The organism is Corynebacterium urinipleomorphum, from assembly GCF_900155535.1.
In the GTDB taxonomy this organism is placed as follows: Bacteria; Actinomycetota; Actinomycetes; order Mycobacteriales; family Mycobacteriaceae; genus Corynebacterium; species Corynebacterium urinipleomorphum.
Map to the genome: position 1 here is coordinate 175,361 of NZ_LT706963.1, position 112,690 is coordinate 288,050.

Sequence of the window (112,690 nt, forward strand, 5' to 3'; positions counted from 1 at the left end):
GGCCGTATGCGCGCTGAGGCTTCGGTCTGCTCCCTGGGCTCTCTGGGCTAGGGGCGCTTGAAGTCTTCGTTCGCGCCCATGCGCAGAAGCTTCAGCCACTCCCTGAACTCTTTCGGGCTTCGGCGCTGAACGAGGAAGAACCAGCCGAAACGGACGAGCTCCTGCAGCTTCATCTTTTGCATGCCGCGTTGGTTGATGATGTACCCGCGGTTGCGGTACGTGAAGTAGCGCTTTGTGTCGTTGTCCGGCCACTGGGCGTGCGCGCGGCCGCCCATGATCGGATGAAACTCCGCCGACCCGTCCGGGTGCAGGTATGCGGTGGTCAGCGCCGTGCCGTACTTCAACCCCGACTGGGCCAGGCGGCGGTGGTACTCCACTTCGTCGCCGCGGATGAATAGGCGGTAATCCGGCACACCGATCTGTTCCATTGCCTTCGCGCTGATCAGCGCACCGTTGAACAGGCTGGCGTACTGCGACAGGAAATCGCCCTCCAGCTCATCGCGGCGGCGGTGCCACGTCAGACCCTGGCGCAGAGGAAATGCGAGGCGGTTCGGGTCGTCGATGTTGCACACGACGGGGGAGACTTCCGCCAGCTGTTCACGCTCGGCGACCGTGTAGAGGGTTTCCAGGACGTTCTTGTCCGCGGGGCGGCCGTCGTCATCCGCGCACCAGATCGCGTCAGCCCCCAAGGCGAGAGCGTGCAGGAAGCCGTATGCGAAACCGCCCGCACCGCCCAGGTTCGTCCGCGATGGCAGGTAGACCGCTTTCTCACCCGCAAGTTCTGTGACTAGGTCCTGGACCGGCGACTCGTGGCCGTTATCCACCACAATCACCCAATCCACCGGGTGCGTCTGCTGGACCACCTGCTCCAGCGAGTGCCTCAGCAGTTCCACGCGCTTGTGCGTCACGATCACCGCAGCTGTAGTCCCCGCCGGATTCAGCCCGGCGGCGGCATTGGCGTCAGCTTCGGCGTGGTCAGCTTTCACGGTGCCGCGGGAGCTTTCAGCGGGGGAATTCATGGGCACCATTCTGCCACGCAGGCCCGCTATGGCCGGGGATCACGGTCGGGGCCCTGCGTGGCTGCCCGCATGCTAGGGGAACCATTGAATTGTCCCACGCAGTCTAAGAGGGCATGGCACCTCAATCCTTTCAGCCAAAGACCGCCGCACTTCGGAACAACATGGATGTCGCCACCCGCCACACTCACCTACTGCGCGACGATGGGGTGGGTGCGCGGATCTCTTCCGACCATTACCTCGCCGAACCTGCGCTACGCCCGAGTGAGCTCGCTTACAAAGAGTCGGTATGTCATCCGCGCGGCACCGTGTACCGAGCGCCCGCCGATGCCCGAGCCGTTGCTATGGCGCTCGAGCATCCGCAACATTCGATTTGTGGTCTGAGTGCGCTCGCTGTTTACGGGCTTAGGTTCTTTGCCGATTGCTGCGACACCACGTTGCACGGACCCGTGAAGCGAACAGTTGAAGCGACCCAGTTCACACCGCGAGTTACGCGGAGCAAGCGCCAGCCAGAGTGGAACGTGTTCTTCCAGAACCGGCGGTTCGCGATTGTGGATCCTCATCGGGCAACGGTGGAGGCCTTGCTTGATATCAGATGCGGGAACCATTCATGGCCCGTGCCAGTTGTTCCTGGTTTCGAACCGCAGGAGATCCGGGCCATTCAACTTATCGATGCGGTGAGGAGACATCTGGGACTTTCCGTTGGGCTTGTCGGGAAAGAGGCACGCAACCGGATCGAAAGAAAGTGGATGGAAAAGGTATTCGCCCATTCGAGTGAACTCGCTGACTCGCCGAAGGAAACGGAGATGCGGTTGTTGTGTGCGAAAGTCTGCAAAGAGCTTGGCGTTGAGCTCACGGAGCAGGTGCCCTTGCTAGTGGAAGGGAAGATTGTCACGGTGTTTGATCTGGCAATTGAGGATCTGAAGATCGCGGTTATGTATGACGGCGAGCACCATCTTCAACGTAAACAGCGCGACCGAGATTCACGCGTCAATGTCGAAAGCACTTTGCAGGGTTGGGTTGTCATTCGCTTCACTGCGGGCACGATGGCCGACGCCGCGCGCTTCCTCAAAAGGTTGGTCGAGACCAGGCGGTGAACGATTCGCCTCTTGCGGCTTGCATGGAAATTAATAAGTGCTGGTAGACGAGTTTTGTGAGGTTTGTCGGGCCGCATCAGAGTGTGAATCGTTCACCAGCCGCTTAACGACGCCCCCGGGTCCGCTCCTACCCAGGCCCCAGGCGGCGGAGGCGTGCCCCGGGGAGCCCGGGGAGCCCACGCGTCGGGGCTAGTTGCTTGGGGAGGCGGGATCGTCCTCCTCAAAGCGGGTAAGCAGGTCGCGGACGTAGTCGCCGGCCTCGGGGCCTTCGTAGGCCTCGACCACCTCGTCGACGAGTCCGGCCTGCTTGATCTGGCCCTTGTCCACCCACAGGGCGGTGTTGCATAGCTGGGCCAGGAAGTCATTCGAGTGGCTGGCAAACACCAGGATGCCGGAGCGTTTCACCAGTTCGGCGAGACGGACGCGGGCTTTGGCCATGAAGGCGGCGTCGACGGCGCCGATGCCCTCGTCAAGTAGAAGAATCTCGGGCTCAATGGACGTGACAACGCCAAGCGCTAGGCGCACCCGCATGCCGGTGGAGTAGGTGCGCAGCGGCATGGCCAGGTAGTCGCCGAGTTCGGAGAATTCAGCGATCTCGTCCATCTTGGCTTTCATCTGCTTCCGCGTCTGACCGAGGAAGAGGCCGCGGATGATGATGTTCTCGTAGCCGGAGATCTCCGGGTCCATGCCCACGCCGAGGTCGAAGACAGGGGCCACGCGGCCGCGGACATCGGCGACACCGCGGGTGGGCTCGTAAATGCCCGAAAGCAGGCGCAGCAACGTGGACTTACCGGCACCGTTGTGGCCCACAAGTCCCACGCGGTCGCCCTCGCGCAGGTGAAGGTTGATGTCGCGCAGAGCTTCAACGACCACGGTGTTGGAGTCGTTTTTGCCGATGGCGCCGCCGGCGGAACTCATCACCGCTTTCTTCAGGGAGCGGGACTTGGCGTCGAAGATGGGGAAGTCGACGCAGGCGTTGTAGGTGTCAATGGAAACCATGGTGAACTCCTTGTTCTACACCCAGTACGGGACGCGGAAGCGCCAGCGTTTCATGGCCAGCATGGCGAGGAACAGGCCAACGACGGTGCACACCAGCACGATGCCCCAGTGGTAGAGCGGGAGGGGCTCACCGATGAGCGGGGCACGCACGACCTCGAGGTAGTGGTAGAGCGGATTGAGCTCGGCGATACGGGCGCGCTGCGCCACCTCGCCGCCTTGTTCGCGCAGCGTCTTGGCGGTCCACACGATCGGGGTGACGTAGAACAACAGCTGCACGAGTGCCTCGAGCAGCGGAGCGACATCGCGGAAGCGCGTGGCGATGATGCCGAAGAGCATGGTCACCCACACGCCGTTGATGACCATCAGGGCCAGCGCCGGAATGAACAACAGCACATCCCATCCGAGCGGGATCCTGAACACCATGACGAGGATCAGCCAGATCACCATGTTGTGGGCGAAGAACAGCAGTTGGCGCCACACCAGCCTGTAAACGTGGACGGACAACGCCGACGGAAGTTGTTTGATCAGGCCTTCGTTCTCGATGAAGACGTTCGCGCCGTCCTTGATGCAGCCGGAGATGAAGCCCCAGACGATGAAGCCGACGGTGACGTGGGGCAGAAACTCGCGCACCGAGATCTGGAACAGCATGGAGTACAGCAGGCCGAGCGCCAGCGACATCACGCCGGTGGCGATGGTGATCCACAAAGGCCCAAGCGTCGATCGGCGGTAGCGCTGTTTGATGTCCTGCCAGCCGAGCTGGAGCCACAGTTCGTACTGCCCCCACCCGCGGGCGAGATCGGAGGCGGCTGCCCCGAGGGTCGTCGACTTAGAGGCGGGGGTGTGGTCGTGGGCCGCCGAGGTCATGCGGGAGACGTCGGCAAGCAGCTGTTCGTTGTCCTGCACTTGTTCCACCCTAGTGCCCTGCGCGGGCCAAGTTGTGCAGGCATACTTGTTGCTTGTGGCGTGGGTGGTGTTCAATAGCCACACACTTTGATTCCGTCCGGAAGGGAGCTTGGGCGTGGCTTACGATGTCGCCAGCGTGCGTGGGCTTTACACTTCTCTCTCGGATGGCTGGACGTACCTCAACGCGCACGATTGTCCGCAGGTTCCGGAGCGCGTGTCGGCGTCGGTGGCACGGTCGTTCCGTATGGCGACGGCGGTGGCGGCGCCGGAGGTGAATGCGGGGTCGCATTCGCGCCGGGCGTGGGGGCGTCCGGAGGGGGAGACGTTCGTGGCGTCGGCACGCCATGCGGTCGCGGATCTCGTGGGGGCGACGGCGGAGCGTGTTGTACTGGGGCCGAGTCTTCCTGTTTTGTACGCGTCGCTCGTGACGGCCATGCGGCCGCTGTTCCGGTATGACTCGTCGTTGGTGGTGAGCCCGCTGGACGCGCCTGCGCTGACTGCGGCCGTGCGACGCGCTCCGGCGAAGGTCCGCACGGCTCACGCGGATCTGGGGACGGGCGAACTTCCTGCATGGCAATACGCGCAGCTTATCGACGGCTCAACGCGCCTGGTCACCCTCCCCGCCGCCCATTCGCTTCTGGGAACGGTGACGCCTGTCTCCCAGATCGTCGATCAGGTGCGTGAACGCTCACGCGCCTGGGTGCTCGTGGACGCGACGGCGTACGCGCCGTACCACGCCGTGGATTTTGATGAATGGGGTGCCGATGTCATCGGCATCGATCTCGGCGCGCTGGGCGGCCCTCACTTGGCGGCGCTCGTTGTCCGCGACACCGCGATGTTCAAGCGCATGGAAGCGCTGAGCGGTGATGCGCGTGTCACAGGGGCGGCGAAACTCCAGCTGGATGTCTCGCCTGCCCTCGCCGGGGGCGCCGCGGCACTGGTCGACCATGTGGCGGATCTTGTCCCCGGGCACGCCGGCCGGGCCACGCGCCGGGCACGGTTGACCCAGTCGATGGGGCAAATGACCGCGTACCTGGACGGTCTGCGCGACGACCTCTATACCTTCCTTGGCACCCTCCCCGCAGTGCACATTTTCGGGGTGACGGGCGAAGCAGCTTCGGAGGCCAGCACAGACCGCTTGCCGCGCCTGACATTCGGTGTGCGGGGAGTGCCATCGGCAACGGTGTATGAGCGCTTGTTCGACAACGGCATTGTCACCACCCTGACTACCCCGCAGCAGGCGACACCGCTGCTCGCCGAGATGGGCATCGAGGAAATGGGCGGCGCCGTGACCGTCGGCTTGGGGCCCTTCAACACGGAAGCGGACGTGGAGCAGCTCATCCGGGTTGTCGCGTCGCTGGCCTGACCGCGCGCGGGAGTCGCCGCGCCGTGTTGTAAAGTGAGTGAGTCGCACTTGCTTGGCGACGAGGAGACGTGGCAGAGCGGCCGAATGCACTGGTCTTGAAAACCAGCGAGGGTCACACCTCCGCGGGTTCAAATCCCGCCGTCTCCGCAGGTCATATCACAGGTGGCGGGCGAGCTGTTCCGCCATGAAGCGTGAACCGGCCGGTGTCGGGTGCAAGCCCATATTGTGTGGCACGTTGGTGTCGATGACACCGGCCACCCAGCGGTACGCGTCCGGTGCGCACGTGCTGTGGGTCCGGGACGGGTCCATCATTTCGACGTATGTGGCGCGCGATGCGGCTGCCGCGGCGCGCTGGTTGCTCCGGTTGACGTGCTCGATGCGGTGCAGCGCCGGCAGGGGGATGCCCAGCGGGGCGTTCGGGACGACGTTGATGAAGCAGAGGCTGTTCAAGCGGTCCGGTTCCGTGACGGAGAGGGAACCGCTGATGAGGATTTTGGCGTGCGGCGCTGCAGCGCGGGCTTTCGCGACACTGCGCTGGATATTGTTGATGTAATCAGCGCGTGTTTTTCCTTCGTCGAGGGGGTTAGCGCCTCGCTTGATCCCGTAGGGACCGAAGTCGTTCATGCCCACGGCGATGATCACAGCCCGAGTGCCCCGGTGGATATCGCCGGCAGCGATGGCGCGGTCGATCTTGCCCGGGATCACGTGGGAGGATTCAGCTGTGCAGGAGTAGTCCGCGATCGGAGCTTGGGCGATGGAACCGAGCTGCCGCGGCCAGTTGTTGGGTGCCTGCAGGCAGCCGCCGCGGCTGGGGTAGGTGCCCCACACGAAGTGCTTCACCTCCGGGATTTGGACCTTCTTCAGAGTATTGCGCAGTTCGTCTGGGTTGGATGTGTACGAGTCGCCGAAGGTGACGATATTGCCTGCAGGCGCGGCTTGCGAGGCCGGAAGCGACGCGCCCGTGCCGAGCATGGCCGTCGCGAGGGCCGCTGCGGCGAGGATGCGGGAGAACCGTCGCGGACGGCGTGGGGAAGATGACAGTAGGGATGATGGTCTTGGGGAAGATGACATTGGTGTGCCTCAGTTCAACGCGTGGGGCTGGTGGGAAAACCAATGCTAGCGCAGGCACACGGAAAACGTGGGTGCCTCAGCATGTAGCCCGAGCCGATAAGAGCGCTGGGCGCGGCCGGCCGGGCACGAAAAATGCCCGCTCCCGGTGAACGCGGGGGCGGGCAGGCGGCGTGCGCGAATGTGATTTAAACAGAGGCGGCAGAACCAATGCCGGCGGCCTTGAACACAGCCTCGACAATCCAGCTGGCAATGGCCATGACAATGGCGCCGAAGAACGCGGCCCAGAAGCCGCTGATGTCCAGGCCGCTGCCGATGCCGTTGGAGATCCAGCCGACAATGGAGAACAGCAGGGCGTTCACCAGAAGCGAGAACAGACCCAGCGTGAGAATGCGCAGCGGGAGGCTGAGCAGCTTCACCACCGGGGAAATGAATGCGTTGACGAACATGAACACGAGCGCGACCCAAATGAACGCGCCGACACCGCCCATGATTTCAACACCGGGGACGATCAGGGTGACCAGCCACAGGGCGAGGGCGGTCATCACCACATCAATAGCGAAACGCATGAAGTTTTCTCCTTATACCGTTATTACTCAGTAACTACCTAGTGTTTTGCTTGCTTACTAGTTCGACGGGGCCCGTTTAACGCTCGTAGAGCTCGTGCATGATGTGGAACTGGCGGTCACCGGGGACATCGATAAGCGTGCGTTGCGCTTGTCGACGCGCCGCGCCGCTCTTCGCCGCCACCACGCGCACGGCCTCAAGCCCGAGGGGACGGGCACTTTCCATCGTAGCGCTCGCGCCGTCGGTGTAGGAAAGCTGCTGCGGGTCGACGGAGGAATCGATGTCCACGCCAGCCTCGCCCGCCAAGACACCAAGCAGAAGAGTGTCCTCAGTGAGCTGCGGGATTGCGCGCGGGGTGAGGTAGAGCGTGGAGTCAAGCGTGGTGTCGGCCGTCAGCTCAGCGGCCGGAACAGGAGCCCAGAGAATCCAGGACGAAACGTTGTCCCGGGTGGGCGTTGCGCCGTCGCCGGATGCGAAACCAGAAGTGAGGGAGTAATTGAGTTTCATGTCCGCAATCCTAGTGGTTTCCGGCCGTTCGGCTCGGGGGAGTGCGGTCTGGCCGGTGCTTTTAGGGCGCGCTGTAGACCGCATCCCAGGCGGAGAGGAACTCGTCAGCCTCTTCGCGGATGGTCACAGTGACGCGCAATCCCTCTGGGAAGGCGCGGACGAGAACTCCGTGCGCTGCGAGCTGGCCCGCGATCGTGGATGCCTGCTCAGGATCGTCGAACGGGAGCCACACGAAATTGGCCTGGGAATGCTGCGCACCTATGCGGTCGGCAACCTCGTCGCGCACATCGATGGTGTCCTCAACGCGCGCGAGGAGTTCGTCCGCGTGCTTGAGTGAGGCGATGGCGCCGGCCTGGGCGACGGCACTGACCTGGAACGGGACGCCGACCTTGTCCACTGCTGCGACGAGCTCGGGGTTGCCGAAGGCGTAGCCGACGCGCACACCAGCGAGACCGTATGCCTTGGAGAAGGTGCGCAGGCACAGCACGTTCGGGTAATCGCGCCACACCTCCTGGCCGTTCACGGCCCCCTCATCGCGGTTGAATTCGAAGTACGCCTCGTCGAGTGCCACTGTCACGTGCTCCGGTACCTGAGCCATGAAGTCACGGAAGTCGCTCGTGGAGATGACGGCGCCGCTCGGGTTATTGGGGGAGCAGAGGAAGATGAGGGACGTGGCGGTGTCGATAAGCGAGAGCATGCTTGTGAGATCGTGGGCCCCGTCGATGAGCGGCACCGGCCGCGGCTCCGCGCCGGTGATGCGGCAGAAAATCGGGTACGCCTCGAAACTGCGCCACGGGAAGATGATGTTGTTGTCCGGGGTGGATGTCGCCTGGGCAAGCTGCTGGCACAACGCCGACGAGCCGCAGCCGACCGCCACGTTCTCCGCGCCGACACCCAGGTGACGCGCAAGCGCGTTCTTGAGCGCTGCCGCGCCCATATCCGGGTAACGGTTCCCGCCTGCCGCCGCCTCAGCCATTGCCTGCGCGGCTGCCGGCAGCGGTACACCGGCCACCTCGTTAGAGGACAGCTTCAGCGCTTCCGGGTCGGTCTTGCCCGGAACGTAAGCGGGAATGGCGGCGAGGTCGGGGCGGATCATGGTGAGTTAGTTTATGTGGTGCGTGCGGATTGAGGCGATGCGCCTTAAGTTTTTGTTCGTCTGCCCGGTTGTGGGTAGTGTGTAACAAGGCTATGGAGATGTGCCAGAGTGGCCGATTGGGGCTCCCTGCTAAGGAGTTGACCTTTCACGAGGTCCGCAGGTTCAAATCCTGTCATCTCCGCCAAGCGCCCGTAGCTCAACGGATAGAGCATCTGACTACGGATCAGAAGGTTGGGGGTTCGAATCCCTCCGGGCGCACCACTTTTCTTGGGGGAACGTGAATCGGGGGATGAGTTCGCTGTCAAGCGCGGACTTGCGTGTCGTATCTTTGGCTGCCGTCGCCGAGCTGAATCCATTAATCTCGCAGTGGAATCACGGCCCCAATTGGGGATGAGAGAAAAAGGGGTCGGCATGTCGACAACGCAGCAGCACAACGCCCTCGTGGAGCTTGAACGGCTCGTAGGAACACGGATGCGCGGCGACCGTGCGGAGAAGATCTCCGGACTGCTCGAGGAAGCGAAGCTGAGCGACATCATCCGGCTCATTGAGCATTCTCCGGTCAAGCGGGGCGCAGTGTTGTTCCGCCTTCTACCGCCAGCACGCGCGGGGGCGGTGTTCGACGCGCTTGACCCGCGCCACCAGGCGGACATGGTCCACGCGCTGGGCAGCGACAGCGTGGGCAAGTTCTTCGAGGACATGGGTGCGGAGGACCGCGTCATGCTTCTCGACGAACTTCCCGGCCCCGTCGCCGAACGCCTCCTCAAAGAGCTGGGCGAGAAAGACAAGGAGAACACGAATGCTGTTCTCGGATACGAGAAGGGGACGGTCGGCCGCGTCATGTCCCCGGAAATCCCGGAGATCTACGGGGAGATGACGGCGCACGAGGTCCGGGAACTTCTGCGTGAGGAGCACGAGGATCTGGAGACGCTATACACCCTCCCCGTGATTGACCAAGACCAGCAGCTCACCGGCATTGTGAAGATGCGCCGGCTATTCCTGGCGGACGGTGACACTGTTGTGGCCGATCTTCTGGAGGACACCCCTTCGGTAGTCGCATCCGCCGACGCCGAGGAGACTGCGCGCTGGTTCCTGCCGCTCGCACTGCTGGCCATCCCGGTGGTGGATTCGGGCAACCGCCTCGTGGGCATTTTCACCTTCGACGAGGCGCAGCACATCGTCGAGAGCGAGGACACCGAGGACAGCGCGCGCCAGGGTGGCTCCGAATCGCTGAAGCAGCCGTACCTGTCTACGCCGCTGACCAGCTTGGTGCGATCCCGCATCGTGTGGCTTCTGGTGCTGGCGGTCTCGGCGATCCTGACCGTCCAGGTTCTCGACATCTTCGAGGAGAAAATGGAGCAAGCCGTCGTGCTCTCCCTCTTCATTCCGCTGCTCACAGGCACAGGCGGAAACACGGGCAATCAGGCCGCCACGACGGTGACGAGGGCATTGGCGCTTGGCGACGTCAAGAAGTCCGACGTCCTCAAAGTCATGTGGCGCGAAGTCCGGGTGGGGCTGATGCTGGGTGCTGTGCTGGGCACCCTCGGTTTCGGCCTGGCCACGCTGGTTTACGGGCTGGACATTGGCATGGTCATCGGCCTGACCTTGTTGTCCATCTGCACCATGTCGGCGACAGTGGGCGGTGCCATGCCGATTGTGGCCAAGACGGTCGGGGCGGACCCGGCAGTGTTCTCCAACCCGTTCATCTCCACCTTCTGCGATGCGACGGGCCTGATCGTCTACTTCCTCATTGCCACATCGATTCTGGGGTTGTAGCCGCCGTATCCGTTCTTGTTCCGCGCGAAGTGCGCCATAGATGACCTGCGGATTTTGCCCGTTGTTCACCGTGGTGTACCGTTACATCTCGTTGCAAAACAGGCGCCCGTAGCTCAACGGATAGAGCATCTGACTACGGATCAGAAGGTTGGGGGTTCGAATCCCTCCGGGCGCACGTTTCACGCTATAGCCCGTGATCCAGAACCTGCTCGCCAGGCTGGATCACGGGTTTTGCTGTTGAAAGCGCCGCTTGTGTGTCAGAAGACGTCGATACGCCCGCCGAGGGATTCGACCTGCCGGAGCGCTTTGACCCAGCCGTCGGCGCCGAGCTGGATACGCATGACGGGGCGTGAGGAGATCTTGACGGGAGAGACGGACTCCGCGCGGGCGCCTTTGCGGGCGCCCATGCGGGTGACGGCGCGGTAGCCAGCACCAGCCAGTTGCTCGATGTCCGGCTCGGGCGCGGCGAGGGATTCCCGCGCGTCCTGCAACAGAGGAATGATCTCGTCCAAGGTCTTCACCACGGCGTCGGCGTTGGTCTCGCACATTGCGCGGACGAGCTCCGGCTCGGTTCCCGCCACACGGGTGGCACCGCGGAAGGACCCGGCGGCGAGGGACTGGGCGAGGGTGCCGCCGCGGTCGCCGACGATGGCCAGGGCCTCCGCCAGAACGTGCGGCAGGTGGGACACGCGGGCGACAGCTTCGTCGTGCTTGTCCACGGACACTGGGACTGCCTCCGCCCCGCACACGCGGGCGAGCTCGCAGACCTGACCGAAAAGGTCCACCCAATCGTTGGGCACGCGGCGACCGGCCTCATCGCACTCGATGGCGTAGTCGTAGGTGATCGCCCATGCGGCGCGCGTGAACAGACCTTCGCGGGACGCACCCCAGCCGGAGTCCTCGGTGCCGGACATGGGGTGGCCGCCGACGTAGCGGAGCTGCATGCCGCGGGCCTTGATCAGTTCGTCGACAGGCTTTTTCACACTGACCACGTCGGTCACACCGCAGTTCGGCGCGTACATGGCAATTGAGTCGAGGACATCTTCGACCGCGTGCATGGGCACAGCGATGACGATGAGGGCGCGGTCAGAAGAGGCGCGGGACAGCACACGCGAAAGATCGTCGGAAACATCGAAGCCTTCGCGGCTGGCGGTGCGGGTGCCGGAGCGCGAGTGGTTGTAGCCGTACACGGGCAGCCCCGCGGCAGAAAGGTCGCGCATGATGGAACCGCCAATGAGCCCCAGACCGATAATGCAGGTGGGAGGCAGCGTGCGGCGCCCCCCGACGCGTGCGCTGGACCCCTGGTTGCCTGTCGTACGGTGTTGCTCATTCACCCTGACAAGTTTTCCACAACGCGAGTAGTCTGACTAGGCATGAGTGACGGACGAGGACAAGCTGGTCAGGGCGACGGTTACGGTGACGCGTCCGAGGACGGCTTCGCTGTCACTGTAGCCAGGCGCGACGGCGAGTGGGTCGTCGCCGAGTTCGAGGATGCCTTCGAGGATCTGAGCACGTCCATCGACGCGGTCCGCGCGCTCCGCAGCGAAGGCGCGGCGTTCGCGTTGCTCAACGTTGAGGAGGAATACCTAGTCATCGTCCGTCCCGGCCCGTCGAAGACGCGCGTGCTCATCTCCGACGCGACGATGGCGGTCGACGATGATTTCGCAGCCGACGTGCTGGATACCGCGGGCATAGAGATCCCCGACATCGATCCGGACGAGCTGGACAACATCGACGGATGGGCCGACGGCGACTTCGGCATTCTCGAGGACGTCGGTGTGAGCGAGGAGGTCATGAGCGTGCTCGTGGACGACTCTTTGGCCGATCCTTCCGAAACCATCGACGCCATCGCCGAGGAACTGGGGTTCATCGACGAGCTCGACCGGGCGCTCCGGTAAGCGCCGCGGTACCGAGACCGATGAGCCAGTTTGAGCGGCGCGCGGAGGCGCGGATGCGCCGCGCCATTGAGGTGGCGCGCACCACGCCAACAGCAGACATTCCCGTCGGAGCGGTGATTTACGGGCCCGACGGATCCGAGATCGCCATCGGAACGAACCGCCGTGAAACGGACCAGGATCCGGCGGGGCACGCAGAAGTCGTCGCAACGCGGAATGCGGCGCGCGCGCTGGGCACGTGGCGGCTGGACGGATGCGAGCTCGTGGTCACCCTCGAACCGTGCACGATGTGCGCGGGCATCATCCTCGGTTCGCGCATGAAAAGTGTCGTTTTCGGCGCGTACGAGCCCAAGACAGGAGCCGTTGGCTCGCTTATCGACGTCCTCCGTGACCCCTCCCACCTCCACACCGTCGAGGTGCGCGGCGGTGTCCTCGAGGGTGAGACAGCACAGCTCATGACCGGTTTCTTCGAGCGCCTCCGCTGACTCGCCGCGCCTCCCCGCGCCGCGGCCCCGCACGAGTTTCGGGGCGATTGACACTGAATTGTTACGGAATGGTCAGCTGCATTTCTCTAGCATGGCTTAAGTAAACGAAATCGAATTAGAAGGAGAAGCATCATGGCTGATCTCGACGGCAAGCTGGACCAGGTCAAGGGCGACGCAAAGGAAGCTCTCGGCGACGTTACCGACAACAAGTCCCTGGAGAACGAGGGCAAGGCTGACCAGCTCGGCGGCGACATCAAGGAGAAGCTGAGCGAGGCTGGCGACGCGATCAAGGACAAGGCCAACGAGGTCGCTGGCAAGATCCAGGACGCTCGCGACGAGAACTAATCCGTCGCTTCCGGCAGGTACCTTGTAGTTCCTAGTGATTCCTAGGAATTTGGTCCACCGGACGCGGTACCGCTACTCTGTTTTGCGGTAGCGTGTCCGAGCGGCCGAAGGTACTCGCCTCGAAAGCGAGTGAGGGTAAAACCTCCGCGGGTTCAAATCCCGCCGCTACCGCCATTTTCAAGAAGTTCGTGGTTTGGGTAAGATTCGGCGAAATATCGCCGATCAACGCACCAGACCACGAACTTCTTGTTTTTGTGAAAGGATCCCCGTGGCGACGTTCCTCTACCGGCTAGGCAAGTGGTCGTACCTGCACAAGTGGAAGGTCATTGTCGTCTGGCTGCTCCTCTTCGCCGCCGGGATCGCAGGCGCGGCGACGCTGTCTAAACCCCTTTCATCCGATTTCCAGATCAGCGGCACGCCCTCGATCGACGCGCTTGAGTCACTCGGCGAGAATTTCCCGGGTCAAAGCGATCCCGTGCAGGCACCCTCGGTGAACCTGGTGTTCAAAGCTCCGGACGGGCAGCGCCTCGACGATCCCCAGAATATGGCCGCTATCGATGAGACAGTGGAGTATCTCAGGGACAACCTGCAGGGGATGAAGGGCACCGACCGCTTCGGCAACCCAGTCACCGTCTCCCAAGCACAGACTGAGCAGATCGTCTCCATGATGACGGAGATGGGGCTGCCCGAGGAGCGCGCCAAGGCTGATGCTCACAACGTGCGCCTGCTATCGGATGATGCCCGGATCGGCTACACCACCTTCGAATTCGGCGCGGAGACTTCCATGCAGGTCACCGACGCCGAACGTGCGGTGGTCAACGAGGCCCTGGACCTCGGCCGCTCCAAGGGCCTGCAGGTGGAAGCTGGCGGCCCGGGCTTCGGCGACCCGATCGAGATCAAGACCACCAGTGAACTCATCGGCATCGGTGTGGCGTTCGTGGTCATGCTGATCACCTTCGGTTCGCTCGTCGCCGCCGGCATGCCGGTGATCACCGCCGTGATTGGCGTGGGCCTGGGCACCTTCCTCATCCTCATGGCCACACGCTTTGCGGAGCTCAACGAGGTCACACCGGTCATGGCGGTGATGATCGGCCTCGCCGTGGGCATCGACTACGCCTTGTTCATCCTCTCCCGCTTCAGGCAGGAACGGAACCGTTTGCCGGGGCCGGAGGCCGCCGGACTCGCTGTCGGCACAGCAGGTTCGTCGGTGCTCTTCGCCGGTATGACGGTGTTCACCGCTTTGGTGGCACTGGTGCTGGCGCGCATTGACTTCCTCTCCTGGATGGGTCTGTCCGCGGCGGCAACGGTGGCGATTGCCGTGATGGTAGCCATCACGCTTCTGCCGGCATTGCTGGGCCTTCTCGGCGACAAGGTTTTCGCCGGCCGGATCCCCGGTGTGGCTGGTAATCCAGGCCCCGGCGACCGTCCAGCCAAAGACCTCGACCGCCGTTCGCTCGGCCGCACCTGGGCGAATACCGTGCGCCGCGCCCCCGCGGTGGTCATGGCCGGTGTGGTCATTCTCCTCGGGGTGTGCTCGCTGCCGGTGCTGGACATGGAAATGTCCCTGCCCTCGGACTCCAACGGCGACAAAGACACCACGCAGCGCAAGTCCGCCGACCTCATGGCCGAGGGATTCGGCGAGGGCGTCAATGCGCCGTTCCTGCTCGTCGTCGACGCCGGCACCGTGAACCCGGACTCGGAGGCGCTCGCCCCCTACATGAGTCTCATCCCGGATGATGCGGTGGAAGGGGGCGAAGGGGACGTCGATAAGCAGAAAGCCGCTTTGTCCTCCTTCCTGTACGCGATGGAGCGCGCGGGAAGTGTCTCCGGGATCAAGCACGCGCAGCTCGTCGGCGTCAACGACGACATGACCGCCGCGCAGATCCTTGCCACCCCGGTGTCGGGGCCGGACAACCAGTACACAGTGGACACCGCGCACGCGCTGCGCGAAATGGACGCGGAGATCGAGGATGCCACCGGCAGCGACGTCGGTCTGACCGGCTTCACCGCGGTGCAAATGGACATCACGGAGGAATTGGCCAACGCCATGCCGCTGTACCTCGGAATCGTGGTGGGGTTGGCGATCCTGCTGCTCATCATCGTTTTCCGGTCAATCCTCGTGCCGCTCGTCGCGGGTCTGGGCTTCCTGCTCTCCGTCGGCGCCGCCTTCGGCATGACCGTCTTGGTCTTCCAGAAAGGCGTGACCGGCCTTGTGAACACCCCCGGACCGATCCTGTCGTTCCTGCCGATCCTGCTCATCGGCGTCACCTTCGGCCTGGCCATGGACTACCAAGTCTTCCTGGTCACCCGCATGCGCGAGCAATACATGCGCATGCGCAATCCCGGCGACGACGCGGAAGCTGTCCTGGACGCCGTGCACGGATCCACCGTCGAAGGCTTCGTCCGCGGCGCGCGCGTGGTCACCGCCGCCGCCATCATCATGATTGCGGTCTTCGTCGCCTTCATCGACCAGCCCCTACCGTTCATCAAGATCTTCGGCTTCGCGCTCGGAGCAGCCGTGCTTTTCGACGCCTTCTTTATCCGCATGGCCCTCGTCCCCGCCACCATGTTCATCCTGGGCACTACCACCTGGTGGATGCCGAAATGGCTGGACCGAATCCTGCCCAACCTCGACATCGAAGGCGAAGAGTTGGAGCGCCAGTTTGAAAAGGAGCACGCCGCCGCATGACTGACACAACCGCCGCCACGGACCTCACGTTTGAGGTGGGCACCCGCCTCGAGGAGGCGCCGGGCCGACACGGCCGAACCGGCGTGATTCACACGCCGCACGGCGACATTGCCACGCCCGCGTTCATTCCGGTGGCCACGAAAGCGACTGTGAAGACTCTGACCCCGGAGCAGATCCGGCAGACCGGTGCGCAGGCCATCCTGTCCAACGCCTACCACCTCTACCTTCAGCCTGGCGCCGACATCGTCGACGAAGCCGGGGGAGTGAGTGCGTTCGAGAACTGGCACGGCCCCACATTCACCGACTCCGGCGGCTTCCAGGTGATGAGCCTCGGCGTGGGCTTCAAGAAAATCCTCGCCATGGACATCGCCGGGCTCACCGATGAGGACATCCGCGCCGCCAACAAGGACCGCATGGCGCGTGTCGACGACGACGGGGTCGACTTCAAATCCGTCATCGACGGCTCCTCCCACCGGTTCACCCCTGAGGTGTCCATGCAGATCCAGCACCAGCTGGGCGCCGACATCATGTTCGCCTTCGATGAGCTGACCACACTCGTGGACACCCGCGCCTACCAGGACCATTCCGTCGAACGCACCCGCCTGTGGGCCCGCCGCTGCCTGCTCGAACACGAGCGCCTTACCCAGGCCCGCCCCGACAAGCCGCTCCAGTCCCTGTGGGGTGTGGTACAGGGCGCGCAGTACGAGGACCTGCGCCGCCACGCCACCCGCGGCCTTCTCGGCCTGGACGAGGAAGCCCGCGCGGAGGGCCGGCGCGGTTTCGGCGGCTTCGGCATCGGCGGGGCACTGGAGAAAGAGAACCTGGGCGCCATCGTCGGCTGGGTCACCGACGAACTGCCCGAGGACAAGCCCCGCCACCTCCTGGGCATTTCCGAACCAGACGACCTGTTCACCTCCATCGAGGCCGGTGCGGACACCTTCGATTGCGTTGCCCCCACACGCCTCGGCCGCCGCGGTGGCGTGTACACCCTCGACGGCCGCATGAACCTCATGGCCGCCCGCTTCAAACGCGACTTCTCCGGCATCGACGAAGAATTCGGCGGATACGTCTCCGAGAACTACTCCCGCGCCTACATCCACCACCTGCTGCGCGCGAAGGAGTACCTCGCTGGGACCTTGTGCACCATGCACAACCTCGAATTCATGGTGCGCCTGGTGGACAACATTCGCGCGGCTATCGACGCCGGCGACTACGAGGCCTACCGCGACGAGTTCCTCGGACGGTATTACGCGGGGCGGTGAACAGCGCTAGGGTGTAGGTACGTACCTACGGGAGGTGAATGATGACTACCCTGAGCGCTCGCGAGTTCAACCGGGATGTAAGCGCCGCCAAGCGCGCTGCCTTAGAAGGGCCGGTCGTCATTACGGACCGTGGCCGAGCTTCCCACGTGCTGCTATCAGCAGAACGGTACCAGGAGCTGGTGGGGGACACGGCCACGTGGGCTAGCAAACTTCACATGGACGAGGACATCGAATTCGATCCGCCGCGGTTGGATTTTGAACCCCGGGTGCCTGAGCTATGAGCTTCCTTCTAGACACGAATGTGGTGAGCGAACTGCGCAGGCCCGCCACCAAGGCTGATCCAGGGGTATTGGCGTGGTCGGTGAAGCACACGCTCGCGGAGCAGTTTCTCTCCGCTGTCACTGTGTTTGAACTGGAATTAGGAGTTTCGCTCAAGGAGCGGAAGGATCCAGGGCAGGGCGCGAAGCTGCGTAGTTGGTTAGAGGATCAGGTGAAGCCGGCGTTCGAAGGGAGAATTCTGGCCTTTGATGGCGCTGTGGCCGCGTTTGCGGCTTCGCTGCATGTGGAGAATCCCCGGCCGTTGGCTGATTCCTTCATTGCGGCCACAGCGCAGATGCATGGCCTCACCGTGGTGACGAGGAACCAACGCGATTTCTCCTCTTTCGGCGTGCCCTGCATCAACCCTTGGGCTAAGCAGTCGTCGAGCTGACGCGCTCCTCGGCGCGGCGCACAGCGGCGATGGTCGGGTAGGTGATCGGCAGCAGGACGATCTCCATGACGGTTTTCCACAGGAAGCCGACGATGACGTAGTTGATGAACGCCCCGGCGGAATCAATGCCGATGACACCGGCGGCGATGGAGCAGAACAGCAGAGTGTCCGCGAATTCGCCGACGACGGTGGAGCCGATCAGGCGCGCCCACAGGCGGTCGGTGCCGAAGCGGTCCTTCATCTTCTGCAGGACCCACGCGTTGAGCAGCTGGCCCACGACGTAACCGGACAGGGACGCGAGAATGATGCGCGGCAACAGGCCCAGGACGGCGGAGAAGGTGTCCTGCATGTCGTAGAACTCGGCGGCGGGCAGCCAGATTGCGATGTAGAAGGACAGCACCGCGATGACGGCGACGCCGAAGCCGGTGAACACGGCGCGGCGCGCTGCTTTGAATCCGTAGACCTCGGCGATCACGTCACCGATGACGTAGGAGACCGGGAAGAGGAAGAAGGCGCCGTCGGTGATCAGCGGGCCGAGCTCAACGCCCTTTTGCGCGGTGATGTTGGAGATGAGGAAGACCGCGCAGAACACCGCGAGCAGGTACGGGTACGGCGAGCGGGAGACGGGGTGTGGGTGGGAAACTGGGTGCGACATGCGCAATATCATTGCATACATGCCTGATTTTGCAGACCATGCTGGCCGTTATGCACCGAGTCCGAGCGGGGACCTTCACTTCGGCAATCTGCGCACGGCGGTTCTCGCGTGGCTGTTCGCGCGCCAGTCGGGCCGCAAGTTCTACATGCGGGTGGAGGACATCGATTCGGAGCGTTCGAGCATGGAGTCGGCGCAGCGCCAGCTCGAGGACCTCGCGGCGATCGGCATCGAGTGGGACGAGCCGGTTGTCTACCAGCATGACCGCGGGGAGGCGTACGCGTCGGCGCTGGCCAAGCTGGATACATATGAATGTTATTGCTCCCGCCGCGACATCCGCGAGGCCGCGTCCGCACCCCATGCTCAGCCAGGCATGTACCCAGGGACGTGCCGCGACCTCACCGAAGAACAGCGCGCTTATCGACGTTCCCAGCTCTCCCAATCCGGCCGCCTCCCCGCCATCCGCTTGAGAGCGCACGCGGAGCGGTGGACTGTGAACGACGTCTACAAAGGTGAGTTCACAGGCCCCGTCGACGACGTGATTCTCAAGCGCGGCGGCAACGCGAATCAGGCTCAGGTGGGGGACTGGGCTTACAACCTCGCTGTGGTGGTCGACGACGGATACCAGAGCATCGACCAGGTCGTCCGCGGCGATGATCTACTCGGTTCTGCCCCCGCCCAGGCCTATTTGGCGCACGAGCTGGGCTTCCCAGATCCCGAGTACGTGCACGTGCCACTCGTGGTCACCGCGGACGGGCGCAGATTGGCTAAACGCGACGGTGCGGTGACTTTGCGGCAGATGGCTGAAGACGGCGGCGTGCAACGCGTGGTGGAGCAGATCGCCTCTTCGCTTGGTCATCCTGATGTGTCGTCCATGGGGGAACTGCTCGACCGATTCGATCCGTTGGGCCTTTCCCGGGAACCGTGGGTGTGGGGCATCAGCGAGTAAGTGCGTCAAAGCTGGCCTGGCCTTGGCATGAAAAGGTTGTGCCCCGCGTCCTCATTCGGAGCGGGGCACAATATTTTGGCGGAGGATGTGGGATTTGAACCCACGAGGGTCGTGAAACCCGCACGCGTTCCAGGCGTGTGACATAGGCCGCTAGTCGAATCCTCCAGCGACGCATTCAAGTGTTCCGCAGGCGTACCAGCGGAACGCGTCGAGCCATCACTTTAGCGGATACTGGGGTGGGGACAAAATTGGTGGTGGGGTGGGGCGTCGATAAGCGGGATGCGTGCTTTTTGAACTGGTTGCCGCAAGCTACTAGGGTTGAGCGCAGGATCCCACGCGGTGCTTATCTTGTGAACTCCCCCAGGGCGGGAACGCAGCAAGGGTCAGCGAGCTCTGGCAGGTGCGTGGGGTCCCTTTATTTTGCCCGCACGCGGTAGAGCCGCTGGTGCTGGGCGCATGTACTCTGGGCGGCGTAAATGAATCCACTCCTTAAAGGAAGTGATCCCACCATGTCCCTGCTTGATCTGGACGCTGCCGCCCGCGAGGAACTCGCTGCCAAGGTGCGCGAGGAATACGAGACGCTCAAGGCCCGCAACCTCGACTTGGACCTGACGCGCGGAAAGCCGTCGTCGGAGCAGCTGGATCTGAGCAACGACCTCCTGGAGCTGCCCGGTAAGGGCAACTACGTGGATGCATCCGGCACGGATGTGCGCAACTACGGCAACCTCAAGGGCATCAAGGACATCCGCGAGATCTGGGGCGACCTCATTGGCGTGCCGGTGGACAACCTGTATGCGGAGGATTCCTCGTCGTTGAACATCATGTTCGACCTGATCACGTGGTCGTACTTGTTCGGCAACAACGATTCCCAAGCGCCGTGGCGTGAAGAGGAGACCGTGAAGTGGATCTGCCCGGTGCCGGGGTACGACCGCCACTTCGCTATCACGGAGAAGCTCGGCTTCGAGATGATCACCGTGCCCATGCTTGACGACGGCCCCGATGTGGACGCCATCACCGAGCTGGTCAAGGATCCGGCGGTGAAGGGTATGTGGGTCGTGCCGATGTTCGCTAACCCCACCGGCGTGACTGTGTCCGACGACGTCGTTCGCACACTCGCCTCCATGGAGACGGCGGCACCCGATTTCCGCATCGTGTGGGACAACGCGTACGCCGTACACGTCTTCACCGAAGACACTCCGCAGATCATCAACGTTCTTGATGTGGCCGAGGAGGCCGGCAACCCGAACCGTTTCTGGGTGATGAGCTCCACGTCCAAGATCACCCATGCCGGCTCTGGTGTGGCCTTCTTCGCGTCCTCGACTGAGAACCTGGACTGGTACGCCTCCATCGCCGGGATCCGCGGCATCGGCCCGAACAAGATCAACCAGCTGGCTCACGCGAAGTTCTTCGGCGACGCCGACGGCGTGCGCGCGCTGATGCAGAAGCACGCGCAGATCCTCACGCCGAAGTTCGAGGCCGTCCTGGAGATCTTGGAGAACCGCCTCGGCGAGTATGACGTGGCGCGCTGGACCACCCCGGCTGGCGGCTACTTCATCTCCCTCGACGTCGTCGACGGCACCGCCACCCGCGTGTGGGAGCTCGCCCGCGATGCCGGCATCACCCTGACCAAGGCCGGCTCCGCCTTCCCCAAGGGCGAAGACCCGAACGACCGCAACATTCGTCTCGCGCCGTCGCTTCCGCCTATCGACGAAGTGCGTACCGCCATGGACGGCGTAGCCACTTGCGTGCTTCTCGCCGCGTTGGAGAAGCTCGAAGGCTAGTGACTCCGCAGGAAACACACGCCTGGCTCACCGACGTCCTCGGTCCTATGGACCTTTTGGACGTCAACGGTATGACCATCGGCGTTGCTCCCGTGCTTCCGGCAGCGGTCAGCGTCGGGTTCAGCGAGATCGACAGCGGGCTGGTTGTTGATCCTTCCTCCGATCCCGACGCGGCTGGGCCGGTCGACGTGCGCTGCGAGATCATCTGCGCCGCCGACGGTGCCACCCCGCAGCAGCGTGTCATGGCAGTCGCGGGCGCGTGGAACACACTGGTCACTGCGGAGATTCCCGGACAGCCGGGAACGGCGTTGCCCGGGCTGGTGAACGACCCGGAAGTGTCGGTTCACCACGGCCTGCTGCGCGAGCCGCAGATTTTCGACCGCGGCACTCCTCTGGTCAACGAGCCCGCCACCGGCGAGGCGCCTGCGCGGATGACCCTGCTGCTGGAACTCGTCCTCCTCACCGACGACGAATACGATATCGCCGCTGAACAAGGCCTCGACGTCCTCGAGCGCCGGCTGCACCGCCGGCAGACGCATCTCGGTGACTGGACCCGAGACTAGTCCTGCCAGATCTGCCGAAACGGACGAAATTGCGAAAGGTAACAATCAAACGGTAACAATGCCCGCGAAGGCACTGTTATGTCGCAGACTGGCTACCTATCGGGTGGGGGTTACCGTTTACCATCTCTGGGGCTCATCAGGGCAGGTGCCGCCGGATACACGGGCTGGAAGTCGCGACAATAGCGCTAGCTGATCCCGCGCTCGGACAGGTACATCAGGATCGCGCGGACGCGGCGGTTCTCCTCGTCGGGCGTGAGCCCCAGCTTGGAGAAGATGCTGGACACGTGCTTGGCCACGGCAGCTCCGGAGAAATAGAGCTTCTCAGCGATTTCGGCATTGGACAGGCCCTCCGCCATGAGCTCGAGGACTTCGCTCTCCCGCGGGGTGAGGGTGGTCAGCCACTGTGAGCTCGCGGCCATGAGATCGCTGGCCACATCCGGGTCGATGACCACACCGCCGCTGGCCACGGTCTCGCAGGCCTGGACGAAGTCTTTGACCTCGGCGACGCGGTCTTTGAGCAGGTAGCCGGTGCCGCCATCGCCACCGGAGAAGAGCTCGCGGGCGTAGGCGGGCGCGACATACTGCGAGAGCACGAGCACGTTCACACGGCCGTTCTCACGCAGCTTCAAGGCGGCCTGCAAGCCGTCGTCGCGCATGGTGGGAGGCATGCGCACATCAGTAATCACAAGGTCAGGGGCATGCTTGTCGACGGCCCCGGCAAGCGCATCCGCATCCCCCACCTGCGCGACAACCTCGTGGCCGCGCCGGGTGAGCAGACCGGCGACACCTTCGCGCAGCAGCGCGGAATCGTCGGCGATCACGATCTTCATGGAGCTAACCCGCTTTCTCCCCGGTACAACAGCAACGGTATCCGCGCGGCGGTGGTCGTGGGGCCGCCGCGGGGTGAATTCAACTCGATCGACCCGCCGAATGCGGCGATGCGCTCGCGCATCCCGTCGAGTCCGCCGCCGGGCACAATACGTGCGCCACCTTCGCCGGAGTCGGTCACTGCGACATTCAGCGTGTGGTCGCAGGTGATCAGCACGCTGACGGGAGCGCCCGGCGCGTGCTTCGCGGCATTGGTCAGGGCTTCGGAGGTGAAGAAGTAGGCGGCGGCGAGAACGGAGTCGTCGATAAGCGGGAGCGGGTGAGGGGCGCGGACCGTGATGTGCGGGCCGTACTGCGCGGCGGCTGTCTCGACCGCTTCGACGAGACCGCGGTCGGTCAGCTCGCGCGGGTGGATGCCGCGCACAGTGCGGCGTAGGGCGTCGAGGCCGTTTTTGAGGTCGCGCGCGGCGGCGTCGAGAAGCGGTGAATCTGTTTCTAGCTGCGCTTCGCCGAGCTTCATGGCGGCGGCGACGAAGTATTGCTGCGCGCCGTCGTGGAGGTCGCGCTCAATGCGCAGCCGCTCGACCTCGTACGCCTCGGCGATTCTGCGCCGCGAAGCCGTCAGCTCGTGGATCGCTTTTGCGGCCTCGGCTTCGTGGTTCTTCTTCCGCCACATGAAAACGAGCGTAGCGGGGTAGTGCTGGCTCTACCCTTATTTGGGAGCCTGCACGATGGTGGACGCGCGCGGCGGGCTGTGAAATGGGAACCATGCTTGAACTCAACGACATCACGAAATCATTCACCCAGCAGCGGGTGCTCGAAGGAATCAGTCTGAATATCGGCCCGGGCGAATCCGTCGCCATCATGGGCCCGTCCGGCTCCGGCAAATCGACCCTGCTCCACTGCATGTCGGGCGTGCTCGTGCCCGACCACGGCGAGGTCCGCTTCAACGGGCGCGACATCGCATCGCTTGACGACGCCACCCGCTCCCAACTCCGCCTCGACCACTTCGGCTTCATCTTCCAGGACGGCCAGCTCATGCCTGAGTTGACCGCGAAGGAGAATGTGGCGCTGCCGCAGATCATGCGCGGTGAATCGCGCGCGAAGGCTCACGCGGAGGCGACAGATATGCTCACGCGTCTTGGTCTTGGCGCTTTCGTGGACCGCTTCCCGGGCCAGCTCTCCGGCGGGCAGGGCCAACGCGTCGCCATTGCGCGCGCCTTGGCGGGGCCGCCGGCGGTGGTGTTTGCCGACGAGCCGACCGCCGCGCTCGACCAGGCCACCGGGCACGAGGTGATGCAGCAGATCACCGCCGTGACCAAGAAATTCGGGGTCACACTCGTACTGGTCACCCACGACCCGAAGATCGCGCGGTGGTGCGACCGCCGGATCGAGATCCGCGACGGCCTGATCCACTCCGAGGGTGCTTCGAAGGGGGTTCCGGCATGAGCGCGATGACATTGATGGCTGCCGCGCAGTCCTCCTCGAGCGAAGGCCGCGCGCAGCGCCAGACCGGCGAACGCTGGGTGCGCGCCTTGTCGCTCGTGGCCTTCGCCGTGTCCACGTGGATTCTGTGCACGCTGGCCGCCGGCACGTGGATGTTCGCGCAGCGCCACTGGCACCCGCACGAACGTCTCGTCGAGGTGCAGGAGAGCGCGGGAGCACCGCTGTCCATGCCGTATATCTTCCTCGCTCTCTTCGCGTCGTTGCTGGTGGTGCCCACTCTGCTCGGCCTGCTCACGCAGGCCGCGCGAGCGAACCTCGGCGGCCGCGAAGAGCAGCTGGCGATCCTGCGCCTGATCGGCGCGACCTCCGGTCAGGTGCGCGGCATGATGATTCTCGACGCTCTGCGCCAGGGCCTCGTCGGCCTTGTCATCGGCACCGTGCTGTACCTGGTCAGTGTGCCCGCGTGGTCGCTGCTGACCTTCCAGGAAAAGAGCATCGGCACCTGGGAGATGTTCACCTGGTGGGTCGCACCCGTCGCCTGGGTGGTGGTGCTCGCCCTCGCCGCCGCGTCCGTGTGGCTGGCCCTGCGCCGCGTGGCCGTCACCCCGCTCGGCGTGACCAAGAAGGTGCCCCCGAAGGGACAAAGCGTGATCACTTTGGTCCTCTCGGTTGTGGCTGCTGTTGCCCTGTACCGCTACTTGAGCGCACTGACGATCGCCCCGGGGGCCGATGCCGCCGAATTCATCATGCTGCTCGTCGTCGTTGCGGGCGTGTTGACGGTCAACGCTCTCATCGCAGTCGGCGTGATCCAGCTGATCGCCCGATTCAGCTACCTGCTTCCCGGCTCTACCAACTACGTGGCCACCCGCCGCGTCGGACGTGGCGCAAGGACGACGTGGAAGCGTGTCGCAGCTCTGTACTTCCTTGCATTCACCGCTGGCGTTAGCAGCTGGATTTCCGCCGTCCCGGAAATCGAGGATGACCCCGCCCTGAAGATGGTCACCTCCGACATTCCCGCCGGTGTGGCCATTACCGCGATCTTCGGTGCCGTCCTCCTAATCGCCTCCACGCTGCTCACCCAGGCGTTGGCTGTGGTGGAGCAAAAGCAGCTGACCAAGTCCCTCTACTTCATCGGTGCTCCCGCGAAGTTCCACACCTCCGTGGCTATCCGGGAGGTCGGCGTGCCGATGGTCCTGGTCACCCTTCTGGGCTTCGGCATGGGCAACTTGCTGGGCCGTCTAATAGTCGCCATTCCCGTCGAGGTACTACCCCAGCTCACCCTCTTCGCTGCCCTGATCGCGCTTGCGCTCGTCGGCTGTGTCACCGCCGTCGCCGCGACCGGCAAGCTCCGTGAGCGGGTGCTTTCCGAGACCGGCCGGCTGAACGACTAACGGCAAAGACCTGCCCGGCCCTAGCTCGCAGCGAGTGCCGCTGCGCGCTGGTAAGACACGCCCAACACCTGCCCCATTTCCCGGACAGTGAAGCCCTGATCCCGCATTGAACGGGCCAGGGCTCGCTTCGCTTCAGCAGCTTCTCGGGTGGCGGCTTCCGCTTTCCTGTTCGTCTGTTCCGCGTGAACCCGCAGCGTCTCGATCTCATCGGGCAGCACCGGAATCACCTTGATGTGAAAGTCGGACGGCGCGAGCCCAGACTGGTACGCCAGCGCTTCGACCACTTCAGTTTCAGCTTGGTCCAGCCGTTTAGTCTGCGAGACGACACCGAGTTCCTTGCACTCCAACACCCACACACCACTGGCACCGCGCTCGGCCGTCACTTCGTACGTGTTCATCGCCACCATCCCTTTCCTAGCTCTGCTTCGAACTGGTCGAAAAACTTACGTGCAGTCAGGTCGTCGATCTCGCTGTGCCTGCCGAGGGTCCGCGTGATACTTCCGACCCTGTAAGCGTCGTGGCGGCGTAGCGGGATTTCTTCGAACTCGAGGCCGCGTCGCCGTGCTTCGAGTTTCAACTTCTTGATTACAGCACGTCGTTTCAATATTCAATCCCCCCACGATTTGTTTTGTCTATGGCCTATTGACGAAAACGTAGAATCCTTCCTCTAGTTGGACCGTGAAGAATGCGTGGGGGTTCCCTCGTCGAAGATGGAGTCGGCGGTGTGGATTGAGCATGAACTGAACCGCAGGAACTCAACCTCATGAACTGAGTGAACCGTTGGCTGAGATAAAAGGAGCAGCCTGTCTACGTGGTTGATGCAGGTCAGTCCATGACGGAATGCGCACACCTCACGCCGCGGGGGTAGGCGTCAACGGCTACACAACCACGGGCATGCAGGAAACAGCCCGCCACCGGCATCAACGGTCGGTGTCGCGGGCGACTAGTAGGGTGAAACCGTGGCTTTGTACCGGAAGTATCGCCCAGCCTCGTTCGCCGAGATGATTGGGCAGGAGCAGGTGACGCGCCCGCTGTCCACGGCGCTGGATAACGAGCGGGTCAACCACGCTTATCTGTTCTCGGGGCCGAGGGGGACGGGTAAGACGTCGTCGGCACGCATTTTGGCGCGTTCGCTGAACTGCGTGGAGGGGCCGACATCGACGCCATGCGGCGTGTGCCCGTCGTGCGTGGCGCTCGCGCCGGGCGGCCCGGGCAATCTCGACGTGACGGAGATGGACGCGGCCTCGAACGGCGGCGTGGACGAGATGCGTGAGCTGCGTGAACGCGCGTATTTCGCGCCGGCGGAGTCGCGCTACCGCGTGTTCATCATCGACGAGGCGCACATGATCACGGGCGCGGGCGCGAATGCGCTACTGAAGATCGTGGAGGAGCCGCCGGAGCACCTCGTGTTCATTTTCGCGACGACGGAGCCGGAGAAGATCATCGGCACGATCCGTTCGCGCACCCACCATTACCCGTTCCGCTTGCTCACGCCGCAGGCGATGCGCCAGTTGGTCGAGCGCACTGTTGCCGCGGAGGGCGTCACGGTCGACGAGAACGTCTACCCGTTAGTCATCCGTGCGGGCGGGGGTTCGCCACGCGATACTCTCTCCATTCTCGACCAGCTGCTCGCAGGCGCCGGCCCCGACGGGCTGACGTACGAACTCGCGTTGCCGCTTCTCGGGGTCACGGACCTCTCGCTTATCGACGCCACTGTGGACGCCCTCGCCGCCCGCGACGCTTCCGCCCTGTTCCAGGCCGTCGACGATGTCATTGAAGCCGGCCACGAGCCCCGCCGCTTCGCTATCGACCTGCTTGACCGCCTGCGTGACCTGATGATCATTCACGCGGTGCCCGATGCGTTCGGCCAGGGACTCGTCGACGCGCCGACCGACCGCGCCGAGATTCTCGCCGCTGAGGCCGACAAATTCCCCGGCAATCAGCTCGCCGCGCTGGCCACCGAGGTCAATGAGCGGATCACCTCCCTGCGCGGCGCGACGTCCCCGCGCCTGCTGCTGGAGATCATGATGGCGCACCTCCTCGGTGTGGCAACCGGCACCCAGGCACCCGCGGCCGTTGCCGGTCTCACCGAGATCCAGGACGCCGCCTCTGAGGCCACCGGTATGGGCGACCAGCCTCGCGGTGCGGCCGCAGCGCTCGCCGCAGCTGCCGCAGTCCAAGCGACCGCGAACGTGACCTCGCAATCCACTCCTGCTCCGCGCGAGGCGCCGAAAGCCGATCGCGAGCGTCAGCGTCCGCAGCCGGCAGCAGCGGTGCCTTCGCAACAGCAGCGGGATGTGCCGGAACCGAAGCAGGAGCCCGAGCAGACGGAGCGTCAAACGGAGCCGTCCCGGTCTGAGGCCGAGCCTCATGCGCAGGAGGGAACTCCGGTGCGGCAGGAGCAGACTGCACCACTGGACAACGAGCTGCGGGAGAAACCGGGCGGAACATCCGAGCCGGTACAGCCCGGTCCGGCAGAGCGCGAGACACAGCCTGGGAGGACTGAACCTGCGGAATCCGCGGTAGGAGGAGACCCTGAAACTGCTAGTTCGACCCGAACTGACGAGGGTGCGCGAGACAGCGGTGCCATCGACACGACTGACCTCATGGATCGGATCCGCAAGGAATGGATCACCCTGCGGCAGTCGGTGGGCGAGCGCAACAAGGTCGCGGAAATCATGCTCACCGAGGCGCAGCCGCTGGGAATGGACGGCACGACATTGGTTGTCGGCCACAACACCGGTGCACTGGCTAACAGCATCAACTCCCAGCACAACAACGACGACATTGTCGCGGTCCTGAGCGAGAAGCTCGGTACGGAGATCGCGGTGCGCTGTGTGGTGGGCACGGACCCAAAAGCCGCGGGCTTTGATGCCCCTGCCCGTGAGCCGCAGGCGTGGAGCCCTCCCCGCGCACAGCCGGAACCCGAACCTTCTCGCTCACCTTCCGCGCAGGAAACACCTCAACCCGTGGCGGATGAGGAGGCGCGACCAAGCAGGCAGTATCGCTCCGGAAACGCCGGTACTGACGAAAACACCAGCACCGACACAGGGGACGCGCCGTACGCCGCGGACGGCAACGAGCCGGATGAACCGACACCGACGAGTGATGGTTCAGTGTCGGCGGACAGTCAGGCTGTGACACCGGAGCCGGCTCCCGCGCCGGTGCAGTATGACCCGTGGGGCACTACTCCTGCGAAAGAGATCAACCGCGGCGAGGCTGCAGGCAGCGACGAAACAGCGGACTCCAAACACAATGCTGGCGCGGGCAGAGCGGCGGCAGGGGAGTCGCGGCCTGTGGTGGGGCCAGACACCGGCTTCGGTGAGAAATCCAGTTTCAGCAGCGGTGTTCCGCTCCCGCCGGAACCAGAGGAAGAACCGCCCGCCGAAGAGGAACCCGTGCCGTACACCCGCGAGGATGAAGAGCGGGACATGGTGGACCAGTCACAGGAAGAAGGCACTTTCGACCGACGCAACCCCACTGAGATGGCGATGGATCTGCTTGCCGAAGAACTGGGCGCACGTCCGCTATAGGGGACTCGGTACACTAGTTCACGGACGCGGCCGAAATAGTCGGCTGTGTGAAAAGACATCGTTTCAAGCGTTCAAGAAAGGTCCACGACCATGACTCAGCCCGATCAGAACGGTATGCCCGACATGCAGGAACTCATCCGCCAGGCGGCTGAGGTCCAGGCGCAGATCCAGCGCGCACAGGAGGAGATCCTCGCTGCGTCCGTGCAGGGATCAGCAGGCGGCGGCCTGGTGAACGTCACCATGACCGGTGGCGCTGAGATCACCGACCTGACCATCAGCCCGGAGGCTGTGGACCCGGATGATGTTGAGACGCTGCAGGACCTCATCCTCGCCGCGTACCGCGACGCCCACACCAAGGCTGGCCAGCTGGCGCAGGAGAAGATCGGCCCGTTGACCCAGCAGGGCCCGGGTGAGGGCAACGACTTCACCCAGATGTTCGGCGGAAACTAAGTCGCTCTATGTTTGAAGGCCCTCTACAGGACCTTATCGACGAGTTCTCCCGTCTCCCCGGCGTTGGACCCAAGAGCGCGCAGCGCATCGCTTTCCACCTGTTGAAGACGGATCCGGATGACATTGACCGTCTCCGCAGCGCGCTCGGCGCTGTGCGGGACGGCGTCACTTTCTGCCGGATCTGCAACAACGTCTCACGGGAGGAAATCTGCCGTGTCTGCGCGGATAGCGGACGCGATGCAGGACTCATCTGCGTTGTGGAGGACGCGAAGGATATCCAGGTCATTGAGCGCACTGGGGAGTACTCGGGGCGCTACCACGTGCTCGGCGGGGCACTCGACCCGCTGGCGAACGTGGGGCCGAAGGACTTGGCTATTTCCTCGCTTCTGCAACGGATCGGCGGTGTGCTGCCGGACCGGGATGGTGCGGATGTCCCCGATATCCACGAGGTCATCCTGGCCACCGACCCGGACACCGAGGGCGAGGCGACTGCCTCCTACTTGGCGCGTCTGCTCAAGGACTTCCCGGATCTGACCATTTCGCGTCTGGCGTCCGGTATGCCGCTCGGCGGTGACTTGGAGTTCGTGGACGAACTGACGCTTTCCCGTGCGTTGACGGGGCGCCTGCAGCTCTAGTGGCCGCGGGAGACCGCTTCCCGCTCGAGGACTAACTCCGGGCTGCGTTACCGCCCCATGCGCTCGAGGCGCAGGCGGTCCACCTCGGGAAGTTCCAGCGGCTCCAGATCGGCAAGGGAGACTCCCATGGCTTGGGCGAGAATCAGGTCCGCGAGCTCCGGGTTGCGGGCCAATGCTGGGCCGTGCATGTAGGTGGCGATGACGCTGCCCTGCACGGCTCCTTCGTAGCTCTGGCCGCTGCGGGCATCCGATCCCCCGGAACCGCCGTTGCCCTGTCCTGCGGTCACGGTGCCCAAAGGAGCCGCATCCGCACCGAGGACGGTGCCGCCTAGGTGGTTCTCAAAACCGGTGAGAGGCTGTGTCAACTGCTGCGTCACCCCGGTCTTGGTGGGGGTGGTGGCGACTTCGCCGATGGCGCGGGAGGGGAGGGGGGCAGTGGTGGCGTCGATAAGCGCAAGCCCCTGAACTTGTGTGCCATGCGCGCGGAAGCTCTCGCCGAGGACCTGGAGGCCCGCGCAGACAGCGAAGATCGGGCGTCCGTTCGCCGCGGCGCGGGTGAGACCCTTGTCCGCGATGAGGTGCTCTGCTGCGAGCACCTGCGCGCTGTCCTCGCCGCCGCCGAGCGTGTACGCCGCGAGGTCCTCAGGCACCGCTTCGCCGAGCTTAATGGGCAGGATCTCCGCGTCGATGCCGCGCATGCGGGCGCGGCCGCGCAGAACCAGCGCGTTGCCGTCGTCGCCGTACGTGCCCAGCACGTCGGGGAGAACTAGGCCGATTGTCAGCGTGTTAGCCATGGGAGACCTCCTTCTCCAGCGCTTTCTTCAGATTCAGCAGAGCGGTGTAATTCGCCAGCACCTCCACGCGCCCCGGCGGGCAGGCGGCGATGGCCTCAAGCGGGTCGTGGATGAGCTCGTGCTCGATCTCCGCGTAGAGCAACCGGACGGCGAGATCGGTGCCGCGTTCGCCCGAAGCTTTGACGGCGATGCCCTCGAATTCCTCGAAGCGGACGTCCCACAGCCAGGACAGGTCGGCGCCGTCGCCTTCGTGCCCGTTTACAGCGATGACTAGGCCGTCGGCATCGCGGTCCACCATCGACAGCGCCTCCTGCCACCCGGCCGGGTTCTTGGCCAGCAGCAGGTGCACCTCGCGGCCGTTCCAGGGGATCGTGGTGTAGCGTCCGGCGACATCGTCGACGCGTTCAGCAGCCTCGATCGCAGCTTGCTTATCCGCGCCGAATGCCTCCACCGCCGCCGCGATCGCCTGCGCGGCGTTACCCCGGTTGGCGCGTCCCGGCAGCGCGAGATTCAGCGGTGAGGTCGTTCCGTCGGGATCTGTCAGCCCCTCGTCGGTCACTGTCCAGTCGGGGGTGGGGCGGCGGAACTCGCGGCCGTCGGCAAGCGGCTTCGTGGCATACCAGTCGTCGTCGGTACGCACGATGTGGCCGGCACCGCGAGGGTTGGACACCGAGTCGCCGACCCAGCCCGGGCCAGCGGAGACCCACACGACGTTGGGTGCGTCGAACGCGACAGACGTGACCAGCACGTCGTCACAGTTCGCGATCACGGTCATGTCCGGATGCGCTTCCACCGCGCCGCGCAACGCCCGCTCGATGGCGTTGATCTCGCCGACGCGGTCGAGCTGGTCGCGCGTGAGGTTGAGGAGGACGAGCGCGGTCGGGTTCAGTTTGTCCGCCACGGCAGGGACGTGGAGCTCGTCGACCTCCAACACCACGTGTGACGCCTTCTCGCCGGCGAGAAGCGCTGAGATGATGCCGGCGTCCATGTTGTCGCCGCCCTCGTTGGTGGCCACGGTGTGCTGCGATCCGATCGCGCCTGCGAGCATGCGGGTCGTGGTGGACTTGCCGTTGGTTCCGGTGACGAGAACCGCGGGGCGGCCGCCGCCGAGCTGCTCTAAAATCCCTGGATCGATCGCTCCGGCGATGAGGCCGCCGATCATTCCTCCTGCGCCGCGGCCCGTAGCGCGCGAGGCCTTCGTGGCCAGCTTCGCTGCTGTCACCGCGGTTGTACTGCGCAGACGCTTGAGCACGCCCGCCTTGCCCGCCCGGTCCTGTGAACCGGTTGTGCTCGAATTCATGGGCTAAACCCTAGACCATCGACGGCCCTCGATGGATCAGGAACAACCCGTTTAAGCGCCGCGAGATTCGCGTGCTTCATTCACTGCGTCGAGGAATTGCTCGTCGGTGAGCAGCGGGATGCCCTTACGCTGGGCATGCATCGCCTTGCCGCGCAGGCTGTCCGGGTCCCCGGTGGCGTTGGTGACCACGAGGGAGGTCTCGCGGGTGAGCTTTTCGGTGTAGGTCATCTCTAAGTCGAGAATGGCCTGGATCAGATCGTCGTGGTCCGCGCGAATGTCGTCGGACACAACGACCTCCATGCCTGGACGCAACCCTGACTTGCCGGTGAACTGCCCGGGGTTACCGTGGAGTGCCGGTGCCTTTTCCGCATCCACGCGCAGTTGGGAACGCTGCAAGCCGAAGCGATCGGGGGAGAGGTCGTCGGTGGTGCGGGTGGCCAGCGGCCCAGCTTCTGCCAGGGCGAGGTACAAACCGACCAGCGCGAGGGTGCGCTCGCGCGATGTGTCCTCCTCACGCATTGCTGCGCGCTCCACAGAGGCCTCCGCGGGTGGAACCGCGACGCCGGAGAGGGCGGCGACGGCTTCGAGGCGTTCGTCGATAAGCACGGCCCCCTGTTTGCGGGCGGACACCAGGGTGTCCACGATCGCTTCTGGGCGCGGCACATGCCCGACGCGTTGCCTGCGGCGGCCTTGACGACGGTTCCGTGACCTGTTCGCCCGCGCCGCCGCGTTCATGGCGCGCCGCGCCTCCGAGACGATGAAGCCCCACACCAGCGGCGCGTCGTGGACCACAAGGGTGCGGTTGTCGATGAACTTGTCCAGCTTTTTCAAATGCCGGGAGAACTTCGCCGCACGCTCGAAGTCGTTCCGCCTCACACCGTGGGTGTGCATCGGGCCGGGATCGCCGCCGACGTTGAACACCGCGTGGAATTCCTCGCCGACCACACCGGACTCGTCGAATGCGACACCGTCGAGCGTGACTAGACGGCCGCTGCTGGGGTGGATATTGGTGGTCTGTGCGGTGAACGCGGCGAACGGGAACTGTTCCGTCAGGCTCGGCTCAGGCGGCGTCGCCGGCGAGGTATCCTGCCCAGACTTCTGTGCGGAACGTGCTGCCGGCCCCGGCCCGGGAACGGGGCCGGTTGCGCTGCGGGAAGAAGTGTCTTTGTTCACCATCGGAGCTCAAGAATCGGTTGGAGGGGAGGGACATCGTCAAAGGCGCCGCCTGCGTCTCCTGTGGGCGGGGGAGCAGGGGCTGGAATCGGAGCTTGGTTCGGGGCGGCTTCCGGAACTGGTGCCTGTTCTGGAGCAGGCTGTGCCGGGGCATGCGGCGCGGGCGCAGGCGCGGGACCGGGCGCTGGAGCTGGAGCGGGGGCGTTGGCGGCAGGGGCGTGCGGCGCGGGTGCAGGCTCGCCCGCGTGGCGGTGCGTGGATCCGGATGCCGCGTTGTCGTTTTCGGCGTTCGATGCCGTCGGCGCGGAGGGCGATGCCGGTTGCGATCCGGTCGCGCTATTCGTCGTCATCTGCGCACTGGTGGACGCGGGTGCGGCCGGAAAATGCTTGTTCGGGGTCGACTCACCTTTGGAATTCATGAACGCGGTCATCTCGCGTCCGTGTTCCTGGGCGCCGTAGTAATAGCCGATCAGGCCGACGACACCGATGACCAACGCCGAAGCGAGGACGGCGACAGCCTGCAGGTTCCGGTTCCGCGGGAAACGTCGTACTGCTGTGGAACCGCCAACCGTGGCTGCCTCAGCATCGGCAGCGAGGGCGGCAGCTTCCGCCTCCTCGTCCGCGGCGAACGTCTCGGTGGCGGGAAACGGGTCCGTTGTCGGGTGCGTGTGCTCTTCGAGCTCGGTGTCGGAGAGGGCAAGCGACGCACCCAACGGGTCCGCGTGCACCGTCACCGCCGGGCTGCCGTTCACGGTGGCGAAAACCCCGTGCGCCAGCGCGATGAGGCCACGACTTTCCAGCTGGCGCAGGGATGGACTGAGCTGCGCCGAGGACTCCCCGTCGAACTCGCCCAGGGTGTCACCGTCAATGCGGGCGACTACTTCACCGGCGGGGTCGAAGCCGACCTCCACCACCGTGGGGCCGCCGTCGGAGAAGTAGGGGGGAGCAGTGCCGTCGATAAGCACTATGCGCTGTGTGCCCGCGGGGAGCCACACACTGCTGGTGTGCGGCGAAAGATCGGCGCGGCCGCTGGCGGCGTTGTGCTCACTCATGCCGATCTCCTCCGGTTAAACGCACTGTATCCCCAGAGAAGATTAGTACTGACCGGGGAAATTAATCCAGCGCGCGGTTGACGGCAGACACCATTGCCTTGATCGAAGCGCGGGTGGTCGAGCCCGCGATGCCCACGCCCCACGCCGCGGAACCGTTGACTTCGCTGTAGATGAAGCAGGCTGCGTCGGCATCTCCGCCGGACGTGCGCGCCTGCTGGCGGTAATCCTTGACCTCGTAGTTCAGGCCCAGGGAGCGCAACGCGTCGGCGAACGCCGCGATCGGGCCGTTGCCGGCACCCGTGATCTCGCGCTCCGTGCCCTCGAAGACCACCGTCGCCGCGACCTTGGCCTCGTCGTCGTCCGTCTCGGCCGCGTCCACGTGCAAGCTGGTCAGCTCGAGCTGGCTGTCCAAGTCGAGGTATTCGCCGGCGAAGACATCCCACATGTTCTTGGAGTTGACCTCGCCACCCTCCGAATCCGTGATTGCCTGGACAGTGGAGGAGAACTCCGCCTGCATCTCCTTCGGCAGGTTGATGCCGTGGTCCGTCTTCATGATGTAGGCGACACCACCCTTGCCCGACTGAGAGTTGACGCGGATGACTGCCTCGTAGTCGCGGCCCACATCCTTCGGGTCGATGGGCAGGTAAGGGACCTCCCACACGGTCTCGCGCAGTTCCTCCCACGCGACATCGGTGGAGTTCGCCTCGGGGCGAACCTTCTGGGCCAGAGCGTCCAAGCCCTTGTTGATCGCATCCTGGTGCGAGCCGGAGAACGCGGTGAAGACCAGGTCGCCAGCGTACGGGTGGCGCTCCGGCACGCGCAGCTGGTTGCAGTACTCCACGGTCTCGCGGATGCCGGCGATGTCGGAGAAGTCAATCTGCGGGTCCACACCCTGGGTGAGCATGTTCAGGCCGAGCGTGACCAAGTCGACGTTGCCGGTGCGCTCGCCGTTGCCGAACAGGCAACCCTCGATGCGGTCCGCGCCGGCCATGTAGCCCAGCTCGGCTGCCGCGATGCCTTCTCCGCGGTCATTGTGCGGGTGCAGCGACATGATGATGGAATCGCGCTTGGCAAAGTTGCGGTGCATCCACTCGATGGAGTCCGCGTACACGTTCGGGCTGATCATCTCCACCGTGGCCGGCAGGTTGATGATCATGGGGTCCTCCGGCGTGGCTTCCATGATGTCCACCACCGCGTCGCAGACCTCCACGGCGAAATCCAGCTCGGTGCCGGTGAAGGATTCCGGCGAGTACTCCCAGCGCCAGTGGGTGTCCGGGTAGTCCTTGGCCACGGTCTTGATCAGCTCGGCGGCATCGGTGGCCAGTTTCTTGATGGCGGCGCGGTCTTTGCGGAAGACCACCTCGCGCTGCAGCTTGGAGGTGGAGTTGTAGAAGTGCACGATCACGCGCGGCGCACCGGCGCAGGCCTCGAAGGTGCGGCGGATCAGGTGCTCGCGCGCCTGCACCAGCACCTGGATGGTCACATCCTCCGGGATCATGTCCTCTTCAATGATCTCGCGCACGAAGTCGAAGTCAGTCTGGGAGGCGGACGGGAAACCGACCTCGATCTCCTTGTAGCCCATCTCCACCAGCAGCTTGAACATGCGGCGCTTGCGCTCCGGGCTCATCGGGTCAACCAACGCCTGGTTGCCGTCGCGAAGGTCCACAGCACACCACTGCGGTGCGACGGTGATCTTCTTGTCCGGCCAGGTGCGGTCCGGCAGCGTGATGTCTTCTACTTCTTCAGCGAAGCTCAAGTAGCGGTCGAAGGGCATGGACGAGCCGCGCTGCATGTTCCAGGCGGGCTGACCTTCGTTGCGGGGGCCGTTCGGCGTGCGGGTTTCAGCGGGGGCTGCAATGTGGGCGTCAGACGGAGTCATGGCAGAAAAAGTCCTTCTAGGGTTCTAGGGGGTTTCGGTGTCGGAATCGCACGGCCGGCATGCTTAACTCCGCGACGGGGCGCCGGCCGTGAATGTGTGGCCTAGAACCCGCCGCGGCGCAGAAGTAGGGCAGCTCCCGGAAGGGTGCGCATCGCCGTGGTAGCCAATGACATGGTTCACATCCTAACCACGGTGTGGCACAGTGCAACATCCGGGTGCGTGCGCCACTGCGACCAGCAGGGTCAGAGGGATTTGCGCGACAAGAAGAAGGTGGCCACGAACATCGCGGCCACAGCCAACGCCATCAGCATCCAACCGAGCACTGTCGTCACCGTGAACATCTCGCCCAGAAGGGTCATGCCCAGCGAGTACGCGAGCAGCGGCTCGAAGATCTTCATCGCGGGCAGCGATTGCGACAAATCGCCTGCGCTGAACGCGTACTGCTGCACAATCGTGCCCACCACAGCAGCTGCGAGCAGCGCATACAGTGGCCACGTGGTCACCAGCTCCACCACGCCGCCGCGCACGAACGCGTCCACCGCCGTCTTCGAGAACACAGCCAGGTAGCCGAAGATCGCGCCGCAAATCGCACCCAGCAAGAACGCCCGCATCGCGGATTCCTGCCGCTTCGCCGCACAACCCGTCACGGCCATCACAACGGTCCCCGCACCCAAGGCAATGAGCCATTCGCTTATCGACGCCTCCCGTGTCCCCGGCTCCGGCCTGCCCAGCACCACGAGCACGCCGACGGCAACGGTGAGGACTGTGGCCCAAAATGTCTCGTCGATGTCCATGCGCCGGTTCTCCACCCGAGCCGACAAGAGCAGTGTGAGCAGCAGGGACAGCACGAGCACCGGTTGAACGACCAACAGGGTGCCGAATGCCAGGGCCACCGCCTGGAAGCCGTACGCCACCCACGCCAGAGACAGCGATAACCACCACGTTGGGCGTCTGATCGCACCGATCGCCCCGCCCGCGGAGTTTTGCTCGGCGTTGTAGCGCAGCACAATCTGGTGGCGCCACACGGTGCCGATCGCGATCGTCAGTGCTGAGGCGAACGCGAAGAAGACGGCTAGGGCGTTATTGTGCACCCGGCTCATAGTAGTGGCTCGGCCGATGCAATTTAATGGCGGGAATTGCGGGTGTGTCCGGGTATCCTATTCCTCACAGATTGACCGCTGACACTGCTAGACACTGTTAGACAGTGCTAGACAGTGAGAGAAACTGTTTGACACCGAAAGGCGGACCAAGGTGGCACTGATCGTCCAGAAATACGGCGGGTCCTCGCTCGAGAGCGCAGAACGGATTCGTGCCGTGGCGGAGCGGGTCGTGGCCACCCACAAGGCCGGCAACGATGTCGTGGTGGTCTGTTCCGCCATGGGCGACACCACTGACGAGCTGCTGGATTTAGCGGCCCAGGTCAACCCGACTCCGCCGCCGCGCGAGATGGACATGCTGCTCACCGCTGGCGAGCGCATCTCGAACTCCTTGGTCGCAATGGCTATTGCCGGTCTCGGCGCGCCGGTGCAGTCCTTCACCGGGTCCCAGGCAGGAGTGATCACCACCGAGCGTCACGGCAACGCCCGCATCCTCGAGGTCACTCCGGGCCGTGTCAAGGAGGCCATTGACGCCGGCAAGATCGCCATCGTCGCCGGCTTCCAGGGCGTCAACCGGGACACCCGCGACGTGACCACTCTGGGCCGCGGCGGCTCCGACACCACTGCCGTGGCGTTGGCTGCGGCGTTGGAGGCCGACGAGTGCGAGATCTACTCCGATGTCGACGGTATCTACAGCGCTGACCCGCGCATCGTCCCCGACGCGAAGAAGCTCGACCACCTCTGCTTCGAGGAGATGCTCGAGCTCGCGGCGTCCGGCTCGAAGATTCTGGTGCTGCGCAGCGTCGAGTACGCCCGCGCATTCAATGTTCCCATGCGAGTACGCTCGTCTTACAGCAACGATCCCGGCACGCTCGTGTCCGGAGCGATGGAGGATATCCCCGTGGAAGAAGCAGTCCTGGTCGGTGTCGCCACCGACGATTCCGAAGCAAAGATCACCGTGTTCGGCATTCCCGACGTGCCCGGCGAGGCCGCTAAGGTCTTCCGCGGCTTGGCAGACGCCGAGATCAACATCGACATGGTCCTGCAGAACACCTCCACGCAGCACGACAACACCACCGACATCACCTTCACCCTCCCGATCGCGGACGGCCCGCGCGGCATGGAGCTGCTGAAGGCCCTGGTCAAAAGTGAGGGCTGGGAGGATGTCACGTACAACGATGAGATCGCCAAAGTCTCGCTCGTCGGTGCCGGCATGAAGTCCCACCCGGGCGTCACCGCAGATTTCACCGAGGCTCTGCGCGACAAGGGCATCAACATCGGCATGATGAACACTTCCGAGATCCGTATTACCGCTGTGGTGAATCGCGGTGACATGGAGGAAGCCGCCCGTGTCATTCACGAGAAATTCGATCTCGGCGGCGACGAGCCCGCCGTTGTTTACGCGGGTACGGGACGCTAGGCGCCACGCGGGCGTCGAAAAGCGAAATCTAGATTGGAGCGAGTTTCATGACCACCGTCGCAATCGTCGGAGCAACCGGCCAAGTCGGGCGCGTGATGCGCGAGATCCTGCAGGAGCGCGACTTCCCTGCCGACACCGTGCGCTTCTTCGCGTCGCCGCGCTCTGCGGGCAAGGAGCTGGAATTCCGCGGTGAGACCATCGTGGTCGAAGACCTCACCCAGGTCACTGTCGATTCCGTCAGCGACGTCGACATCGCACTCTTCTCGGCCGGCGGTTCCACCTCGAAAGAATGGGCACCGGTCTTCGCGGAAGCTGGCGCGACGGTCGTGGACAACTCGTCCGCGTGGCGCAAAGACCCCGACGTGCCGCTCATCGTCTCCGAGGTGAACCCGGGCGACGCGAAGAATCTGCCCAAGGGCATCATCGCGAACCCGAACTGCACCACGATGGCGATCATGCCCGTGGCCAAGGCGCTTAGCGACGCCGCTTCGCTCACCACCATGCGCGTCGCCTCCTACCAGGCTGTGTCGGGCTCGGGTCTGGCTGGCGTGGACACCCTAGCGTCGCAGGTAGCAGAGATCGGCGACCAGAATGTGGAACTCACCCACGACGGTTCGGTCCTCGCCCCTGATGAGTTGGGCCCGTACGTGGCGCCCATCGCGTTCAATGCGCTGCCGATGGCCGGCAACTTCGTCGACGACGGCACGCTCGAGACTGACGAAGAGCAGAAGCTGCGCAACGAGTCCCGCAAGATCCTTGGTCTGCCCGAGCTGAAGGTTTCCGGCACCTGCGTCCGCGTCCCGGTCTTCACCGGGCACACCATGGTCGTCCACGCCGAGTTCGAGCGCCCGATCACCCCTTCCGAGGCGGCTGAGGTGCTCGGTAACGCTCCCGGCGTCTCCGTCGTTGACGTTCCGACCCCGCTCATGGCCGCCGGCAAGGACGACTCCTTCGTCGGCCGCATCCGCCAAGACCAGACCGTCGACGGCAACCACGGCCTCATCTTCGTCGTCTCCGGCGACAACCTGCGCAAAGGCGCCGCACTGAACACCATCCAGATCGCGGAACTGCTGGTTTAGCTCTCTTCTGATCCCGCGCTGGTTCCGGCCACGAGGTCACGGCGCGCACGCGCCACCCGTGACCGGATCGTGCCCACGCGGACATTGGCGATCTTCGCCGCCTCCTCGTAGGTGTACCCCAGCACTTGGGTGAGGATCAGAGCTTCGCGGCGCTCGGGCGCCAATGCGTCGAGAAGCTCGCGCGCATCCATTACCTCGGACCACGTGTTCGGGTTGTCCCGGCTCGGCTGCTGCGCCGCAACATCGTCATACTCCGCCGCGGCTTTGCGCGGCCGCGCCATATCGTGCCGGACGGAATCCACCCACGCGCGGCGCGCCAGCGACAGCAACCACGTCCGCGCACTCGACCGCGCCGCGAACCGGGGGAGTGCCCCAAGCACCCGCAAGTACGTCTCCTGCGTCAGGTCATCCGCTTGCTCACGCCCGGCGAGGTGGGCGAGGAGCCGCCACACGTCGTCGTGGGTCAGGCGGATGAACTCGGACAACGCTTCCTTGTCGCCGCGGCCGGCGCGCAACGCCAGATCCGTGACATAAGCGTCGTCCCTTTTATTCACGAGTGCAGACGTTACCAGCAGGAAGAGCCGCAACCAGCAAAGCTGCCAGCACTCTGCTTAGGGGCTGGGGCGCAGGTCAAACTAAGGAATGAGTTAGGGCGAACTTGCTTGAAGCCCTAGTGGGGCGTGCGTAGTGTCGGACTCACCAGTGAATCAACCTGATTTATGGAGGAGGGCCATCTCATGGCTGACAACAATCCCGCAGAAGAAATTGTGAAGAAGGGCGAGCGCGCCGCCGGTAACGGCAAGACCACCCGCCTGGGCGGCCAGCCGGTCGCTTCGGAGAACATCTCCGTTACCGCCGGCCCGCAGGGCCCGAACCTGCTCGACGATATTCACCTCGTCGAAAAGCTTGCTCACTTCAACCGTGAGAATGTCCCGGAGCGCATCCCGCACGCTAAGGGCCACGGAGCATTCGGTGAGCTGCACATCACCGAGGATGTGTCCCAGTACACCAAGGCCAAGCTGTTCCAGAAGGGCACGGTCACCCCGATGGCGGCCCGCTTCTCCACCGTTGCTGGTGAGGCTGGCTCCCCGGACACCTGGCGCGATGTCCACGGCTTCGCGCTGCGTTTCTGGACCGAGGACGGCAACTACGACATCGTCGGCAACAACACCCCGACGTTCTTCCTGCGTGACGCGGTGAAATTCCCGGACTTCATCCACTCGCAGAAGCGCGATCCGCGCACCGGTCTCCGCTCCGACGAGATGCAGTGGGACTTCTGGACCCGCACCCCGGAGTCCGCTCACCAGGTGACCTACCTCCTCGGTGACCGCGGCACCCCGAAGACCTCCCGCCACCAGGACGGCTTCGGTTCCCACACCTTCCAGTGGGTCAACGAAGAGGGCGACGCAGTCTGGATCAAGTACCACTTCAAGACCCGTCAGGGCTGGGAGTGCTTCACCGACGAAGAAGCAGGCAAGATGGCCGGCGACAACGCCGACTACCACCGCCAGGACCTGTTCGAGGCCATCGAGCGCGGCGATTACCCGATCTGGGATGTCAAGGTCCAGATCATGCCGTTCGAGGACGCCGAGAACTACCGCTTCAACCCGTTCGACCTCACCAAGACCTGGTCCCAGAAGGACTACCCGCTTGTCGACGTCGGCTACTTCGTGCTCAACCGCAACCCGAAGAACTTCCACGCTCAGATCGAGCAGCTGGCTCTCGACCCGTCCAACATCGTCCCGGGTGTCGGCCTGTCCCCGGACCGCATGCTGCAGGGCCGCGTGTTCGCCTACGCCGACCAGCACCGCTACCGCATCGGACCGAACTACAAGGACCTGCCGGTCAACCAGCCGATCGCGCCGGTGAACACCTACGCAGAGCGTGGCCCGATGCAGTACTTCTTCAACAACGAGGGTGAGCCGAACTACACCCCGAACAACACCGAGAAGGGTGCTGGCTACCTGGACAACGGTGAGGACTCCTCCTCCAACCACACCACCTATGGCCAGGCACACGACCTGTACGTGAACCCGGACCCGCACGGCACCGACCTCGTCCGCGCTGCATACGTCAAGCACGCCGAGGACGACGACTTCGGCCAGGCAGGTACCCTCTACCGCGAGGTCTTCGACGACGCTGAGCGCGAGCGCTTCATCGACAACGTCACCAACAAGATGCTGCCGATCAAGGACAAGGACGTCGAGGAGCGCACCTTCGCCTACTGGGGCAAGGTCGACGCCGACCTCGAGCCGAAGCTCCGCGAGGTGCTGGCCAAGAAGCGCGAGGACGCTTCCAAGGATTCCGAGTAAGACGACTCCTTCAACGGCTAAAGGATCACGCCGCTAACCGCGGACCCTCCGCCGAAAACCCCGACCACGCTGCCGGATGTGCAGCGGTGGTCGGGGTTTCGTCATGGGGCAGCGGCCCGATAGTCACTGGAACCCCACCCGGGTCCGCAAATGCAGCTACTAGCACGCAGCTAAAGCTTATTTTGGGAGCGCGGACAAAAGGTTGGAGTGTTCTGGGGTGGGAGGGGCCATAATGGCCGCGAGGTTTCCTACCGATATCCGTCAGGCCGCTGTGAAGCGGTTTCGGGACGGTTCTGCTGCCAAAGAGGTCTGCGATTGGGTTGAGCGGCAATGCGGCCGCCGCCCAAGCCCATTGACGGTATGCAAATGGAATGACGACATCCGACGAGGCATCGTCATCGCCGAGGTGCCGCAGACTCATCCGCCTGAGACTGTCGCGCGTGCTGTGGCGTTGCGCATGTCGTCTGAGTGGACATTGCGCGCTATCGAAGCAGAATGCAGCGTGCGTGCAGGGTCGATTCTCAAATGGGTTGATCGCTTCGGCCCGGATCCTGCTGATGCTGCGTCTATGACCTTCGAGCAGGTTTATGAGGCGACAATGGATGCTGTGAGAAAACAGCGCAGAGCAAAACGCGACAAAGAAGCACAATGCTCAAGTGCTCCCAAGCCGGTTCCGCGTCCGGTGGGGCCTGTCGACGAGTGGATCCCAGGACCGGGCCCTGTGCCGGATAAGGATCATCTTCCCGATGACCCGGAAGCGTTGAAACGGCTCCTGCGGCAAGAGCTTGACCGCAACGAAGTCAAAAACGCCGTGATCCAAGCCTTGATGGACACCGGGGAGGCCAGCACGGCGGGAAAAGACCTCGTCCACGACGGTAAAACCGCAGCGGCGGTGCAAGCTGCCGCTGTTAATGCCCTCGTGGACGCTACTGGCATCAGCACCGCCAAAGCATGCAGGCAGGTCGGGATGCCGGAATCGACCTACTACTACCAGCGCCGACGAGCGGCATCGGCCACACAGCGCGCAGCACGCCGCGAGGAGTTGAAGGTTTTGATCACTCAAGCGGTAGAAGAAACCGGTCGCAGCTACGGCTACCGCAGGATCCACCACTGGCTGGCCTGTGCCGGGCACACGGTGTCAGAAAAGATCGTGCGCGCATGCATGACAGAACTTGGGCTGCACCCGCCGGCAAGAACGTTTTCGAAGTACTCGTCCTACACCGGGGAAACAGCTCACCGGCCGGACAATCTCCTTCTCGTTACCGCCGACACAGCAGATAGGGCACGCCAGGTCGCTGTATCGGGTTATTTCACCAGCAATGCCGATCGGTTAGGGCTCACCCACGACTTCCACGCTGACGCCCCGTGGGAAAAGATCGGCACCGACGTGACAGAAATCGCCTGCGCCGACGGCAGGCTCTACGTCTCTGCCGCGATCGACTTCTACGACGGGATGCCCGTGGCAGTGACGATGTCGGATTCACCCAACCACGATCTTGTCGCCGAGATGATCAGCGTTATCGAAGCACAAAAACCTGCCGGTGCCCGGCCGATTATCCATTCCGATCGCGGTGGGTTGTACCGCAGCACGAAATGGGTCGAGATGATCACAGACCCAGCACACGACACAAACGCATGCCCCCAGTGCACCCCAGACGGGCGGTGCGCTCAATCTTGGCGGTATATCCCGTCGTTGTCGCGGCGAGGAAACAGCGGGGACAACGCCCGGGTCGAAGGCTTTTTCGGGACGATGAAACAAGAACGACTCATCGGCCGGCCCCAAACCAAACAGATGACGAAGGCCGAAATGATCGATTACATTAACGACTACATCGACTTCTACATCCACAAACGGTTTAAGTCGACACTCGGTGCGGGCTACACGACAATCGCCCAACACCGACAACTACTAAGCGCGTAACTACGAGAACAAAATCCTCGGAAACACTCCAACAAAACGTCCGCATCCCCTTTCAGGTCTTGAGCTGCGTGCTAGTAGCTGCATCAAGCTCGGAGTGACAGGGTCGGTTACAGCTGCGGCTGAGTCCCCTCGGCGCGGTCCTGACGGTGCTGGCTCGCCTGGTGTTCCCGTCGCTGCATAGCCGCCCAAGGGTCCACGACGGTCACACCGTGGATGGAGCGGCCCATGATGAACGAGCCCACGGAGCCGACGATCCAGACACCGAGGATGGCGATGACGGCGCGGATGAAGTCGCCAGCGACAAAGCCCTCCGTAGCCCAGTCAGCCGTGAGCTTGGCCAGGATGAGCGCTGGGAAGGCGATACACACGAGCGGGCCAATGAGGTTCACCCGGGTCAGTGCGTCCGGGGCGCGGAGCTGGAGGATGAGGGTGGCTACCGTCATGAAGACGGCGAGGAACGCGAAAGCGAGAACGATGATCTGCCAGATAGCCATTAGCGGCGCCCCCTCGAGATGATGCGGGACATGGACAGGGTCGGGATCGCGCCGCAGACCAGCGCGGCGAGGATGGCGATCTCGTACCCGATGAACGTGTCGTGGAACAACGTCCAGATGAAGTAGAGGCACACCATGCTGTAGAAGATGAAGTCTGCCAGCACGGCCCGGGTGAGCTCATCCTTGGTGCGCAGCATGGTCACAAGCCCGATGACCATGCACACGGCGATGATGCCGATGCAGACGGTGAGGATGGTGTTGAACGTCGATTCAAACATGGCGTTTAGTCCCTCTCTTTCGCGGGGCGCTCAGCCCGTTCGGCCGTGGCTCGCCTGGCACTGCGCTCACGGCGTTTACGTGCGCGTCGCTCGCGGCGGGCGCGGTCGGCGGCGTCGACGGGGTCAGCGGCATCGGGGTCAGTGCGGTCGCGCAGGTCCCTGTACGGCTCCCATAGGACCTGAGACGGGTCGAGGGGAGTGTCCTTGACGCGCGGGGCCACGTGCTCCTCCATGTCGGCGAGGCCGGCGACGATGTCCTCCGGGTTGGAGCCGAACGCGGACTGGACCAGCATGACGCGGGGCTTGCCGGGGATGTTGTCGCGGAATCCCATGGCCAGGGTGGACGGGGTTGCGGTGACGGAGGTGGAGAACCAGAAGAGCTCCCATTCGCCGTCGATACGCAGCGGGTAGTAGATGACAATCGGTTCGATGCCTGAGTTCGGCCGGAAGGCGGCGAACGCGGTGGAGAAACCGGCGACGATGATCTCTTTGACTATCCAGAAGAAGTAGCCGATGGCGTGCAGGAATTTCTTCATTACTGGCCCCCTTGCAGGCTAGCGGTGTCCGGCACGCCGATCGGGTCGGGGCCGAGGACGGCGGAGGAGTAGGAGGGGACGTCGAGAAGCGCGTCCACGGATTCCGTCGCGGCGCCCCACAGCGGGCCGGCTGCGAGGAACATGCCGAGCGAGACGAGCATCAAGCTTGCCGACGGCGCCAGCAACCACCAGCGCACCCTTAGGTTCTCCGGGAACCGCTGCATCGGGGCACCCCAGAACACTTCCTTCCACACCCGGAACATGGCCAACATGGCGCCGAAGGAGGCGATGATGATCGCTGCAATGACCACCCAGGAGCGGGCGTCGCCACCGCGGGCGGCGGCGAACACGATGGTCAGCTTGCCCCACAGGCCGGAGAAGGGCGGGAAGCCGACGACGGAGAATGCGCCGGCCGCGAAGGTTGCCGCGGTCCACTTGTCGCGGCTCATCAGGCCCGACAGCTTGCTCAGCGTGCCGGTGCCATAGGTCTCCTCGATGGCGCCGGCGTTGAGCGTGAGCGCACCGATGGTGATCATGTGGTGCAGCGTGTACATGAGGCCGGCGGCGAGCGCGTACCGCGGGTCGTCCTGCGTGAATGCGAGCATGACCAGGATGAACGGCATGCCGTTGACCATCTGGTAGCCGAGCACCTGGCGGATGGTCGATTCCGCGAGGCCCGCGTAGGCGCCGACGAGCATGGACACCACCATCACGCCGATGATCAGCCAATTCCAGCGCGCGTCCATGTCGAAAATGACGACCCAGATGCGGAACAGCATGTACACCGCGACCTTGGTGTGCAGGCCGGAGAACAGCCCCATCACAGCAGCGCTTGTCGACGTATACGTGCGCGGCAACCACGTGTGCAGCGGGAACACAGCGGCCTTGGCGCAGATGGCGGCGACCACAATCGCCATGGCCACCGTGACTGGTCCGTTGCCGGCCGCCGCGCCCTGGAGCGCGCCGATGTTCACTGCGCCGGTGACGGCGTAGACGTAGCCGACACCCATGACCAGGAAGGTCGATGCGGCGAGGTTGACCAGGACGAAGAGGCGCGCCGACTGCAGGCGGTGCCGGGTTCCGGTCATGGCGATCAAGCCGTAGGACGGCAGGAGCATGACCTCGATCATGACGAAGAAGTTGAACAGGTCCGCCGTGAGCAACGCGCCGGAGACACCCGTGAGCAGCACTAGCGTGAGCGGCGTGTAGTAGCGCGCCTGGGTCTCACCCGAGACGATGGCGAACCAGTTGGACACCAGTGCGACCAGCATCGTGGTGATCAGCATGATCGCCGAGAACTGGTCGCCGGCGAACGCGATGCCCGCGCCACCCTGGTAGAGGCCGATGACGTGCGCGATCGTGCCGTGCTCGGCGGTGTAGGCGTACAGCCAGATACCGCCCGCGAGGTTGATCGCGGGGATGATCAGCCCCAGCGCGCTGTTCAGCGCGCGCGAAGGGGACAGTGCCGTTACCGCCGCAACGATGAGCGGCAGGGCGACGAAGACAGGGAGGATAGCGTCGGGAGCCATTAGCCGCGCACCCCCTTGTGGGCTTTGCGGCCGGCGGTGGTGAGCGGGTCCGGGCCTAGCTTGGCGGCTTGCTCAGCATCGAGGATGTTGTCGATGGTGTCGTCATCGCGGCCGAGCGCCGCGAGCAGTAGCAGGATCGTCGTGGTGGCCATCGCGATCACGATGGCGGTGAGCACGAAGGCCTGCGGCAGTGGATCCGCCATGTCTTCCAGCGGGGTCTGCGACGGGAATGCTTCCCCGCGCCAGGCGCCGTTGCCCGACGCGAGAAGAGTCAGGTTGCTGGCGTGGCCCAGCAGCGACATCCCCAGGACGATGCGCACCATGCCGCGCTGCATGATCAGGTACACCGCCCCAGCGATGAGGATGCCGATGGTGGCTGCGTAGATCATTGTGCGCCTCCGTTCTTCACCGAAGTAGCCGAAGAGTCATTGCTGAGTGTGCTGTCAGGTGTGCTCCCGCGCGAGGGCTTTCCGCGGGCACCGGAGATGACTGCACGCGCCAGATCCACCGGCTCGGACGCCGGATTGATCGGTTGTGGGCGCGGGTCCACCCCATACTCGCCGGTCGGGCCCACAGGAACATTCGGCAGCGGGTTCTCCGCACCGCGGTGGTAATCCAACTGCTCGCGGTCCGCACCGGGGCGCAGGTAGCCCCCCATGCCGTTGATAGCCATGGTGAGCATGCCCAGAACAGCGAGGTAAATACCGCCGTCGAAGATGAGCGACGTGGTCAGGTGCTCGCCGGCGATCTCGCCGTGGATGGCGTAGAGGAAGCCGCCCTCGATGAACCCGAGGAAGCCTGCGGAGATGGCCACGATGATGCCGATGCCGGTCAGGTAGATCGGGGTCTTCTCGCCCACAGCGTTCGCGTCGGAGCCCTGCGAGAGGTAGCTGAGCACGAACGCGGTAGCCAGGACCAGAGCGGCGATGAAGCCGCCGCCAGGTGCGGTGTGGCCGCGGAAGAAGATGAGGACGGACAGCACGATGAGCACCGGGACGATCAACTTGGTCACCTTGCGCAGCGGCAGGGTGTTCAGGCGCGATTGGCCGAACGGTGCCGGGCGGGTGCCCTCCTGGAAGTCGTGGCGCGGCACCGAAGCGGTGACAGCGGCGATGACCACAGCGGCCATACCCAGCACGGAGAGCTCGCCGAGGGTATCGAAGCCACGGAACTCCACGATGATCACCGCCACGATATTGTCCGCGCCGGTGGCCAGACCGCCCTCCTCGAGATACCACATGGCCAGGTCGGAGCGTTCGCGGCGGCCCGTCAGGGCGTAGACACCTGCGAAGGCGACGATGCCGGCGATGACCGCGAAGACAGCGGAGAGCACCTTGCGCCGCTGGGACACGTCCGGGAAGAGGCGCGGCTGGTAGCGCAGCACCATCATGATCACCACGACAGTCAGCGCTTCCACGGTGAACTGCGTCAGAGCCACGTCCGGTGCGCCGAGCAGCAGCATCTGCAGGCTCACGCCCACGCCGACGGTGCCCAGCAGCACAGCCGCGGTCATGCGCTTCGAGGTTGCCACCATGCCGATCACAGACACCGCGATGACGGCCAGCGGGATCAGGTCCCAGTAGTTGGTCGGGCCCTCGGTGCGCGGGGCGGGCATGACGCCGTCGACGCCGGTGGTGAGCAGGATCGTCGACAGGCCCAACAGCACCAGAACGCCGATCAGCCACTTGAGGTGGCGCGACGGGTTGTAGGTGTCCGCCATCGCGCCAGCACCGCGGCCGATGCGTGTGGAACCGTCCACGATCATCCGCAGAATCTCGTTGCCGGTGTAGGGGAGAAGTTCCTTGTTCTCCAGCGCCGCGTAGACCGGCTTGCGCACGAAGATGAAGGCGATGCCTGCCACCAAGACCAGGGCAGACACGATGAACGGCCACGTCACGCCGTGCCAGAGGGCCAGGTGCGACTCGAAGGAGTTGTCCCCGGTGATGGAGTGGACGGCGCGGGAGACGGGGGCGTCGACAAGCGGGAGCGCGAAGACGACCGGGACGGACATGAGGCCGGGGATCGCTGCCGGTAGCCACAGCGAGACCGGCGCTTCGTGGACGTCGCTCATGTCGCGCTCGCCGTCGATGAATGCGCCGAAGACGATCTTCGCCGAGTAGACAAATGTCAGGAATGCCGCGATACCAGCGAGAATGAGCAGGACAGCGCCGTACTGCGTGGAGTGGAACGCCTCCAGAATGGATTCCTTGGACACGAAGCCGAACAGCGGCGGAACTGCCGCCATGGACGCAGCCGCGACGACGACCGACGCGAACGTGAACGGCATCTTGTCGTAGATGCGGCCCAGGCGGCGGATGTCGCGGGTGCCTGTCTGGTGGTCGATAACGCCGATGAGCATGAACAACGACGACTTGAACAGAGCGTGCGCGAGCGTGTGCACAAGGGCCGCGGCATAGGCAGCCGGGGTGCCCACACCGATCGCCGCGACGATCCAGCCCAGGTGGGAGACCGTCGAGTACGCGGTGAGGTGCTTCAAGTCGGTCTTAGTGATGGCGAACAGCGCCGACATCAGCGCCGTGCCCAGGCCGAACGTGACCAGGATAAGGTTCCACGTGGGGTTCGCGCCGAAGATCGTGGAGAAGCGCAGCAGCAGGTACACACCGGCCTTGACCACGGCCGCGGCGTGCAGGAACGCGGACACTGGCGTGGCGGCGGCCATTGCCTCGGGCAGCCAGAAGTGGAACGGGAACTGCGCGGCTTTGGTGAAGCCGGAGAACGCCAGCAGCACAGCGACGGTAGTGGTCAGCTGCGGGTTGTCCACCCACACGTCGGAGGACAGGATTCCGTCGAGCTGCGTGGTGCCCGTGTTCACCGCCGCGATCGCCAGCGACGCCAGCAGTGTCAGGCCGCCGAAGAACGTGAGCGCGAGCGTGCGGAACGAGCCCGCCTCGCCAGACGAGCCCGAGCGAGCAATGAGCAGGAACGACGCGATGGACACGAGCTCCCAGCCGATGAAGAGCACCACGACGTCGCTCGCCGTCACCAGCAACAGCACCGATAGCGAGAACGCCGTCATGATGGTGTAGAAGCTCGTGTTGCCGTCGTTTTCATGCAGGTACGCGGCGGAATACAGCATCACCACGCCGCCGATGACCAGCGCGAGCAAGACGAAGAACAGGCTCAGCCCGTCCGCGCGCATTCCGAGCTCGACGACGCTGCCCGGCCCGAGCAGATCGTTCGCCCATGTGATTGAGAACGCTGGCACCGCACCGTCCCGCGCCGCGTTGGCCAGGATGACGGCCGCGGCGAGATACACCGGCCCGATCACCCACCCCGCCCGGCGGTCGACTGCGCGCACCAACACGGGGGATAGCACCACAGTCGCGGCGACTAGCCCGAAGACCAAGAGAAGAGCCATATGTGCTCCAGCCTGTGTAGTGGTTGGCAAACACGTTAAGGGTAACAGCAAATCCGCATTGAGCTCGGCCTGCGGTGTGTCTCATCCACAACATGCGCCACACTCATTACATTGCACGGTATGAAATGGAACGTCCTGATCGCCATGGCCGTCCTCGTCGCCGCAGCATTCGCACCCATGAATCCCGCCGCGACGTGGGTGCCGCGCAACGCGGAGAACACGTCCGGCGCGCCCGCCGTGTATTCCGGGGCCGACAACCTCGGTGACGCCCGACGCGCCGCCGCCGACGCCAGCGCGCAAGCCGGCTTTCTCACCCAGGGCACCGCCAAGCTCAAAGAAGGCACAGAGCAGCTTCGCGACGGCTCCGGCGAACTCATCGACGGCATCGCCTCCGCCAAAGCCGGCGCGGACCAGCTCTCCCAGGGCATGGTCGAACTTCAGGCTGGCACCGGGCAGCTTGCCGACGGCGCCACCCGCCTCGCCGACAACGTCGGCGGCGCCGTCGACCAAGTCATCGGCTTCGATGTCGTGCGCGGTCAGGTTCTCGCCGCCATCGACGACACATTGAACAGCACCCGCGGCAGCAACGACCCCCAGGTCAAGGATCTGCGTGTCCAACTGGAGGGCCTGCGCCGCCAGGTAGACACCGCGGAGCTGCCCGCCGACTGGACCGCCCAGCTCACGGAGCTCAAAGACGGATCCCGCGAGCTGGCCAACCAGCTAGCCACACCCGGCTACGCCTACCACGACGGCATCTACACCGCGACCAACGGCGCCGCAGAGCTGGCCGGGGGACTCGGCGAAATGAACAACCGCGTCGGGGAGGCACAAGACGGCATCAACCAGCTTGTCGACGGCGCCGCCAAGATCGACGAGATGTCCACCACCACCAAAGAACGCATTAACGGTGTCCAGCGTGCTCTCCCAGCTGCAGCTCCGGTGACGGGGACTGCAGGGGCGGGTGCTGGTGAGGCGTCGCAAAGCGGTGCTCCTACGTCGTCCCTCCCGCCGCTCGCCGCGATGCTCGTGAGCGCTCTCGCTGTACTCGGCGGTGTCGCCGCTGCTCTCGCCGCCTACGGCGCGGTTCGCTCGCGGTGGAGCATCATCGGGCTGGGCACGCTGCTCGCGGCTGGCGCGGGCACGATCCTCGTGACCATTCTCGGGACTGGTCTGACCCCTGTTGCTATCGGGATCACCGGACTCGCGCTCGCGCTTGGAACCCTCGCCTCGGCGGGAGTCACCTGGATTCTCCGCGACGCTTTCGGTGAGCTCGGTGGTACCGCCCTTGCCGGCATTTTCGCCCTGGCGCAAACCGGTGTTGTCGGCTGGGTGTGGTCCCGAGCCGCCACCGGCGACGTCGACGGCGTAGTCCGCGCGCTGTCGTCCGCGATGCCGATGCACTGGAGCACCTCTGCTGTCTCCGCCGCCGGCAACAACGGTTCCGTGGTGGCGATGTGGACTGGCATCGGACTGTCCGCGCTACTCGCCCTGATCGGGTTGGTGGGAGCGCTGCGTAACCGGCCCGCCACGTCTTCGGTCTCCTCCCGTGCCTCCTCCGGCTCCACCCCCGCCACCGCTACCGCTCGCGACGATTCCTTCTACGACGAGACCGCTGTTCTAGAAGCCGACGACGAAATCGAACACGTGCGCTAGATCCCGCTCGTTTCCGGCGACCACGGTTCATGCCGTGTTGTAGGCTCCTGCGCTGTTCCCCGAAAGCTGTTCCATGAAAACGGTGGAGCGCCCACAACTGAACAAAGGAGCAACGCCTATGAACGCACTCAACGCCCGACTCATCCTTGCGCGTGAAGGTCGCCCGTTCACCGCCGACGTGCTCGGGCCTGTCAACGGCTACCGGCACTCGCCGAACTCCGTGCGCCGCTGCTCGAAGTGCTACGACGAGATCATCCTCCACGGCCGGCTGGGGTGGCTGCACTGCGAGTCCCTGGAGCACGACTGCCTGGACGCGGAGAACGTGGCCACCTGCGCGCGCTAGGACAGGAATGAAAAATGGGGCCGCCCTCGCTGGAGGGCGGCCCCATATCTATTTGGTCGGGATAACAGGATTTGAACCTGCGACCTCTTCGTCCCGAACGAAGCGCGCTACCAAGCTGCGCCATATCCCGGTTTATGCCGATCAATCACTTGATCAGTACCCGGGATACTTTAGTCCACCACTCGGTTAGCGCCAAAACGCCTGTTCGGCGGGGCTGCGTCCAGATGATTTCAGTGGCTCATTGGTCGCGCGGTCAGGGCCGTGCGGTGAGGGTGAGCAGCGCCGCGGAGGGGCGGCAGAAGATCCGGACCGGCGCGAATTTCGAGGTGCCCAGGCCGTTGGACACTTCGAGCCACATGTCGCCGTAGCGGTGCAAGCCGGAGGCGCGCTCGCGGTCGATGTCGGCGTTGGTGACGATGGCCCGCTCACCAGGCAGGCAGATCTGCCCGCCGTGGGTGTGGCCGGCCAAAGTCAGGGCGTAACCGTCGGCTTCAAAGCGGTCGAGGACGCGCCGGTAAGGGGCGTGGGTGACACCGATAGCAAGGTCGGCATCTGGGTTAGGGGCGCCGGCGACGGCGTCGTAATCGTCGAGGTCGTGGTGCGGGTCGTCGGTGCCGGTCACAGCCAGCTTCAGCCCGCCCGCTTTGAACTCGAGCCGCTGGTGGGTGGCATCGCGCCAGCCGCGTTCGATGAAGGCTGCGCGCATGCCTTTCCACGGCAGATCGACGTAGCTGGGTTCGCGTTTCTGGTCGAGCAGGTACTTCACTGGGTTGACCATTCGCGGTGCCCAGTAGTCGTTGGTGCCGAAGACAAACACGCCCGGACGGTTCAGCAGCGGCCCCAGTGCAGCCAAGACATCGGGAACGGCGCGCTCGTCGGAGAGGTTGTCGCCGGTGTTGACCACGAGGTCGGGGTTCAAGGCGTCGAGAGCTGAGACCCACGCGATTTTGGTGTCTTGCCCGGGGATCATGTGCAGGTCGGAGACGTGCAGGATGCTGAATGGGTCGGACCCGGCTGGCAGGATTGGTAGGTCGTAGCTCTTAAGCCGGAACTTGTTCAGCTCGCTGACGCCGTGCGCGAACGTCGCAGCCCCGAGTGCCGCACCGGCCGCGGCAGTAACACCGGCGCGCCGCAGGATTCGCGATCCGCGGGTCAAGTCTCGTTGTGTCGTCATTTCTCCGAGGGTACCGCCACCCGCGCTACGCTCGTTGCCATGAGTGATGTGAAGAATCAGATCCGCGCCGACCTGAAAGAGGCGATGAAGGCGAAGGAGAAGGAGCGCACCGGTGCGATCCGTATGCTGCTCGCGGCGATCCAGACAGAGGAGACCGAGGGCACGAAGCACGAGTTGACGGACGAGGAGGTGCTGAAGGTCGTCGCCCGCGAGATCAAGAAGCGCCGCGAGTCCGCCGAGGTTTACGCGGAGAACGGCCGCCAGGAGCTCGCCGACGCGGAGCTCGCCGAAGTGGCCGTCCTCGAGGCATACCAGCCGAAACAGCTTGATGACGCCGAACTTGCCCAGCTTATCGACGCCACCATCTCCCAAACCGGCGCCACCTCCATGAAAGACATGGGACAGGTGATGAAGGCCGCCACCGAGAAGGCTGCCGGTCGTGCCGACGGCAAGCGTTTGTCCGCTGCTGTCAGGGAGCGCCTCGGCCAGTAATGCGCTTCGGCCAGTAATGCGCTTCGGTCAGCAGTCAGCTGGACGAGTAGAGCTGGCGGCTGACCGCACTGCAATACCCCGCGACGCCTCCCATCATGTCGCCCTGAGGCGCCGCACCGCGCCGGGGCACACCGTCCTAACTCGTCGCGGTGCGGTGCCTAGCTTGTGGTGGCTAGTTCACCGCACCGCGACTGATGAGGCGTCAGCGGAACAGGTTCGCCAGTTCGTCGGCGAGCTGCCCCAGATCGCGCTCGGCGGTGGAGGGTTCTTCCGGTACGTACTCTTGGCGGGAGGGGGAGGGGGAAGGGGTTGTGGGGCGCGTCGATAAGCGTGCGTCCGAGCCGTCGGAAACGACGATCGTGATCGTGGAATCGGGACCGGCGTCCTCCGCGTAACGGGTGTCCACGACCTCGTCCTTCGGTGCGCCCTTTCCGGAGCTCAATGACTCGCGGACCCGGAAACCGGCTTCTTCGAGCGTCGCGCGCGCGTCGTCTTTGTCCATGCCTACGACGCGTTTAAGCAGCTCGTCGCGCGCCTTCGGGTCGAACAAAGCACTTGGCGCAGGAAGTCCGGCGTCCGCGGCGCCCGGCATCCTCGACGCCATGCGGAACCACGACTCCGCCGCCTCTTGCCCGCCGAAGAGCGACCCCTCCGCGCACTGGCGTACCGGACCCGTGCACAGCGGGGAAGTCTGCGTGCCGTCGTTATAAATGTATGTCGCCGCTGCGAATTTCCTGTTGAAGCCGAGGAACGCGGAGGACTGGTGCGATTCCGTCGTGCCTGTCTTCGCGGCAACAGCTCCGTTCCACCCCGCGGATTTCGCCGCCTTCTTCGCGGTGCCCGAAACTGCATCCTCCGCCATTCCGCCCGCGAGACCGGCGGCGAGTTCCGGTTCGACAGCTTGCTCGCACTCCGGGCGGTCGAGAGCGACCTCGTCGCCGTAGCGGTCGACGATGCTCTTGATCGGGTTCGGCTCGCACCACATGCCGTCGGAAGCGAGCGTCGCGGCGACGTTGGACAGCTCCAGCGGGTTCACCGCTGTCGGGCCGAGCGTGAACGAGCCCAGGTTGTGCTGGCGGAAGTAGTCGGCGACGGAATTATTCTCGTCGAACGTGCCCTGGTCCTCGTAGGACCGCAGGCCTAACCGCACAGCCATATCGACGGTCTGTTCCACGCCGACATTCTCGATCAGCTTCACAAACGGCGTGTTCGGCGACTTGGCCAACGCGTCCCGCAGCGTCATCTCGCCGGAGAACTTGCCTGCGTTTTCCACGCAGTACGCCCCGGGCGGGCAGCCCTTCGCGCCGCCTTCGCCCATTCCGTAGACAACTGCTCGGTCCGGCACTTGGAGTTTCGACTCCAAGTTGTAGCCGTTCTCGAGAGCTGCCGCCGCCGTGAAGATCTTGAACACCGACCCCGCACCGTTGCCCACCATCGACGAAGCCTGCGGTAGGACCGTCTGACTTTCATCCTGGTCGAGGCCGTAATCGCGCGAGGAAGTCATGGCCAAAATGTCGTGGCTGTCCTTCCCCGGCTCGATCACGTTGATTACCTCTGCGACACCTGGCTGCCCCTTGTTGACTGCACTCGTCGCCGCGTCGTGGGCGATGGCTTGCACCTCGGGGTCCAGCGTTGTCGTGATGGTGTAGCCGCCGCGCTCCACCTCTTCGGTGCTCAAGCCTTTGTCTGCGAGGTATTTCAGGGCGTAGTCGCAGAGAAAACCCGAATTGCCCGCGGTGATGCAGCCACGGGGAAGCAGTGAGGGCTCGTCGAGGACACCCAGCGGCTGCCCCGCGTAACGGTCGGCATCTGCCTGGCTGAGATATCCCGATGACACCATCGCTTGGAGCACCATGTTGCGGCGCTCTTTCGCTCCATCCGGGTTGGTGTACGGGTTCAGGAATTCCGATGATTGCAGCATTCCGACGAGCAGCGCCGACTGGGGGACCGTCAACTTTGAAGCTGATGTGTCGAAATAGGTGCGGGCAGCCGCTTCGATTCCGTACGCGTGGTTGCCGAAGGAGACGAGGTTCAAATACCGCGCCAGGATCTCCTCCTTGGACAGCTGCTTGTCCAGGTCGGAGGCCATGCGCATCTCGCGCAGTTTGCGAGGGATCGACTGCTCGACGGCCGCCGACTGTTCCTCAGTCGTATCAGCGTTGACCAAGAGCAGGTAATTCTTCACGTACTGCTGGTCGATCGTCGATGCGCCTTCTTCCACGCCGCCAGCAAGAATGTTGGTCACCATTGCGCGCGCGAAGCCTTGCATATCGACGCCGTCGTGCTCGTAGAACCTCCGGTCCTCGATTGCCACCAGAGCGTCCTTGGCGGACTGGGCAATCTCGTCCGCTGGGACTTCGTACCGCCGCTGCGCGTAAATCCAGGCCATCGGGTCGCCGTTGGTGTCGGTGATCGTGGTGACACCGGGGGCGGCCCCGTCAGTCAGGTCTGCCAGGTTGGACTGCATCGTGTTATCCACGCGAGTCACCGCAGCCCCGCCGATGCCCGCTGCGGGCGCGAGGCACACAGCCATGCCGACACCCGCCGCCACCAGGCCGGCGAGCAGTTTTCCTAGGGAATTTAGCGCAGACACCTCTCTTACACTACGGGCTAAGTTCCGTCAGCGGAATCAGCACCTACCCCCACGCGTGTGATCTATTCGACAATCTCGCTTGTGCGTGAATACACTTACATAGCGACGGCTCGGTGAAGAAGATCCAGCCTCGATGCCTTAGTGAAATCGCCCCGGAAGGAGACTGTGGTGACCGCTACTATCAGCAACCGCGCACTGGAAAACGTCAACCAAGCCCTACGGACGGGGCAGCCGGTACGACAGCGCGGCACCGCAGACTGCAGTAACTCCGCTCGATCCTTCGAGCGCGGCGAATGGGTCACCATGGCTGTGTGCCGCTCCGGCGACCCTGACGCGCTGTTCGTCCGGGGTGCCGAACAGCGCAAAGCCGCGGCCATCTGCCGCAGTTGCCCAGTTCAAATGGAATGCCGTGCCGATGCCTTGGACAACAAGGTCGAATTCGGTGTCTGGGGCGGGTTGACCGAGCGGCAGCGCCGCGCAGTCCTGCGCAAGAACCCGAACGTGACTGACTGGGCCGCGCACCTGGCTGCCGGCAAAGAAATCGTCGGCCTGTAACTGCCACTGCCTTTGACCGCCCCGGCCTCCAGCTGGTGTTGCCGTCGGTGTCGGTAGTGGCTCGGCGTGCGGAGCGGGACCGTCACCACCCGCACGACCTGTAGGGTGGTGCCATGAAGAAATGGGAATACGCCACCGTTCCGCTGCTAACGCACGCCACGAAGCAAATTCTGGATACCTGGGGTGAAGACGGCTGGGAGCTCGTCGCTGTGACCCCGGGCCCGAACCCGGAGAACGTCGTCGCCTACATGAAGCGGGAACTCTAATGGCCGGCGACAGCAGCACCGCAGCCAACGCCAGCATCAACGCATCGGGCGCCGCTATCAAAGCGCGGCTCACTGAACTTGGGATCGAGTTGCCGCAGGTTGCAGCTCCCGTCGCTGCGTACGTCCCAGCAGCTCGGGTGGGAAATCAGGTGTGGACGTCAGGGCAGCTCCCCTTCGTCGACGGTGAACTACCCGCGACGGGCAAGGTCGGTGCGGAGGTCTCCGCTGAGGACGCGTACGGATACGCCCGCACCGCAGTCCTGAATGCGCTGGCTGCCGTGGATTCGGTCGTGGACCTCGATAGGGTCACGCGAGTGGTCAAAGTCGTGGGCTATGTCGCGTCGGCCGGGGATTTCACGGGTCAACCGGGCGTCGTCAATGGCGCTTCTGAACTCGTCGGCGAAATCTTCGGTGAGGCGGGCGCCCACGTCCGCAGTGCTGTTGGTGTCGCGGTCCTCCCGCTCGACGCCCCGGTAGAGGTCGAGCTCATCGTCGAAGTTTCCGACGCGAGCTAGCCCACACCAACCTTCAAGAAATGGCTGTAAGGCGATCAATGACGGTAGGGTTGGGGGCATGCAGCATCCTGCCTACAGCCAACTGCGTCCTGTAACCCCCTCCGCCGCCGTCGTTCTGGCGCCGAACCCGAGCTATGCCGCGCTGGAGGGTACGAACTCCTGGGTGATCCGCGACCCGGAGGACGAATTCAGCATCGTCATCGACCCGGGCCCGGAGGATGAAGGCCACCTCAACGTTCTGCAATCCTCCGCGAACAAGGTCGCGCTCGTGCTGTTGACGCACCGCCACCACGACCACGCCGACGGCGCGCAGCGTTTCCGCCAGCTCACTGGTGCGCCGGTGCGCGCGTTCGACGAGCGTTACTGCATTGGTGGCGAGCCGCTTGAGGACGGCGAGATCATCAGCATCGACGGCGTGACTCCCCGCATCAAGGTCGTGCACACCCCAGGCCACACCGGCGACTCCGTGTGCTTCTACATTTACCCGGGTGACCCGGAGTCGACGGAGCTTGAGGGCATCGCCACCGGCGACACGATCGCAGGTCGCCACACCACCATGATTTCCGAGACGGACGGCGACCTCGGCGCGTACCTCGAATCCCTGGCCAAGCTCGAGGAAGAGGGTGCAGGCATCACGTTGCTTCCCGGCCACGGCCCGGAGGGCGACGACCTCGCGGAATTCGCCCGCAAGTACATTGACCGCCGCAACTACCGCCTCGACCAGATTCGCAAGGTGCGCGAGGAGCACGGCACGGACCTGAGCATCAACGAGCTCGTGGACGCGATGTACGACGACGTCGATCCCGTCCTCCGCGGCGCCGCCGAGCAGTCCACCCGCGTCGCGCTGCGGTACCTCGACAGCAAGAACTAAGCGCACCCCGCTTATCGACGTTCCCCCTGCCCCATGTGCAGGGGCCCTCGCCGCCTGCATCGAGGTACTCCCTTCTCGGCTGCGCCTTTTGTCGTTTACCCCTCTTTTCTGCTCACTTGAGGGTCGGGTGTTGTCTAGTCGGTTCTTCCGGGCACACTGAACCGGCCGTGGGGCGTGTTTCGCCCCCGGCTGGTCCAGTTGTTAGCGTTTTCCCGCTCCGTCTCCTCGACCCAATAGTTTCGGCTGGTCCCCGCCCCTTAGTTCAGCTGGCCCACTGGTCGCTGGTCTTTGTGGCCCGGCGTTATTCCCGTTGTTTTCCGAACAACAGGTGCATCGCGCCGTATTGGTGGGTGGTGTTCGCCGCCGGTCTTCCCCTGGGGGATACCCATACCGGGGTCCCTGCTCTGATCTCGATGCGTCCCCGGTGGTGGCGGGTGGGGTCATCATCGTTGGTGCGGTTGTGGTACCTGCACACCACCGCCAGGTTGTTCATGTTGGTCTGTCCGCCGCGTGACCACGCGGTGACATGATGCACCTCGCAGTTATCCGCGGCATGCCGGCACCCCGGCACCGGGCATGTTGTGAGTGTCGCTCTCGCCAGATCACGCTGCTTGGTGTTGGCGAAACGTTTCGTGTCGTACAGGTTCACCGCACCCGCCTGCGGATGGAAGATCGCCACTTCCAGATCCTCACCATGGAACCGGGCCAAATACTCCGCACCTGTCATGGTGGTGCCGTCAGATAGTCCCAGGATGGTGTCGTTGCCCTCACCCCGCAGGATCTTGGTGTGCTCCTCAAGCAGGACCACCACAAGCGGGCGGGGCACAGCATCAGCCACACCACCCTCACCACGCAGAATGTCGGTCAGTGCTTCATACATTTGCGGGCCCGCAGGACGACCCGGATCCAGATTCCGGCGCAAGGCGTACTCCAAGGCGGCGATGAAACTATCGTCACCCGTGGCGGTAAAGGAACGTTTCCCCTTCTTCGATGTACTGAACCGGACCGTGGACTCCGGGGCGGGTGTGTCAGCACCCGGATCGGGGATGAGGTTGCGTCCCTTAGTGTGGTGTAACGCTTGCTGATGGTGGGCCCTTGAAAATAGTGGGGCGGCCACCGTCAGTAACCTTTCGACTCAACTACCACATCTCACCGAAAGGCACATGACGATGACCGCTGCTCCGCATTCTATCGACCCGACAACCTATCTGGACGATCTGCTCGCCCAAGCGTCGCCAGATCTAATGCGGCAGATGCTGCAAGGGTTTATCAACCAGATCCTCTCCGCCCAGGCCGACACCGTCTGCGGCGCCGAGTACGGTGTTGCTTCCACCGAGCGGGTCAACCACCGCAACGGGTACCGCCACCGCGATCTGGACACCCGCGTCGGCACGATCGATGTGGCAGTGCCGAAGCTACGCCACGGCGCTTTCTTCCCAGACTGGCTGCTCGAGCGACGCTCACGGGCCGAACGGGCCTTATCGACCGTGATCGCGACGTGCTATCTCAAAGGGGTCTCCACCCGCAGAATGAACGATCTGGTGGCAACACTTGGCATTTCCAACATGTCGAAATCGCAAGTCTCACGGATGTCGGAAGAACTCGACGAGATGGTCGCCGATTTCAAAAACCGTCCACTCGATCCCGGTGGGTACGCCTACCTGTCGTGCGATGCGCTGACGATCAAGGTGCGTGAAGGCGGCCGGGTGGTCAAATGCTGCGTGCTGTTGGCCACCGGGGTCAACGCCGACGGCTACCGCGAAATGCTCGGCATGCACGTCGCCACCGCGGAATCCAACGCATCGTGGAAAGGCTTCTTCCAAGACTTAAAAGCCCGCGGACTTCGCGGTGTCTTCCTGATCACCAGTGACGCTCACGAAGGCATCCAGCACGCCATTGCTGAGGTGCTGCCTGATGCGTCGTGGCAGCGGTGCCGCACCCATTTCGCTAAGAACCTCTACGAGCAGGTCCCGAAAACACAGTGGCCGATGGTCTCAGCGATGTTCCAGACGATCTTCCAGCAACCTGACGCGGCATCCACCTGGGGGCAAGCCCATGAGGTCGTTGATCTGTTGGAACCGAAGTTCCCCCAGGTAGCAACGTACTTAGAGGAATCACTCGATGAGGTGTTGGCGTTTACCGCCGCCCCGAAACCAGTTTGGACGAAGGTGTGGTCGAACAATCCCACAGAACGGTTAAACCGGGAGATCCGCCGGCGCACCGATGTTGTGGGTATCTTCCCGAATCGTGAATCCATCATCCGGCTTGTTGGTGCGGTACTTGCAGAGCAACACGACGATTGGATCCAGCAGAAACGCTACATGTCACTATCCGCACTCGAACAGACCAAACACCTCATGCACCGCACAGGAGACGATCATGGTGAGCAGCACCAGCTAACCGCCTAACCAAACCCCGAACTTCATACCGAGCCGAAAGCACGAACGGCTACACCACTACACGGGACTTGACCCGGGGATGATCGTCTTTGCGCGACGGCGCAGAGTGTTGTAGTCCCCACGCACCGACAGCAGGGCGAGGCGGAGCCGCCACGTCTCACTTGCCGTCTTTATGGGCTTCAATTGGTTCTCGATGAATACCAACTGATCCAGAGACTTCCCCGTCTCCCGGGCGATCCGGATGGCGTGGGCTTGCTTCCGGGTGAACCGGGTTGTGCCGTAGTAGACGGTGTGGACACGCTCCCACTCATCAACAGTGGTGGGTTTGACGCCAGCATCACGAGCAGCCTGACGGTCAAAACCAGCCAGGATGTCCAAAGGACTCGCAACAGAAGCGAGAAACGCGTCAAACGTGTTCATGCCCCACACGCTAAAACCCGCCAACCACGAAGAAAAGGGCACGACCCGGAACCTGTGGATAACCGTCGACGCCGCCGAAGTTATCCACAACCCCCGGTTCCATCAAACAGCGAAACCGCCCCTTGACGTGCGCAAAAGGGCGGTTCCATCCATCGCGAAGAAAAACTAGCGGGCGCGACGGGCGAGGTGCTCGGTGTCGACGATGACGACCGATTTGCCCTCGAGGCGGATCCAACCACGCTGGGCGAAGGTGGCCAGTGCCTTATTCACGGTCTCGCGGGAGGCGCCGACGAGCTGTGCGATTTCTTCCTGGGTCAGGTCGTGGTTGACGCGCAAACCGGAGCCCTCTTGGGTACCGAAGCGGTTAGCCAGCTGGAGCAAGGTTTTGGCTACGCGGCCGGGAACGTCGGTGAAGATGAGGTCCGCAAGGGACGCGTTGGTGCGGCGCAGACGACGGGCGAGAACGCGCAGCAGTTGCTGGGAGATCTCGGGGTGGTCGTTGATCCACGTGCGGAGCATCTCGGAGTCCATGGTGGCGGCTTCGACTTCGGTGACGCACACGGCGGAGGAGGTGCGGGGGCCGGGGTCGAAGATGGAGAGCTCGCCGAACATGTCGGAGGGGCCCATGACGGAGAGGAGGTTCTCGCGTCCGTCGGGGGCGTGACGGGCGAGTTTCACTTTGCCTTCGATGATGATGTAAAGGGTGTCACCGGGTTCACCTTCGTCGAAGATGGTGGTGCCTCGGGAGAATGACTCCGTCTGCATTTGTGAGATCAGGTTGACCACTGCATCGGGGTCTACGCCTTGGAAGATCCCGGCGCGGGCCAGTGTTTCCTGCACGCTTTGCATCGAAGCTCCTTGTCGTCGTGGGCCGTGTGGAGTTGGTCACCGGAGTGGCAGCTCGCGGGCCATGTCACATTTCCCAACCCTATCATCTCGGCTTGGTGCGCCGATCAATTGTTTGCGGCGGAGATGCGATGCGGGTGGTCTCGCGGTCTAGCTGGCGTTCACTGTGGAGATTCGGTGTGGACGACGGCGATTTCGAGGCGTTCCATGCTGACGAGGAAGACGGCCAAAAGCACAGGTGCTAGTAGCGCGAGGAGAATGCTCACCATATCGGCCCAGTATAGTGGACGGCATGTCTGATTCTGCTTCGACGACTCCGCGGCGGTTTCGTCGCCCGGGTTCGCATCCGGCGGCGAAGGGGACGGAGACGGAGTTGGGGCGGACCCGCCGCGCGCGGCGGGTCAATAGGACGCTGGCGGTGATGTTTCCGGATGCGCATGCGGAGTTGGATTTCACGTCGCCGCTTGAGTTGTTGATGGCCACGATGTTGAGTGCGCAGACGACGGATGTGCGGGTCAATCAGGTCACGCCGACGCTTTTTGCGCGCTTTTCGACGGCTGCGGCCTACGCCGCAGCTGACCCCGCCGAGCTGGAGGAGATCATCAAACCGGTCGGGTTCTACCGCGCGAAGGCGGGGCATTTGAAGGGGATCGGGGAGAAGCTCGTGGCTGATTTCGGTGGCGAGGTCCCAGTGGCTGTGGAGGATTTGGTGACTCTGCCGGGGGTGGGCAGGAAGACTGCGCATGTGGTGCGGGGGAATGCGTTCGGGTTGCCGGGGTTGACTGTGGACACGCATTTCCAGCGTCTTGTTCACCGGCTGGGACTGACGGAGGAGAAGGACCCGGTGGCGATCGAGCGTGCTGTGGGGGAGTTGATAGAGAAGCGTGAGTGGACGATGTTCTCCCACCGGATCATTTTTTGCGGTCGCCGTGTGTGCCATGCGCGGAAAGCAGCGTGCGGGGCGTGTCCTCTGGCGTACGATTGCCCGTCGTTCGGCACGGTCGGTCCCATCGAGTGGGAGGATGCGGAGAAGTTGGTGACAGGTCCGGAGCGCGAGCACATCCTCGCGATGTTCGGGGACGGTGAGAAGTGAGGAAGCAGGTTTGGGGGAGTGTCGCGGCGCTAGCGGCCGTGACGGTGCTCGTCGTGGTGGCGGCGGTGGGGTTGCTGCGACCCGCGGATCCTGCGGATCCTGGAGGCCCGGCAAATTCCGCCGGCCAAGCGACCGGGAATTCTGAGACAACGCACCAGGAAGCACAGATGCAGGAGCGTCCGGATTGCCCGGGTCCGGGTGTCGGTGGAGTGGACCTGCCGTGTCTCGGGGGAGAGGACAGCGGGCAAAACCCCCAGGACATCACTGTGGTCAACGTGTGGGCATGGTGGTGCGAGCCGTGCCGGGAGGAGCTGCCGGCGTTCGACGAATTCGCGCGCACGCACCCCGACTACACGGTGGTCGGTGTGCACGCCGACACGAACGCGGCGAATGGAGCGGCTCTGCTGAACGAGCTCGGCATTCAAATGCCCAGCTATCAGGACAGCGAGAATGTTTTTGCCGGAGCGCACGGGTTGCCGGGGGTCGTTCCTGTCACTGTGGTCTTCCGCGGGGAGGAGAAGGTGGGGGTAATGGGGAAGGGTTTTTCGTCGTCAAGCGAAATAGCTCGGGCTGTTGAGGAGGTGCTGTAGGTGGCGAAGTGGCTGGAGAGCTTGGCGGGCGTGCTGTCGGCGCCAGGCAACGCGGCACTGGTGCATTCGATGCAGGGGCACATGCGGCTGGCGTCGCGAAAATCGCGCAGGTCGGCGGTGCTGATGTGCTTCACGGGCGACGCCGATGCGCAGGAGCTGCCTGATGACGCCCAGATTCTGCTCACCCACCGCGCGCCCACGCTGCGGAACCACTCGGGCCAAATGGCGTTTCCGGGCGGGCGGCTCGAACCGGACGACGCGGGACCTGTCGATGCCGCCCTGCGCGAAGCCAACGAGGAAACGGGGCTGGAACCGGACCGTGTGGAGACGCTGGCTGTCCTCGAGCCGATCGCCGTGGGCCCGTCCGGTCACCCGGTGAATCCCGTGCTCGCGTACGCGCAAGATCCCGGTGAAGTGTGGTGTGCGAGCCCAGCGGAGAATGACGATGTCTTCTTCGTCGACCTCGCGCATCTCATCGACCCTGCGAACCGCTTCCGCGTCGCGCGGTTGGGGTGGACGGGCCCTGCCTTCGATGTGAACGGCTACCTGGTGTGGGGTTTCACTGCGTCGCTCCTCGCAGTGATGATCCGTGAAGCTGGGTGGGAAAAGCCGTGGGAGCACAAGGAATCAGTGGATCTGAGGAAGGCGCTGCGCGCGTCGCGTAACGGCGAGGGACACGGGTTTTAGCCGCTGCGGCGCGTAGGGTGGCCTTCCGTGACTGCTCTCATCGTCGACCTCGCGCTTGTGCTGCTGTTCGTGGCGGCGCTCGCGGGCGGTTGGCGCCAGGGTGCTTTCTCCTCGGGTTTCGCGGCGGTGGGTGTCGCTGCGGGGCTCGTCGTGGGGCTCGGCGCGGCGGGGTTGTTGGTGCGCGTGACCGACAGCACCAGCCTGCGCGTGCTGCTTCTGCTGGCCACGGTGGTGCTCTTCGTGGGGGCGGGCAATATCGTCGGCGCGACGGTCGGCTCCGCGCTGCGTGAGAGGCTGCGCACCAAGTCCACTCAGCGCTGGGATTCGGCTGTGGGGTCGCTGCTTCAGCTGCTCATGGCGGTCGTTGTGGTGTGGCTCGTGGCGGTGCCTGTCGCGGCGAATGTCGGAGGCCCGCTCGGTAGCGCGATCCGTGGCTCGCGCGTGTTGGGCGCAATTGACAGGGCTGTTCCCGAGTGGGGCAACAAAGTCCCCGAGCACATTGCACGGCTTATCGACGTCACCGGCCTTCCCCCCTTAGTCTCCCCCTTCCAGGGCGGCGGCGCCGAGGTGGAGGAACCGGACCCGGCGATCGTCGACCAGGCAGTAGTGGATGCGGTGCGCCCTAGCGTCGTGCACGTGCTGGGGGATGCGGAGAGCTGCCGGCGCCGTCTGTCGGGCTCTGGTTTCGTTTCTGCACCGGACTACGTGATCACGAATGCCCACGTCGTGGCAGGAACCGACACGGTGGAATTGGACACGGTTCTGGGCGTGAAGCAAGCGACCGTTGTACTCTACGACCCAGAGGTGGATCTCGCGGTGCTTCACGTCCTCAACTTGGGGCTTGAGCCGCTGAAGTCGGCTCCCGGGATCGCGAGAACCGGCGATAGCGCCATGGTGATGGGCTTTCCAGGCAACGGGCCGTTCACCGTCTCCCCGGTGCGGGTTCGCGAGCGCCTGAACATTTCTGGCCCGGATATCTACGCCACTGGGAGGACCGAGCGCGAGGCATTCACCTTGCGTGGCACGATCCGTCAGGGCAATTCCGGCGGGCCGCTGCTGTCCACGTCGGGCGACGTTCTCGGCGTGGTTTTCGGTGCGGCTGTCGACGGAACTGACACCGGATACGCCCTGACAATCCGCCAGACGGAAGATGTCGTGGGGGATTACGTCGGATTGACGGAGCCCGTGGATACTCAAAGCTGCGTGGCTTAGGCAGGTCCAGGCTCCGTTCGGCCGGGTGCGGGGAGGAATTTCACGAGCTGCTCCACGAATAGTTCTGGGTCCTCGATGTGGGGTGCATTCTTTGTGCCGGGGATCGTCGCTACGTCAAGGGGAGAGGTGAGGCGGCGGGAGGATGCTGCGCTGATTCTCGTCCAGACCGTTTGGGCGGGGTGGATGAGTAGTGCAGGTGCCTCGATGGGTGATGCATTCTTCCGCGGCGAGGCGGTGAGTAAGCGGGTGTTGCGGACGATGCCGCGCAATGCGTTGTCGACTCGTGCAGCCCTGATACGCAGGGACAACGCTTCCTCGAATTCCGGTGTGCCTGCGAATCCGGGCGCAGTGTTGAGAGCTAGTTCCCGGCGCCACACACGCGGAATGAGGGGGGTGCAGAGCTGGTGGAGCCAAATCGGCAGTCTCCCGACAGCGACCCGCGCCAGCATGAAGACGAGTTCCCAGGGGCGGGTGCGCAGGTGCCGGCGGAGGTCCGTGGGGTGCGCGGCTGAGACCGCAACCATGCTTGCGACCCTGTCCGGGTACGTCGAGGCGAACACCCAGGCCAGCGCACCGCCGGTGTCGTGTCCGACGATGTGGGCGCGGTCGTGGTCCAGGGCAGAGATGACACCGTCGATGTCGCCCACAGCAATGAGCGTGGGGTCCCCTGCACGCGCCGGCGGCTTGTCCGACATGCCGTAGCCGCGCATGTCCACCGCTGCGACGTGGAAACCGCGCTCGGCCAGCGGCGCGATGATGCGCCGGTAATCCAGCCACGCGCCGAATGTGCCGTGGATGAGCAGAACCAGCGGATCCTTTGGGTCGCCGGCGACGGCCGCGTGCAGGCGGATGCCGCGGGTATGCAGCAAAACATGCTCGAATGGTCCATCAAGAGCGACGGTCTTTGGGGAAAGGGGTTGAGTGCTCATAACTGGAAAAGCGCCCAGGGTCGCAGTTACGCGTTGCCCTGGGCGCTTGTGTGCACCTGTGAACTGGGGCGGCCCTTAGTTCGCCTTGGTGGAGCCGCCAGCGGCGTAGCCGCCGGGGACCGTGGTGCCGGTGCCGTAGGAGGTGTAGAGCTCCGAAGAGTCCTTCTCCAGGTTCTTCTGAGCCTGGCCCGGGACGAGGTTCTTCAACTCGTTGACGGACTCGATGGTCTTTTCCGGCTTGCCCATGGCCTTGAAACGCTTGATGCCCACGAGGGCGAGAATGCCCGCGGTGATGAGCATGAGCAGGAAGACGATGCCGAAGCCCCATGCGTCGTTGGTCCAGATGGCGATCAGCTTGGCCAGGAAGAAGAAAAAGAAGAAGGAGGAGAACGCCGCGACGACACCTGCGACACCGAGGAGGCCTCCGCCGACGGCAGCCTTCTTGGCTTCTCCGACGACCTCGGTCTTAGCCAGCTCGATTTCACTGCGGACCAGGCTGGACACCTGCTCGGTCGCGTTGGACACCAGGGTGCCCAGGGAGTCGCTGCCCGGCTGCGTCACGTCCGTGTCGCGGAGCGGGATGGAGTCGACCTTTGCCTTGTAGCTGGTCGAGCCGCTGGTGTACAGACCCTTGTCGCTCATTAATCAACCTTCCTCGATGCGCACCGCTTGCGCTGGTGCCGTCAGTTATAACCGATCTTATAGTAACGCACAGCACATTATGCGGTGGTTCTGCCGGTGCCAGTGCGGCCCCGCTGCGCCAACCAGACGCCGAAGGCGGTCAGTGCGGTCACGGTGACCACGACGCCTGCGCCGATGCCGATTTCTTTTGCGCCCGGCGGGTTGAACAGGGGCTCGGGGTTTTTGAAGCTGCGTGTTTCCCAACCATGCTCCGCGGCGTGCTTTTTTAGGCCGCGTTCAGGGTTGACGGCGACGGGGTGGCCGACGAGGGAGAGCATGGGGACGTCGGTAAGCGAATCTGAGTATGCGTAACTTGCGGCGAGATCGTAGCCCCGCTTTTCGACGAGCCCCCGCATCGCCTCCGCCTTCCCCTCCCCTTTGAGGTAGCGGGTGATGGCGCCGGTGAGCGCACCGTCGACGACTTCGACTTCGGTGGCGACGATGGTGTCGATGCCGAGCTCCTCCGCGATGGGTTCCACAAGAAGCGACGCGGAAGCGGAAAGGATCACGATGTCGTGGCCTTGGCCGCGGTGCCAGTCGATGAGTTCGCGGGCCTCACGGTAGATAGCGGGCGTGACCACGATGTTCATCGTTTCTGCGACGACTCGGCGTACGTCGCTGACCGGCCATCCCGCAACCATGTCGGCGAGGCGGTCGCGGGTTGCGTCCATCTTCGAGCTCGACTGGCCGTTGAGCATGTACGAGGTCTTGGTGAGGAACAGCTCGAGAGCTTCGCCGCGCGTGATCATGCCGCTGTCGAGGAACCCGCGGCCGAACGCGAAGGCCGACGAGGTGGCGATGATCGTTTTATCCAGGTCAAAGAACGCCGCCACGCGGTTGTGGGCGTCCGTGTCTGTCATGCGCAATAGCTTACGCTGGCCGTCAAGTGCGCAAGATCGAAGACACATTCGACAGATGCTGTGATTTAGTCGTGGTGTCATTGTGTTCTGTTGTGGCGGTATGCCATAATTACTCGCGCACGGCCCCGATATACAGTGCGGCCGGCCCCGGCCCAATCCCCCCCTGTGGCCGGGTTACGGCGGCCCGCGCACCCCCCGATAGCGCGGGCCGCCCCCTTTTGTCTTCCGGTCGCGCCTTGGTTATCCACAGATGTTTAGTGACGTGTCCGCGAAAACCGGGGTTATCCACAGGCTCGCGTCAGCCCCCTTGAGGCAGCCGCCGCGCTGGGCGATGGTGAAGCCATGACCAGCGAAACTGCACCTATTCTCATCGCCGTCGGGGACGCACTCTTGCACCCGGAGGCCACACATCTCGCCGCGGCGACGGGCCGACCAATCATCGACTCGCAGGGCCCGGACGACCTCGTCCGGCATTATTCACGCGCGTTCGCCGTGCTTATCGACATCGCCCGTGCCCCCGACCTCGATCCCTTACCCCGCCGTGACGGCGTGTTCCTTCTGAGTACTGAGACCAACGGCCTTCAGGAAGTGGACGGAACTGCGGATGCCTTCGTCCTTCCCGCGCAGGCCGCGGACTTGTTGAAAGCGCTGGGCAAGCTCGCCCTCAATGCGCCTCGAAGCGCGGGTTCGTCCCGTTTCGCGTCCTCAGCGGCGAGCGTCGCCGACAGCGGAAGCAGTGGCTTCGGGAGTGTCGGCACGGTTCTGGCTTTCGTCGGGGCCGCTGGTGGCGCGGGGACTTCGACGTTGGCTGCGGCGGTCGCGCGTGCGGCATCGCCTGACGCGCATCCGGTAATTGTGGATGCCCACCGCTATTCAGGTGGCCTAGATCTGCTCTTCGGCGTGGAGGAAGAAGTGGGAGCGCGGTGGGGCGACATCGACATCGGGGAAGGCACTGTCGACCGGACGCAACTACGGCAGGCGCTTCCACAGACAGCGGACGGGATCGCGGTGCTCACCGGAGCCCGCACCACTGTCGCGGCTGCTGCGGGCCGCCCCGGCGGTCTGTCGGCGGAGGTGGACAGGGTGACCACAGTGCTGGGCGCGGGCGGTCTCACCGTGGTGGATGCCCCGCCCAACGCACTTCCGAATAGGTGCGACCACGCCTTCGTTGTCGTTCCAGCGGAGGTAAGGGCAGCGGCGGCAGCTGCATTGATCAGTGCGGAGTGCCGTGCCGCGAACACCCCGGTGTCGCTCGTTCTGCGCCGCCGCGGTTGGTCGGGGTTGAGCACCGAGGAAGTCGAGCGCGTCGCTGGTGCTGATGTCGTCACCGAGGTCAAGCACCTGCCGCGGCTGGTGAAAGAGGCGGAGGTCTCCGGGCTGCCGAAACGCCTGCCCCGCCCGCTTGCGGCGGCAGCGGAAGCAGTGCTGGAGGTGGCCAATGGATAAGGCAGTGATCATGGCGAAAGTGCAGCGGCGCCTCGCCGAGGACCCAGCGCGCAGCACCCCGGCGGAGCTCGCCGCGCTGATCCGGGAGGAAGCGGTGGTGATCAGTGACCTCGACGTACTGGAGATCATGCGGGCGCTGCGCGACGAGACGGTCGGCATCGGTGCACTCGAGCAACTTCTCGCCATCGACGGGGTCACCGACATCTGCGTCAACGGGCCCGACCATATCTTCTTCGACCGCGGACGCGGACTCGAGCGTGCCTCCTTCACACTCGGCGGTGAAGCCGAGGTGAGGCGGCTCGCCACACGCTTGGCAGGCAGTTGCGGGTGCCGCCTCGACGATGCGCGCCCCTACGCTGACGGGCACCTTTCGCGTGACGACGGCACCGTTCTCCGCTTCCACGCCATCCTTTCCCCGACTGCGAACTGCGGGACCTGCATGTCTCTGCGAGTGCTGCACAACAAGACAGCCACCTTGGAGCAGATCCAAGCCTCAGGAGGGGTGGACGGGGAAAGGGCGGGAGTGCTGAAGGGGATCGTCGATAAGCGGAAAGCCTTTCTTGTTGTCGGCGGAACCGGCACGGGCAAGACGACGCTGCTGGCGGCGATGCTGGCGGAGGTCGCCCCGCACGAGCGGATTGTGGCGATCGAGGACACTGTCGAGCTCACGCCCGCGCACCCGCACGTGGTGAACCTGACATCCCGCGGCGCGAATGCGGAAGGTGCGGGTGAGATCACCATTGCCGACCTGCTGCGGCAGGCCCTGCGCATGAGGCCCGACCGGATTGTGGTGGGGGAGATTCGCGGCGCGGAAGTCGTGGACCTGCTCGCCGCGCTGAACACCGGGCACGACGGCGGCGCGGGGACTGTGCACGCGAACTCGATTGAGGAGGTCCCTGCGCGCCTCGAGGCGCTCGCAGTGCTCGGTGGATTGAACCGGGAGGCCCTGCATTCGCAGCTCGCGGCGGCTGTCGATGTCGTCGTGGTCATGCGCCGCGGCCGCGACGGGACACGCCGCGTGCAGCAGATCGGCGTGCTGGAAGGAAACCCCGTCGTGCCGCGTGTGGTTTGGGATGCCGATGCGGGCCCGGCCGACGGCTACGACGCGTTGCTGGATGAACTGGGGGTCCCATGATGGCGCTTGTTCCCCTCTTCGCTGCCGCGGCTCTCGCCGTTCCTCCGGCGCACCCTGCCCGGCGTGTGGGCGTGGCGGGCGAGCCCTTCAACCTCGCCGTGCTGCTCCCCGTCGTGTCTGCGGCCGCGGTGCCGTTCGTGCTGGCCACGGACCGTCTCTTCGTCGTGCTCGCCGCGTGTGCTGCCGGTGCGACAGCGGTGCACACGGTCGTGCGCTCGCGCCGGGCTAAAACGGCGACCGCGCGGCTGGAATCGACTGCCACGTACCTCGGCCACCTCGTCGCCGCCTTGCGCGCCGGGTCCACCGTCGCTGACGCGTGCGCCCGTGCCGTGGACAAGCTCCCCGACGATGCTCCCGCCGACCTCGTCCGCGAACTCGAACGCACCGCCGCCCACGCCCGCCGCGGCGGAAACGGGGCCGCCGTTCTGGCGGACTCGCCTTTCGACGAACTCCGCTCCGTCGCCTCCCTCTGGCTCCTATCCTCCCGCCTCGGCATTCCCATGGCAGACCTGCTGGACAGCGCCCGGTCGCGCATCGACAACGACCTGCGCCACCGTCAAGCCACCACCGCCGCGCTCGCCGGCCCGCGCGCCACCGCCGTTATTCTGTCTGTTCTTCCTCTCGCCGGAATTCTCATGGGGCAGGCAATGGGAGCGCGCCTCTTGGCGCTGCTCACCGGCGGCGGACTGGGAAGCCTCCTGCTGTTCGGCGGGACGCTGCTGGTGTGCGCAGGGTTCTACACCTCTCAACTCATCATCGGGAGGGCCGCCTAATGCTCACTCTTCCCGTCGCACTGTTCCTCGGCGCCGCACTGGCACTGCCCGTCGCGCCGCCGCGCACCCGCCTGACCCCGGAGCCAGCCACACGTGAATCCACCTCGAAGACCCCGCGCGACGGCCCGCCCGACCGGCACCGGATCGCCAGCGACATCGAACTGTTCGCCGCGTGCTTCCGCGCTGGGTTGCCTGTTTCCGCCGCCGCGGGGGCGGTGGCCGACAGCTACGCCTTGAGCACCGGCGAAGGGGAGGTGCTGCCGCCGCTCGCCCAGAAATGGCGGCGTGTGGTGGCCTTTCACGAACTCGGGGTCGAGCCGGAGCGGGCCTGGTCCGCGATGGACGGGGTCCCCGGGTGCGAGGAACTCGCCTCGCTCGTCGCCCTGTCGCACGCGTCCGGTTCAGCTGTCGCCGAGGGGTGCGACCGCATCGTGGCCAAGCTCCGCGAAGACGCCGCCGACGATGCGACCGCCGCCGCCGAACGCGCAGGGGTCCTGATCAGTATTCCGCTCGCCGCATTCTTTCTCCCGGCCTTCTTCGTCCTCGGGCTCGCACCCGTGGTCATCGGCTTGGGATCGGAGATGTTCGGCGGGCAGTAAGGGGGGAACACACAGCAATGACCAGCTACTAGACCTTCACCACCTTCACCCACAACCGACTCTCAACCGCACCAGAAAACTAAGGAGAACAATCATGACCGCAGCAATCAATACACCGATCAATTCCGTGAACGAATTTCTCACCCGTGTCTACATCGAAGCCGCCGCGCGAGCGGCCGCTCTGCGCAGGGATGACGGCATGTCGACGATCGAATACGCAATGGGGAGTCTCGCCGCCGCAGCACTCGCCGCGGTGCTCTACATGGTGATCAACGGCAACGGCGTTGTGGACGCGATCGAGGGAATCATCACCGACGCGCTGTCTAACCGCCCAGCGTAAAGGTCCAGCATGTCACGGCGCATTCCGCTTATCGACGACCACGGTTCCGTCACCATCGAAGCCGCCCTCTCCCTGTCCGTCCTGGTCACAGTGGCGGCGGCGATTGTGGCGGGGATTGCCACCCTGGGGTCCTACATCGCCGCGGTGGACATCGCCGGCGCTGCAGCCCGGTCGCACGCGATCGGGGTGCCGTACGAACCACCCCGCGACGGTGTGACCGTGACCGTCACTGAGCAGGCCGGAGTCGTGCGGGTGACCGCGAAGGTGCCAGCTCCGGTCCGCTCGATGAGCGCCTCCGCGGCATTCCCGGTGGAGGCGCCGTGACGCCGGCTATCTTCTCCGTTCTGCCGCCGGAGGCTGCCGGGCCAGCCTGGCTTCCTCTTCCCGCGAGGTCTTTCCAGCGTGCCCTTCCGGCCCTTCCGGCGTGGCCCGCCCGGCCTGACCCATTCCGCGACGACCGCGGTTACGCCACCGTTTTGTCTGCCGGCATTATCGCCGCGGTGGTGGCGTTAGCTCTGGTAGTCGCGGCAGTGGTGGGCAGGTTAGCAGACTCTCACCGAGCCCAGGTCGCCGCTGACTTAGCGGCGGTCGCCGGGGCGACCGCACTGCACACAGGCGGGGACGCATGCACCGCTGCTCACGAGACTGCGCAGCTCAACCGGGCAGAAGTCGCCGACTGCCGGATCACGGGCAGTGATGTCACTGTCATTGCGACCGCTGGACGCGGGGAGGCAGCAGCGAAGGCGGGACCGATTTAGAACACCAGTTCATGCCCATCCAGGGTGTCGGTGGGCGAAGCGCAGGAAAGACGCGCAATCGCCCAAAGAAAGACGCGCAACCGCGCCGTCACACAGCCATGTCGGCGGTCATCGCGCTCAGGGCCCCCAACAGCTTCAGTGCACCTGCTTTGTCCAGGGGCTGGTTGCCGTTGCCGCACTTCGGGGACTGAACGCAGGAGGGGCAGCCGGCTGCGCAACCGCAGGACTTCACGGCCTCGTAAGTGGCGGAGATCCACTGGTGGAAGCGGGCGTAGCCTTCGTCGGCGAAGCCGGCGCCGCCGGGGTGGCCGTCGTAGACGAACACGGTGGGCAGCATGGTGTCGGAGTGCAGGGCGGTGGACACGCCGCCGATGTCCCATCGGTCGCAGGTGGCTAAAAGGGGGAGGATGCCGATCGCGGCGTGCTCGGCGGCGTGCAGGGTGCCGGGGATGTCGCCGGCGGCGATCCCCATTTTCTCCAGGGCGAGCGGGTCGATGGTGTAGGCCACAGCCCGGGTGAGCAGCTTTTGCTCGGGGAGGTCGAGGGGGATGTGTTCGGAGGTGGTGCCGTCGGCAAGCTTGACTACGTAGCCGGTGACGCGGTCGGTGACTTCGACGTCGACGCTGGCCACCCACAGCCCCGGCGAGGGGTTGCTCCGCGCATGAGCGTCGCCGATGACACGGATGTCGGTCGTGGAGCGCGCCATTGTGCTGTAGTCGGGCACTTCGGGGTGGGCGAGCGCGACGTAGTTGTCCAGGTCGAGTTCGTCGATGATGAAGTATTCGCCCTGGTGGATGTATACGGCGCCGTCGTGAACCTGCGAGGCGGCGCGCGCGGAGTCGACGGTGCCCAGCAGCCGTCCGTCGGTGGCGTCGACGATCATGACCTCCTCGCCGGCCCCGCCGCGCAACGACACAGAGCTGTGCGCGGTTTCCGGCGTGATGTCGCCTGTGAGCTGGGGGACCGCGAACCACCCGCGCGCACGCTTGCGCAGGAGCCCTTCGGCTTCAAGCTTATCGACGACACCCCGCGCCCCCATCCCCTCCACCTCCGCCTCGGTGAGCGGTTTTTCCACTGCGGCGCAATAGATGTGCCCGCGGAGAATGAACGGGTTCGACGGGTTGAACACGCTATTTTCCACCGGCTTGTCCAGCAGGGCTTCGGGGTGGTGGACGAGGTAGGTGTCCATGGGCTCGTCGCGTGCGACCATGACCACCAGGGACGACTGCCCGCGGCGCCCCGCGCGGCCGGCTTGCTGCCGGAAGGACGCCACGGTGCCGGGGAAGCCCGCCATGACCACGGCATCGAGTCCGCCGACGTCGATGCCTAGCTCAAGGGCGTTCGTGGTGGCCATGCCAAGTAAGTCGCCGTTGTCCAGGGCGCGTTCGAGAGCCCGGCGGTCCTCAGCGAGGTAACCGGCGCGGTAGGAGGCGATGCGGCGGGCGAAATCGGCGCGGCCGGCTGCGACAAGGTCTTCGGCGGCGCGCATGGCCACGGTCTCGCTCGCCCGGCGCGACCGCACGAAGGTGAGTGTGCGTGCGCCCGCGGCGACGAGGTCCGCCATCATGGCTCCCGCCTCGGTGGTGGCGGCGCGGCGGACGGGGGCACCGTTCTCGCCCTCAGCACCTTCGATGAATCCGGGTTCCCACAGCGCGTAGGTGCGTTCGCCGGTGGGTGCACCATCCTCGGTCACGGCGGCGACGTCGCGGCCGCACAAACGCTCGGCGTGCGCGGCCGGATCCGCGGCTGTCGCCGAGGCGAAGATGAAGGTCGGTGACGCACCGTAGGCGCGGGCGATCCGGTCCAGACGCCGCAGCACCAGCGCCACGTTCGCCCCGAACACGCCGCGGTAGGTGTGGCATTCGTCGACCACGACATATTTCAGGTGGCGCAAGAACCGCGCCCACCGCACGTGCGAGGACAGGATGCCCGCGTGCAGCATGTCCGGGTTGGTGAAGGCGAAGCGGGTGGTCTCCCGGATCGTCGCCCGTGCTTCGGTGGGGGTGTCTCCGTCGTAGGGGGCGGGGTTCACGCCTTTGGGGCCGGTCAGCAGCGGGTGCCCTTTGATGAGGGAGCTCACAGCCAGCAGCTGGTCCGAACCCAACGCCTTTGTCGGGGTGATGTACACCGCGCAGGCGGTGGGGTCGGTGGCCAAGGTGCTCAGGACCGGCAGCTGGTAGCCGAGTGACTTGCCGGACGACGTGCCTGTGGCCACGACGACATCTCGTCCGGACCACGCTAGGTCAGCGCATTCGCGCTGGTGGATGAACAGGCGGGGGATGCCGGCGTCGATGAGCCTCTCCCGCAGGTCGGCGTCCACCCACTCGGGCCATTCGGCTGTTCGTGAGGGGCGGGCGGGCACCGTGCGCACGTGGGTGAGGGTGCCGGAGGGGAGGGCGCGGGTGAGGCCGTCGATAAGCTCGCCAGCGAAGCCGGGGGTTCCTCCGTGCGCCATGCGATCTCCTTCCCGCGGAATCCAGGTCCGACGTAAAAGGATAAATCATGGCAAGATAATCAGTGGTCGCAGATTTTGTGTGCGCCTTTCACGGGGTGCTCGCGAGTTTTGCCAGCACGACCGGAAAGACCGGCACCCGCCGGAAAATACGAAAGGTTTTAATCGCAATGGCTACTGGAACAGTGAAGTGGTTCAACGCCGAGAAGGGCTTCGGCTTCATCGCCCCGGACGACGGCTCCGCCGACGTTTTCGTCCACTACTCGGAGATTCAGGGCAGCGGCTTCCGCACCCTCGAGGAGAATCAGCAGGTTGAATTCGAGATCGGTGAAGGCAGCAAGGGCCCGCAGGCGCAGCAGGTCCGCGCACTCTAATTCCTAAACGCACTGAACCCCGGTTTCTCCGACGTGGAGGAGCCGGGGTTCTCAATTGGCAGAAGCGCCGCGCGAGATCCCTTTAGACGGCGGACACTCCGCGCCGCACGTCGTTCCACTCCGCCATGTTCTGCTGCAGTTTCTGGATGCCCAGGCCGACCAGGGATCCGAGGATCACGCCGACGACCATGGCCAGGAGGGGGTAGTCGGACATGATCGCGCCGCCGATGTACCCCACGCCCACACCGATGGTGACCCAGAGCAGAACGCCGATGGTGTCGTAGAGGAAGAAAAGGAACCAGTTGTAACGGACGGACCCGAGCACGATGGTGGCCACCCACCGGGCCCAGGGCAAGAAGCGGGCCACAATGATGGTCACGCCGGCGCGCTTGTTCATGTTGGAGCGCACCCACTCGATGGTCTTTCCGGCCCGGGAATCTGGGTCGAGTTGGTTGACCACCCGGATGAGGCGGCCGCCCAGCATGAAGCACAGGTTGTCGCCGATGAGCGCACCGATCGCGGCGGCGGCGAAGATCCAGCGGATATCAGGTACCCCCTGGGAGCCGGAGAACGCGCCGGAGAGGTTCAACACAGTCTCGGACGGCACGAGGGGGCAGAGCGCGTCGAGGGTGATGAGCAGGCTCAACAACGGGTAGAACACCGGCGTGGTCATGAGCTGCTCCAAGAACCCGACCAGCGAGTCCACTACTTCTGTCACAGCTGCCGTCCTTCCCGTGTCGCGCCAGTGAGTCCGGCACACACCAGACTCGACCTCTTGCGGAAAGTGTAGTGGGGCGGGAGGGGGTGGGGGAGGGCAGTGTTAACGTCGATAAGCGAAAAAGCGCTACCCCTCGTTTACGCGGCCGTGAAATTAGTGGTAGTTGTCTTTGAGAGAATCGTTGACGCGAATATTTAAGGAGTCACCCGGCGTGGCTGAGCAGAACGGACAGGGCAAGACCCTGGTCATTGTGGAGTCGCAGACGAAGGCGAAGAAGATCCAGAAGTACCTGGGCGACGACTACTTCGTCGAGGCGTCTGTGGGCCACATCCGCGATCTTCCCGGCCGCGCCGCGGACATTCCCGCGAAGTACAAGAAGGAACCGTGGGCGAAGCTCGGCGTGAACCCGGAGGCGGAGTTCCAGCCGATTTACGTAGTTAGCACCGACAAGAAGAAGAAGGTCGCCGACCTCAAAGACAAGCTGAAGAAGAGCGACAAGCTGCTGCTCGCCACAGACCCGGACCGCGAGGGCGAAGCGATTGCGTGGCACTTGCTCGAGGTGCTCAAGCCGAAGGTGCCGGTGGAGCGCATGGTGTTCAACGAGATCACTGAGTCCGCGATCAAGGAAGCCGCGGAGAATACGCGCGAGCTGGACATGGACCTCGTGGACGCGCAGGAAACGCGCCGCATCCTCGACCGCTTGTACGGCTACGAGGTGTCCCCCGTGCTGTGGAAGAAGGTCATGCCGCGCTTGTCCGCGGGCCGTGTCCAGTCCGTGGCCACCCGCGTCATCGTGGAGCGCGAACGCGAGCGCATGGCGTTCATCTCCGCGGAGTACTGGGACCTCACCGCTAAGCTCGCCCGCGACGCCGAGACATTCGACGCAAAGCTCACGCTTATCGACGGCTCCCGCATCGCCCAGGGCAAAGACTTCGACGACCGCGGAAAGCTCAAAAACGACGAGCTCGTGGTGGTCGACGAGCAGGATGCCCGCGCGCTGGCCGATGCCCTGACCGGCCAGGACCTGACGGTGACCAATGTGGTGTCTAAGCCGTACACCCGCCGGCCGTACCCGCCGTTCATGACGTCGACGCTGCAGCAGGCAGCCGGCGCGAAGCTGCACTTCACCTCGGCACGCACCATGCGTATCGCGCAGCGCCTGTACGAGAACGGCCACATCACCTATATGCGTACGGACTCGACCTCGCTGTCCAAGCAGGGACTCGACGCCGCCCGCAACGCAGCGCGCGAGCTCTACGGTGCGAACTACGTCACCGACTCCCCGCGCCGCTACGACCGCAAGGTGAAGAACTCCCAGGAGGCGCACGAGGCGATCCGCCCCGCAGGCGAGCGGTTCGCCACCCCCGGTGAGCTGGCCCGCGCCCTCGACGCCGAGGAATTCAAGCTCTACGAACTGATCTGGCAGCGCACCGTGGCCTCCCAGATGGAAGATGCCCGCGGCACCTCCGTCACCGCCACCATCGCAGGTCAGGCGACCAGCGGCGAGAACGTCGAACTGTCTGCCTCCGGCCGCACCGTCACGTTCCCTGGCTGGTTGCGCGCCTACTCGGACACGCAAGACAACAAGGAAAAGCACCTGCCACAGCTCGCGGAGGGTGATGCCCTTGTCGCCCGCGAGGTCTCCGCCGACGGCCACTCCACCAACCCGCCGGCCCGCTACACCGAGGCCAGCCTGGTGAAGAAGATGGAGGACTTGGGCATTGGTCGCCCGTCGACGTATGCGTCGATCATCAAGACCATCCAGGACCGCGGCTACGTCGCCCCGCGCGGCAACGCGCTTGTGCCCACGTGGGTGGCGTTTTCCGTCGTGGGTCTCATGGAGCAGAACTTCGACGCGCTGGTGGACTACGAATTCACCTCGTCGATGGAGGACGAGCTCGACGAGATCGCCCAGGGCAACGAGAACCGCACGCAGTGGCTCACCGGCTTCTACTTCGGCGACGCCGACGCCGACGAGTCCACCGCCGAGGCCATCGCGCGCCGGGGCGGGTTGAAGTCCATCATCGAGAGCAACCTCGAGTCCATCGACGCCCGCCGCGTGAACTCGCTGGAGCTGTTCCGCGACGACGAGGACCGCCCCGTTTATGTCCGCGTCGGCCGCTACGGCCCGTACCTCGAGCGACAGGTGGGAGTGAGCGCCGAAGGCGAGCCGGAATACCAGCGCGCCAACCTGCCCGAGTCCACCACCCCGGACGAGGTCACCGCGGAGATGGCCGAGAAGCTCTTCGCCACCCCGCCGACCGGACGCGAACTAGGCCCCAACCCCGCGACCGGACGCACCGTCGTGGCCAAGGAAGGCCGCTACGGCCCGTACGTCACCGAGCTCGTGCGCGAGGACGAGCGCGCCACCGCCGAAGCCCGCGCCGAGGAGATCATCGCCTCCGAGCGCGCCGAGGAGGATGCCCAGCGCGCCGCCGAGGGCAAGCGCGCCAAGAACTGGGAGACCAAGACGGCCACGGCCGCAAAGGAAAAGCGGATCGAGCAGCTTATCGACGAACAGCTCAAGCCCGCCACCGCCTCCCTCTTCTCCTCTATGGAGCCGTCCTCCGTGACACTGGACGAGGCGCTGCAGCTACTCAGCCTGCCCCGCGAGGTCGGTGAAGACCCCGCCGACGGCGAGATGATCACCGCCCAGAACGGCCGCTACGGCCCGTACCTGAAGAAGGGGAATGACTCCCGTTCCCTGGCCAACGAGGACCAGATCTTCTCCATCACGCTGGATGAGGCCCGCCGCATCTACGCCGAACCGAAGCGCCGCGGCCGCGCCGCCGCCAAGCCGCCGCTGAAGATGCTCGGCGACAACGATGTCTCCGGTAAGCCGATGACGGTCAAGGATGGCCGCTTCGGCCCGTACGTCACCGACGGGGAGACCAACGCCTCCCTTCAGCGCGGCGACACCCCGGAGACCATGACCGACCAGCGCGCCAACGAGCTGCTGTCTGCCCGCCGTGCCCGCGAAGCGGAGGACGGCGCAGGCGGCGGCGCCAAGAAGGCCACCAAGAAACGGACGGCGAAGAAGACAGCCAAGAAGACTGCGAAGAAGGCCGCCAAGAAAGCGGCGAAGAAGACTGCTAACAAGCCGGCGCAGACGACGAAGCGCGTGGTCAAGGCAGGCTCCCGCAAGAAGTAGCGCCGTCAGTGCGCTGACGGACGTCGACCTGCTCCCCGGATCCAACCCAGGGAGCAGGTTTGCCTTTTAGGTCCCGGGGGCGGCAAAAGACCAGGTGGCGCTTCGTCGAAAAGCGCAAAAGGCAAACCACAAAAGGTAAACGTCCTTCGACCCTGCGCGTGGGCGCGGACTTAGTACTTGTCCGCCATGGTCGCGCGCACGGGGCGGGCGAGCTGCGTCATCTTGTTGCGGCCGCGCAGCTCGATCGACTTCATCACGGTCCAGCGGGCCTTCTCCACCTCGTTGGCGCCCTTGAGCGTGGACAGGTTGGTCAGCACGCGGCCGGGGGAGTCCTTGGCCAGCTCCGTGAGGCGGGCGGCGGTGTTCACGGCGTCGCCGATCACGGTGTACTCGAAACGGTCCTGGCCGCCGATGTGTCCAGCGACGACGTGGCCGGAAGCGACTCCGATGCCCGCGTCGAGTTCGAGGCCCCGCAGGTCTTGGCGCAGCTCGCGGGCGGCCTGGAGCGCGTGGGAGGTGGAGTCGTTGACCGCCAGCGGTGCGCCGAAGACAGCGAGTGCCGCGTCGCCCTCGAATTTGTTGATCACGCCTTTATTGCGGTGGACGACATCTACGACGATCTCGAAGAACGCGTTCAGTGCGTCCACGACCTCTTCTGGCGAGTGGTTCACGGCGAAGTTGGTGGAACCGATGACATCGATGAAGACGACGGCGACCTTGCGGTCTTCGCCGCCGAGCTCTGGCTGCTCCTCGAGGGCCTTCTGGGCGACTTCGCTGCCCACGTACTGGCCGAAGATGTCGCGGACGCGCTGGCGCTCGTTGAGGCCTCGCATCATCTCGTTGAAGCCCGCTTGGAGGACACCGAGCTCAGAGGCGTCGTAAATATCCACCTGGGTGTCGGTCTCACCGCGGCGCACCCGGTTGATGGCTTCCTGCAGTTCCTTGATCGGGTCGACGACGCTCATGGTGGCAAATGCTGTGCCGGCCATGCCGGTGACGATAGCGGTCAAAGCCAACGCGGAGACCGACGGCATCAGCTCGCCCGGGGTGTTGTCGAAGAAGCCGTTGCTCTGGGCGGCGAGAAGCAGCAGGATGCCGATAAGCGGTACACCTGATGTCATGAACCACGTCATGTACAGCCGCTGTTTGATCGGCGGTTCCAGGGTGGTGTCCGCGAATCGTTGCGACAGGGTGTCGGCGGCGATCGGCCGGACCAGGCGCTCCGCCTGCACGTAGGTGAGCACGCAGGTGACCAGGCCGGCCATGAGCGTAGATACTCCCACCACGAGCGCCAGGCTTGGGGTGGTGCGCGACGCAGCGGCGGTGGCGATGATGATGCCGATGAACCAGATGATGGCCACCACGAGCGTCTGCAGGACAGGGATGCGCAGGACGAGGTTGCGCACCACGTACGGGTCGACGTCGTCCGGGCGGCGTTGATAGAGCAAAACCGATCTGAACAGGGCGTACGAAACGACACCGCCGACGATCACCGCGAAGATCAGGTAGACAATTCCGACCGGGGCGAAACCCGCCGCGATCTTGCCCAGTTGACGCGCCTCCGGCATCGGGATGAGGTACCGGACGAACGCCATGATCGCGATCGCGCTAGCCACATTCGTGAATAGCAGGACAGAAGCGTACAGCGGCCATGGGGTGCCCATGAGCCAGCGGAAGCCCTGCCAAAATCTGTTCACGCTGCCTTACTTTACGTGTCCCGTCAACGTCGTTGTCCCAATACTGTCGATACTGTCTCCGAGCCGCGTCTGTGTCCACGGCCCCAGTAGGCTAGAGCGCGTGACTAGCCCGACTTCGCAGACCCGCAGCCCGCACGTTGCGCCGCGGAGCGTGTCCGAACGGCTCGCGGATATTCCCACGGTGCGGTCCGTGATCATGTCTGCCGCCGCGGCCGCGCGCGGGGTGGAGGGCGCGGACCCGCACGCGATGACACACTCGTGGCTGTTCACGGGGCCGCCAGGGGCGGGGCGGTCGACGACGGCGCTGGCGTTCGCCGCGGCACTCATGTGCACGGACCCGGAGGAGATCGGGTGCGGGCGGTGCCAAGCATGCCGGGACGCGTTGACCGGTTCGCATACGGACGTGGTGCACGTCGTGCCGCAGGAGCTGGGCATCAAGGTGGACACCGTCCGTGGGATCATTCAACAGGCTGCGCGGTTGCCGTCCGTGGGCAAGTGGCGGGTCGTCGTCATCGATGACGCGGACCGCTTTTCCGCGGCCGCGGCCGACGCCTTCCTCAAAACCGTCGAAGAGCCGCCAGAATCCACCGTGATCATCATGTGTGCCCCGTCCACAGATCCGGAGGATTTCTCCACCACGCTGCGGTCGAGGTGCAGGCATGTGTATATCCCGGCGCCGTCGACAAGCGAGATCGTGCGTTTGCTGGTGAGTGAGGAAGGTGCCTCCGAAAGCGACGCGCGGCTCGCGGCGGCGACGTCGCTGCACCATGTGGGGCGTGCGCGGAGGCTGGTGAAAAGTGAGGCAGCACAGCGCCGGCGTGCTAGCGCGATTAACCTAGCTGAACTGGTCTTTCACGGCGACCAAGCCTTCCAAGCTGTGGCGACACTCGTGAAATCTGCCGACGCTGAAGCGAAGGATGCCTACGCTCAAGCCGACGAGGAGGAGCGGGAGAAACTCGAGAATGCGCTCGGCATGGGCGCGAAAGGAAAAGGTGCGGCGCGTGCGCTGAAAGGTGCGTCCGGGTCGCTTAAGGAGCTCGAAGCCAAGCAGAAAGCGCGCGGCACGAGGCGGCTTCGCGACGTCCTCGATCTCACCCTCGTCGACCTCGCCGGCATCTACCGCGACGCCATGGTCATCGGCGCTGACAGCGGCCTCGAGCTCATCCACCCCGACTACGAAGGCCTGGCCCGCGAGATCGCTGGCCGCGTCGGCTTGGCGGGGTTGACCGAATGCCTCGACGCGATCGCCCAATGCCGCGAGCGCCTCGACCAATCCGTGTTGCCCGTGATCGCCTTCAACGGCATGCTCGGCCGCATCCGGAAAGCGTGCAACGCCACGTGATCGGGCGGTTCCATGGCGCAGCCACCTGCGATTTTTGTGCGGGCACGGTCGTCGATTAAGCTATCCGATCGGAACACGTCGCGCATGTCTGCGCGCGGATCCTGCCGCCTTAGCTCAGTCGGTAGAGCATCTCACTCGTAATGAGAAGGTCGCGAGTTCGATTCTCGCAGGCGGCTCCACAAAAACCCCAGCTAGAACAGCGTTTTAGCTGGGGCTTCACTGTTATTTCTTCTGGTTTAGGCGGTAGTACACCTGGCGGCGCACATGCGCGACCACGTCGCCATCCTCGTCGACGATGTCCACTTCGAACCAGTGGAGGTATTTCTCACCGTCCTTGGTTTTCTCTTTGATCAGCTCGTAAGTCTCATCGGGGATGCGCATGTCGGCGGTGATCTTGCCGCGGCCGGGTTTGATGAACTGGATTTTGCCAGCGACGTCCCAGATCTTGTAGTCCTTGCCCAGGCGGTGCATGGAGGCGAGCATGAAGAACGGGTCGGTCATGGCGGACATGGTTCCGCCGAATGCGACACCCATGGCGTTCTTGGTCAGCATGTTCGGCCTATGAGTGACCACGACGCGGGTGCCGTCGTCGGTGAATTCCTTGATCTTCACGCCGGCACCGAGCAGCGGGGGCCAGAACTGCATGAAGTTTTTGAGTTGGCGTGCCGAAAAGTGAGCCAATGGTTGCTCCTAAGCAAGTCGGGGAAGTAGTTGTGCGGTGACGGCGGCTCAGTGGACGCGGTGCGCGTCTTATGAGCTAGATCACAGACCTAGCCAACTATACCCGCGGGCCGGGCACGAATTCCGGGTTTGCTCTAGTCGTCTCGGCGGGATTCGGGGAGGAACCGCGCCATCACTTTGCCCGTGGGGTTGCGGGGTAGGGAGTCGACGAAGTTCACGTCGCGGGGAATGGAGTGGTGGGCGAGTTTGTCGCGGACCCAGTCGCGGACAGCATCGGCGGTGAGCGAGCGTCCGGCTTCGTCGTCGGAGCGGACCACCCAGACGGCGACGCGCTTGAAGGTGTCTTCGTCGTCGACGCCGCCGGCGTACACGTCGGCGATGCCGGGCATGGGCTCGAGGGTCTCGGTGACGGATTGGGGGTGGACGTTCTCGCCGCCGATGATGATCATGTCGTCGTTGCGGCCGAGGACGTGGAGGCGCCCTTCGTCGTCGAAGTAGCCGCGGTCGCCCATCTCGATCAGCCCGTCAATCATGACCAGAGGGGTATCGGGGTTGGAGTACCCCTTCAGGGCGGTCTCGTTATTGAGGAAGATGCGGCCGGGCTGGCCGTGGGGGACTTCGTTGCCGGCGTCGTCGTAAAGCCTGATTGTGCTGCCTGGCACCACGCGTCCTGCGGCAGTGGGGTGGGCAGCGACGTCCTCGGCGGTGGCGACGGTGGCCAGTGAGAGCTCCGTCGAACCGTAGATGTTGGCGAGGATCGGGCCGAAACGCTCGTGCACGCGCGCGACGACATCGGCAGTGAGTGCGTTGCCGGAAGACGCGATCCACTTCAGCGTCGAGGTGTCCCATTGCTCGTTGTCGGGCAGGTCGAGCATCTGTTTGTAGAATATCGGCGAAGAAATCAAGCCCTCCACGCGGAAGTCCTGGATCAGCTTCATCGCCTTCACTGGATCGAATTCACGCTGCGTGACAATCGTGGAGCGCGAGCCGAGTCCGACGACAAGCGTCGCCCAACCCCACGTGTGGAACATCGAGGCGGATTGCAGCACGGTCTGGTTCGCGTACCACGGCACGGCGGACAGCAGTCCGGTGAGCACGAACGGCACTTTCGGCTCGGTGCGCAAAATGCCTTTCGGTACGCCGGTCGTGCCGGAAGACATGAGCACGATGTCGCCCTGGGGCGGGATGAGCGGAAGTTTCGGCAGGTCAGCGTCAGAGACAAGCAGCTTATCGACGCTCCCTTCTCCCTCCCCTCCGTACCCCCACACGACGGCGACACCGTCCATGGCGGGGTGGTCGGCCGGGATGCGGTCGGCGAATTCGGTGTCGATGAACAACACGTTGATCCCGTTCTCCTCGATGCAGCCGGCGAGCTGCTCCGGGGAGGAGCCGATATTGAGCAGGAAGGCGGCGCCGCCGGCGTAGCTCTTCGCGGCGAACGGAATGACGAAGTGGCGTCCGTTGCGCGCCATGATGCCGATGCGCAGCTCTTTCAACCCGTTGTCCTGCTTGTGCTTGACCAGCCACCGGGCGAGTTTGTGGGAGGCATCGCGGAGTTGGCGGTAGGTGAGGAGACCGGAGTCGTCGATAAGCGCGGTGCGCTCCGGGCAGCAGCGCGCGCCTTGCTCTACCTCGCGTGCGGCGGTGATGCCCCAGCGAGGCAGATCCCCGAAACCGCGGACGAAGACCCCGGGGCCTCCCTCGAAGCTGACAATCCTGCGCCGGACAATCAGCGAGGCGAGCTCGGCAAACGCGCCGACGCGCTGGAGCGGGGTGTAGCTGGTTTGGTTCGCCATGACGGTGTCCTTTGCTGTCAGTTAGCCCGTTGGATGTCAGGGGTATCACACGCTTATCGTTTCCAACGGGATATTTCGTTAACGTCGCATCGTGGAGCCGCGCGGTAGTCGCTTCTCGCTCTTGCCTGTAACATTTCCGTGCGTCGGGTCGACGAGCTAATTGTGGGATTTTTGCCCGTTATTTTCAATTGAAAACTAAAATATCTTCCACGCACCAACACCTGCCATGTACGCCGACTTTTCAGAAAGTGGATGGATGATGTTCACCCGTACCCGCCACCGCGTAACCGCCCTCGTTGCCGCCGTCCTCATGGGCGCCGGTGTGGTCGCGGGACCCGCTGCTCCGCAGGCTGAAGCGCAGAATGGAAACATGGTCATCTTCGGTGACTCCGTTGTCGCGGATGCCCCGTCGATGGAATACCTCGGTGCCCGCATCGGACTACACCCCAACGGCAAATCCGATCCGGCGCGGTGGTGCCCGACCAGCCCCAACAACTTCGGCAAACAGGCCGCCCGCCAGCTAGGCCTGCAGCCGCGCGACTTCTCCTGCCCGGGTGCGGTGAGTATTTCCCGCGGTCCGAATATTGTGGCCCAGATTGACCGCGCCGTGCGTGAACGGGGCCTCGACCGCGCCACCAAGCGCGTCGTGCTGCAGGTCGGTTTCAACGACACTTACAACCACATCGGGGAGGACCCGAAGAAGATCCGCCGCGACTACGTCAATTTCATGCGCCCGCAGGTGGACCGCATCCGCCGCGCGGCACCGAACGCCCGCATCCAGATCGTCGGCTACCCCACAATTACTGGCGGCGACCGGGTCTGTCTTTTCCACATCGGCCCGAACATGTACGACGCCACACCGATGCCGTCGGTCAGCTACTGGGAGGATCTCGCCCAGTGGATGAATGTCGATCTGGCGCGCGCGACCCGCACCCAATTCGTCGACCTCAAGCCCGGCACCCGCGAGCACGGTATGTGCGCCCGCGACGATCAGCGCGAGTTCGCCGGCCTCATCGACTTCTATGCGGGCCCCGGCAACGCACCGGTCCACGCCACGCAGCGCGGCCACGCCCGGATGGGACGGATTCTCGCGGCGTCCTAAGGAGTTTTCGCTACCCTCGGGGGCATGACGAACAGCGAGACTAACCTCCAGGACCAGACCGTGAAGGGTGTCATCGCCCGCGAAAAGGGCGCGGAAGTGGAGCTCACGGACATCGTGATCCCCGCGCCGGGCCCTAATGACGTTGTGGTGAATGTTCAGGCCACCGGTGTGTGCCACACGGACCTCGCGTACCGCGACGGCGATATCGAGGACGCGTACCCGTTCCTCCTCGGCCACGAGACCGCCGGCATTGTGGAGACCGTCGGCGAGGACGTCGCCCACGTCGAGCCGGGGGATTTCGTGGTGCTCAACTGGCGCGCAGTGTGCGGCGAGTGCCGCGCCTGCCGCAAGGGCGACACGAAGAACTGCTTCAACACGCACAACGCGTCGAAGAGCATGACGCTTTCCGACGGCACCGAGCTCACCCCCGCCCTCGGCATCGGCTCCTTCGCCGAGAAGACCCTCGTGCACGAGAAGCAGTGCACCAAGGTGAACCCGGACGAGGACCCGGCGGCTGCAGGCCTGCTCGGCTGCGGCATTATGGCCGGTCTTGGCGCTGCGGTGAATACCGGTGACATCCAGCGCGGCGAAACCGTCGCCGTCTTCGGTCTGGGCGGAGTCGGTTTGGCAGCCGTCGCAGGAGCGGCGCTGGCGGGGGCGGTGAAGGTGATTGCGGTGGACGTCGATAAGCGCAAGTGCGATGCCGCGACCGAGCGTTTCGGAGCAACCCACGCGATCTGCTCGAAGGACATGGATGAGGACACCGTGATCGCGAAAATCCAGGAGCTCACCGGCGGCTTCGGCCCCGATGTCACCATTGATGCCGTTGGCATCCAGCCCACGTGGCGCCTGGCGTTCTACTCCCGCGACCTCGCCGGCCGCATGGTCATGGTGGGCGTGCCCAACCAGACCGACCACGTGGACATCCCCGCGATCGACCTGTACGCCCGCGGCGGCTCCATCAAGCCCGCCTGGTACGGCGACTGCCTGCCGGAACGCGACTTCCCGGCCTATGTCGACCTGCACCTGGACGGCCGCTTCCCACTCGGCGAATTCGTCTCCGAGCGCATCGCGCTGGACCAGGTCGAAGAAGCGTTCACGAAGATGAAGCAGGGCGACGTGCTGCGCTCTGTCGTCGAACTCTAAGGAGGAACCACCATGAAGATCGAGAACGTAGTCACCTCCGGCCTGTTCAAGCTCGACGGCGGCGAATGGGAGGTGGACAACAACGTCTGGATCGTCGGCGACGACTCCGAGGTGCTCATCATCGACGCCGCGCACGATGCCGAAGCGATCGCGAAGGTGGTCGGCGACCGCACTGTGAAAGGCATCATCGCCACCCACGGCCACAACGACCACGTCGACGCCGCGCCGCTGCTGAGCAAGCTTGTCGACGCCCCCGTCTACCTCCACCCCGGCGACGACATGCTCTGGGGCGACGCCAACCCGGCAGAGCCGTTCGAGCCGCTTTCGGACGGCCAGGTCTTCCACATCGCCGGCACCGAGCTCAAGGTGCTGTCCACCCCGGGGCACTCGCCGGGATCCGTGGTGCTCTACGCCGAGGAAGCCGGTGAACTATTCTCCGGCGATACCCTATTCCAGGGCGGCCCGGGCGCAACGGGGCGCAGTTTCTCCTCGTTTGACACCATCATCGCCTCGCTGCAGAAGTCTGTGCTGGATCTGCCAGCGGAAACAGTCGTGCGCACCGGGCACGGCGACAACACCACCGTCGGCGCTGAGGCGCCGCACCTGGAGGAGTGGATCCGCCGCGGCTACTAGCGCAGTCGCGGCGGAGGGTTTCCGGGCTGGCCGCCCGGAAAAGAAGGCTAGTTCTTCACCGTTTTCTGCAGCTCGCCGTTGATGACTTTGCGGAAGTCGTCGATAGGCAGGGCACCGCCGATGAACTCGCTGTTGACGATGAAGCCCGGCGTGCCCGAAATGCCCAGGCCCTGCGCGTAGTCGAGGGCCTCGGCGATCGCCTTGTCGTACTTGTCGCTGGCGGCGTCCTCGCGGAACTTATCGATGTCCGGCACCTCCGCCGTCTCCGCGAAACGCACGAAGTCCTCGAAGCCGAACCCGGGGTGGCCGTCGGTGCCGCGGGCCTCGTCAAAGTAGGCCTTCTTGTACTCGGCGAACTTGCCCTGCTCCGCCGCTGCTCGACCTGCCCGCGCAGCGGCCTGCGAGGTCTCGCCGTTGATCGGCATGTCGTTCCACTCAATGCGGACGTAACCCGGTTCCACGTACTCCTTGAGCAGCTCCGGCTCTGTCTCTGTGGCATGGCGGATGCAGAAGGGGCAGTCCCAGTCGGTGAACTCCGCGATGACCACCGGGGCGTCGACCGCACCGACCGCGAACGGATCGTTGGGGTCGCGGCGCGCCGAATTGGAAATCTCCTGGCGCGAATTGATCGGCGATCCCGGACCGTGGATCATCGCGGCTTCTTCGCTGGCCTTGGCCTCAGCGAAATCGGTGCCAGGCTTCGCGTCTTCAGGGATCTCGGTCACAGGAGCTGAGCTATCTGATTCCGGCAGCTCACCCGCTGCTAGCGCGTCGACGGCGCGGTCGTATCCGTGATTCTCGCCGAGAATGTAGCCGCCCACACCGGTGCCCAGAGCGAACACTGCGGAAAACGCCCACATCAGTGCGGGGATTTTCGCCCCGCCTCGGTCGTTGTTGCCCTTGTTGTCCTCGGTCGACTTCGCGCTCATGGGGCTTTAGTCTAGCCTGCTAGCGCTTCACAAGCTGTGCGGGGCGGGCGGTTCCATTCGGGGATTGGTCTCTGTCTCAGATGGTGACGGTGCCGGCGCCGGTGCCGGTTGCGCCCCTGTCGGCGGCACCGCGTTCTGCAGCGCAACCGCCCGGGCGAGACGCGCGTAGCGTAGCTCCTGCTCCCGGAACCGCACCCACGTGGACATCGTGGTGAAGAAGAACGCGATGATGAGCACGTACAACATGAGGTCGGTGCCGCGGTCGACACCGAGCCAGTTGGCGAGGACAGTCACGTCATCGGGACGCAGGATCGCCCACACAGCGGCGAGCACCATGAGCACGAAGCCGATCTTCACCCACGCCTTCGCATTGGCTTTCTTGCGGTTGGTGAAGAAGTACAGCACCAAAATGAACGCGGCGAGCAGCAACAGGACTTGGATCATGGGAGTCTCCGGGCGACGAGGCCGTCGGCAAGAATGTTCACGCCGTTGACCAGCGACTGGCCCTTCGACATGGAGTAATCGGTGTAGAGGATATCCACGGGCTCCTCGGCGACGCGCCAGTCGAACTCGTCCATCATGTTCACGATTTCGGAGGCATGGGACATGCCGTTCATGCGGATGTTCATTTCGGCGGCGACTTTCGCGTTGAACGCGCGGAGCCCGTTGTGGGCGTCCGTGAGCCCGAGCTTGCGGCTGCGCGGGGAGAGGAACACGACGGTCTTGAGCACGACGCGTTTGATCCACGGGACGTTGTCGGTGCCGGACCCGTCGGCGAAGCGCGTGCCCACGATGATGTCTACCGGCTCTGTGCGCAGGCGCTCCACCATGCGGACTACGTCGTGAACTTGGTGCTGTCCGTCGGCGTCGAAGGTGACAAAGTACTTCGCACCCGGCTGCGCACGCGCATATTCCACACCCGTCTGGATCGCGGCGCCTTGGCCGAGGTTCACCGGGTGGTTGACCAAGTGGGCGCCGGCGGCGTGAATGTCGGCGGCGGAATTGTCGGCGGAACCGTCGTTCACGGCGACGATGTTGGGGAAGGTTGTCAACGCGTTGCGCAACACGTCCCCGATGACGGGGCCCTCGTTGTAGCAGGGCACGACGAGCCACGTGTCGTCGAATCTGCTCTGCTGGGTCATGAACGAGACTCTAGTCCCCGCGGTGGAACAGGCGGGAGTAAACGCGCCGCATCGCACTCAACGGGAGTGCGCGGTAGAGGTTGCGCACGGCGTAATTCGCGGCGGCACGGGGGCGCGAGACCAGGCCGTAGCTCACGAGCGCACGCTGCATTTCGCGTTCCGCACGCCGCGTTTCAGGAGTGGTGCGGCGCTTCATCTGGGCGTCGTCGACACGGAAGTAGGTGAGCGGTTCCGGCAGGTTGTGCAGTTTCTTGCCGCCGGCGATGAGCCGCGCCCACAGGTCGTAGTCCTCCATGTTGTGCATGGGGCGGTAGCCGCCGACTTCGCGCACGTCGGCGACGCGCATGAGCACCGACGGGTGGTTCATCGGCGAGTTGATTTTCGCGTACCGCGCGATCGCGTCGTGGGTTTCGGGCAGGCGCCGGACGCCGCCGAGGGTGTCCCCGTCGAATTCCTGCATTGCGGTTCCCAGCACGGCGATTTCCGGGTGCGCTGCCATGAACGCCAGCTGCTTTTCCAGGCGCTCGGGGAACGCTGCGTCGTCAGAATCGAGCCGCGCCACGAATTCCGTGTCCACGTCCGCCAAGCCCTCGCGCAACGCGATGCCCAACCCGCGGTTTTCGGGCAACGTCACGGTGTCAACAGAGCTCAGCAGCTTATCGACGTCCCCCTGCACCGCCCCGTCCCTCACCACCAGTACCCGCTCCGGCGGGCGCGTCTGGGCGTCGATGCTGTCCAGGGCGTGCTTGAGCTCCTCCGACGTGGTGTTGCGGTACACCGACATGAGGACGGTGACCGCGCCGGGTTTCAGACTCGCACCTGTTCCGGTGCCCGGCACTGAGTCGGCGTTGGGCTTGGGGTTGGCGTCGGGCCCGGAGTCGGAGTCGGCATGGGAGCTGGGGTGTGGGTTCATGGTCAGTCCCGGGCTGCGTCGATAAGGTACTGGCCGTAGCCGGATTTGAGCATCGGCTCGGCGAGGCGCTCGAGAGCCGCGGCGTCGATGAAGCCCTGCCGGAACGCCGCGACTTCAGGGGAGCCGATGACCGTGCCGGTGCGTTTCTGGATCACCTCGACGTACGAGCTCGCTTCGCTCATTGAGTCGATGGTGCCTGTGTCCAGCCACACGTCACCGCGGTGCAGGCGGTGCACTTTGAGGTCGCCGCGCCGCAGGTAGGTCTCGTTGATGCTGGTGATCTCCAACTCACCGCGGGCACTCGGGGTGATGGTTGTGGCGATGTCCACGACGTCGTTGTCGTAGAAATACAGCCCCACCACCGCGAAATTGGACTGCGGGTGCTCCGGTTTCTCCTCGATGGCGGTGGCGGTGCCGGTCTCGTCGAAGCTGACCACGCCGTAACGCTCCGGGTCGGAGACCTCGTAGGCGAAGATGGCGCCGCCGGCCGGGTCGTAGGCGTCGCCCATGAGACGGGTGAGCTCCGCGCCGTCGAAGATGTTGTCGCCGAGGACGAGCGCCACGGAGTCGCCGCCGATGAAGTCCTTGCCGATGATGAAGGCCTGAGCCAAGCCGTCGGGGGAAGGCTGGACGGCGTAGTCGAGCATGAGGCCCCAGGAGGAGCCGTCGCCAAGCAGGCGCTTGAATGCGTCCTGGTCTTCGGGCGTGGTGATGATCAGGATCTCCCGGATGCCCGCGCTGATCAGCGTGGACAGCGGGTAGTAGATCATCGGCTTGTCGTAGATGGGCATGAGCTGCTTCGAGATGCCCTTGGTGATCGGGTACAGCCGCGTGCCCGATCCGCCGGCGAGAATGATGCCCTTCATGGTTGGGATTTTAGCTACCCCAGGTACAGGGCGAGCGCCACGCGCCAGTTCGTCGGCGTGAAGCCGGTGGCCTCGATCTTGTCCAGTGTGAGCGTCGACTCCGCGGGCCGGGGTGCCTCGGGCCCGAATTCCGCCTGGTATTCGGCGGAGCTGACTGGGTGCACGTCGGCGGGGTCCGCGCCCGCGGCGACGAAGACGGCCATGGCGATCTCATCGCGCGTCGCCGAGTCGCCGGAGGAGGTGATGTTGTAGATGCCGTACTCCGCACCCGTGTCAATCAGGTGCACGATGCCCTTGGCAAGATCCTCCGCCCACGTCGGGCGGCCGCGCTGGTCGTTGACTACCTTGGGTGCGACACCTTCGCGCGCCAGCCGCGCCATCGTGGCCATGAAATTTCCGCCGTCGCCGAACACCCAGCTCGTGCGCACCACGTAATGTTTCGCAGCCGCGGCAGCAGCAGCTTCGCCCGTGCTTTTCGACGCCCCATACACCCCCAACGGACTCGGCAACTCTTCCTCGGTGTGCTCTGCGACCGTCCCGTCGAAGACGTAGTCGGTGGACACATTCACCAAGGTCAGGTCGTACCGGTTAGCCACCTGCGCCAGCTTCGCCGGGCCAAGGGCGTTGACCTCCCACGCAGCTGTCCTACCCTCAGCGGTTTCCGCCCCGTTGACGTCGTTGAACGCCGCCGCATTGATGATCGCGGAATACTGCGACCAGTCCCGCGCCTCCATCATTGTCTCCACCGGCCACGTCAGGTCGAAGTCGTCGTGGCCGCAGAAATCCGCGTCCGGCAGCAGCGCCCGCAAAGCGCGTCCCAACTGACCGTCCGCCCCGGTGACGAGGGTGCGGCGGGGAGGGACGGGGGCGGCGTCGATAAGCGGCGGATGGGCGAGGTCCTTGGGCGAGACTTCCGTGGGCTCGAGCGGCCACTCGATCTCCTTGAACGAGCAGAACGCGTAACTTGCGTCCGGCGACCACCGCGCGTTGCACAAATAGATGTACGTCGTGCCGTCCTCGAGCGCCTGGAAACCGTTCGCCACACCCCGCGGCACGAAAACCGCCGTGTCCGGGCCGATCTCGCATCCGTACTTCTCGCCGTACGTCGGCGAGCCTGCGCGCATGTCCACCCACGCGCCGAACACTCGCCCCGTCGCCACCGAGACATACTTGTCCCACGGCTCCGCGTGCATCCCGCGCGTCGCACCCTTCTGCGCGTTGAAGCTCACGTTGTTCTGCTCCACCCGCAACGGCGGCGTACCCGCCCAATTCTCCTTGAACCACCCGCGGTTATCACCGTGGACCGTGAGGCGGTGGACTGTCAGGCCGTCGATCGGGCAGCGGGCGTGTGCGCGTTCCTCCATGGAAGCGAGTCTAGTTCCGGGGAACTTACCTGCGGCGGTAAGTGGAAGCTCCACCGAAAATCCCGTTGCCGGAGGCTAGAACGGCAGCTGGAAACCTCCGTTCGCCATTCCCAGCGCAGCAACGCCCAGACCGAGGAGCGCTAGGACGCCGACGACGATGCCGACGATGGCACCCACAGACGAACCTTCCCCAGTCGGACCAGGCTTCGGAGTGTCGGTGGTTGTCAGACTGGGCCTAGTGTTCGGCTTCGGGGTGGTGTTTGTCGGGGCGCTCGGTTTCGGAGCCGTGCTTGGTTTCGGAGCCGTGCTCGGTTTGGCGCTAGTGGGAGTGCTGGCGCCTACGCTCGGATTCGTTGTCGCGGATTGCAAGCGGGAATCGACTCCAGCGGAAAGCCCGCGGTTCTTTTCTTCCTGGGCCCTGCGACCGCCTTCGATGTTCACTTGGCGGGTGCTGCCACTGACATTGACAGTGAGGCCATTGTAGCTCGGCCGGACCCCCTTAGTGTCTGTAAGCGGGTCTGTTGTGCCGCTGATGCCGAGAGCTTTCTTCGCGCCACCTGCCATGTAGAACGGGGTGCCGGAGCTCACTGCTCGCTCCGTTGTGGCATCCCCCTCGTAGTATGCACCCCCGCTGAGCTGGACGTGCTCGTTGAAGAACATCGTGGTGCCCCAGACGATGTTGTTCCGGTCGACAGCGATACCCAAGCCCATGCCCTGAAAGGACGCGTTGAGCATACCGGCATTGTGGAGAGGTGAATTGCGCCATTGCTCAAACAATTGCACTGCGAGGTCGGCCCAATCTGCTTCAGTCATGCTGGCTGGGTTCTTGGTGAGACTCCTCAGTAGGATGTTCTCGCCTGAGCGGCCCCACTGTTTGGCGTTGGAGTGCTGCAAAGCGTTTTCTAGACAGGCCTTGTCACTCGCGGAACAGCCGTTTCCTTTCCCAGCCATCACTTTGGAGTAGTCCTCCGACCGTTGGTTGAAGAGCTGGTGGGTGCGAAGCGGGTGGAGTCCGTTGGCGATTCGGTAGTCGTTGATCAGCTCCATTGTGGCCTGGGAGGTCAGAGCGATCCACTGATCGGTGGTCAAATTGGACGTGTCGATCCGGGGTTGATTAACCGTGTTCACCTGCGCAGCGGCGAAGGGGGTGGTGGCGACTGGAACGGTGGCCGTCCCAAACGCAACTGCAAGCGCGACGGCTGGGGTAATGATCAAGTTGGAACGCGAACGGTGCGGAGTGCGGGACATTTGAGCTCCAAGTTAGGCTGGCGTGCGAGGGGCACGTGAGAAACGGGAATCCTCTGGGGCATGGGCGGCCGATTAATGGCCAGTTTCACATTACTTTGTCAGTAAGAATTAAGAATGCTGAATGTGATGAATTTCTTCTCGCTCTCAACAAGGCGGCTGCGTCACCGTCACTGCGCCTGTGCTCGATACCCCTGCTCAACAGCTTCTTTATGGCCGCACCACCAAGCTTCATTGGTGCGATACCATGCTACAGTTTGCTCGAGGCCTGCACGGAAGTCCTGGCCGTAGTGGGGAGTCCACCCCAGTTCACCACGGAGCTTTGATGCGTCCATCGCGTATCGACGATCGTGGCCCGGGCGGTCAGCGACGTGCTTGTAGGTGCCGCCCATCAGCTCGCAGATGAGCTCGATGACTTCTTTGTTTGAGTGTTCGCCGTTGGCGCCAATGTTGTAGGTCTCGCCGGGACGTCCGCGCTCGAGGATGGCGAGCACAGCATCGTTGTGGTCGTCGACGTGGATCCAGTCGCGCACGTTCGCGCCGTCGCCGTACAGTTTGGCGGGGCGGCCGGTGAGAAGGTTCGTGATTTGTCGCGGGATGAATTTCTCGATGTGCTGGTAGGGGCCGTAGTTGTTGGAGCAGTTCGAGATTGTCGCGTTGATTCCGAAGGACCGCACCCATGCGCGGACGAGGTGGTCCGAGCCAGCTTTTGTCGCGGAGTATGGCGATGAGGGGCGGTAGGGGGTTTCTTCGGTGAACCGGGCGGGGTCGTCGAGCGTGAGGTCGCCGAAGACTTCGTCTGTGGACACGTGGTGGAAGCGGTTTCCGTGTTTGCGCACGGCCTCCAGCAAGGTGAAAGTGCCGACGAGGTTGGTGTGTACGAAAGGGGAGGGGTCGCGAAGCGAGTTGTCGTTGTGGGATTCCGCGGCAAAGTGGACGATCGCGTCAGCTTTTGCAGCGAGCTTATCGACGTTCCCTTCATCCTCAATCCTCCCCACCACCAATTCGACGTTGCTGTCGAGTCCTGCCAAGTTATCGGCGTTGCCGGCGTAGGTCAGGGCGTCGAGAACAATGATGCGTAGCTCTGGGTAACGCTGCGTAGCCAGGCGCACAAAGTTGGAACCGATGAAACCTGCACCACCGGTGACCAGCATTGTTGTGCCGAATGGGGAGGGCTGGGAAGTCATGCGGCTATGGTACGTCACGTTTCCGGGGCGGCGGCGGTTGAGAGTCCTGCTAGGTGAACGGCCGCGCCGATGAGCGGGCCCGCGATGAGCGCGACGCACACGGTGACTGTGACCCCGGAGCCCGTGACAGCCGGCAGGACGAAGAGGAGGACGAAGGTCCCCACGGAGCCGGCGACCCAGCCCGCCACGTACCAACCGTGCAGTTCGAGAGCGAGGACCGCGGTGCCTGTGATGATCAACGCGCCCATGATCGCCGACGCGAAGGTGAGTACCCCGAGCGGAAGACCGGGCACGAATAGCTCTGGCGGGAAGAAAAACCGGAGTATCCACGGACCGATAAGCCAGGCTGCGGCGAAACCGATGAGCCCAACAGCGATGATCGCGGCGATCGGGCGCGCGAGCGAGGAGTAGATACGCGCGCGGTTATCCACGAACCGTACGACCAGCGCGGATTGGAAGCGCTGCAGAGGCACGAGTACTGGGGCCCGGGTGAGCAGCACAGCTTGGTTGACGGCGGCGACGGCAGTGCCAGCGGCCGCGGCATCGGCGGGAAAGGCTGCGTTGAGCACCACCGGAAAACCGGTGATCAAAGTCGCCGATGCACCGGTGGCGACGATCGCGGTGAGGACGCGCCGGAGGAATTCCCCGCGGTCCACATCGAGGGCAACGCGGATATGGTTGCGGGCCTGCGGCGACACAGCCAGGGTGACCAGCCAGCTCATCGCGCCGACAACGGTGATGACTAGGAATGCCTCAACACCCCACCCGGCACGCCAGGCGACAACAGCGAGCGCGAGGCGCACGCCTGAATCCAGGGCGACGAGTCCGGCGTACTGGTTCCAGAGCCGGGCGCCGCTCAAAATGCCCGACACGATCGCCTGGTAGACGTAGTTGACCAGCCCGATCAAGAGCAGTTGCGTGGCTAGACCCGGGGTGAGCGGTACGACGCTGTCCATGAACAGGCCGCCGAGAACGACGGTCAGGATGATCACGGCCGCGACAATGACGAACGACATCCGCCACGGGTTCGCGGTTCCGCGGGCGGGGCGGCCCCGCTCAGCTCTTTCGCGTGCCGACGCCACCGCCCTCGTCGTCTCCTGCGTAATCCCGTCAATGAATCCCGCCGAGGCGAAGAACAGACTCCAGTAGGCCTGGAAATACCGCATTTGGGTCTCGGCATCCAGGGTCCACGATGCGACCCACAGCACCACGAACCCGGAGAGCGCCGCGAAGACAGTCGCGAATGACAGCGATTTCATTGAAAAGAAATCCTACCGAGGTGCCAGCGAGCTGTAAGAAGGGCCCGCGGCAGCCCTCGAGGCAACTCTCGCGCCAGTCCACGTGGCAACTCTCGCGATAAGCCCCGCGGCTGGGATCGCGAGTGGGATCGAGGCTGGGATCGCCGCGAGGCCCGCGACAGACTCACCTAGTCTTCGAGCAGGTCCTGCCCCCAGTATTCGCCCTCTGCGGTGCCGTGCGGGATGGCAAAGACAGCGGAACCAATGTGGACGATCCACTCGTTGAGGCGGTCGGCTTCGTCGAGACGCTTTTGGATGGGATCGAATTGCCGCAACGGGTCTTGTTGGAAGCAGATGAAGATCTGGCCCGCATTTGAGCTGCCCCGCGAGTCCGGTCCTGGCGGCATGTCGTAGTTGAAGGGCCGCCGGAAAATCCGTTCTCCCTGGTTGTCCGGAGCTGACTTTGCCCGGGCCATGTGCGAGTTCGGGTCGATGACCGGAAGACCGTACTCGTCCCGAGCATCGAGGTCGGGTTCGTCGAACTCGTTCTCACCGGTCAACGGCGCTCCGTTGTCTAGTGCCCGACCGGTGACGACTTCGCGGGAGGGGCGGTCGAGGATGTCCCATTCGTCGAGAAGCATTGCTACGCGACGCACCACCATCGCACTGCCGCCCCGCAACCACTCAGGGCCGTCGCTGATCCACACGAGGTCGTCGAATTCCTCCACCGGCGGATTTCCAGTGCCGTCGAGCTGGCCGAACAGGTTGCGGGGTGTCTCGCCTGTCGCGACGGAGCCGCGGGCATGCAGGAAGCCGTCTTGGATCCAAGTCACGTCGGCGTAGCTGCGTGCGGCTTTGGTCATGAAGCGTGCGGCGTGGGAGACGGTGAAACGGTCGTCGCCGCAAATCTGGAGGCAGAGGTCGCCGCCGGACCAGGCGACGCTAAGCTCGTCGCGGTTGTACTCCGGCAGGTCGCCCAACCAGGCTGGGGCTTTCGCACCGAGCCCGAGCTTGTCCAAGAAGTTCCGGCCGAAACCGACCGTGATGGTCAAGTTGGCGGTGGAGGCGAGGTTCTCCTTTTCCAGGTCAGCCAGCCCAGCTAGCCCCGAGCACATGCGCCGGGCATCGTCGGTCCACAGGCGCATGAGGCGTGTCGCGTCGTCTCGGGATTCGCGGTTGCTCTTGAGGTCGAATGCGATGAGTTTGATGAAGGCTTGCTCCGGCGTCGCAATTCCCGCTTGGTGCTCTCCGTCGAACTCCACCCGGGAGTCGGCGAGGAAAGCTTCACCAGCTTCCCCTGATTCCTGCGTGCCCTGGCCCGGCCACGTGCTGTCGCCGCTGTTTTTCTCGCCTGCGGTCGGGTTGGTGGCCGTTTCATTCGCGCACGCGCTCGTGCCCGCCGCGACGGCCCCGGCAGCTCCCAGAACCCCCGCGCCGTGCAGGAACTGTCGGCGTGTCGGAGTTTTGCGTGAAGCGGCTGTAGCTGAGGCTGGTTCCGGCTCGGTGCGGGGCGTGTCAGTCATAGGGCCTTTCAACGGAGTAAGAGGGAATCTCGTGGGAAGCTAATTGCCGGCGTGTTCTGCGTGACCAGCATGGTCAGTGTGGTCCGCGTGCTCAGCACCGGCATCCCCACCGTAATTTTCCTCGCCGGACGGCTGCTCGCGAACGGGAAGCTCCAGCGCTTGGACAGAGCCGTCGCTCATGGTGATTTCCACGGCGATCTTTTCGCCAGCGGGAATCGCGCCGGGGCAGTTCATGATCATCAGGTGGTCGCCGCCGGGGACAAGCTCGTATGTTCCGCCCGGGGCGATGGTGAAGCCGCCTGCCTTTTCACGCATCATGCCGTCGACAACCTCGTGGAGTTCGGTGGAGGAGCCCTCGAGAGCTGGGGAAGCGAAGGACACCACCGTGACGTCCTTGTCAGATGTGTTCTTGAGGGTGCCGAAGCAGGAGGTCATGTCCGAGTGCTTCGCGTCCAATTCGGTCATGTGCTCGTTGTCCTCGGGGTTTCGGGCGTCCGGCTTGGCGCGGCAGTAACCCTCTGTCAGCTGCACAACGGAGGCCGCTCCGCCTGCTTCGTCGGCGGTGGTGGCCGTGTCTGTTCCGTCGGCGTCATGTGCAGCGTTGTCAGTGTCGCTGGCGTTGTCAGCGTTGCCAGCATCGCCGCAGGCCGCCAAGCTCAGCGAACCGGCAAACAGGACGGCTGCCAGGGAGAAGAGCTTCTTGTTCATGGGGCTCCTTAGAAGATCAGGTGCGCTTATCGTCGCTGAAGCGCCTCGAGGGATCAGTCGTTGCCGGCGTCGCTTTGGTTCCCGCACCCGATTTTGTCGTCCAGCCAGGTGTAAATGAGGGCTTCGACGCGTGCGATTTGTTCGTTGTCGGCGGCGCCCGCGTGTCCGCCAGCGGTGTTTTCGAAGTAGTCGACGGGCTGGCCGGCTTTAGCCAACGCGAGGGCAAAGGTGCGGGCGTGGGCGGGGTGGACGCGGTCATCGCGTGTCGACGTCGTCACCAACGCCGGCGGGTATTCCCGCATTGAGTCCACGTTGTGTAACGGGGACCAGCTCTCGATGGCGGTGCGCTGTTCGGGGTTGTCGGGGTCGCCGTACTCGGCCATCCATGAAGCACCGGCGGACAGGGTGTGGTAGCGCAGCATGTCGGTGAGCGGCACCTGGATCACGGCTGCTCCGAACCGGTCCGGGTACTGGGTCAGCGCACCAGACGTTAAGAGCCCGCCGTTTGAGCCACCGCGGATGCCGAGCATCGCGGGCGTCGCATAGCCGCGCTTGACGACGTCTTCCAGCACCGCCCGGTGATCCTCCCACACCTTGTGCCGGTTGGTCTTGACTACCTGGGAATGCCACTCGGGCCCGAATTCGCCTCCGCCGCGCAGATTGGGCTGCACGTAGTAATAGCCCTGTTCTAACCACGCCATCCCGCGGACAGTCGAGTAAGCAGGGGTAAGAGAGACTTCGAATCCCCCGTAGCCTCCGACCAGAGTCGGTCGTGGGGCTGCGCTCTCTGAGTCCTGGGCACCAAAACGCCCCACGATGAAGTACGGAATTTTCGTCCCGTCTGCGGACACTGCCCAGTGTTGGCGGGTCTGAATCCCGGAGGAATCGAAAAGAGCGGGTGCTTGGCGCACGATGCGGCCGTTTCTGATCAAGGTCGAAGGGGTGCTAAACGACGATGCGTTGATCCACACCTCTTCCCCGTGAACCTCGTCGAGAGGACTAGTCGCCACCACCGATGCGGTCGCGGCTTCCGGTAAGTCAACCAGCTCGCGCTCCCAGCTCCCGAGTCGGAAGCGGGTGATGCGGGTGGCCACATTGTCAAGCGTGGTGGCGAGGACGCTTTGCGAGGTGAACGAGAGGTTCTGGGTCGCGGCATCGTCGATAAGCGTGGTGATGTCACGGTCCCCGGCGAGGAAATCATCGAGTCTGATCACGCCGAGTTTCCCTGTTTCAAGGTTGGCGAAGTCCGATCGAGGCAACAGAAAGAGCCACTGTTCGTGGGGGATGGCGGTGCAGTCTGAGGGGGCGTCGATAAGCGTGCGCGTGGTGGGTGAATCGAGCGGCGCGATGTGCGTTTGTGCGGTGTAGAAATCGAGGGCGCGGGTGAAAATGATCCGCTCATGACCCGGCGTGTGGTCGACCCCTGCTCCGACCGCGACGTCGTCTGGTTCACCGCGGAAGACGACTGGTGCTTCGCTGAGAAGCTCGCCCCGCCGCCATACGCGGATCTCGACCGGGTAGCCCGATGTCGTGACGCTGCCCGCCCCGAGATCCGTGCCGACAAGTAGCGTGTTGCGGTCCAGCCAACTCACGTCCGATTTCGCTTCGGGCAGAGTGAAGCCGTTGTCGACAAAAGTGAGCGCGGCAAGGTCGAATTCGCGAACAACCACCGCGTCAGCTCCTCCGCGGGACAACCGCACCAGCGCCCGGTCGTTGGCGATAGGGCGTACCGACGCCCCTTTCCACACCCAATCTTCTCCCTCGGCTGCTGCGAGATCGTCGATGTCAAGGACTGCTTCCCACTCGGTGCTATCTGCGAGGTAGCTCTCCAGGGTGGTGCGACGCCACACGCCGCGCGGGTGCGAGTGATCGCGCCAGAAGTTGTAGAGGTGTTCGCCGCGGCGGGTGACGTAAGGGATTCTGTCGTCGGTGTCTAGCGCACTCCGGATCCGTGCAGCGAGCGACGTCGTTTCGTACGCCGATTCAGTCAGATCGGACCAATCCTTCGCCCACGTGAGAGCGGCCGTGCCGGTGATGTTGTCCAGCTCAGCGGGGTCGATCGTCAGATCGGGAACAGGGGGCCGGGTCGAATCTGCCATACCGCCACCCTAAGGCCCAGTGAAGAGGAAAAGAAAAACTCCGGAACGTCGCTGCTCCGGAGTTCTACGGTTGTGTCAGGCTCGTGTTACATGCCGAAGGCCGGCTTGATCGTCTTGTTCCAGGAGTTCTCCAGGTCCATGCGCCAGAACGGCCACGAGTGGGTGCCAACGTTACGGAACTCGTAGTGAGCCGGGATCTTGAGACTGTCCAGCTTCGCCTTGAGGTCGTGGTTGCACGTGTTGATCGCTGCCTCAATCACGCCACCCTCAACCTGCAGGGTCAACGAAGCTGCGTGAGCTGCCACCGCGGGGGCACCCTTGGCGGCAATGTAGCTGACCATGTCCTGCTCTGCTGCGAGGCCGGTAGCGGTGGAGACGTACAGCTTCGTGCCGCGGAGCTTCTCGGCATTGAGAAGAGCGTCGTTGGCGCGGTTGTACGGGCCGCCCATCGGGCCCCACATCTGCTCCGGCGTGACAGTCTTGAAGTTGGCGGCCGAACCCGCTCCGCGGTTCACCGTCAGGCGGGCGAAGTTGTACGCGGCCGGGGACGAAGTGGCGGCGCAACCCGAGAAGCTTGCCGCAGCGTCGTAGAAGCCCGGAACCTTCTCCGGCAGGAGCAGCGCAGACGTGCCGGACATGGAGAAACCGAGGATTGCACGGCGGTTATCCGCACCGAGACGCTTCTCAATCGGCCCCGGCAGCTCCTTGGTCAGGAACGTCTCCCACTTCTGGGGGCCCTTGAAGTACGCGGCATTCGGAGTGTTCAGCCAGTCCGTGTAGTAGGAGAAAGCGCCCTCCATCGGGATGACGACGTTGACGCCCTTCTTCTCATAGAACTTCTGGGTCTCGGCGTAGGTCAGCCAGTCCGAATCCTGCTCTGCGCCACCAGCACCGTTGAGCATGTAGATCGTCGGAGCGTTCTTGACCAATTCGCCCTTATCGTTGCGCGCCGGAATGACGGCCACCGGGATATCACGCCCCATGGACGGTGAACTGACCCAGAAGGCCCACACCTTCTTGTGGTCGACCTCGTTAACCCACTTCGCGGTTTCGCCGGTTGTGACCGCCTTGGGGGCGGGGTGGGCGTTCCAGTTCTTGACAGTTCCAACTGCAGCGTTGCCCGCTGCCTGCTGGGGATTGACCGGTGCTGCGTCTGCGGTGAGCGCAGACCCAGCGCCGAACGTGAGCGCCGTGGCGGTGGCAATTGCGGCGACGGAGCGGAAGAGCTTCATACTAAAAGTCCTTGCGAGTTTTGACGGGGTGCGATCCGGCTCGACCCCAGCCGATATGGTTCCACTCCGATCTTCGCCGCACTGACGCGTTCCGTTACCGTAACGCGTATGCGCGCCTAAGAATCTTGGAGCGAACTTGACTTTAACGGTGGGGTAGCTGGCGCACAACCGGTAATTCCATTCCAGTTGTGCACAATGTTAATCATGTTACGATCCGTCGTGCGTGTGTTGTCGTTCCGCTCGGACAGAAACACTTGAGGGCCTTGAGGGCGATGTCGTAACGAGGACGCAATCCAGCGCGAAACACCCAATGAAACGGACATGGGTAACTTTCCCAGGTTCGAAATTCCCGGGATTGACTCAGCCGCCAGCTGAGATACCCCTCGGGGCGAAGAAGACCACGGCAACAGAAAAGGAATTATCCCATGAAGAACTCCCCGCTGAACCCCATTGAGCAGATCCAGCTGATGATCAACGAGTTCCTCGGTGGTGTCGTCCACCAGCTTTCCTCGACGTCGTCCACCGTTGCTCTCAGCCTGGGCATGTTCTAGGAATTCTGTACCGCGAAAGCTTTAGCCGGGCCCATTTCCGGGGCCTGGCTTTCGCGTTCCCGGACCGTTCCCCCTGAGCCTCTTCAAGGACAGGCCATGGAAGTACCCTTTTATCAGCTGTAAAGCGCAGCTGAGGGGGTGCAGCTGGGTGTTCTCGGCTGCGTCTTTTGTCGTTTACCCCTCTTTTCTGGTCGCTTGAGGGTCGGGTGTCGTCTAGTCGGTTTTTCCGGGCGTGCCGATGGGGCCGTGGGGCATGCTTCGCCTCCGGCTGGTCCAGTTGTTAGCGTTTTCCCGCTCCGTCTCCTCGATCCAGTAGTTTTGGATGGTCCCCGCCCTTTAGTTCGGCTGGCCCACTGGTCCACTGGTCTTGGTGGCCCGGCGTTATTCCCGTTGTTTATTCTCGTTGTTTTCCGAACAGTAGGTGCATCGCGCCGTATTGGTGGGTGGTGTTCGCCGCGGGCCTCCCCCTGGGGGATACCCATACTGGGGTTCCTGCCCTGATCTCTACCCGGCCGCGGTTGTTGCGGTGGGGATCATCGTCGTTGGTGCGGTTGTGGTACCTGCACACCACCGACAGGTTGTCCATGTTTGTCTGACCACCCTTGGACCAGGCGGTGACGTGGTGGACCTCGCAGTTATCCGCGGCATGCCGGCACCCCGGCACAGGACACGTTGTGAGTGTTGCTCGGGCCAGGTCACGCTGCTTGGTGTTAGCGAACCGTTTCGTGTCGTACAGGTTCACCGCACCCGCCTGCGGATGGAAGATCGCTACTTCCAGATCCTCACCATGGAACCGGGCCAAATACTCCGCACCGGTCATGGTGGTGCCGTCAGATAGTCCCAGGATGGTGTCGTTGCCCTCACCACGCAGAATCCTCGTGTGGTCTGCTAGCGGGACTACTACCAGTGGGCGGGGTACAGCATCAGCTACACCACCCTCACCGCGCAGAATGTCGGTCAGTGCTTCATACATTTGCGGGCCTGCCGGACGACCCGGATCCAGATTCCGGCGCAAGGCGTACTCGAGGGCGGCGATGAAACTAGCGTCACCCGTGGCGGTAAAGGAACGTGTCCCTTTCTTCGGTGTGCTGAACCGGACCGTGGACACCGGGGCGGGTGTGTCCTGATCGGGATCGGGGATGATCGTCTTCGCACGCCGCTTCAAGGTGTTGTAGTCACCACGCACGGACAATAAGGCAAGCCGTAGCCGCCACGTCTCACTTGCCGGTGTGACTGCTTTGAGTTGGTTTTCGATCAACACCAACTGATCCAGAGACTTCCCCGTCTCCCTAGCGATCCGGATGGCATGCGCTTGCTTCCGGGTGAACCTCGTCGGGCCGAAGTAGACGGTGTGGACACGCTCCCACTCATCAACAGTGGTCGGTTTGACGCCGGCATCACGAGCAGCCTGACGGTCAAACCCAGCCAGGACATCCAAAGGACTCGTGATCGAGCCGAGGAAAGCGTCAAACGTGTTCATGCCCCACACGCTAAAACCCGGCAACCACGAACGAAAGGGCACGGCCCGAAACCTGTGGATAACCGTCGACTCCGCCGGAGTTATCCACAACCCCCGGTTCCATCACACTTTGAAACCGCCCTCTGACGTGCGCAAAAGGGCGGTTCCATCCATCGCGAAGAAAATCTAGCGGGCGCGACCGGCGAGGTGCTCGGTGTCGACGGCGCTTGAAAGCTATTTGTTGCCGGGATTCCAGGTGGGGCGGTCAAGGGCCGGGGCATCGGCGCGGACAAAGGAGTCGCCGATAAGGGCGGGGCCGAAGGTGGTGTTCCACGAGCGGCCCAGGTCGTCGATCCAGACGGACCATGCGTGGGTGCCGGTTTTGCGGAACTCGTAGTGGGCAGGGATGTTCAGGTTGTTGAGCTTTGCACGCAGGTCGTGGGTGCAGGCATTGGTCGCGGCCTCGATGACTCCGCCTTCAACGGTGGTGGTCAGCGATCCGGAGGAGGCCTGTGCGAAGTCCTGTCCTTTGCTCATGCGGTAGCCGATCATGTCCGACTGGGATCCGGTGCCGGAGCCGTTGGAGATGTAGATGGCCTTGTCGCGCAGCTTCTCGGCGTTGACCAAAGCGTCGTTGTGGCGGTTGTAGGGGCTGCCCATGGGGCCCCAGATGTGGGCGGGGGTCACGGAAGTGTAGTCGGATTTTCGAGCTGCGCGGTTCACGGTGAGGGCAGTGAACGCCCAAGGCAACGGAGTAGACGTTGCGGCGCAGCCAGAGAAGGAGCCGACGGCGGTGAATTGGTCGGGGAAGTGCTCGGCGAGAAGGAGGGAAGAGGTGCCGGACATGGAGAATCCGAGAACACCGCGTTTGTCGTTAGCGCCGAGTTCGTGCTCCACGGCGGGTGGAAGCTCCTTGCCCAGGAATGTGCTCCACTTCTGTTCGCCCTTGAAATACGGAGACTTCTGCTTCAGGGTTTCGCCGTCGGTGAGCCAGTCGACGTAGTAGGAGAATGCGCCCTCCATGGGGATGACCACGTTGACGCCTTTGCCCCTGTAGAAATCTTGAGCTCCTCCAGTGGAGATCCAGTCGCCGTCCTGCTCGGCGCCGCCTGCGCCGTTGAGCATGTAGAGCGTCGGTGCATTCGAAACCGGGTTTCCATCGCGGTCGGTGGCGCGGATGAGAGCGACGGGGATGTCGCGTTTCATCGATTCGGAGTAGACGTACCAGCCTTCGACACCCTCGGTGCCGTACCAAGCCTGGGTTGCGCCGGTGTCGCCGTAAATCTTCTTAGGGGCATCGGACGGGCCGGTCATTTTCCGCATTTTCGCGCGGGAAGCTATATCGTTGCGGTCCGGTTTGTTTCCTCCGAGGTCAGGAACCTCCTGGGCGCGGGCTTCGATCGTCGGGTCAACAGGAGCTGGCTGGCTCAGTGTAGCGACTGCCCCATCGACCTCAGAGGGGGAGGCTGGGAGGGGCGCGGCGCCGTCGTCAAGCGAGGCTTCCTCGTAGGCGACGTCGGCCGCGACGTCAGCATCAGCAGTGGCGTCCACAATCGGATCGCCGTAGAGAATGTCGGAGTAGTCGTCGGCTACGGCGTCTTCTTCGGAGAGATCAGCGTCCGCGGCTTCGGCGTCCTCGGCGAACTCGTAGCTTTCGGCATCGGCTGCGGGGTTGATGGGGGCGGCGTCGCCGACTCTGGGGGAGTTCGCCGCAACGCGGTCAGCTGTCGTGTTCTCGCGCTTGTCTGCGGCGTTGACGATGGAGAAAGATCCTGCGGCGACGGCGATCGCGGCAACGGCAGCGAGGGCGGGGCGGGAAAACTTCATTGTGATGATCCTTCGCGGCGTTTGAACGGTGATGTAAAGAGACTGCGTTAATCATGCCAAAAGCTGGCCGAGTTTGAGGTGCAAAGAACCGTCGCAGCGGTTTGTCGCGAGCACACGTATCCTAGTGGTCGTGGCTAATGAACATTTTGACGTTGTAGTACTCGGCGCTGGCCCTGGTGGTTACGTCGCCGCAATTCGCGCAGCCCAGCTAGGCAAAAAGGTTGCGGTTGTAGAGAAGCAGTATTGGGGCGGTGTGTGCCTGAACGTGGGCTGCATCCCGTCGAAGTCGTTGATCAAGAACGCTGAAGTGGCGCACATTTTCAACCACGAGGCGAAGACGTTCGGCATCAAGGGTGATGTGTCGTTCGAGTACGGTGACGCGCACAAGCGTTCCCGCAAGGTCTCGGAGAAGATCGTCGGCGGCGTCCACTACTTGATGAAGAAGAACAAGATCACGGAGATCAACGGTCTCGGTTCTTTCAAGGACGCGAAGACGCTGGAGATCACCGAGGGCGACGACAAGGGTAAGACTGTCACGTTCGACGATTGCATTATCGCGACCGGTTCTGTGGTGAAGACGCTGCCGGGCATTGAGCTGTCGGACAACGTCGTCTCCTACGAGGAGCAGATCCTCAACCCGGAGGCCCCGGAGAAGATGGTCATCGTCGGTGCGGGCGCGATCGGCATGGAGTTCGCGTACGTGCTGTCCAACTACGGTGTGGATGTCACGGTCGTGGAGTTCATGGACCGCGTTCTGCCGAACGAGGACAAGGACGTGTCTAAGGAGATCACCAAGGCGTACAAGAAGCTCGGCGTGAAGGTTCTCACGGGCCACGCGACGACGGCTGTGCGCGACAACGGCGATTCCGTTGAGGTGGACATCCAGAAGAAGGGTTCCGACGACACGGAGACGATCACGGTGGACCGCGTCATGGTGGCTGTTGGCTTCCAGCCGCGCACCGAGGGCTTCGGTTTGGAGAACACGGGCGTGGAGCTCACGGAGCGTGGCGCGATCGCGGTCGATGAGCGCATGCGCACCAACGTCGACGGCATTTACGCTATCGGTGATGTCACTGCGAAGCTGCAGCTCGCGCACGTCGCTGAGGCGCAGGGCATCGTTGCGGCCGAGACGATCGCGGACGCTGAGACGATGGAGCTCGGCGACTACCAGATGATGCCGCGCGCGACGTTCTGCAACCCGCAGGTCGCGTCCATGGGTTACACCGAGGAGCAGGCTCGCGAGAAGTTCGCGGACAAGGACATCAAGGTGGCTACCTTCCCGTTCTCCGCGAACGGTAAGGCGCTGGGTCTGGCGGAGTCCCAGGGCTTCGGCAAGCTGATCGTCGACGGTGAGTACGGCGAGATTCTCGGTGCTCACCTGGTCGGCGCGAATGTGTCCGAGCTTCTCCCGGAGATCAACCTGGCGCAGCGCTTCGATCTCACCGCCGGCGAGATCGCGCGCAACGTGCACATTCACCCGACGCTGTCGGAGGTGCTCAAGGAGATCGCCCACGGCGTCGAGGGCCACATGATCAACCTGTAGCGCTTTCGCTTATCGACGACTCGTGCCCCGAGCTTCCCAACTCGGGGCACTTTCGCGTGTCTGGCTGCTTGTGCGGCAGAAAGATGCACCCCTGCGGCAGTCCGGGTGTGGACGACCGCAGGGGTGCAGTGTGTAGGGGAGGGGGAGCTTAGCTAGCTCTTCTGCGTCGGGTTGTCGGTGCCGTCGAGAGCGGAAGCGAGAGCTGCGAGGGACTCTTCCATGGCAGCGTCGTCGAAGTTCTCGGACATCTTGCGCACTGCGTCGGACTCGATCTCGCTGCGGTCGTAGGTCAGGGTGACGGAGGTGCGGTCGTTGCCCTCGGAAGCGAGCTCGTAGAGCCACTTCGCGCCGACCTCGACATCGGCGGTGAGGTTCTTCAGGTTCTGCCAGCCGATGACCTTGTTCTCCTGGAACGCAAAGACCTCATTGCGGGTCTGGTAGTCGCCGTCCTCCTTGGTCATGTTCATGACGAAGATGTCGCCGACCTTCTCCAGCTTCGCGTCGGTGTCGGCGGAGACGACCATGCCGGAGTTGTCTGTCTCGGCGTGGCGGGACGGGTCGGAGAGAAGAGCGAAGATGTCGTTGGCGGATGCGTCGATAACACGGGTTGCGGAATTCGTATCAGTCATGGGGTCCACTGTAACGAAGTGTGGCAGATTGCGAGCGTGGGCAGATAAGGGTGAACTAACAAACCAAAGTTCGACACCCTTCGGGGTGGTGATTGTGCCGCGGGTCAGGTGAAGCGGGTGCAGGTGCGCTATTTCACATTCCGGGGAGGGGGTGGGCGTCGAAAAGCTGGTGCTGATGTGAACTGGGGTGTTGATGGCGCGTTGCTGCTTTGGTGCACCCGATGCCGCTTGTGCGCAGCTTGCGAGGGGGTGGACTCCTTCGTCGAGTAGTGAGGAACCTTCGGTTAACCGTAAAGTTGAATCGACACTGGAGGTGCCATGACTGTTCAACATGCAGATCGTGACGCAATTCGTCACGGCAAAATCACTGAGGAGCCGCTCCGCGAACGGCCCGGAGTGCCCACGTGGGCACTCAAACTCACAATGGCCGTCACCGGCCTGATTTTCTTCTTGTTCGTCATCGGCCACATGGTCGGTAACCTCAAGATCTTCATGCCCGACCACGGCAGGACCGCCGCTATCGACGAGTACGGCACGTTCCTGCGCGAGATGGGCCAGCCCCTTTTCCCCGGTAGCTCTCTGCTGTGGATTATCCGCATCGTTCTTCTTGCCTGCCTGGTGCTCCACATCTGGGGCGCATTCGCCCTGAAGGCCCGTTCGAGCAAGTCCCGCGGCAAGTTCCGCCGCACCAACCTGATGGGCGGCCTGCAGTCCACCGCTGCACGCTGGATGATCGTCACCGGCGTCATCCTGCTGCTGTTCATCATCTTCCACCTGCTCGACCTGACTATCGGTGAGGTCGTCGCGTCCGAGGCCTTCACCCACGGCGCAGTGAAGAACAACCTGCTGGCCACCTTCGACCCCGCGCGTTGGCCGGTGACGCTGTTCTACGTCATCGCGATGATCGCACTGTTCATGCACCTCACCCACGGTGTTTACCTAGCGGTCTCCGACTTGGGCTGGTTGGGTAAGCGCGGCAACGCCATCATGGTCGTGCTTGCGTACTGGATCCCGGCCATCGTGGTCATCGGCAACATTGTGATGCCTTTGGCGATCGCATTCGGAATGGTTTCTTAGGAACGGCTGGAGGAACGTCAATGACTACTGCACACAACGCGGGCAACGAGAAGCCGGAGAAGGCTCCCGCTAACGGCGTGGACGGCAAAGAAGCCCCGCGCTCCCAGACCGCTCCGAAGAGCGTCGACCAGAAGGCGAACGTGAAGCAGGCCACTCAGACCGCCGACAAAGCTAAGCCGATGAGTGACCAGGCAGCTAAGGACGGCGACAAGGACTTCACCAACCCGAAGTCCAAGGCCGCCGGTGTTGTTCCGGGCAACATCCTGGAGAACAACGAGCCCAAGGGCATCCCGATGCGTGACATGTGGACCTACCAGAAGGACCACATGGAGCTCGTCTCCCCGCTCAACCGCCGCAAGTTCACCGTCATCGTCGTCGGCACCGGCCTGTCTGGCGGTGCGGCTGCCGCGGCGCTGGGCGAGCTCGGCTACAACGTGAAGAACTTCACCTACCACGACGCTCCGCGCCGTGCGCACTCCATCGCTGCTCAGGGTGGCGTGAACTCCGCCCGCGGCAAGAAGATGGACAACGACGGCGCGTACCGCCACACCAAGGACACCGTCAAAGGCGGCGACTACCGCTGCCGCGAGTCCGACTGCTGGCGTCTGGCTGTCGAGTCGGTCCGCGTCATCGACCACATGAACGCAATCGGCGCCCCCTTCGCGCGCGAGTACGGCGGCGCACTGGCCACCCGTTCGTTCGGTGGTGTGCAGGTGTCCCGCACCTACTACACCCGTGGTCAAACAGGTCAGCAGCTCCAGCTGTCCACGGCATCGGCGCTCCAGCGTCAGATCCACCTGGGCAACGTGGAGATCTTCACCCACAATGACCTGGTCGACTTCATCATCACTGAGAAAGACGGCAAGAAGCGTTGCGAGGGCATTGTCACCCGCAACCTGATCACCGGTGAGCTGGTGCCGTTCACCGGCCACGCTGTGGTTCTGGCCACCGGCGGATACGGCAACGTGTACCACAAGACCACCCTGGCGAAGAACTCCAACGCCTCGGCCATCATGCGCGCCTACGAGCACGGCGCCTACCTGGCTTCCCCGGCGTTCGTGCAGTTCCACCCGACGGGTCTGCCGGTCAACGCCAAGTGGCAAGCGAAGACGACGCTGATGTCGGAGTCCCTGCGTAACGACGGTCGTGTGTGGGTCCCGAAGCAGCAGGGCGACGACCGAAATCCGGCGGACATTCCGGAGGAGGAGCGCGACTACTTCCTGGAGCGCCGCTACCCGGCCTTCGGTAACCTCGTCCCGCGTGACGTTGCTTCCCGCGCGATCTCTAAGGAGATCAACGCCGGCCGCGGCATCGGCCCGCTGAACAACGCTGCTTACCTGGACTTCTCCGATGCCATCGAGCGCTTGGGCAAGGACACCATCAAGGAGCGTTACTCCAACCTGTTCGAGATGTACGAGGACTCCATCGGTGAGGACCCGTACGAGGTGCCCATGCGCATCGCTCCGACCGTCCACTTCACCATGGGCGGCCTGTGGACCGACTTCAACGAGATGACGTCCATCGACGGCCTGTTCGCCGCCGGCGAGTGCTCGTGGACCTACCACGGCGCGAACCGCCTTGGCGCGAACTCGCTGCTGTCCGCGTCCGTGGACGGCTGGTTCACCCTCCCGTTCACCGTCCCGAACTTCCTCGCCGGCCACCTCAACGAAGAGGTCCTGAGCCTGGAATCCCCGGAGGTCGCAGCTGCCGTCAACCGCTCCCAGGAGCTGATCAACCGTCTGATGAACATCAACGGTGCCGATCCGCACGGTCCGGACTACTACCATGAGCAGCTCGGTGCGATTCTCTACGAATCCTGCGGTGTCTCCCGCAACGTCGAGCTGATGGAGAAGGGCCTGAAGAACGTCCGCGCCCTGCGCGAGGATTTCTGGGCCAACGTGAACATCCCGGGTGACGCGATGGACATGAACCAGACCCTGGAGAACGCGATCCGCGTCGCGGACTACATCAACCTGGGCGAGCTCATGATCATCGACGCTCTCGACCGCGACGAGTCCTGCGGTGCGCACTACCGCGAGGACCACCTCTCCGAGGACGGCGAGGCAGAGCGCGACGACGAGAACTGGTGCTTCGTCTCCGCATGGGAGCCGGCTGGCAAGGAGCAGTTCATCCGCCATGCTGAGCCCCTGTACTTCGATTCGATTCCGCTGATGACAAGGAACTACAAGTAATGAAACTGACACTTGAGATCTGGCGTCAGGCCGGACCCGACACCGAGGGCAACTTCGAGACCGTTCAGGTCGACGACGCTGTCGAGCAGATGTCGATCCTGGAGTTGCTGGACCACGTCAACAACGCCCGCGTCGAGGCAGGCGAGGAGCCGTTCTCCTTCGCCTCCGACTGCCGCGAGGGCATCTGCGGCACCTGCGGTGTCTCGGTCAACGGCCGCCCGCACGGCGCCGGCCAGAACACCACCGCCTGCCTGCAGCGCCTGTTCAACTACAAGGACGGCGACACTCTGCGCATCGAGCCGTTCCGCTCCGCAGCCTTCCCGGTGATCAAGGACCTCACCGTGGACCGCTCGGCGCTGGACCGCGTGATGCAGCAGGGCGGCTACGTCTCGCTCC

The 112,690-nt window shown here is 64.1% G+C and carries 106 protein-coding genes, 8 tRNA genes and 1 other RNA gene (1 of these 115 only partly in view); 59 read left to right on the forward strand and 56 right to left on the reverse strand.

From position 1 onward, the window contains the following. Positions 1-47: 47 nt before the first annotated feature. The gene (gene glfT1 / locus CZ338_RS03660) at positions 48-1,019 is read right to left on the reverse strand and encodes a galactofuranosyltransferase GlfT1 (RefSeq protein WP_087116958.1); all 972 of its coding nucleotides are present in this window, start codon (positions 1,017-1,019) and stop codon (positions 48-50) included. A 113-nt stretch (positions 1,020-1,132) separates the two neighbouring features. Here glfT1 and CZ338_RS03665 point away from each other — a divergent pair, with 113 nt between their 5' ends. Continuing rightward, entirely contained in the window at positions 1,133-2,113 is a 981-nt protein-coding gene (locus tag CZ338_RS03665) for a hypothetical protein (protein ID WP_143341248.1), read from the forward strand. A 189-nt stretch (positions 2,114-2,302) separates the two neighbouring features. Here CZ338_RS03665 and wzt read toward each other — a convergent pair whose 3' ends face one another. Both wzt and wzm read right to left on the reverse strand, forming a co-directional pair. Further along, a complete protein-coding gene (gene wzt, locus CZ338_RS03670; protein WP_087116960.1) occupies positions 2,303-3,112 on the reverse strand; it encodes a galactan export ABC transporter ATP-binding subunit Wzt/RfbE in 810 nt (269 codons plus the stop codon). 15 nt (positions 3,113-3,127) lie between these two features. Continuing rightward, the gene (gene wzm, locus CZ338_RS03675) at positions 3,128-3,976 is read right to left on the reverse strand and encodes a galactan export ABC transporter permease subunit Wzm/RfbD (protein ID WP_087117272.1); all 849 of its coding nucleotides are present in this window, start codon (positions 3,974-3,976) and stop codon (positions 3,128-3,130) included. 154 nt (positions 3,977-4,130) lie between these two features. On the opposite strand from wzm, the gene CZ338_RS03680 reads away from it, so the two are divergent. Beyond that, positions 4,131-5,381 (forward strand): aminotransferase class V-fold PLP-dependent enzyme, encoded by a 1,251-nt coding sequence (locus CZ338_RS03680; protein ID WP_087116961.1) that lies wholly within the window; start codon positions 4,131-4,133, stop codon positions 5,379-5,381. A gap of 62 nt (positions 5,382-5,443) precedes the next feature. After that, positions 5,444-5,528, forward strand: a tRNA-Ser gene (locus CZ338_RS03685). Between the two features lie 9 nt (positions 5,529-5,537). Here CZ338_RS03685 and CZ338_RS03690 read toward each other — a convergent pair. The 4 genes from CZ338_RS03690 to CZ338_RS03705 form a co-directional block, all read right to left on the reverse strand. Further along, positions 5,538-6,452, reverse strand: a complete 915-nt coding sequence (locus CZ338_RS03690; protein WP_087116962.1) for a GDSL-type esterase/lipase family protein — start codon at positions 6,450-6,452, stop codon at positions 5,538-5,540. A gap of 185 nt (positions 6,453-6,637) precedes the next feature. After that, entirely contained in the window at positions 6,638-7,018 is a 381-nt protein-coding gene (locus CZ338_RS03695) for a phage holin family protein (protein ID WP_087116963.1), read from the reverse strand. 76 nt (positions 7,019-7,094) lie between these two features. Next, positions 7,095-7,523: a hypothetical protein gene (locus CZ338_RS03700; protein WP_087116964.1), complete on the reverse strand. Its 429-nt coding sequence runs from the start codon at positions 7,521-7,523 to the stop codon at positions 7,095-7,097. A 61-nt stretch (positions 7,524-7,584) separates the two neighbouring features. Then, positions 7,585-8,619 carry a histidinol-phosphate transaminase gene (locus CZ338_RS03705; RefSeq protein WP_087116965.1) on the reverse strand — a complete coding sequence of 345 codons (1,035 nt, stop codon included), beginning with the start codon at positions 8,617-8,619 and terminating at the stop codon, positions 7,585-7,587. A 94-nt stretch (positions 8,620-8,713) separates the two neighbouring features. Between CZ338_RS03705 and CZ338_RS03710 the strand changes: the two genes are divergently transcribed. The 4 genes from CZ338_RS03710 (at position 8,714) to CZ338_RS03725 (ending at position 10,567) form a co-directional block, all read left to right on the forward strand. Further along, positions 8,714-8,803 (forward strand) — tRNA-Ser (locus CZ338_RS03710). Between the two features lies 1 nt (position 8,804). Next, positions 8,805-8,880 (forward strand) — tRNA-Arg (locus CZ338_RS03715). 150 nt (positions 8,881-9,030) lie between these two features. Beyond that, positions 9,031-10,392: a magnesium transporter gene (gene mgtE / locus CZ338_RS03720; protein ID WP_235839421.1), complete on the forward strand. Its 1,362-nt coding sequence runs from the start codon at positions 9,031-9,033 to the stop codon at positions 10,390-10,392. Between the two features lie 102 nt (positions 10,393-10,494). Further along, positions 10,495-10,567 (forward strand) — tRNA-Arg (locus CZ338_RS03725). An 82-nt stretch (positions 10,568-10,649) separates the two neighbouring features. Here the strand turns inward: CZ338_RS03725 and CZ338_RS03730 are convergent. Continuing rightward, a complete protein-coding gene (locus tag CZ338_RS03730; RefSeq protein ID WP_087117273.1) occupies positions 10,650-11,660 on the reverse strand; it encodes a prephenate dehydrogenase in 1,011 nt (336 codons plus the stop codon). A 105-nt stretch (positions 11,661-11,765) separates the two neighbouring features. Here CZ338_RS03730 and CZ338_RS03735 point away from each other — a divergent pair, with 105 nt between their 5' ends. From CZ338_RS03735 to CZ338_RS03770, 8 genes are all read left to right on the forward strand, one after another. Next, positions 11,766-12,290, forward strand: a complete 525-nt coding sequence (locus CZ338_RS03735; RefSeq protein WP_087116967.1) for a tRNA adenosine deaminase-associated protein — start codon at positions 11,766-11,768, stop codon at positions 12,288-12,290. A 20-nt stretch (positions 12,291-12,310) separates the two neighbouring features. Next, entirely contained in the window at positions 12,311-12,772 is a 462-nt protein-coding gene (locus CZ338_RS03740) for a nucleoside deaminase (RefSeq protein WP_087116968.1), read from the forward strand. 132 nt (positions 12,773-12,904) lie between these two features. Beyond that, positions 12,905-13,117, forward strand: a complete 213-nt coding sequence (locus tag CZ338_RS03745) for a CsbD family protein (protein ID WP_087116969.1) — start codon at positions 12,905-12,907, stop codon at positions 13,115-13,117. An 86-nt stretch (positions 13,118-13,203) separates the two neighbouring features. Continuing rightward, a tRNA-Ser gene (locus CZ338_RS03750) sits at positions 13,204-13,291 on the forward strand. A 94-nt stretch (positions 13,292-13,385) separates the two neighbouring features. Continuing rightward, the gene (locus tag CZ338_RS03755) at positions 13,386-15,806 is read left to right on the forward strand and encodes an MMPL family transporter (protein WP_087116970.1); all 2,421 of its coding nucleotides are present in this window, start codon (positions 13,386-13,388) and stop codon (positions 15,804-15,806) included. After that, positions 15,803-17,068 (forward strand): tRNA guanosine(34) transglycosylase Tgt, encoded by a 1,266-nt coding sequence (tgt, locus tag CZ338_RS03760; protein ID WP_087116971.1) that lies wholly within the window; start codon positions 15,803-15,805, stop codon positions 17,066-17,068. The genes CZ338_RS03755 and tgt overlap by 4 nt, the downstream gene beginning before the upstream one ends. A gap of 41 nt (positions 17,069-17,109) precedes the next feature. Next, positions 17,110-17,349, forward strand: coding sequence for a type II toxin-antitoxin system Phd/YefM family antitoxin (locus CZ338_RS03765; protein WP_087117274.1), 240 nt, complete (start codon positions 17,110-17,112; stop codon positions 17,347-17,349). After that, on the forward strand, positions 17,346-17,777 hold the full coding sequence (locus CZ338_RS03770) for a type II toxin-antitoxin system VapC family toxin (RefSeq protein ID WP_087116972.1): 432 nt from the start codon (positions 17,346-17,348) through the stop codon (positions 17,775-17,777). Before CZ338_RS03765 ends, CZ338_RS03770 begins: the two co-directional genes overlap by 4 nt. Here CZ338_RS03770 and CZ338_RS03775 read toward each other — a convergent pair. Beyond that, positions 17,758-18,432: a queuosine precursor transporter gene (locus CZ338_RS03775; RefSeq protein WP_235839427.1), complete on the reverse strand. Its 675-nt coding sequence runs from the start codon at positions 18,430-18,432 to the stop codon at positions 17,758-17,760. The two genes, CZ338_RS03770 and CZ338_RS03775, sit on opposite strands and share 20 nt — an antisense overlap. A 19-nt stretch (positions 18,433-18,451) precedes the next feature. Between CZ338_RS03775 and gluQRS the strand changes: the two genes are divergently transcribed. Continuing rightward, on the forward strand, positions 18,452-19,378 hold the full coding sequence (gluQRS, locus tag CZ338_RS03780; RefSeq protein WP_087116974.1) for a tRNA glutamyl-Q(34) synthetase GluQRS: 927 nt from the start codon (positions 18,452-18,454) through the stop codon (positions 19,376-19,378). A gap of 76 nt (positions 19,379-19,454) precedes the next feature. On the opposite strand, the gene CZ338_RS03785 is transcribed toward gluQRS, so the two are convergent. Further along, positions 19,455-19,543 (reverse strand) — tRNA-Ser (locus CZ338_RS03785). Positions 19,544-19,701: 158 nt separating this feature from the next. Here CZ338_RS03785 and ffs point away from each other — a divergent pair. From ffs to CZ338_RS03800, 3 genes are all read left to right on the forward strand, one after another. Then, an RNA gene (gene ffs, locus CZ338_RS03790) (signal recognition particle sRNA small type) lies at positions 19,702-19,798 on the forward strand. Between the two features lie 89 nt (positions 19,799-19,887). Beyond that, complete coding sequence (locus CZ338_RS03795; RefSeq protein WP_087116975.1) at positions 19,888-21,159, forward strand: PLP-dependent aminotransferase family protein; 1,272 nt, start codon at positions 19,888-19,890, stop codon at positions 21,157-21,159. Then, complete coding sequence (locus tag CZ338_RS03800) at positions 21,159-21,722, forward strand: hypothetical protein (RefSeq protein ID WP_087116976.1); 564 nt, start codon at positions 21,159-21,161, stop codon at positions 21,720-21,722. Before CZ338_RS03795 ends, CZ338_RS03800 begins: the two co-directional genes overlap by 1 nt. Positions 21,723-21,907: 185 nt before the next feature. Here the strand turns inward: CZ338_RS03800 and CZ338_RS03805 are convergent, their stop codons facing one another. Continuing rightward, on the reverse strand, positions 21,908-22,552 hold the full coding sequence (locus CZ338_RS03805; RefSeq protein WP_087116977.1) for a response regulator transcription factor: 645 nt from the start codon (positions 22,550-22,552) through the stop codon (positions 21,908-21,910). Further along, a complete protein-coding gene (locus CZ338_RS03810) occupies positions 22,549-23,226 on the reverse strand; it encodes a sensor histidine kinase (protein WP_087116978.1) in 678 nt (225 codons plus the stop codon). Before CZ338_RS03810 ends, CZ338_RS03805 begins: the two co-directional genes overlap by 4 nt. Before the next feature lie 83 nt (positions 23,227-23,309). Between CZ338_RS03810 and CZ338_RS03815 the strand changes: the two genes are divergently transcribed. Continuing rightward, entirely contained in the window at positions 23,310-23,999 is a 690-nt protein-coding gene (locus tag CZ338_RS03815; protein WP_087116979.1) for an ABC transporter ATP-binding protein, read from the forward strand. After that, entirely contained in the window at positions 23,996-25,387 is a 1,392-nt protein-coding gene (locus CZ338_RS03820) for an FtsX-like permease family protein (protein WP_087116980.1), read from the forward strand. The genes CZ338_RS03815 and CZ338_RS03820 overlap by 4 nt, the downstream gene beginning before the upstream one ends. Before the next feature lie 20 nt (positions 25,388-25,407). On the opposite strand, the gene CZ338_RS03825 is transcribed toward CZ338_RS03820, so the two are convergent. Next, positions 25,408-25,794: a hypothetical protein gene (locus CZ338_RS03825; protein WP_087116981.1), complete on the reverse strand. Its 387-nt coding sequence runs from the start codon at positions 25,792-25,794 to the stop codon at positions 25,408-25,410. Positions 25,795-26,346: 552 nt separating this feature from the next. Here CZ338_RS03825 and CZ338_RS03835 point away from each other — a divergent pair. From CZ338_RS03835 to recR, 3 genes are all read left to right on the forward strand, one after another. Beyond that, positions 26,347-28,920, forward strand: a complete 2,574-nt coding sequence (locus CZ338_RS03835; RefSeq protein WP_087116983.1) for a DNA polymerase III subunit gamma and tau — start codon at positions 26,347-26,349, stop codon at positions 28,918-28,920. 90 nt (positions 28,921-29,010) lie between these two features. Beyond that, entirely contained in the window at positions 29,011-29,370 is a 360-nt protein-coding gene (locus CZ338_RS03840) for a YbaB/EbfC family nucleoid-associated protein (protein WP_087116984.1), read from the forward strand. A gap of 8 nt (positions 29,371-29,378) precedes the next feature. Then, the gene (gene recR / locus CZ338_RS03845) at positions 29,379-30,005 is read left to right on the forward strand and encodes a recombination mediator RecR (RefSeq protein WP_087116985.1); all 627 of its coding nucleotides are present in this window, start codon (positions 29,379-29,381) and stop codon (positions 30,003-30,005) included. 47 nt (positions 30,006-30,052) lie between these two features. On the opposite strand, the gene CZ338_RS03850 is transcribed toward recR, so the two are convergent. The 6 genes from CZ338_RS03850 to CZ338_RS03875 form a co-directional block, all read right to left on the reverse strand. Next, positions 30,053-30,799, reverse strand: a complete 747-nt coding sequence (locus CZ338_RS03850) for a type 1 glutamine amidotransferase (protein ID WP_087116986.1) — start codon at positions 30,797-30,799, stop codon at positions 30,053-30,055. After that, a complete protein-coding gene (locus CZ338_RS03855; RefSeq protein ID WP_087116987.1) occupies positions 30,792-32,099 on the reverse strand; it encodes a Mur ligase family protein in 1,308 nt (435 codons plus the stop codon). Before CZ338_RS03855 ends, CZ338_RS03850 begins: the two co-directional genes overlap by 8 nt. A 51-nt stretch (positions 32,100-32,150) precedes the next feature. Continuing rightward, complete coding sequence (locus CZ338_RS03860; protein ID WP_235839429.1) at positions 32,151-33,275, reverse strand: DNA polymerase III subunit epsilon; 1,125 nt, start codon at positions 33,273-33,275, stop codon at positions 32,151-32,153. Then, positions 33,269-34,324, reverse strand: a complete 1,056-nt coding sequence (locus tag CZ338_RS10955; protein WP_087116988.1) for a hypothetical protein — start codon at positions 34,322-34,324, stop codon at positions 33,269-33,271. Before CZ338_RS10955 ends, CZ338_RS03860 begins: the two co-directional genes overlap by 7 nt. A 61-nt stretch (positions 34,325-34,385) precedes the next feature. Continuing rightward, a complete protein-coding gene (gene leuA, locus CZ338_RS03870) occupies positions 34,386-36,203 on the reverse strand; it encodes a 2-isopropylmalate synthase (protein WP_087116989.1) in 1,818 nt (605 codons plus the stop codon). A gap of 242 nt (positions 36,204-36,445) precedes the next feature. Further along, the gene (locus tag CZ338_RS03875) at positions 36,446-37,303 is read right to left on the reverse strand and encodes a DMT family transporter (RefSeq protein WP_087116990.1); all 858 of its coding nucleotides are present in this window, start codon (positions 37,301-37,303) and stop codon (positions 36,446-36,448) included. 151 nt (positions 37,304-37,454) lie between these two features. Here CZ338_RS03875 and CZ338_RS03880 point away from each other — a divergent pair, with 151 nt between their 5' ends. Together CZ338_RS03880 and CZ338_RS03885 are read left to right on the forward strand one after the other, a co-directional pair. Further along, positions 37,455-38,720 (forward strand): aspartate kinase, encoded by a 1,266-nt coding sequence (locus CZ338_RS03880; RefSeq protein WP_087116991.1) that lies wholly within the window; start codon positions 37,455-37,457, stop codon positions 38,718-38,720. 47 nt (positions 38,721-38,767) lie between these two features. Beyond that, positions 38,768-39,799: an aspartate-semialdehyde dehydrogenase gene (locus CZ338_RS03885; RefSeq protein ID WP_087116992.1), complete on the forward strand. Its 1,032-nt coding sequence runs from the start codon at positions 38,768-38,770 to the stop codon at positions 39,797-39,799. Here the strand turns inward: CZ338_RS03885 and CZ338_RS03890 are convergent. After that, positions 39,796-40,353 carry an RNA polymerase sigma factor gene (locus CZ338_RS03890; protein ID WP_087116993.1) on the reverse strand — a complete coding sequence of 186 codons (558 nt, stop codon included), beginning with the start codon at positions 40,351-40,353 and terminating at the stop codon, positions 39,796-39,798. The two genes, CZ338_RS03885 and CZ338_RS03890, sit on opposite strands and share 4 nt — an antisense overlap. A gap of 183 nt (positions 40,354-40,536) precedes the next feature. On the opposite strand from CZ338_RS03890, the gene CZ338_RS03895 reads away from it, so the two are divergent. Both CZ338_RS03895 and CZ338_RS03900 read left to right on the forward strand, forming a co-directional pair. Further along, positions 40,537-42,111, forward strand: coding sequence for a catalase (locus CZ338_RS03895; RefSeq protein ID WP_087116994.1), 1,575 nt, complete (start codon positions 40,537-40,539; stop codon positions 42,109-42,111). A gap of 232 nt (positions 42,112-42,343) precedes the next feature. Continuing rightward, complete coding sequence (locus CZ338_RS03900) at positions 42,344-44,032, forward strand: IS3 family transposase (protein WP_143341249.1); 1,689 nt, start codon at positions 42,344-42,346, stop codon at positions 44,030-44,032. A gap of 107 nt (positions 44,033-44,139) precedes the next feature. Here the strand turns inward: CZ338_RS03900 and CZ338_RS03905 are convergent, their stop codons facing one another. Genes CZ338_RS03905 through CZ338_RS03930 form a run of 6 tightly spaced genes read right to left on the reverse strand, consistent with a single transcriptional unit; the run spans position 44,140 to position 50,248 of the window. Further along, the gene (locus CZ338_RS03905; protein WP_087116996.1) at positions 44,140-44,526 is read right to left on the reverse strand and encodes a Na+/H+ antiporter subunit G; all 387 of its coding nucleotides are present in this window, start codon (positions 44,524-44,526) and stop codon (positions 44,140-44,142) included. After that, positions 44,526-44,804 carry a cation:proton antiporter gene (locus CZ338_RS03910; RefSeq protein ID WP_087116997.1) on the reverse strand — a complete coding sequence of 93 codons (279 nt, stop codon included), beginning with the start codon at positions 44,802-44,804 and terminating at the stop codon, positions 44,526-44,528. The genes CZ338_RS03905 and CZ338_RS03910 overlap by 1 nt, the downstream gene beginning before the upstream one ends. A 5-nt stretch (positions 44,805-44,809) precedes the next feature. Then, a complete protein-coding gene (locus CZ338_RS03915; protein WP_087116998.1) occupies positions 44,810-45,340 on the reverse strand; it encodes a monovalent cation/H+ antiporter subunit E in 531 nt (176 codons plus the stop codon). Continuing rightward, positions 45,340-46,869 carry a monovalent cation/H+ antiporter subunit D family protein gene (locus tag CZ338_RS03920; RefSeq protein ID WP_087116999.1) on the reverse strand — a complete coding sequence of 510 codons (1,530 nt, stop codon included), beginning with the start codon at positions 46,867-46,869 and terminating at the stop codon, positions 45,340-45,342. The genes CZ338_RS03915 and CZ338_RS03920 overlap by 1 nt, the downstream gene beginning before the upstream one ends. After that, the gene (locus CZ338_RS03925) at positions 46,869-47,258 is read right to left on the reverse strand and encodes a cation:proton antiporter subunit C (protein WP_087117000.1); all 390 of its coding nucleotides are present in this window, start codon (positions 47,256-47,258) and stop codon (positions 46,869-46,871) included. The genes CZ338_RS03920 and CZ338_RS03925 overlap by 1 nt, the downstream gene beginning before the upstream one ends. Beyond that, positions 47,255-50,248, reverse strand: coding sequence for a DUF4040 family protein (locus CZ338_RS03930; RefSeq protein ID WP_087117001.1), 2,994 nt, complete (start codon positions 50,246-50,248; stop codon positions 47,255-47,257). The genes CZ338_RS03925 and CZ338_RS03930 overlap by 4 nt, the downstream gene beginning before the upstream one ends. 120 nt (positions 50,249-50,368) lie before the next feature. On the opposite strand from CZ338_RS03930, the gene CZ338_RS03935 reads away from it, so the two are divergent. Both CZ338_RS03935 and CZ338_RS03940 read left to right on the forward strand, forming a co-directional pair. Then, a complete protein-coding gene (locus CZ338_RS03935) occupies positions 50,369-51,901 on the forward strand; it encodes a hypothetical protein (RefSeq protein WP_087117002.1) in 1,533 nt (510 codons plus the stop codon). Positions 51,902-52,019: 118 nt separating this feature from the next. After that, entirely contained in the window at positions 52,020-52,244 is a 225-nt protein-coding gene (locus CZ338_RS03940) for a hypothetical protein (RefSeq protein WP_087117003.1), read from the forward strand. A 53-nt stretch (positions 52,245-52,297) separates the two neighbouring features. Here CZ338_RS03940 and CZ338_RS03945 read toward each other — a convergent pair. Then, positions 52,298-52,374 (reverse strand) — tRNA-Pro (locus CZ338_RS03945). Positions 52,375-52,497: 123 nt separating this feature from the next. Then, complete coding sequence (locus CZ338_RS03950) at positions 52,498-53,418, reverse strand: metallophosphoesterase (protein WP_087117004.1); 921 nt, start codon at positions 53,416-53,418, stop codon at positions 52,498-52,500. Between the two features lie 39 nt (positions 53,419-53,457). Here CZ338_RS03950 and CZ338_RS03955 point away from each other — a divergent pair, with 39 nt between their 5' ends. After that, the gene (locus CZ338_RS03955) at positions 53,458-53,910 is read left to right on the forward strand and encodes a GatB/YqeY domain-containing protein (RefSeq protein WP_087117005.1); all 453 of its coding nucleotides are present in this window, start codon (positions 53,458-53,460) and stop codon (positions 53,908-53,910) included. Between the two features lie 202 nt (positions 53,911-54,112). Here the strand turns inward: CZ338_RS03955 and CZ338_RS03960 are convergent, their stop codons facing one another. Beyond that, on the reverse strand, positions 54,113-56,503 hold the full coding sequence (locus CZ338_RS03960; RefSeq protein ID WP_087117006.1) for a transglycosylase domain-containing protein: 2,391 nt from the start codon (positions 56,501-56,503) through the stop codon (positions 54,113-54,115). Between the two features lie 303 nt (positions 56,504-56,806). Between CZ338_RS03960 and CZ338_RS03965 the strand changes: the two genes are divergently transcribed. From CZ338_RS03965 to CZ338_RS03980, 4 genes are all read left to right on the forward strand, one after another. Next, on the forward strand, positions 56,807-57,058 hold the full coding sequence (locus CZ338_RS03965) for a WhiB family transcriptional regulator (RefSeq protein ID WP_235839457.1): 252 nt from the start codon (positions 56,807-56,809) through the stop codon (positions 57,056-57,058). Positions 57,059-57,171: 113 nt separating this feature from the next. Continuing rightward, positions 57,172-57,324, forward strand: a complete 153-nt coding sequence (locus tag CZ338_RS03970; RefSeq protein WP_087117007.1) for a DUF4177 domain-containing protein — start codon at positions 57,172-57,174, stop codon at positions 57,322-57,324. Beyond that, a complete protein-coding gene (locus CZ338_RS03975) occupies positions 57,324-57,839 on the forward strand; it encodes a RidA family protein (protein ID WP_087117008.1) in 516 nt (171 codons plus the stop codon). The genes CZ338_RS03970 and CZ338_RS03975 overlap by 1 nt, the downstream gene beginning before the upstream one ends. A 58-nt stretch (positions 57,840-57,897) precedes the next feature. After that, positions 57,898-58,710, forward strand: coding sequence for an MBL fold metallo-hydrolase (locus tag CZ338_RS03980; RefSeq protein ID WP_087117009.1), 813 nt, complete (start codon positions 57,898-57,900; stop codon positions 58,708-58,710). A gap of 301 nt (positions 58,711-59,011) precedes the next feature. Here the strand turns inward: CZ338_RS03980 and CZ338_RS03985 are convergent, their stop codons facing one another. Continuing rightward, positions 59,012-59,632 (reverse strand): HNH endonuclease signature motif containing protein, encoded by a 621-nt coding sequence (locus tag CZ338_RS03985; RefSeq protein ID WP_143341250.1) that lies wholly within the window; start codon positions 59,630-59,632, stop codon positions 59,012-59,014. A 247-nt stretch (positions 59,633-59,879) separates the two neighbouring features. Here CZ338_RS03985 and CZ338_RS03990 point away from each other — a divergent pair, with 247 nt between their 5' ends. Further along, positions 59,880-61,118: an IS256 family transposase gene (locus tag CZ338_RS03990; protein WP_204211789.1), complete on the forward strand. Its 1,239-nt coding sequence runs from the start codon at positions 59,880-59,882 to the stop codon at positions 61,116-61,118. A 48-nt stretch (positions 61,119-61,166) separates the two neighbouring features. Here CZ338_RS03990 and CZ338_RS03995 read toward each other — a convergent pair whose 3' ends face one another. Together CZ338_RS03995 and glxR are read right to left on the reverse strand one after the other, a co-directional pair. Beyond that, a complete protein-coding gene (locus CZ338_RS03995; RefSeq protein ID WP_143341251.1) occupies positions 61,167-61,529 on the reverse strand; it encodes a hypothetical protein in 363 nt (120 codons plus the stop codon). Positions 61,530-61,694: 165 nt separating this feature from the next. After that, a complete protein-coding gene (gene glxR, locus CZ338_RS04000; protein ID WP_087117012.1) occupies positions 61,695-62,378 on the reverse strand; it encodes a CRP-like cAMP-activated global transcriptional regulator GlxR in 684 nt (227 codons plus the stop codon). 289 nt (positions 62,379-62,667) lie between these two features. On the opposite strand from glxR, the gene nth reads away from it, so the two are divergent. The 4 genes from nth to CZ338_RS04020 are packed head-to-tail and all read left to right on the forward strand — an operon-like array spanning position 62,668 to position 65,957. Continuing rightward, positions 62,668-63,468 (forward strand): endonuclease III, encoded by an 801-nt coding sequence (gene nth, locus CZ338_RS04005; protein ID WP_087117277.1) that lies wholly within the window; start codon positions 62,668-62,670, stop codon positions 63,466-63,468. Beyond that, positions 63,465-64,058, forward strand: coding sequence for a TlpA family protein disulfide reductase (locus tag CZ338_RS04010; RefSeq protein WP_087117013.1), 594 nt, complete (start codon positions 63,465-63,467; stop codon positions 64,056-64,058). Before nth ends, CZ338_RS04010 begins: the two co-directional genes overlap by 4 nt. Further along, positions 64,059-64,745, forward strand: a complete 687-nt coding sequence (locus CZ338_RS04015) for an NUDIX hydrolase (protein ID WP_235839430.1) — start codon at positions 64,059-64,061, stop codon at positions 64,743-64,745. It abuts the gene before it with no gap. Positions 64,746-64,772: 27 nt separating this feature from the next. Continuing rightward, positions 64,773-65,957 carry a MarP family serine protease gene (locus tag CZ338_RS04020; RefSeq protein WP_235839431.1) on the forward strand — a complete coding sequence of 395 codons (1,185 nt, stop codon included), beginning with the start codon at positions 64,773-64,775 and terminating at the stop codon, positions 65,955-65,957. Here CZ338_RS04020 and CZ338_RS04025 read toward each other — a convergent pair. The 3 genes from CZ338_RS04025 to CZ338_RS04035 all read right to left on the reverse strand — a co-directional run bounded on the left by CZ338_RS04025 (position 65,954) and on the right by CZ338_RS04035 (position 68,427). After that, a complete protein-coding gene (locus CZ338_RS04025; RefSeq protein ID WP_087117014.1) occupies positions 65,954-66,886 on the reverse strand; it encodes an alpha/beta fold hydrolase in 933 nt (310 codons plus the stop codon). The genes CZ338_RS04020 and CZ338_RS04025 overlap by 4 nt on opposite strands. Before the next feature lie 75 nt (positions 66,887-66,961). Further along, positions 66,962-67,528, reverse strand: coding sequence for a phage holin family protein (locus tag CZ338_RS04030; protein ID WP_087117015.1), 567 nt, complete (start codon positions 67,526-67,528; stop codon positions 66,962-66,964). A 77-nt stretch (positions 67,529-67,605) separates the two neighbouring features. Beyond that, positions 67,606-68,427 (reverse strand): HAD family hydrolase, encoded by an 822-nt coding sequence (locus CZ338_RS04035; RefSeq protein ID WP_087117016.1) that lies wholly within the window; start codon positions 68,425-68,427, stop codon positions 67,606-67,608. A gap of 342 nt (positions 68,428-68,769) precedes the next feature. Between CZ338_RS04035 and CZ338_RS04040 the strand changes: the two genes are divergently transcribed. The 7 genes from CZ338_RS04040 to CZ338_RS04070 all read left to right on the forward strand — a co-directional run bounded on the left by CZ338_RS04040 (position 68,770) and on the right by CZ338_RS04070 (position 73,478). Then, a complete protein-coding gene (locus tag CZ338_RS04040) occupies positions 68,770-69,873 on the forward strand; it encodes a hypothetical protein (protein WP_087117017.1) in 1,104 nt (367 codons plus the stop codon). Next, a complete protein-coding gene (locus CZ338_RS04045; RefSeq protein ID WP_087117018.1) occupies positions 69,866-71,008 on the forward strand; it encodes a TadA family conjugal transfer-associated ATPase in 1,143 nt (380 codons plus the stop codon). The genes CZ338_RS04040 and CZ338_RS04045 overlap by 8 nt, the downstream gene beginning before the upstream one ends. Further along, positions 71,005-71,781 carry a type II secretion system F family protein gene (locus tag CZ338_RS04050; RefSeq protein WP_087117019.1) on the forward strand — a complete coding sequence of 259 codons (777 nt, stop codon included), beginning with the start codon at positions 71,005-71,007 and terminating at the stop codon, positions 71,779-71,781. Before CZ338_RS04045 ends, CZ338_RS04050 begins: the two co-directional genes overlap by 4 nt. Then, positions 71,781-72,380, forward strand: a complete 600-nt coding sequence (locus tag CZ338_RS04055) for a type II secretion system F family protein (RefSeq protein WP_087117020.1) — start codon at positions 71,781-71,783, stop codon at positions 72,378-72,380. The genes CZ338_RS04050 and CZ338_RS04055 overlap by 1 nt, the downstream gene beginning before the upstream one ends. Before the next feature lie 94 nt (positions 72,381-72,474). Then, a complete protein-coding gene (locus CZ338_RS11225; RefSeq protein ID WP_087117021.1) occupies positions 72,475-72,720 on the forward strand; it encodes a DUF4244 domain-containing protein in 246 nt (81 codons plus the stop codon). 9 nt (positions 72,721-72,729) lie between these two features. Continuing rightward, positions 72,730-73,044 (forward strand): hypothetical protein, encoded by a 315-nt coding sequence (locus tag CZ338_RS04065; RefSeq protein WP_087117022.1) that lies wholly within the window; start codon positions 72,730-72,732, stop codon positions 73,042-73,044. Next, positions 73,041-73,478, forward strand: a complete 438-nt coding sequence (locus tag CZ338_RS04070; protein ID WP_328588354.1) for an Rv3654c family TadE-like protein — start codon at positions 73,041-73,043, stop codon at positions 73,476-73,478. Before CZ338_RS04065 ends, CZ338_RS04070 begins: the two co-directional genes overlap by 4 nt. A gap of 88 nt (positions 73,479-73,566) precedes the next feature. Here CZ338_RS04070 and CZ338_RS04075 read toward each other — a convergent pair whose 3' ends face one another. Next, entirely contained in the window at positions 73,567-75,933 is a 2,367-nt protein-coding gene (locus CZ338_RS04075) for a DEAD/DEAH box helicase (protein WP_087117023.1), read from the reverse strand. A 167-nt stretch (positions 75,934-76,100) separates the two neighbouring features. On the opposite strand from CZ338_RS04075, the gene CZ338_RS04080 reads away from it, so the two are divergent. Continuing rightward, complete coding sequence (locus CZ338_RS04080) at positions 76,101-76,304, forward strand: cold-shock protein (RefSeq protein ID WP_076598122.1); 204 nt, start codon at positions 76,101-76,103, stop codon at positions 76,302-76,304. Between the two features lie 82 nt (positions 76,305-76,386). On the opposite strand, the gene CZ338_RS04085 is transcribed toward CZ338_RS04080, so the two are convergent. Continuing rightward, positions 76,387-77,022: a DedA family protein gene (locus CZ338_RS04085; protein ID WP_087117024.1), complete on the reverse strand. Its 636-nt coding sequence runs from the start codon at positions 77,020-77,022 to the stop codon at positions 76,387-76,389. A gap of 211 nt (positions 77,023-77,233) precedes the next feature. On the opposite strand from CZ338_RS04085, the gene topA reads away from it, so the two are divergent. After that, a complete protein-coding gene (gene topA / locus CZ338_RS04090) occupies positions 77,234-80,173 on the forward strand; it encodes a type I DNA topoisomerase (RefSeq protein WP_087117025.1) in 2,940 nt (979 codons plus the stop codon). Positions 80,174-80,343: 170 nt separating this feature from the next. Here topA and CZ338_RS04095 read toward each other — a convergent pair whose 3' ends face one another. Then, positions 80,344-81,870 carry an adenylate/guanylate cyclase domain-containing protein gene (locus CZ338_RS04095; RefSeq protein ID WP_087117026.1) on the reverse strand — a complete coding sequence of 509 codons (1,527 nt, stop codon included), beginning with the start codon at positions 81,868-81,870 and terminating at the stop codon, positions 80,344-80,346. A gap of 196 nt (positions 81,871-82,066) precedes the next feature. Here CZ338_RS04095 and CZ338_RS04100 point away from each other — a divergent pair, with 196 nt between their 5' ends. After that, positions 82,067-83,212: a DNA polymerase III subunit delta' gene (locus CZ338_RS04100; protein WP_235839460.1), complete on the forward strand. Its 1,146-nt coding sequence runs from the start codon at positions 82,067-82,069 to the stop codon at positions 83,210-83,212. A 103-nt stretch (positions 83,213-83,315) separates the two neighbouring features. Beyond that, positions 83,316-83,391 (forward strand) — tRNA-Thr (locus CZ338_RS04105). A 43-nt stretch (positions 83,392-83,434) separates the two neighbouring features. Here CZ338_RS04105 and CZ338_RS04110 read toward each other — a convergent pair. Together CZ338_RS04110 and CZ338_RS04115 are read right to left on the reverse strand one after the other, a co-directional pair. Further along, positions 83,435-83,893: a PaaI family thioesterase gene (locus CZ338_RS04110; protein WP_087117028.1), complete on the reverse strand. Its 459-nt coding sequence runs from the start codon at positions 83,891-83,893 to the stop codon at positions 83,435-83,437. A 134-nt stretch (positions 83,894-84,027) separates the two neighbouring features. Then, positions 84,028-85,689 (reverse strand): AMP-binding protein, encoded by a 1,662-nt coding sequence (locus CZ338_RS04115; protein WP_087117029.1) that lies wholly within the window; start codon positions 85,687-85,689, stop codon positions 84,028-84,030. Between the two features lie 259 nt (positions 85,690-85,948). Here CZ338_RS04115 and CZ338_RS04120 point away from each other — a divergent pair, with 259 nt between their 5' ends. The 3 genes from CZ338_RS04120 to CZ338_RS04130 are packed head-to-tail and all read left to right on the forward strand — an operon-like array spanning position 85,949 to position 88,570. Next, positions 85,949-86,791 (forward strand): GDSL-type esterase/lipase family protein, encoded by an 843-nt coding sequence (locus CZ338_RS04120; protein ID WP_087117281.1) that lies wholly within the window; start codon positions 85,949-85,951, stop codon positions 86,789-86,791. Positions 86,792-86,815: 24 nt separating this feature from the next. Continuing rightward, the gene (locus CZ338_RS04125; protein WP_087117030.1) at positions 86,816-87,937 is read left to right on the forward strand and encodes an S-(hydroxymethyl)mycothiol dehydrogenase; all 1,122 of its coding nucleotides are present in this window, start codon (positions 86,816-86,818) and stop codon (positions 87,935-87,937) included. Positions 87,938-87,949: 12 nt separating this feature from the next. Beyond that, positions 87,950-88,570 carry an MBL fold metallo-hydrolase gene (locus tag CZ338_RS04130; protein WP_087117031.1) on the forward strand — a complete coding sequence of 207 codons (621 nt, stop codon included), beginning with the start codon at positions 87,950-87,952 and terminating at the stop codon, positions 88,568-88,570. A 47-nt stretch (positions 88,571-88,617) separates the two neighbouring features. Here the strand turns inward: CZ338_RS04130 and CZ338_RS04135 are convergent, their stop codons facing one another. The 13 genes from CZ338_RS04135 to CZ338_RS04195 form a co-directional block, all read right to left on the reverse strand. After that, positions 88,618-89,499, reverse strand: a complete 882-nt coding sequence (locus CZ338_RS04135) for a DsbA family protein (RefSeq protein ID WP_235839432.1) — start codon at positions 89,497-89,499, stop codon at positions 88,618-88,620. A gap of 27 nt (positions 89,500-89,526) precedes the next feature. Continuing rightward, positions 89,527-89,943 carry a DUF2304 domain-containing protein gene (locus CZ338_RS04140; protein WP_087117032.1) on the reverse strand — a complete coding sequence of 139 codons (417 nt, stop codon included), beginning with the start codon at positions 89,941-89,943 and terminating at the stop codon, positions 89,527-89,529. Continuing rightward, the gene (locus CZ338_RS04145; protein ID WP_087117033.1) at positions 89,940-90,641 is read right to left on the reverse strand and encodes a glycosyltransferase family 2 protein; all 702 of its coding nucleotides are present in this window, start codon (positions 90,639-90,641) and stop codon (positions 89,940-89,942) included. The genes CZ338_RS04140 and CZ338_RS04145 overlap by 4 nt, the downstream gene beginning before the upstream one ends. A 10-nt stretch (positions 90,642-90,651) precedes the next feature. Further along, positions 90,652-91,554, reverse strand: coding sequence for a glycosyltransferase (locus CZ338_RS04150; RefSeq protein WP_407919358.1), 903 nt, complete (start codon positions 91,552-91,554; stop codon positions 90,652-90,654). 2 nt (positions 91,555-91,556) lie between these two features. Further along, complete coding sequence (gene rfbA / locus CZ338_RS04155) at positions 91,557-92,420, reverse strand: glucose-1-phosphate thymidylyltransferase RfbA (protein ID WP_087117034.1); 864 nt, start codon at positions 92,418-92,420, stop codon at positions 91,557-91,559. 14 nt (positions 92,421-92,434) lie between these two features. Further along, complete coding sequence (locus CZ338_RS04160) at positions 92,435-93,784, reverse strand: sugar nucleotide-binding protein (protein ID WP_087117035.1); 1,350 nt, start codon at positions 93,782-93,784, stop codon at positions 92,435-92,437. A 75-nt stretch (positions 93,785-93,859) separates the two neighbouring features. After that, the gene (locus tag CZ338_RS04165; RefSeq protein WP_087117036.1) at positions 93,860-95,032 is read right to left on the reverse strand and encodes a CAP domain-containing protein; all 1,173 of its coding nucleotides are present in this window, start codon (positions 95,030-95,032) and stop codon (positions 93,860-93,862) included. A gap of 167 nt (positions 95,033-95,199) precedes the next feature. Continuing rightward, on the reverse strand, positions 95,200-96,216 hold the full coding sequence (rfbB, locus tag CZ338_RS04170) for a dTDP-glucose 4,6-dehydratase (RefSeq protein ID WP_235839433.1): 1,017 nt from the start codon (positions 96,214-96,216) through the stop codon (positions 95,200-95,202). A gap of 14 nt (positions 96,217-96,230) precedes the next feature. Continuing rightward, the gene (locus tag CZ338_RS04175) at positions 96,231-97,475 is read right to left on the reverse strand and encodes a hypothetical protein (protein ID WP_087117037.1); all 1,245 of its coding nucleotides are present in this window, start codon (positions 97,473-97,475) and stop codon (positions 96,231-96,233) included. Between the two features lie 167 nt (positions 97,476-97,642). Continuing rightward, positions 97,643-98,977: a Dyp-type peroxidase gene (locus CZ338_RS04180; protein ID WP_087117038.1), complete on the reverse strand. Its 1,335-nt coding sequence runs from the start codon at positions 98,975-98,977 to the stop codon at positions 97,643-97,645. A gap of 39 nt (positions 98,978-99,016) precedes the next feature. Continuing rightward, positions 99,017-99,685, reverse strand: coding sequence for a copper chaperone PCu(A)C (locus CZ338_RS04185; RefSeq protein WP_087117039.1), 669 nt, complete (start codon positions 99,683-99,685; stop codon positions 99,017-99,019). A 53-nt stretch (positions 99,686-99,738) separates the two neighbouring features. Then, a complete protein-coding gene (locus CZ338_RS04190; protein ID WP_087117040.1) occupies positions 99,739-101,784 on the reverse strand; it encodes a prolyl oligopeptidase family serine peptidase in 2,046 nt (681 codons plus the stop codon). An 86-nt stretch (positions 101,785-101,870) separates the two neighbouring features. Further along, entirely contained in the window at positions 101,871-103,016 is a 1,146-nt protein-coding gene (locus CZ338_RS04195) for an alpha/beta hydrolase (protein ID WP_087117041.1), read from the reverse strand. Between the two features lie 425 nt (positions 103,017-103,441). Here CZ338_RS04195 and CZ338_RS11230 point away from each other — a divergent pair, with 425 nt between their 5' ends. Beyond that, the gene (locus CZ338_RS11230; protein ID WP_268875422.1) at positions 103,442-103,567 is read left to right on the forward strand and encodes a hypothetical protein; all 126 of its coding nucleotides are present in this window, start codon (positions 103,442-103,444) and stop codon (positions 103,565-103,567) included. Positions 103,568-103,961: 394 nt separating this feature from the next. Here CZ338_RS11230 and CZ338_RS04200 read toward each other — a convergent pair whose 3' ends face one another. Beyond that, the gene (locus CZ338_RS04200) at positions 103,962-105,047 is read right to left on the reverse strand and encodes an HNH endonuclease signature motif containing protein (RefSeq protein WP_087117285.1); all 1,086 of its coding nucleotides are present in this window, start codon (positions 105,045-105,047) and stop codon (positions 103,962-103,964) included. Between the two features lie 213 nt (positions 105,048-105,260). Next, positions 105,261-106,853, reverse strand: coding sequence for an alpha/beta hydrolase (locus CZ338_RS04205; protein WP_235839434.1), 1,593 nt, complete (start codon positions 106,851-106,853; stop codon positions 105,261-105,263). Positions 106,854-106,983: 130 nt separating this feature from the next. Here CZ338_RS04205 and lpdA point away from each other — a divergent pair, with 130 nt between their 5' ends. Next, positions 106,984-108,396, forward strand: a complete 1,413-nt coding sequence (lpdA, locus tag CZ338_RS04210; protein WP_204211843.1) for a dihydrolipoyl dehydrogenase — start codon at positions 106,984-106,986, stop codon at positions 108,394-108,396. 152 nt (positions 108,397-108,548) lie between these two features. Here lpdA and CZ338_RS04215 read toward each other — a convergent pair whose 3' ends face one another. Beyond that, positions 108,549-109,025, reverse strand: a complete 477-nt coding sequence (locus CZ338_RS04215) for an SRPBCC domain-containing protein (protein WP_087117043.1) — start codon at positions 109,023-109,025, stop codon at positions 108,549-108,551. Positions 109,026-109,343: 318 nt separating this feature from the next. On the opposite strand from CZ338_RS04215, the gene CZ338_RS04220 reads away from it, so the two are divergent. The 3 genes from CZ338_RS04220 to CZ338_RS04230 form a co-directional block, all read left to right on the forward strand. Beyond that, a complete protein-coding gene (locus tag CZ338_RS04220; protein ID WP_087117044.1) occupies positions 109,344-110,102 on the forward strand; it encodes a succinate dehydrogenase cytochrome b subunit in 759 nt (252 codons plus the stop codon). A gap of 179 nt (positions 110,103-110,281) precedes the next feature. Beyond that, positions 110,282-112,294 (forward strand): fumarate reductase/succinate dehydrogenase flavoprotein subunit, encoded by a 2,013-nt coding sequence (locus CZ338_RS04225; protein WP_087117287.1) that lies wholly within the window; start codon positions 110,282-110,284, stop codon positions 112,292-112,294. Beyond that, on the forward strand, positions 112,294-112,690 hold the 5' portion of the coding sequence (locus tag CZ338_RS04230) for a succinate dehydrogenase/fumarate reductase iron-sulfur subunit (protein WP_087117045.1). The gene runs 353 nt beyond the window's last position; only the first 397 of its 750 coding nucleotides appear in the window; it begins with the start codon at positions 112,294-112,296; the stop codon falls past the right edge of the window. Before CZ338_RS04225 ends, CZ338_RS04230 begins: the two co-directional genes overlap by 1 nt.

Coding starts and splice junctions, on each gene's coding strand:
- wzt (WP_087116960.1), bottom strand. CDS start 3,112: ATGGTTTCCATTGACACCTACAACGCCTGCGTCGACTTCCCCATCTTC.
- CZ338_RS03995 (WP_143341251.1), bottom strand. CDS start 61,529: ATGAACACGTTTGACGCGTTTCTCGCTTCTGTTGCGAGTCCTTTGGAC.
- CZ338_RS03820 (WP_087116980.1), top strand. CDS start 23,996: ATGAGCGCGATGACATTGATGGCTGCCGCGCAGTCCTCCTCGAGCGAA.
- CZ338_RS03855 (WP_087116987.1), bottom strand. CDS start 32,099: ATGAATTCGAGCACAACCGGTTCACAGGACCGGGCGGGCAAGGCGGGC.
- CZ338_RS04045 (WP_087117018.1), top strand. CDS start 69,866: ATGGATAAGGCAGTGATCATGGCGAAAGTGCAGCGGCGCCTCGCCGAG.
- CZ338_RS04100 (WP_235839460.1), top strand. CDS start 82,067: ATGTCTGCCGCCGCGGCCGCGCGCGGGGTGGAGGGCGCGGACCCGCAC.
- CZ338_RS03690 (WP_087116962.1), bottom strand. CDS start 6,452: ATGTCATCTTCCCCAAGACCATCATCCCTACTGTCATCTTCCCCACGC.
- CZ338_RS03970 (WP_087117007.1), top strand. CDS start 57,172: ATGAAGAAATGGGAATACGCCACCGTTCCGCTGCTAACGCACGCCACG.
- CZ338_RS03795 (WP_087116975.1), top strand. CDS start 19,888: ATGTCCCTGCTTGATCTGGACGCTGCCGCCCGCGAGGAACTCGCTGCC.
- CZ338_RS04140 (WP_087117032.1), bottom strand. CDS start 89,943: ATGATCCAAGTCCTGTTGCTGCTCGCCGCGTTCATTTTGGTGCTGTAC.
- CZ338_RS04190 (WP_087117040.1), bottom strand. CDS start 101,784: ATGGCAGATTCGACCCGGCCCCCTGTTCCCGATCTGACGATCGACCCC.
- CZ338_RS04150 (WP_407919358.1), bottom strand. CDS start 91,554: ATGAACCCACACCCCAGCTCCCATGCCGACTCCGACTCCGGGCCCGAC.
- CZ338_RS03700 (WP_087116964.1), bottom strand. CDS start 7,523: ATGAAACTCAATTACTCCCTCACTTCTGGTTTCGCATCCGGCGACGGC.
- CZ338_RS03665 (WP_143341248.1), top strand. CDS start 1,133: ATGGCACCTCAATCCTTTCAGCCAAAGACCGCCGCACTTCGGAACAAC.
- CZ338_RS11230 (WP_268875422.1), top strand. CDS start 103,442: ATGAAGAACTCCCCGCTGAACCCCATTGAGCAGATCCAGCTGATGATC.
- CZ338_RS03695 (WP_087116963.1), bottom strand. CDS start 7,018: ATGCGTTTCGCTATTGATGTGGTGATGACCGCCCTCGCCCTGTGGCTG.
- nth (WP_087117277.1), top strand. CDS start 62,668: ATGTCTGATTCTGCTTCGACGACTCCGCGGCGGTTTCGTCGCCCGGGT.
- CZ338_RS03900 (WP_143341249.1), top strand. CDS start 42,344: ATGGCCGCGAGGTTTCCTACCGATATCCGTCAGGCCGCTGTGAAGCGG.
- CZ338_RS03745 (WP_087116969.1), top strand. CDS start 12,905: ATGGCTGATCTCGACGGCAAGCTGGACCAGGTCAAGGGCGACGCAAAG.
- CZ338_RS03810 (WP_087116978.1), bottom strand. CDS start 23,226: ATGTGGCGGAAGAAGAACCACGAAGCCGAGGCCGCAAAAGCGATCCAC.
- CZ338_RS04195 (WP_087117041.1), bottom strand. CDS start 103,016: ATGAAGCTCTTCCGCTCCGTCGCCGCAATTGCCACCGCCACGGCGCTC.
- CZ338_RS03840 (WP_087116984.1), top strand. CDS start 29,011: ATGACTCAGCCCGATCAGAACGGTATGCCCGACATGCAGGAACTCATC.
- glxR (WP_087117012.1), bottom strand. CDS start 62,378: ATGCAAAGCGTGCAGGAAACACTGGCCCGCGCCGGGATCTTCCAAGGC.
- CZ338_RS04220 (WP_087117044.1), top strand. CDS start 109,344: ATGACTGTTCAACATGCAGATCGTGACGCAATTCGTCACGGCAAAATC.
- CZ338_RS03875 (WP_087116990.1), bottom strand. CDS start 37,303: ATGAGCCGGGTGCACAATAACGCCCTAGCCGTCTTCTTCGCGTTCGCC.
- CZ338_RS03740 (WP_087116968.1), top strand. CDS start 12,311: ATGAGCCAGTTTGAGCGGCGCGCGGAGGCGCGGATGCGCCGCGCCATT.
- CZ338_RS04160 (WP_087117035.1), bottom strand. CDS start 93,784: ATGGAGGAACGCGCACACGCCCGCTGCCCGATCGACGGCCTGACAGTC.
- CZ338_RS04165 (WP_087117036.1), bottom strand. CDS start 95,032: ATGTCCCGCACTCCGCACCGTTCGCGTTCCAACTTGATCATTACCCCA.
- CZ338_RS04145 (WP_087117033.1), bottom strand. CDS start 90,641: ATGACCCAGCAGAGCAGATTCGACGACACGTGGCTCGTCGTGCCCTGC.
- CZ338_RS03925 (WP_087117000.1), bottom strand. CDS start 47,258: ATGATCTACGCAGCCACCATCGGCATCCTCATCGCTGGGGCGGTGTAC.
- CZ338_RS03935 (WP_087117002.1), top strand. CDS start 50,369: ATGAAATGGAACGTCCTGATCGCCATGGCCGTCCTCGTCGCCGCAGCA.
- CZ338_RS03895 (WP_087116994.1), top strand. CDS start 40,537: ATGGCTGACAACAATCCCGCAGAAGAAATTGTGAAGAAGGGCGAGCGC.
- CZ338_RS04065 (WP_087117022.1), top strand. CDS start 72,730: ATGTCACGGCGCATTCCGCTTATCGACGACCACGGTTCCGTCACCATC.
- CZ338_RS03965 (WP_235839457.1), top strand. CDS start 56,807: ATGGCTGTGTGCCGCTCCGGCGACCCTGACGCGCTGTTCGTCCGGGGT.
- CZ338_RS03975 (WP_087117008.1), top strand. CDS start 57,324: ATGGCCGGCGACAGCAGCACCGCAGCCAACGCCAGCATCAACGCATCG.
- CZ338_RS03905 (WP_087116996.1), bottom strand. CDS start 44,526: ATGGCTATCTGGCAGATCATCGTTCTCGCTTTCGCGTTCCTCGCCGTC.
- CZ338_RS03825 (WP_087116981.1), bottom strand. CDS start 25,794: ATGGTGGCGATGAACACGTACGAAGTGACGGCCGAGCGCGGTGCCAGT.
- CZ338_RS04080 (WP_076598122.1), top strand. CDS start 76,101: ATGGCTACTGGAACAGTGAAGTGGTTCAACGCCGAGAAGGGCTTCGGC.
- CZ338_RS03990 (WP_204211789.1), top strand. CDS start 59,880: ATGACCGCTGCTCCGCATTCTATCGACCCGACAACCTATCTGGACGAT.
- CZ338_RS03955 (WP_087117005.1), top strand. CDS start 53,458: ATGAGTGATGTGAAGAATCAGATCCGCGCCGACCTGAAAGAGGCGATG.
- CZ338_RS03705 (WP_087116965.1), bottom strand. CDS start 8,619: ATGATCCGCCCCGACCTCGCCGCCATTCCCGCTTACGTTCCGGGCAAG.
- CZ338_RS04055 (WP_087117020.1), top strand. CDS start 71,781: ATGCTCACTCTTCCCGTCGCACTGTTCCTCGGCGCCGCACTGGCACTG.
- CZ338_RS03950 (WP_087117004.1), bottom strand. CDS start 53,418: ATGACGACACAACGAGACTTGACCCGCGGATCGCGAATCCTGCGGCGC.
- tgt (WP_087116971.1), top strand. CDS start 15,803: ATGACTGACACAACCGCCGCCACGGACCTCACGTTTGAGGTGGGCACC.
- CZ338_RS04180 (WP_087117038.1), bottom strand. CDS start 98,977: ATGACTGACACGCCCCGCACCGAGCCGGAACCAGCCTCAGCTACAGCC.
- leuA (WP_087116989.1), bottom strand. CDS start 36,203: ATGACTCCGTCTGACGCCCACATTGCAGCCCCCGCTGAAACCCGCACG.
- CZ338_RS04225 (WP_087117287.1), top strand. CDS start 110,282: ATGAGTGACCAGGCAGCTAAGGACGGCGACAAGGACTTCACCAACCCG.
- CZ338_RS04040 (WP_087117017.1), top strand. CDS start 68,770: ATGACCAGCGAAACTGCACCTATTCTCATCGCCGTCGGGGACGCACTC.
- CZ338_RS03770 (WP_087116972.1), top strand. CDS start 17,346: ATGAGCTTCCTTCTAGACACGAATGTGGTGAGCGAACTGCGCAGGCCC.
- CZ338_RS03930 (WP_087117001.1), bottom strand. CDS start 50,248: ATGGCTCTTCTCTTGGTCTTCGGGCTAGTCGCCGCGACTGTGGTGCTA.
- CZ338_RS03940 (WP_087117003.1), top strand. CDS start 52,020: ATGAACGCACTCAACGCCCGACTCATCCTTGCGCGTGAAGGTCGCCCG.
- rfbA (WP_087117034.1), bottom strand. CDS start 92,420: ATGAAGGGCATCATTCTCGCCGGCGGATCGGGCACGCGGCTGTACCCG.
- CZ338_RS04125 (WP_087117030.1), top strand. CDS start 86,816: ATGACGAACAGCGAGACTAACCTCCAGGACCAGACCGTGAAGGGTGTC.
- CZ338_RS03860 (WP_235839429.1), bottom strand. CDS start 33,275: ATGGTGAACAAAGACACTTCTTCCCGCAGCGCAACCGGCCCCGTTCCC.
- CZ338_RS04185 (WP_087117039.1), bottom strand. CDS start 99,685: ATGAACAAGAAGCTCTTCTCCCTGGCAGCCGTCCTGTTTGCCGGTTCG.
- CZ338_RS04205 (WP_235839434.1), bottom strand. CDS start 106,853: ATGAAGTTTTCCCGCCCCGCCCTCGCTGCCGTTGCCGCGATCGCCGTC.
- CZ338_RS04075 (WP_087117023.1), bottom strand. CDS start 75,933: ATGGCGCACGGAGGAACCCCCGGCTTCGCTGGCGAGCTTATCGACGGC.
- CZ338_RS03915 (WP_087116998.1), bottom strand. CDS start 45,340: ATGAAGAAATTCCTGCACGCCATCGGCTACTTCTTCTGGATAGTCAAA.
- CZ338_RS04135 (WP_235839432.1), bottom strand. CDS start 89,499: ATGAGCGCGAAGTCGACCGAGGACAACAAGGGCAACAACGACCGAGGC.
- CZ338_RS04025 (WP_087117014.1), bottom strand. CDS start 66,886: ATGAGCACTCAACCCCTTTCCCCAAAGACCGTCGCTCTTGATGGACCA.
- CZ338_RS04120 (WP_087117281.1), top strand. CDS start 85,949: ATGTTCACCCGTACCCGCCACCGCGTAACCGCCCTCGTTGCCGCCGTC.
- CZ338_RS03735 (WP_087116967.1), top strand. CDS start 11,766: ATGAGTGACGGACGAGGACAAGCTGGTCAGGGCGACGGTTACGGTGAC.
- CZ338_RS04175 (WP_087117037.1), bottom strand. CDS start 97,475: ATGAAATCGCTGTCATTCGCGACTGTCTTCGCGGCGCTCTCCGGGTTC.
- CZ338_RS04130 (WP_087117031.1), top strand. CDS start 87,950: ATGAAGATCGAGAACGTAGTCACCTCCGGCCTGTTCAAGCTCGACGGC.
- CZ338_RS04030 (WP_087117015.1), bottom strand. CDS start 67,528: ATGAGCGACAAGGGTCTGTACACCAGCGGCTCGACCAGCTACAAGGCA.
- CZ338_RS11225 (WP_087117021.1), top strand. CDS start 72,475: ATGACCGCAGCAATCAATACACCGATCAATTCCGTGAACGAATTTCTC.
- CZ338_RS04200 (WP_087117285.1), bottom strand. CDS start 105,047: ATGAACACGTTTGACGCTTTCCTCGGCTCGATCACGAGTCCTTTGGAT.
- CZ338_RS03980 (WP_087117009.1), top strand. CDS start 57,898: ATGCAGCATCCTGCCTACAGCCAACTGCGTCCTGTAACCCCCTCCGCC.
- CZ338_RS04035 (WP_087117016.1), bottom strand. CDS start 68,427: ATGACAGACACGGACGCCCACAACCGCGTGGCGGCGTTCTTTGACCTG.
- CZ338_RS04050 (WP_087117019.1), top strand. CDS start 71,005: ATGATGGCGCTTGTTCCCCTCTTCGCTGCCGCGGCTCTCGCCGTTCCT.
- CZ338_RS04215 (WP_087117043.1), bottom strand. CDS start 109,025: ATGACTGATACGAATTCCGCAACCCGTGTTATCGACGCATCCGCCAAC.
- CZ338_RS03850 (WP_087116986.1), bottom strand. CDS start 30,799: ATGGCTAACACGCTGACAATCGGCCTAGTTCTCCCCGACGTGCTGGGC.
- recR (WP_087116985.1), top strand. CDS start 29,379: ATGTTTGAAGGCCCTCTACAGGACCTTATCGACGAGTTCTCCCGTCTC.
- gluQRS (WP_087116974.1), top strand. CDS start 18,452: ATGCCTGATTTTGCAGACCATGCTGGCCGTTATGCACCGAGTCCGAGC.
- glfT1 (WP_087116958.1), bottom strand. CDS start 1,019: ATGAATTCCCCCGCTGAAAGCTCCCGCGGCACCGTGAAAGCTGACCAC.
- CZ338_RS03815 (WP_087116979.1), top strand. CDS start 23,310: ATGGGAACCATGCTTGAACTCAACGACATCACGAAATCATTCACCCAG.
- CZ338_RS03775 (WP_235839427.1), bottom strand. CDS start 18,432: ATGTCGCACCCAGTTTCCCACCCACACCCCGTCTCCCGCTCGCCGTAC.
- CZ338_RS03765 (WP_087117274.1), top strand. CDS start 17,110: ATGACTACCCTGAGCGCTCGCGAGTTCAACCGGGATGTAAGCGCCGCC.
- wzm (WP_087117272.1), bottom strand. CDS start 3,976: ATGACCTCGGCGGCCCACGACCACACCCCCGCCTCTAAGTCGACGACC.
- CZ338_RS03920 (WP_087116999.1), bottom strand. CDS start 46,869: ATGGCTCCCGACGCTATCCTCCCTGTCTTCGTCGCCCTGCCGCTCATC.
- mgtE (WP_235839421.1), top strand. CDS start 9,031: ATGTCGACAACGCAGCAGCACAACGCCCTCGTGGAGCTTGAACGGCTC.
- CZ338_RS04115 (WP_087117029.1), bottom strand. CDS start 85,689: ATGGCGAACCAAACCAGCTACACCCCGCTCCAGCGCGTCGGCGCGTTT.
- CZ338_RS03805 (WP_087116977.1), bottom strand. CDS start 22,552: ATGAAGATCGTGATCGCCGACGATTCCGCGCTGCTGCGCGAAGGTGTC.
- CZ338_RS10955 (WP_087116988.1), bottom strand. CDS start 34,324: ATGAGTGAGCACAACGCCGCCAGCGGCCGCGCCGATCTTTCGCCGCAC.
- CZ338_RS03910 (WP_087116997.1), bottom strand. CDS start 44,804: ATGTTTGAATCGACGTTCAACACCATCCTCACCGTCTGCATCGGCATC.
- CZ338_RS03885 (WP_087116992.1), top strand. CDS start 38,768: ATGACCACCGTCGCAATCGTCGGAGCAACCGGCCAAGTCGGGCGCGTG.
- rfbB (WP_235839433.1), bottom strand. CDS start 96,216: ATGACTTCCCAGCCCTCCCCATTCGGCACAACAATGCTGGTCACCGGT.